The sequence below is a fragment of the Arthrobacter sp. AD-310 genome, from assembly GCF_054656615.1.
Genome location: NZ_BAAHNO010000010.1, coordinates 55,501 through 169,662, shown reverse-complemented (window position 1 = coordinate 169,662; position 114,162 = coordinate 55,501). Strand labels below are relative to the sequence as shown.

Here is a 114,162-nt window from a genome sequence, read left to right as displayed (position 1 = left end):
TGAACGACGCAGCCGAGCTGCCCCGCGTATCCATCGTCATCCCGGCGTACAACGAGGAGAGCGTCATCCGGCAGTGCCTCATCGCTGCCATCTACCAGTCTGTGCCCGCGCACGAAATCATTGTGGTGGACAACCTCTCCAAGGACCGCACCGCCAACATCGTCCGGCAGATGCAGCTCGAGTACCCGGAGAGCCCGGTCATCCTGCTGAGCCAGGACCGGGAGCAGGGCCTCATCCCCACCCGCAATTTCGGCCTGGACAATGCCACGGGTGACATTCTGGGCCGCATCGACGCCGACTCCGTCCTTGAACCGGACTGGGTGGAACAGGTGCAGAAAGCCTTCCTGGACCAGTCCGTCCAGGCGGCTACCGGGCCGGTGGTCTACTACGACATGCCGATGCGCAGATTCGGGCTCAAGGCTGACGACAAGATGCGCCAGCTGATGCTGAAGCTGGCAAAGCACCAGTACCATTTCCTGTTCGGCTCCAACATGGCCCTTCGCGCCACAGCCTGGGCAACCATCCGCGCCGAGACGTGCCGGGACGAAAAGGACGAGATGCACGAGGACATCGATCTGTCCCTGCACCTTGCCGACCACGACCTGAAAATCCAGTACTGCCCGCAGATGGTGTCCGGGATGTCCGCCCGGCGGCTGGAGGATTCGCCCCGGGACTACCGCTACTACGTCACGCGGTTCGACCGGACCTACAAGGCGCACAACGTGAAGAAGATGGCGTTGAAGGCTCCCATGGTGGTCTTTTTCTCGGTCTATTTCCCGGCCAAGATCCTGCGCGCCATTCACACCGTTAATACCGCGCAGCCGGTCCGCCGCGGCGGCCAGTAGGCCTGCAAGCGCCCTGCCGCACGTCTCCGGTGCGTGCAGTTCCCATGGAAAAGCAAAAGTCCCGGCCAGCGTTTCCGCTGGCCGGGACTTTCTTATGGTGGAGGCACGGGGACTCGAACCCCGAACCCCCTGCTTGCAAAGCAGGTGCGCTACCAATTGCGCCATGCCCCCATAAGAAGCAACCCGTCAATCATACCCTAGATCCGGAGAGCCATTTACCAGCTCCCGGTCCGGGGTCCGGACTAGTCAACCGTATCGGTCGACTGGCTCCAGACATTCTTCCGGGCTTCGGATTCCTGTGCCTTCCGGTAGACCAGGACGCTTGCGATCGCAGCTGCAATAATCAGCAACTTCTTCACATGCTCCCCGTTCCGGTCCGGCTCCGGGCTGACCCCTTGCCAAACCTTTCCTTGAACCTGCACAGGTTCCGTGGGCGTACCAGGACTTGAACCTGGGACCTCTTCGTTATCAGCGAAGCGCTCTAACCGCCTGAGCTATACGCCCCGATGCCTCATCGGGCCGAGACATGACTCTACAGCACATCCCGGCCCGATCTCAAATCGGGCGTTTCCGCCGGCCGGAGACCGGCGGAAACGCCGTCCTAATCGTCGGTGAGGGTGACGCCGATGCCGCCCACCAGGGTGGCTGAGATGTTGTAGAGCACGGCGGACAGCATGGACAGCGCGGTCAACAGGACCACGTTCACCACGGCGATGATCGTGGCGAAGGATGCCACCTGGCCAAGGGAAGCCACCTTCTTGAGTTCGAAGCCGCCGCCTTCGGAGCCGGCAAGGGTGCCGAGCAGGCTGTCCACCTGGTCGAAGATTCCGGTGAGGTCCAGGACGGTCCACAGCACGATAGCGGCCACAACCGTGACGATGCCCAGTGCAACGGACAGCAGGAACGCCATCTTCAGGACCGACCACGGGTCAACCTTGCTGACAAGCAGCCGGGCGCGCCGGACCTTGGCCTTCGGTGCGGGCTTGACCAGTCCGGGAGCCTGCCCGGAGCCACCCTGCCCGGGAGCACCCGCCATGGGTCGCTGCCCGGCTGAAGCCGGCCGCTGGCCGGGCTGCACGGGACGTTCACCGGCAGGGCGCTGGCCGGGAACGGCAGGGCGCTGGCCCGGCGCGGAGGCAGGCGCTGCGGGCCGCTGCTGAGGACGAACGGGTGCGTTCACGCGCGGCGCGGCCGAGGGCCGGTTTCCGTCGGGAACAGTGCTGTTCGGGTTGGGAAATGAGTCGGAATTACTCACTCGTTACCTCCGTGTTGTCTTCGTTCGGCTCAGCGTCGCCCGAGGCGTCCTCTGACTCAACGGCCGGTGATTCTTCTGCCACTGGTGGCTCGGCGGATTCCGCAGGGGTCCCGCCATCTTCAGCCAACGTTACGTCATCCTCCGGCGATTCCTCGCCCTCAAGGCCGCGTTCGCTGTTGCGTGCCACCTCAATGATCCGGTCATTCTTGTCCGGCTTGGCAAAGATGACGCCCATGGTGTCGCGGCCCTTGGCCGGGACACCGGCCACCGATGAACGGACCACCTTGCCGCCCTCCATGACCACCAGGACTTCGTCTTCTTCCTGGACGATCAGTGCCCCCACCAGGTCACCGCGCTCCTCAGCGAGCTTGGCGACCTTGATACCCAGGCCGCCGCGGCCCTGGAGGCGGTATTCCTCCACGGCCGTCCGCTTGGCGTAGCCGCCCTCAGTCACGATGAACACGAACGAGCCGTCCGTGACAACATTCGCGGCGAGCAGCTCATCGTCCTCACGGAACTTCATGCCGGTCACGCCGGACGTGGCCCGACCCATCGGCCGGAGGGCATCCTCGGTGGCGGTGAACCGGATGGACTGGCCCTTGCGCGAGACCAGCAGCAGGTCGTCGGTTTCGGACACCAGCTGCGCCGAGACCAGTTCGTCCCCGTCACGCAGGTTGATGGCGATGACGCCGGCGGACCGGTTGGTGTCGTAGTCCTCAAGCCGGGTCTTCTTCACAAGGCCGCGCTTGGTGGCGAGCACAAGGTAGGGGGCCTGCTGGTAGTCCTTCAAGTCCAGCACCTGGGCGATGTGCTCGTCGGGCTGGAACGCCAGCAGGTTGGCCACGTGCTGGCCCTTGGCGTCGCGTCCGGCTTCCATCAGCTCGTAGGCCTTCGCCCGGTACACCCGGCCGAGGTTCGTGAAGAACAGCAGCCAGTGGTGCGTGGTGGTGACGAAGAAGTGCTCCACGACGTCGTCGCCGCGCAGCTGGGCGCCCTTAATGCCCTTGCCGCCGCGCTGCTGCGAGCGGTAGTTGTCGCTGCGGGTCCGCTTGACGTAGCCGCCTCGGGTGATGGTGACCACCATCTCCTCTTCGGGAATGAGGTCCTCCATGGACATGTCACCGTCGTAGCCCATCAGGATCTTGGTGCGCCGGTCATCGCCGTGCTTTTCCACGATCTCGCCGAGTTCGGTGCTGATGATTTCCCGCTGGCGCTGCTCGGAGCCGAGGATCTCGTTGTATTCGGCGATCAGCGCTTCGAGTTCTGCGTGCCGGTCCTGGATCTTCTGCCGTTCCAGGGCTGCAAGGCGGCGCAACTGCATGTCCAGGATGGCCCGGGCCTGCAGTTCGTCGATGTCCAGCAGCTCCATCAGGCCGTCACGTGCCGCTTCGGTGGTGCTGGAGGCGCGGATGAGGGCGATGACCTCATCGAGCATGTCCAGCGCCTTGAGCAGGGCGCGGAGGATGTGTGCTTCTTCCTCGGCCTTGCGCAGGCGGTAGCGGGTGCGGCGGGCAATGACGTCCAGCTGGTGGGTCACCCAGTGCCGGATGAAGGCGTCCAGGCTCAGGGTCCGCGGGACGCCGTCGACGATCGCCAGCATGTTGGCGGAGAAGTTGCTCTGCAACTCGGTGTGCTTGTACAGGTTGTTCAGCACCACCTTGGGCACGGCGTCGCGCTTGAGCACGATGACCAGCCGCTGGCCGGTGCGGCCCGAGGTCTCGTCGCGGAGGTCGGCGATGCCCTGGATCTTGCCGTCCTTGACCAGTTCGGCGATCTTGATGGCCAGGTTGTCCGGGTTTGCCTGGTAGGGCAGTTCGGTGACCACCAGGCAGGTCCGGCCCTGGAGTTCCTCGACGTTCACCACGGCGCGCATGGTGATCGAGCCGCGGCCGGTGCGGTACGCGTCCTCGATGCCCTTGTGCCCAAGGATGGTTGCGCCGGTGGGGAAATCGGGGCCCTTCACGCGCAGCAGGAGCTGTTCGAGCAGGTCCTCACGGCTGGCACCGGGGTTCGCCAGGTACCACTGGACACCGTCAGCCACTTCGCGGAGGTTGTGCGGCGGAATGTTGGTGGCCATGCCAACGGCGATGCCGGACGAGCCGTTGACCAGCAGGTTGGGGAACCGGGCCGGCAGGATGGTGGGTTCCTGGTTCTTGCCGTCGTAGTTGTCCTGGAAGTCGACGGTTTCCTCGTCGATGTCGCGGACCATCTCCATGGCCAGCGGGGCCATCTTGGTTTCGGTGTACCGCGGGGCGGCCGCTCCGTCGTTGCCGGGGGAACCGAAGTTGCCCTGGCCCAGTGCCAGCGGGTAGCGCATGGTCCAGTCCTGGATCAGGCGGACCAGGGCGTCGTAGATGGCGGTGTCACCGTGCGGGTGGTACTGGCCCATGACCTCGCCCACCACGCGGGCGCACTTGTTGAAGGAACGGTCGGGGCGGTAGCCGCCGTCGAACATGGCGTACAGCACGCGCCGGTGGACGGGCTTGAGGCCATCCCGTACGTCGGGGAGGGCGCGGCCGACGATAACGGCCATGGCGTAGTCCAGGTAGGACCGCTGCATTTCCGTCTGCAGGTCCACCTGCTCCACGCGGTCAATCAGCACGTCGCCTTCAAGAACGGTGTCCGGGTTCCCGGCCTCCGGTGCCGGGGTCTCGGGTGTTTCGTCGCTCATTTATCTATTTCCGTTTCAGGTATATGTCGGGTTTCGAATACTTAGGAGCGGGTGCTCTAGATATCCAGGAACCTGACGTCCTTGGCGTTCTGCTGGATGAAGTTACGGCGTGATTCCACGTCCTCGCCCATAAGGACGGAGAAGATCTGGTCGGCGGCGAGGGCGTCGTCCATGGTGACCTGCAGCAGGGTCCGGTTGTCCGGGTCCATGGTGGTGTCCCACAGTTCGGTGTAGTCCATCTCGCCGAGACCCTTGTAGCGCTGGATGCCGTTGTCCTTGGGGATCCTGCGTCCGGCAGCCTGGCCGGCAACAAGCTTGGCGTCGCGTTCGCGGTCGCTGTACACGTAGTCGTGCGCGGCGTTGGACCACTTGATCCGGTACAGCGGCGGCTGGGCCAGATAGACGTAGCCGTTCTCGATGAGGGGCCGCATGTAGCGGAAGAGCAGCGTCATCAGCAGGGTGGTGATGTGCTGGCCGTCCACGTCGGCGTCGGCCATCAGGACGATCTTGTGGTACCGCAGCTTGGACAGGTCGAAGTCCTCGCCGATACCGGTGCCGAAGGCCGTGATCATGGACTGGACTTCCGCGTTGCCCAGCGCCTTGTCCAGGCGGGCCCGTTCCACGTTGAGGATCTTGCCGCGCAGCGGCAGGATGGCTTGGGTTTCGGGGTTGCGGCCGCGCTTGGCGGAACCACCTGCCGAGTCACCCTCCACAATGTAGACCTCGCACTTCTCCGGGTCCTTGGAGGAACAGTCGGAAAGCTTGCCAGGCATACCGAAGGATTCCAGCGGGCTCTTCCGTCGGGCGTTGTCGCGAGCCTTCCGGGCAGCCATGCGCGCCTGGGCAGCCGAAATTGCCTTACGGATGACGTCGCGTGCGGGACCGGGGTTGCGCTCGAGCCAGTCGCCGAGGCCGTCGGTGACGACGCGCTGGACGAAGCCCTTAACCTCGGAGTTGCCGAGTTTCGTCTTGGTCTGGCCCTCGAACTGGGGTTCGGAGAGCTTGACGGAGATGACAGCCGTAAGACCCTCACGGATGTCGTCACCGGTGAGGTTGTCGTCCTTCTCCTTGATGATGCCCTTTTCGCGGGCATAGCGGTTGATCAGGGAAGTCAGCGCGGCGCGGAAACCCTCTTCGTGGGTGCCGCCCTCGTGGGTGTTGATGGTATTGGCATAGGTGTGGACGCTTTCCGAGTAGGCGCTGGTCCACTGCATCGCCATTTCCAGCGCGATCCGGCGGTCGGTGTCCTCGGTTTCGAAGGCGATAACGTCCTCGTGGACCACATCCACTTTCTTGCCCGAGTTCAGGTGCTTGACGTAGTCCAGCAGGCCTTCGTCGTACTGGTAGACCACGGTGCGGTGTTCGGCGCTGACTTCCCCCTCGGTGGCGATGCCGTCCAGGTCGAGGTCGGCGTCGTCCGAATTCTCCGCCGGCGTGCGCTCATCCGTCAGCGTGATGCGCAGTCCCTTGTTGAGGAAGGCCATCTGCTGGAAGCGGGCGCGGAGTGTCTCGAAGTCGAATTCCGTGGTTTCGAAGATCTCCGGGTCCGGGTAGAAGGTTTGGCTGGTGCCGGTGCGGTCCGTCTCTTCGCCCTTGACCAGGCTGCCCTGCGGCTTGCCGCCGTTGGCAAAGGACATGCGCCACACGTGCCCCTGGCGTCGGACCTCAGTGTCAACCCGGCTGGACAGTGCGTTGACCACGGAAATACCCACGCCGTGGAGTCCGCCGGACACGGCGTAACCGCCGCCGCCGAACTTGCCGCCGGCGTGCAGGATGGTCATGACGACTTCCACCGTGGGCTTGTGCTCGGTGGGGTGCATGTCCACGGGGATGCCGCGGCCGTCATCCACGACTTTGACGCCGCCGTCCGCCTGGAGGACAACCTCGATGTGCGTGCAATATCCGGCGAGTGCCTCGTCAACGGAGTTGTCCACCACTTCGTAGACCAGGTGGTGGAGACCGCGCGGGCCGGTGGAGCCGATATACATGCCCGGGCGCTTCCGGACAGCTTCAAGTCCCTCAAGGACGGTGATGTCACTGGCGCCGTATTCGCGCGGTTTGGCGGCTTCTCCCGGAGTATCCGGCGTACGGGCATCTTCGACTGCGGGTTCAACTGCCAGATCTGTATTGTCGTTAGCCACAGGCGTTGCCGACTCCTCTGTTCTCGATGATGGCCGGCCGGTTCCCCACCTGATTCACATCAGGAAAGGCACCTGCCAACAGGCACAAACTTATGGCGCGGGTGCTTGCTGACGGTGGGGATCCGATCCCCGCGTGCTGGAAGCGCACGGAGAACGGACTCAGTCAACGTGTCACCCGCGCCCAGTTATCTACAACGATTCTACCGCGAAACAGGCCATAACCCCGCATTCCGGGGGTGTGGACGGGGAGCGATATGGCTGTACCCGGCCGCTGACCGCACCTAGGGCGCCCGAGCGGGACTGCCCCCGGGGGCCTATACGCTTCCCGGTCCTTCCAGGGCTCTACACGCCGTTTGAAGCATTTTCAAGAGTGCCGCCGGAGGCTAGCCGTAGGTGTCCCGCGGCCCGCGGCCGTTAACGGACCGGCCGCCCTTGCGCCAGCTCGGCGCCGAAGGGCCCAACACGTGGATGCTGGTGACCACGCCATCACCAAGCTCGACCCGGAATTTCTCCAGGAGGCTGGTGCTAAGCAACCGGAGCTGGGTGGCCCACGCGGTGGAATCGCAGCGGACGTGGAGCGTTGTATCGGTGAAGCTTTCCGGTGTGCAGTGGGCCGAGATTTCAGGTCCCACCAGGGCAGGCCATTCCGCCATGACCGAGCCAACCGCGACCGGGGAAGTCCAGCCGCGTTCGGCCACCAGTCGCCCTACCACTTTGCCAAGGCCCAGCGGGTCGCGTCCCGTGGAGTGGAACTGGCTGAACCCCCGGGTGTCCCGGATGCCGCCCTTGGTTTTCTGCGAACCCGGTTTCACGGCTTTCCTGCGGACCTCACCGCGCGCGGCGGCGGCCTCCCGCATCCTGTTCAGTGCCGCCTGCGGTGCATCGATATGGTCGGGCTCGCGGCCGGGCTGCAGCCCGCCGGCTTTGTCATTGTCCCTGCTCATCAATACCTCCCGGGATGACCTTCACCCGTCGGCCGGACAGCTCTTCCGGAATATCGGCGTCGACGGCGGCGGTCACCAGGACCTGTTCCGCGCCGGAGACTATTGCGGCCAGTTTACGCCGGCGCTGCACGTCCAGCTCGGCAAAAACGTCGTCGAGTATCAGGATGGGGGCCGAACCGCCGGTGCGGGCATCGTCCAGCATGACGTAGTAGGAGGCGAGCCGGAGGGACAGGCACATGGACCAGGTTTCCCCGTGCGAGGCGTAGCCCTTGGCCGGAGCCTGCCCCAGCATGAGCTCGAGTTCGTCCCGGTGCGGGCCAACCAGGGAGATGCCCCGTTCCAGTTCCTTCTTGCGGGAGTCGGCGAACGCCCGGACGTAACGCCCGGTGAGTTGTTCCACGGTGAGCGTGCGCAGGTCCTCAACGTCGACGGCGGCTCCCGGAGTCCCGGTGGGCGGGGCACCCGCCAGCGGTGCGCCGTCGTCGTCCATCTGGTTCTGGAGGGTGGAGCGATACGTGGCGTCAGCGGCTTTGGATCCGTCGGTCAGCTCCGCGTAGGCCCGCGCCAGGTGCGGCCGCAGCCGTTCCACAAGTTCCAGCCGGGCATGCAGCAGTTCCGCTCCCGCCCTCGCCATGTGCTGGTCCCAGACATCGAGGGTTGCCTCGTGGCCGGACGTGAACTTACCGCCGCGGGCCGACTTGAGCAGGGCGTTGCGCTGTTTCAGCACCCGGTCGTAGTCACTGCGCGTGGCGGCATGGTGCGGCACGAGGCTGGCCAGCAGCTCGTCCAGGAAACGGCGCCGGTTGGACGGGTCACCCTTGACGAGGGCAAGGTCTTCCGGTGCGAAGAGGACCGTCTGGCAGATGCCCAGCAGGTCCCTCGCCCGGACCGGATTGCTGCGGTTGATGCGGCCGCGGTTGGCCCGGCCAGCATTGATTTCCAGCTCCAGGATTGTGGTCTGGCCGTTGCGGACCAGCCTTGCACGGACCAGCGCCCGCTCGGTCCCGAACCGCAGGAGCGGCCCGTCGGAACTGACCCGGTGCGAACTCAGGGTGGCCAGGTAGCCGATGGCCTCCATGAGGTTTGTTTTGCCGATGCCGTTGTAGCCCACCAGCACGGTCACGCCCGGGCCGAGGGCAAGGTCAACCTGGGCGTAGCTGCGGAAGTCGGTCAGGGAAAGGTGTTCCAGATACACGCGGGTTTCGACAATTCTGGGGGCCGGGCGGTCCCCGGTGGCGGCTACTTGGCGGGGCGGGTTGCGTGGCCACCGAACTGGTGGCGGAGGGCCGAGACCATCTTCATGGCCGGTGAACTGTCCTCACGGGATTCGAACCGTGCGAAGAGCGCGGCGGTGATCGCTGGAGCCGGAATCGCGTTGGCGATGGCTTCCTCCACCGTCCAGCGTCCTTCGCCGGAATCCTCGACATAATCGTCGATGTTCTGGAGTCCGGGGTCTTCCTCCAGCGCTTTGACCAGGAGGTCGAGCAGCCAGGAACGGACCACCGTGCCCTTTTGCCATGCACGGAAGGTGCCGGGCAGATCACTGATGATGTCCTTGGAAGCGAGCAGCTGATAGCCCTCGGCGTAGGCCTGCATCAGGCCGTACTCGATGCCGTTGTGGACCATCTTTGCGTAGTGGCCGGCTCCGACTCCACCCACGTGCACGAAACTGTCCGCGCGTTCGCCTTCAGGACGCAGGGCATCAAAGACCGGCAGCGCACGTTCAATGTCCGCGGCATCACCGCCGGCCATGAGGCCGTAGCCGTTCTGGAGTCCCCACACACCACCGGACACGCCGCAGTCCGCGAAGCGGATGCCCTTGGCGTTGAGCAGTTCGCCGTGCCGCTGGTCTTCGGTGAAACGCGAGTTTCCGCCGTCGATCACCAGGTCCCCCTGCTCCAGCTTGTCCGCGAGTTCGGTAATCACCGCATCCGTGACGGCGCCGGCCGGAACCATCACCCAGATGAGCCGCGGAGCTGGAACAGCTGCGATCAGCTCGTCGACGGAGGCCACGTCGGTCACGTCCGGGTTCCGGTCGTATCCGGTCACCTCGAGGCCGCCGTTGCGCAGCCGTTCGCGCATGTTGAATCCCATTTTGCCAAGGCCGATCAGTCCAATGTGCACGTGAGTCTCTTTTCTGCGCGGGCTTGCGAGTCCGAGTGGCGGTAGTTGGGGCCCTATCGGCGAGGGGCCCGGCCTGAGCTTGCGAAGGCTGGGAGCCGATGGGGACTAGTTGGGGAGGCGGACGGGCATCACCAGGTAGCGGTAGTCATCCTGGTCCTCGCCGTCGGCGTCAGCCTGGGCGGTGATCATGGCCGGTTTGGGTGCAGAGGTGAACGAAAACCGGACAAACTTGGTTTCGATCACGCTCAGTCCCTCCACCAGGTAGTGCGGGTTGAAGGCGACCGTGATGTCATCTCCGGACAGCTGTGCTTCGAGTTCTTCCGAGGCCTGCGCGTCCTCACCGGTGCCGGCGTCGAGGTTCAGCAGGCCATCGGTGAATGCAAGCCGCACCGGGGTGTTGCGCTCGGCAACGAGCGATACACGGCGGACAGCCTCCACAAGTTCCTGGGTCTGCACCGTGGCGTGGATGGGGGTGGATTCGGGGAAGAGCGAGCGGATCTTCGGGTAATCGCCGTCCACCAGCAACGATGTGGTGGTGCGGCCGCCGCTTTCGAAGCCGATCAGGCGGCTGTCGTCATCGGACAGGGCGAGGTTGATGTCACCGCTGTTGCCCAGGGTTTTGGCAACCTCGTTGAGGGTTTTGGCTTTGACCAGCGCGCTGGTGGAGATGCCTGGTGTTACAGGCTTCCACGGCATTTCACGCATGGCCAGACGGTAACGGTCAGTGGCCAGGAGGGTGATCAGGTCGTCCTCGATTTCCATCCGCACACCAGTGAGGATGGGAAGCGTGTCGTCCTTGCTCGCAGCGATGATCACCTGGGAGACCGCCTGGGCGAAAGCATCGCCGGGCACTGTGCCGCTGATGGCGGGCAGGGCAGGCAGCGGCGGGTACTCCGCTTCAGGCATGGTGGCGAGGTGGAAGCTGCTTCGGCGGCAGGTGAGCGTGACCTTGTTGCCGTCGGTTTCGACGTCGACGGGAGCCGAAGGGAGGCTGCGGCAGATGTCCGCGAGCAGCCGTCCGGAGACCAGGATGGTGCCTTCGTCGCGGATGTCGGCGGCAATTTCCAGGCGCGCGGACGTTTCGTAGTCAAAGCTCGAAAGGCTGACGGTTCCCGCTTCGGCTTTCAGCAGCAGGCCCGAGAGGACAGGAACGGGCGGCCGCGGAGACAAGGACCGGGCTGTCCAGGTGACGGCTTCTGCCAGGACGTCCCGATCGACTCTGAACTTCACGGAAGGGTGCCGCCTTTCATTGCTGCTGCGATATGTGCCTCGGAAAATCCCTGTGGCGGGACTCCCAAAAAGTTGTGCCACCCCCGGAAGGTGCATGGTCTGCTGAGAAGCCAACCAGGCGAAGGACCCGGGGATGGGAGCGCTGCTGACAGCTTAGCCGGAACATCCGGGATTAACCCATCCCCCGGCCCCGCCCCTCCATGCCGGGGCCGCCAGGCCCCTCCCGGACCGGTGGACACACAGGTCTTGTTGTTTGAGGAACTTCAATTTTTTGGGATTAGTAGTGTTAATAACTGCTGTGGAAACTGTGGATAACCCTCAAGTGCCGCAGAATCCGGCGGTTAAGCCCTGTTCATGGGCTGTGGGCGGAGCTGGTTTTAAACAGGGTGTGGATGGGGACAAAAAATTTCCAGATTTTTCCAATCCACAGACGGCTTAAGGGTTTTAAGCCCATTAACCGCGCTTGTCCCCTTAACTGTCCACAGGCTTATCCACATGCATCTGTTAATAAGGTATAGGTGCGGGGATCAGGAGTCGCGCTGCTGCTGCTTGATGCGGTTGGTCAGTTCGGTCACCTGGTTGTAGATCACACGGCGCTCAGCCATCAGCTCGCGGATTTTCCGGTCTGCATGGATGACGGTGGTGTGGTCGCGGCCGCCCAGCTCCTGGCCGATCTTCGGCAGCGACATGTCCGTCAGCTCCCGGCACAGGTACATGGCGATCTGCCGCGCCGTCACCAGCGTGCGGGTCCGGGACTTGCTGCAAAGTTCTTCCATGCTGAGCTTGAAGTAGTCGGCCGTCTGCTGCAGGATCTGCGCGGAAGTGATTTCTTCGGCCCCGTCGTCCGTGATGAGGTCCTTGAGGACCATCTCAGCCAGTGCAACATCCACGGGCTGCCGGTTCAGGCTCGCGAATGCGGTAACGCGGATCAGGGCGCCTTCGAGTTCACGGATGTTGCTGGAGATCTTGGAAGCGATGTACTCGAGGGCATCGTCCGGAGCGGACAGGCCTTCGCTCAGTGCCTTCTTGCGGAGGATGGCGATACGGGTTTCCAGTTCGGGCGGCTGGATGTCCGTGAGCAGGCCCCACTCGAAGCGGGACTTCATCCGGTCCTCAAAACCTGCGAGCAGCTTCGGCGGCTGGTCGGAGGTAATGACCACCTGCTTGTTGTTGTTGTGCAGCGAGTTGAATGTGTGGAAGAACTCCTCGAGCGTCCGGTCCTTGCCGGCCAGGAACTGGATGTCATCAATGAGGAGGACGTCAACGTTGCGGTACGTGGTCTTGAAGCTGGCGCCTTCATCGTCGCGGATGGAGTTGATGAAGTCGTTGGTGAATTCTTCCGAGTTGACGTAGCGCACGCGGATGCCGCTGTAGAGGCGGCGGGCATAGTGGCCGATCGCGTGCAGCAGGTGCGTTTTGCCAAGACCGGAGTCTCCGTAGATGAACAGCGGGTTGTACGCCTTGGCGGGGGCTTCGGCCACAGCGACGGCGGCGGCGTGGGCAAAGCGGTTTGAGGAACCAATGACGAATGTGTCGAAAACGTATTTCGGGTTCAGCCGGCCGAATTCATGGGAGGTGCTCGGCAGCATGGGCTGCGGCTTCTGTTCCGCTGACTGGTCCGCCACAAAGGACGGCTCGACGGCGGGTTCGGGCTCTTCGTGGATGGGCACCAGGTCGGTGTCGACGTCGATGGCGCACCTGATGTCCTCGGAAAAGACGTTGTGCAGCGCGTCGTCAAGGGCGTCCTTGACCTGGGTCTGGAGAACCTCGCGGGTAAGTTCGTTGGGAACCGCCACCAGGAGAGTTGAACCGATCAGGCCCTGGGCTTGGGCCAGGATGACAAAGCCACGCTGCCGCGGTGAAACGCGGTGGTCCTGTTCGAGCAGGCTGACAACGCGCCGCCAGGAACTTCCGACAGTATTGGCGTGGTTGGCTTCGTCTACTGTCATCAATGGGTTCCCTCAAAACTTGCTTTGCCTGCAAATACCTGCAGCCCCGAGTCCGGGAACCAGGACGCTGGTCCCGTTCATCCACAGGGTTATGCACAGTCCGTGGATAATCGGCTACTGAGCCACTCTAGGGGATGAAAAGCCTAGAAGATAGCTGGCAGGATGCTTGTGGATAATTACACCGTTGTGGTTCCAAAACCGGCCTTGTGAGCCACTTCATCCACAGGTTCCACAGGCCGGTTAGGAACAGCTGGGGATAGCCGGGCGGTGCCTGATCCGGTTTGACTCGGGCGCCGGAATTGCCCTAACGTTGTGAAGTCCTTTGTGTCCGCTTTTTGGTCCCATCTGAACTTCCCAGGCGCAGCGCGCCTGGCCAGACCGGGGAAAGCTGGCATATACAAAACTTAGCGTCGGCCAGTTCTTCCCCATACTGATCGGGTGGGCGCACCTTTGATCCACTGGAGTAACTAACGTGAGCAAGCGGACTTTTCAGCCGAATAACCGCCGTCGGGCCAAGAAGCACGGCTTCCGCCTTCGTATGCGCACCCGTGCCGGCCGCGCCATCCTGGCCGCCCGCCGTGGCAAGGGCCGCACCGAACTGTCGGCTTAATACCTGACTTGTCGGTAGACATCCCTTTGCGAGTTTAAGGTGCTGGCCGCCCGCAACCGCTTGAGGACTGCAACCGATTTTTCAACAACCGTACGTTCCGGTGTCCGCAATGGACGCCGGAACGTAGTGTTATATGCGGCAGCCATTGCTGCCGATGAACCCAGTCGGATCGGGTTCATCGTTTCCAAGAGTGTAGGGAACGCTGTGGTGAGGAACCTCGTTAAGCGGAGACTGAGGGAAGCAGGAGCTGCGTCGCTGCGCGAACACGGCACCGGCTTTGCCATAGTGGTCCGGGCGCTTCCGGCGTCCGCGTCTGCCAGCTGGGATCAGCTGCTGAATGACTACAACGCCGCACTGGAATCGACGCTGGCCCGGCTTGCCGGCCGCCCCCGCACGGGTGCCGCCAACGGTCCGGTTGTTACAACACAGGAGGGGACACGTGCGTAACGCCACCGCCGTCGTCGTCCGTATCCGTCCTGTTGCCGCCGCCGTCGGAATGTTCCTGTGGAACCTGCCGCGGAACGTCCTCATTGTTTTGCTCAAGGCCTACCGCAAGGTGGTCTCCCCCCTGTACGGGCAGGTCTGCCGCTTTTTCCCTTCATGCTCGGCCTACGCCCTTGAAGCGGTCACAGTCCATGGCGCCGTCAAGGGAAGCTGGCTCGCAGTCCGGCGCCTTGTCCGCTGCCACCCATGGAACGCCGGCGGTGTGGACCACGTCCCCGCCGGAAACCGGGAATGGCCGGAGAGCCGGACCCCCACAATTGTTGTGCTGAACAACCCGGACAAATACCTGGCTGCTCGGTCTGATGGAGAAGGCCGCAGTGCGGCCTGACGAATAGGGAAAAGTATGGACTTCTTCGAAACAATCATGTTTCCGTTCAAATGGCTTGTGTCCATCATCATGGTGGGCTTCCATGAGGGCCTGACTGCCATTGGCCTGCCCGAAGCCTCGGGCTGGACATGGACGCTGTCCATCATCGGACTGGTGCTGGTCATCCGTGCCGCCCTGATTCCCGTGTTCGTCAAGCAAATCAAGGCCCAGCGCGGCATGCAGCTGCTGCAGCCGGACCTGAAGAAGCTCCAGGACAAGTACAAGGGCAAGACGGACCAGCTGTCCCGTCAGGCGATGGCCCAGGAACAGATGGCCATGTACAAGAAGCATGGCACCAACCCGTTCTCCGCCTGCCTGCCCATGCTGATTCAGATGCCGTTCTTCTTCGCGCTGTTCACGGTGCTTTCAGGCATCTCCGGGGCGCGTGACAAGGGCCAGGGCATCGGTGCGATGAGCCACGATCAGGTTGTCCAGTTCGATGATTCCACCATCTTCGGGGCACCCCTGAACGCAACGCTGCTTCACGGCGGCGGCGGCGAGAACCAGATCACTGTCGCAGTGCTTTCCATCCTGATGATCCTGGCGATGACCGCCTCGCAGTTCATCACGCAAAAGCAGATCATGGCCAAGAACATGTCCGAAGAGGCCATGGCCAGCCCGTTCATGCGCCAGCAGAAAATGATGCTCTACATCCTGCCGATCGTGTTCGGCGTGGGCGGCATCAACTTCCCCATCGGTGTCCTGATTTACTGGACCACCACCAACCTGTGGACCATGGGCCAGCAGTTCTTCGTTATCCGCCGTATGCCGACACCGGGGTCCCCCGCAGCAAAGGCCCTCGCCGAACGCCGTGCTGCCAAGGGCCTTCCCGCCCTGCCGATCCTCAGCGGCAAGAAGGACGATGCAGCTGCCGCCGCTGCCGCTGCCGTAGCCGAACCCAAGGGCCAGCGTGTCCAGCCACAGCGTAAGAACAGGAAGAAGAAGTAATGTCAGCCGAGAGCACCGAACACGCCCTTTCTGAAGACATGATCCAAGACCAGGACCAGTCAGCGGCTGATGAGGCTGCTTCCCCCAAGGTTTCCGCTGTCAGCCGGCTTGAGGAAGAAGGCGACATCGCTGCCGACTACCTTGAAGAGTTGCTGGACATCGCCGACATCGACGGTGACATCGACATTGAGGTCCGGAACGGCCGCACCTACATTTCCATCGTTGCAGACGAGGAATCAGAAGGTCTCGACAGCCTTGTGGGCGAGGACGGCGAAGTCCTTGAAGCCCTCCAGGAACTGACGCGGCTCGCGGTGCTGTCCGCCACGGAGAACCGGTCCCGACTGGTTCTCGACATCAACGGCTACCGGCAGGAGCGCACTGGGCACCTGCAGAAGATCGCCGAGGATGCAGCCGCTACGGTCAAGGAAACCGGGCAGTCTGTTGCGCTCGAACCGATGAGCGCCTACGAACGCAAGATCGTGCACGACGCTGTTGCTGACCTGGGGCTCGTCAGCGAGTCCGAAGGTGAAGGCAACGGACGCCACATCGTTGTGTCCGCAGACTAGGGATCGCTGGTCCGCTGACAATGGTTGATATCACTCCAGCCGAACTCCTGGCCGCCGAAAAGATTTTCGGAGACCGCCTCGATCTGGCTAAGCGTTACGTTGAGCATCTTGCCACTTCGGGAACGGAACGGGGCCTCATTGGTCCGCGGGAAATTCCCAGGCTCTGGAGCCGGCACGTCTTGAACTGCGCCGTCATCGAAAGCGAAATCCCGCATGGCAGCCATGTTGCCGATGTTGGAAGCGGTGCCGGCCTGCCCGGGCTTTGCCTGGCCATCGCGCGTCCGGATCTTGAACTCACCCTCATCGAGCCCCTCGAACGGCGTGTCATCTGGCTTCAGGAAGTCGTTGACGATCTTGGCCTCGAGAACGTCACTGTGATGCGGACCCGCGCGGAGCTCGCCGTCGGCCACGTGGACGCCGATGTGGTTACTGCGCGGGCAGTATCTGCGCTCAGCAACCTGGCCGGAATGACAATTCCGCTCCTTAATGGGCGCGGCGAAGTAGTGGCCATCAAGGGCCGCAGTGCCGCCGAAGAGATAGAGAAGGCCGCCAAAGCCATCCGGAAACTCGGCGGCGTGGAGACATCAGTGCGCACAGTGGGCGAGAACCTTCTCGAAGAGCCCACCACCATAGTCCGCATCATCGTCAACAAGTCCCAAAAGAAGTCCTAGTCCTGGCCCGGTGGCGGCTGTCCGCCGGGCCAAGCAGTTAGGCTAGTCAACGGCAGCAAATATTGGCTGAACGAGAGTGAGTGTGCCCCAGTGACCAGTAGTGAAGCCTCCGCACAACGGATCCCGCCGTTCGTGTCATTGGGGTCGGCACGTTCTGTCGCGGGACCGGGCATGGCTCCTGGCAGGGGCGGGAATCACCCCCAATCGGTAGCGAACACAGCTTCTTCGGCGGTCGTTTCACGTGAAACAACCTCATCTGGTCGATCAAACATCATCGATGCCATTGATGATTCAAGCCCTATCGCGCGCGAGCTCGCTCATGAAACGCGGCGCCGTGAACGACTGATGGGCCGGAAACTCCCGCGCCCCGACAAAACCAGGGTCTTCACGGTGTCGAACCAGAAAGGCGGCGTGGGCAAGACCACCACCACCGTCAATATCGCCGCAGCGCTTGCTGCTGCAGGGCTGAATGTGCTGGTCATTGACATCGACCCGCAAGGCAATGCGTCCACAGCCCTCGGCATCGAACACCACGCCGACGTGGACAGCATCTACGACGTCCTCATCAACGACGTTGCCCTGGCCGACGTGGTGGCACAGTGCCCCGACATCGAAAAGCTCATTTGCGCTCCCGCCACTATCCATCTTGCCGGGGCCGAGATTGAGCTCGTGTCACTTGTGGCACGTGAGCAGCGGCTTCGGCGCGCCATTGATGTGTACGCCAAGACCCGTGAAAAGAATGGCGAAGAGCGGCTCGACTACATCTTCATCGACTGCCCGCCCAGCCTCGGGCTGCTGACAGTGAATGCGTTCTGTGCTGCCAATGAGGTCCTGATCCCGATCCAGTGCGAGTACTATGCGCTTGAAGGACTCAGCCAGCTGTTGAAGAACATTGAGATGATCCAGAAACATCTCAACGACGAGCTGGAAGTTTCCACCATCCTGCTCACCATGTACGACGGACGGACCAACCTTGCGGCCCAGGTTGCCGCCGAGGTGCGGACGCACTTTCCGCAGCAGGTCCTCTCGGCCGTGGTTCCCAGGTCTGTCAGGATTTCTGAGGCGCCCAGCTACCAGCAGACCGTCATGACGTACGACCCATCCTCCAGTGGTGCCCTGTCCTACCTGGAAGCCGCTGCTGAAATAGCAGAACGCTAAAATCTTCAAACTGCAACCACCGGAGCTGGCATTGCCTGTTTCTACCACTGGAGGGATTGACCCATGAGCGAGAAGCGACGGGGCCTAGGCCGCGGTCTTGGCGCGCTGATTCCAAGTTCCGCCGCATCCAACGGGCAGGGCAACGGCGCGGCCGTTTCCCGTCCCGTAGATCTCTTCTTTCCTGAGGGACGGAAAAAGTCCGAACCGTCGGATGACAGTGCAACCGGCACGGCTCAGTCTGTGGCGGAAAAGCTGACTGCGCCCCGGACCCCTGCCAAATCGCCCAGGGTCAAGGACAATGCGGCCACTGGACCTGGCTCCAACAAGCCTTCTGGTTCCGCTGCGGGAAAGAAGGCTGACCAGGTATCCCCCGCGGCGGGCTCCAAGAGCCGTCCTGTACAAGACGCGCCGGCCGTAGAGCCGGAAGCCGCCTCATCGACGACTGCTGATGCTGAGGTGTTGGCCCCGGTTCCTGGAGCCGGGGATTCCGCCGCGGCAGAGCCTGTTGACGCTTTTTCCGGCACTAATGTCGATGTAGAGCTGGTCGACGTCCCTGGCGTCAAGTTTGCTGAGATTCCAGTCTCGGACATTCACCCCAACCGCAAGCAGCCGAGATCGGTCTTTGATGAAGACGACATGGCCGAGCTTGTGCACTCTGTTCGGGAAATCGGTGTCCTCCAGCCAATTGTTGTTCGTAAATCAACCGAAGACGGTGGAGAGCCGTTCGAGCTGGTTATGGGCGAACGCCGCTGGCGGGCGGTACAGGCCGCAGGACTTGAAACCATACCGGCAATCGTCCGGGACACCACCGATGATGACCTCCTGCGCGATGCTTTGCTGGAGAACCTGCACCGCAGCCAGCTTAACCCCCTGGAAGAGGCAGCGGCCTACCAGCAGCTCCTCGAGGACTTCGGGACCACCCATGAGCAGCTCGCGGACCGCATCGGACGCTCGCGTCCCCAGGTATCCAACACTCTGCGCCTGCTCAAGCTCCCGCCGTTGGTCCAGCGGCGCGTAGCGGCCGGCGTGCTCTCGGCAGGGCATGCCCGGGCCCTGTTGTCCCTCCCCGACGCTGCGGCCATGGAACGGCTGGCCCAGAAGATCGTGGCTGAGGGTATGTCCGTGCGTGCCACTGAAGAAGCCGTGGCCCTCCACCAGGACCCGGCCAAGCCGGCCAAGAACAACATCCCGCGTCCGGGAGCCCGTCATGAACGGCTGGATTACCTCGCATCGTCCTTGTCTGACCGCTTGGACACCAACGTGAAAATCTCGCTAGGCGTGCGCAAAGGTAAAGTCAGTATCGAGTTTGCCAGCGTGGAAGATCTCAACCGCATCATGGACGTCCTGGCTCCAGGGTCGGCGAATTAGTTGAATTGCTGGAGGGCCCGATTCCTTAGGGATCGGGCCCTTTTTTCACCCTGGAAGGGGTCGTCCACTAATCCTGCATGCAAACCCAATCTGGGGTGCTATCGCGGGCACGCCGTACCCGCATCGTCCCAAGATAGTCTTGTGGACGGACACTCCTTTTATTGCATCCTGCATTTGCTCCCATGCTCCTTCTCGGGAGGCGCCAGTGAAAAGTGCCAGTTCCCATAAGGATTTGTGCTTTCCCCCGAAGCGCGGCGATTCAAGCCTTCACTCATGGAGGTGCGCTGCATAGAGTGCCGTCTGCCCCGTGCTATTCATTTGGCCTGCTCGAGATCGGCATGCTGGTACTGAACTCCGTAGCGAAACCAAGATTGCCGGACACGATGTAGCCGATGGTTCGAAGCTGGTCGTCGTGGTGTTTCACGTGAAACGGCCGCCCAAAGGACGTCAGCAACGCTTTCGCGCAGCAATGGAAGGTAGGAAAGTCACCGCTTGCTGGCCTACGCTGGCACAACCACCTGCTTGGCGTTACCACAGGCGTGGAAGGCGTGCTCACGGTACTTGCGATGGGGTACCACGGGTCTTCACGGTGTTGCTCACTCTACGGCACAATGACCGTACTAGTGCGAAATCCCAGAACCATATGCGGACGACCCTACTGAAGTTCTAACGCGGTCCGGTGTGAGGGGTGCGAAATCCGCTGCGAAGGAAATTGAGCTGCATGATAGCAAGGTAGCGATTCGAGCTGAGATAGATAGCTCTTTGTTCGCGCTTACCGGTCGGCCGATGGAGTCCCGGTCCATGGACTGCAACACGGTAGTTTCAGCGTCGTCGGCACCGCTAAACCTAGATGCGCGGTCGGCCGTTTCACGTGAAACGGATCGCGATAGGACCTAACCAGGAGGATAAAGAGATAGGAAAGACGAAGGCTCGAAGCAGAATAATGCGGACTGGTTCGATCTCAGCGGAACCCCGCGAGTAGTCTGGTAGTCAGATTGGACGACGGTGGACATTGCCGTGCTCACCACCAGCTCTGAGTTGCTGAAACGAGCAGGAGGTCCAGCAATGCCGTCCTTGTATCGGGCGTTTCACGTGAAACCTCGTTGCGGGCAAGAAACGAACTGTGAGGAAGGAACGGGCGGTCGTCATGTGGCGCGCCGTTGTACCTATCGCCATTCCTCCGTGTGGGAGACGACGTGCGCAGACAAACGCCGCAGGGGAATAACGAATAGGTAGCTAGAGTCCCACGTGGCTAAGCACAACGGAACTGCCAGTGGAACAGCCGGCACCTGGCGTATGCCCCTAGGGAGCGGGGTGGGGTCCATCAGCGTCTTCTACCGCGCATTGCACGGAGTACTGCTTTCGAAGGTCGGCCTCCCGCAGTATGCCGCACGCCAAAGACACTGTCGCAACATGCCCAAACTCCGGCGCTACGAATCTGCAGTACAGGGCTACCTTCAGAAGGTCACTGAATTCTTACGAAGATGCCCGCTCGGCCATTCGCTCTGCGATGAGACTGTTACATCGACATGCCAGCGTGCCGAAGATGCCAGACGCTGCTGGTCAGGAGAACGAAGGCACATCGGTCCGCGTTGAACCAGGGAGAAGGAAAGAGTGGTTGGCAGAAATAGTCCACTACCGCGGGGGCACCGCGTCAACGTGCCGAACGTCGGTAGCTGTCGTCCTCTATCCACGTGCCGACCGGCAGATCGGTCCTTGAGTTGCCGTCCCCAGGCGTGGGATACGGGGTGCCGTGGTTCTGCTTACACTTGAGGCCCTCCAGACGTGAGGAGAGGCCCCTCTGATTTCGGCTCATCCGGAAGCCGCCGGTCTCGCGACCAGGGAGTGACCGCGCTAAGGGGTCGGTGGCTGGATGGCCCGTTCAAGTTCAGTGGATAACGCGTGCACTATGGTCGCCAGCGACTGCGGGTAGAACGCTTCCGGTCGGGTGACTTCAAACAGGCCAGCCGAGTGACTTCAAACCGGCAAGTTCAAGTCCCAGCATCTTTGCGGAGTGGAATGCTGGAAGTTCCAGGTCCCCTTGTAGGCGGTTTTCTGGGCCCCGAGTTTCCCATTCAGACTGTGAGGTGCGAAGCGCATCCTGTGGATTAGGCGGTGGATAAACCTGTGGATAAGTCGGTGGATAACCGAACGGCAGCACCGACCTCAGGTTCACTTTTGCGGTCTCCGGAGACATGGTGTCCGCAGCGCCACATCCGGTGGGCCCCGCGGCCGTAAGACAGGGCCGGGTGTTTCACGTGAAACGGCCAGCCAGTCCGCGGCGCCAGCGCCCGCTGCAGCCAGCGATCAAGACGATTTCTGCACGTACTGAGACTTTTCAAGGTTGATCGCGTCACGAACTGCCGGTGTTCGGGGCTATAAGTTAGTGCTCCTATGCGGACCAGGAACGCCGAGGCCAATTCGTGGCGACTGCGGGGCGAGTAGTTGAAGAGGGCGCTGGGCTCGCCGGACCGGCTGGTGTCGATGTGACTCCCGGAAGCGTGCTGTGGATAACAGTGTGGGTAAATCGGGAATCGGCTGTGGATAAAAGTGTGGACATCTCGTGATGATGCCGTTCTCGTCGGGCAAGCCGCAGTGGGCATAAGCTCGTATAAACCCTGAATCCGTAACACCCGGGCGGCTCTCTCAACGAGTTAATGCGGGAACCTCTTGTGTCCGGGTGGCGTCCTTGGCGCCCCTCGTAACCGTTTGTGCGAACCGATGCCCCTGGTCCCTGAATGTGAGTGGGGTCGGCGCCGGTGGCCGATGCACTATTCCCTTGCACCATCGGTAGACATTCTGTGAATCATTACGGACGGGTGTAGGCGTGTCCTGCCCGGTTTCACCACCCGCTCGGCCCGAGAAGCGGCGACCCGCGTGGCAAGCCCCGACCGCCTAACCTGCCAACAGAACGGGGTCAAGCGGCCTCAGCTATCCTCGGGGTAGGGTCCAATACCCCAAGGTGTAGTCGTCGACACCTAACACCCGAGACTCGCATCTCGGTTTAGATGCCGGCTGGCAGGGCGCGTGATCCGATCATTCGGCGCGGGCCCACAGAAGTATTCCCATGAGCCGCGGGTCGATAGGGTGTTATCTCTTGGCGCTACTCCGCTAGCTGCTGTCTCGGCGTTGCGTGTACGGTTTCACGTGAAACATGCCCGCTCATTGACGGGCGAAAGAGAAGGGCTATTTTTTCCGCGGCTTGGATCTGGTGGCGAAGTCGACAGAAAGGAAAAAAGGATTTCTCTTGCTGTCCGCAGCGCGACTTCACGGTTGCTTCATGCCTGCAAGCTGGCTGCGTGTACGGCGCCGGCTCTGTGCAACTCTCATATGAGGCGTCAGTCCGCCCAGTGTTTCACGTGGAACACTGACCGTGCCTGCCCGTGCCTACGCATCCGGAGCATACGGACGCGAAGCGAACAGGCGTCATTCAGGTAGTAGATGGCAAGAGGTGCAACATTAAGCAAGCAGTGATGGACACCGGATATTCCAATCCATCTTCGCAGTGGGGTATGGCTTCTCGGATGAAGAGCCGCACCGAACCGAACTGTCCCCCAGGCTCACTGTGGAGTTCGATGCCACGTATAGATGCGGAAAACGGCCCTAGTATCCGTATTTGAAACTCCTTGTCTGGATCGATGAGGCCTGGAATCTCAACACGGTTGGAGGCAATAGCTGTCTCTGTTTCCGTGACCAAAATCGTCATCCGGATGCGTGCTCGTGCTGGTTCGCCACGTGCTGGTCGTGGGGCTGTTTCGCGTGGGTTTCTACTCCCGCCGCTGGTTGATTGTCTCGGCTGGCCCCGCAGCGGAGTCTTCTAAAGCGCGAGTCTGAACAGCGCTTGGGGAAGGGCTTGGGAGGGCCTGAAGCAAGAACAGCTCACCACAGTATGACTGCCTTCAGGATGTTGCGAGTGTTGGTAACCGTGCCGAGTAGAGGCTTCGTTTCAGTGCTTCACCCTGCCTTCCTCGTGACCCGTATGGTAGTCCACCCTTGAACTTCTGTTTCACGTGAAACTTCGCGTTTGTTTTCACTCCGGCGCATAATCTTCGATTCTGATGCACACACCTCCTGATAGCCATTCAATTTTGTGCACGCCCTGCGGGTCCCTGGGTGCGTGGAGACTGCCCTGCGGTTCCTTCGTTACCCATACATGTCGGTGCAGAGCAATCCTACGGACCCGGGGTCGCAGTCTGGCCGGTCAGGACTACCGGTGCCCAGGGGTGCACCGGCTGTTATTCCCAGGAGGCTTCCAATGAAGAGTTGCTAGGCGTCAAAGAGCAGAAGATTTACTAGAGTGCGAAACGGAACAATGTGGGATTAGGGGGCACGTCCGCATGTATCCCCCGCCCGCGGGCAGAGGCAGATAGCCGGTTTCTCGCTGTCATGACCGGAGCACCTCCAGCAGTGTTTCACGTGAAACGCTGCTCCTATCGGATCAAAAAGAAGAGCGTGCCACCGCCGGAGGGGCGGGGGCACGCTCGTGGCCGTCTGTCTGACGGTCACAGGTGTTAGGACAAGACGTCCGCGAATTCCTTCTCAAAGAACTGCTTCGGCTTGGCCCCGATAACGGTGTTCTTCACTTCCCCACCCTGGAAGAGGTAGACAGCAGGGATGGAGGTGATGCCGTACTCCGCCGCGATGGACGGGTTGTCGTCAACATTCACCTTGACGACATCGACCTTTTCACCATATTCGACGGAGATCTCGTCCAGAATCGGTCCAAGCTTGCGGCAGGGGCCGCACCACTCGGCCCAGAAATCAACAATTACCGGCTTCTCGGAGGACAGTACGTCCGTCCCGAAACTAGCATCAGTTACGTCTTTGGCGTTGCTCATAAGGTTCTCTCTTTCTCCTCTAATCGTGTCTATCGGGAACTAGGAAAGGTCAGCCAGGTAATGTTCCACGTCAAGCGCGGCGACGCAGCCAGAGCCGGATGCCGTGATGGCCTGTCGGTACGTGGGGTCAATGACATCGCCGGCAGCAAAGACACCGGGGATGCTGGTCTTAGAGCTCCTGCCCTCCACGGCGATGGTCCCCTCCGGGGTGAGGTCCAGGACGTCCTTGACCAAGTCGGTGCGGGGATCGTTGCCGATGGCCACGAATACCCCGGTGACCGCCAAATCGGACACCTTTCCATCAACAACGTTCCTGATCTTGAGGCCGGTGACCTTGTCATCGCCAACGACGTCCTCAACGGTGCTGTTCCAGATGAACTTGATCTTCTCGTGGCCCAGAGCGCGGTCTGCCATGATCTTGGAAGCCTTGAGTGAGTCGCGCCGGTGCACGACCGTCACGGACTTCGCGAACTTGGTGAGGAACAGTGCCTCTTCCATTGCCGAGTCACCGCCGCCGATCACGGCGATGTCCTGGTCCTTGAAGAAGAAACCGTCGCAGGTTGCACACCAGCTGACACCGTGCCCTGACAGCCGCTTCTCGTTCGGCAGTCCCAGTTCGCGGTACGCGGAGCCGGTGGACAGGATGACAGCCTTAGCCTGGAAGGTCTCCCCCGTCGCGATCGTGACCTTCTTAACCGATCCTGTGAGGTCCAGTGCCGTAACGTCCTCGAACTGGATCTCCGTGCCGAAGCGGGCAGCCTGCTTCTCGAAGTTCTCCATGAGGTCGGGACCCATGATGCCGTCCGGGAAGCCCGGGTAGTTCTCGACATCGGTGGTGTTCATCAGTTCACCGCCCGCGGTCACGGATCCGGCAATCAGCAACGGCTTAAGGTTGGCCCGGGCCGTATAGACGGCAGCCGTGTAACCCGCCGGACCAGAGCCGACAATGATGACATCACGCACTTCTGACGCGGTGTTTTCTGCGATGGTCACTGGACGGTGAACCTCTTCCTTACTTGACGCGCCTCCCCGTGGAGGCCGGCCACATGGCACAACTGTTACTGCATGCTGAATATTCCGGCTGGACGTGCGCAACCACCCGGGCATGGCATCAGCCATCCCCGCCAGACGTTCTGTCCAGATTACCGTCCCAAGGCATCCTGCCCTCAATCGAAACAACTGCGGCCCTCCCCCATTAAGGGAAGGGCCGCAGGGTGCACTTTGTGGTCGGCTACTGGATCTTAATTTCCGCCAAACGGATACCGAACCCGTAGCGGGTTTTCGGTGCAGCGAGACGCGGCAGACTGTTGATCGACACGATGACGTACTCCGCCTCAACAGGTTCGGCCAAGGGCATGTTCAGGTCCGTGGAGGTGAAGCTGTTGGTTCCCACCGACTTCGCTCCGTCCATGGACGGCCGGTCATTGGTGTAGACGGTGATGTTTCCGCCGGAACCACCGAGCTGGGAGAGGGTGACCGAAGAGACGGTCGCGCTCTCTTTGAGCTTAACTACGAGCTGGACGCCTTGGGGTGCGAGGCCGCCCCAGTTTTCCGTAGCGAATTCCATGTCGGACCAGTAGCTGGCAGCGTTTCCGTCGAACGCCTTTACCAGGTCACGGTCGAAGGTTGCTGCGAAATCGAAGTCTCCCTCACGCGAAACACTCTCGATCGCCGGCGGTACAGCGGCGGGTGCGGAGCTGGCCGCCTGGCTCGGGGCAGCGGTATTCTGTGGCGCGCTGGTGGTCGCCGGTACGGGATCGCTGGCCTGCGGCCGCGTAAATAGGCTGCCAAGGTTCGTCACAGCGAAGATCAGGCCGGCGATCAGCACAACCGCGAGGAGACCGCCCACCAGCCATCGCATTGACCGCGGCTCACGCTCAACCGCATCACGGTCACGGTCGTCGTCCTGGTCCGCAAATGAGACCCCCGCAGCGGCTGGCGCTGCAGCCCGCGCAAACATCGCTGATTTCTTGTTCACCGGCTGAGGTTCTTCCGCCGGCTCGTCGTCCTGGCCGTAGGTGCCGTGCTGGTCTGCCTGGGCGTAATCGTCATCGGACCAAAGGGAAACCTTCGGCTTACCGGGGGTAGAACCTGGGGAAGCCGGGTCAGCGGAGGTGCCTTGGACGGGATGGACAGCGGTGGCGTTCGGATCAGAATCCGAGGTGGACGCTTTTCCGGCGGCACCGGCACCGGCGGCGGCACCGGCAGCCGCCGCCGCACCGGACGCGGCACCCCCTGCGGCAGCTCCTGTTCCGGCAGCCGCAGTGCCGCCAACAGCGGAGGCCCCGTTCCCGCGCGCTGCGGGTGACGCTGCAGGCCGGGCAGGCGGCTTGGGCGGTACAACGGGCGCGTTCCGGTAGGGATCCACCTGGCTGCGGTGCGTGTCCCCGTAATTGATATAACCGGCCTCGACGTGGTCTTCCTCGTCGTAGGGTTCCGGTTCATGGGAACGTGGCTGGCCAAAGATCTCACTGCCCAGTGTGTCGGTGAAGAACGGCTCCACGTAGGGCGGGTTGGAGGCGACCACAAGGTCCAGCAGGTCGGCCGCGGACGTGTGGTTGGTAATGAGGTAGGTAGCGGCGTCGCTGACTCCGAGGTCGAGCACCTGGACCGTGCCGGGCCGTTCACCGGTGGCCACCTCGCGGGCACTCTGGGCCACCTGCTCGGTGTTCTCGGGTCCGGCAACCAGGATGCTGACCGGCCGGTTAAGGACCTGGTCCACACCATCCAGCACCAGATCGTGGTCGTGCGAGGACAGTACCGTGGCTGTGACCTTGTAACGGCCGCCCAGAACTGAGCCCACATCGATCGGGTTGGACACGCGTTCCTCCTAGACTTCCCGGGGTTGCCGGTATTGGTGAAGCAACCCCCGTTCAAGGGCCCACCCCGCGGCCAGCCCCTGGATACAACTCCCCCTGTACCTTCTCGATCCTAGCTGATCGCACCCCGCGCGCCGCGGACGAGCGGCCGCGGAAACAGCGGAAGAATCACTTTTTGCGGGGCCGCCGGCGCTTGAAGTAGGGGTTCTCACCGGCCTTGCCCTGGAAGGTCCTCCGCCCCGGCAGCGGAATCTCCTCACGGAGTAGGCCGCCCCGTGCCGTGCTGGGCTGGTCCTCCGCAGGCAAGTAGCCGCCGTCGGCCGCTCCCTGGCTTCCCCCGCCGCGGGGCGGGGAATCATCGTGACGGCGGACGTGTCCGGCCGCGCGCTCCGGTTCGGGGCCGGCGCGGAAGGAAACGGCGTCGAACTCGCCGGAGATCCGTGGGATCAGCCCGGTATCCACTGAGGTGGTGGCACGCTCGGGGCGGCGCATGCCCGCCTCCGCGGAGGCGCCTTCAACGGAGGGCGTCCCTTCCGGCGAGGACGACGGCGGGGTCCCGCCTGCCGCTGCTGGTGCGGCAGGGCCGCCGCGGCCCAGGCGGCCCAGCAGGGGACGGAGCAGGTCCTGGAGTTCCGCCACCCGGAAAAGTTTGAGCAGGAGGAAGTAGACCGCGAGCATGACCGGGCCCACCACCACGACCGTCACCAGGGCGGTGAGGCGGTCGCGCCAGGCGAATCCGTCAGGGCTGTAGCTGCCCATCAGCCAGAGCGCACCCGCGCCGGCGACGGCTGAACCAAGCGCCGCGTAGCCCATCCGGATGTAGGAGTTGGCGATCCGCGGCCCGTCCAGGTGGCCGAGCAGGCGCCGCAGGAACCAGGCGCTGATAACCACCGAAAGGATGTTGCCCACCATGTAAAGGACCGCAATGGCGTAGATGATCTGGTTGACCGGCAGGAACTGGATGGCAAACGCGCCGGCCACATACACCACGGCCAGCAGCAGCTGGATGTAGAAGGGCGTGCGCGCGTCCTCATTGGCGTAGAAGACGCGGGACATCATGAAGTTGGCGCTCATGAATGGAGTGCTCAGCGCCAGGATGGTGAGCGTCTGGGCCAGCATCACGCCGTCGTTGCGCTCACCGCCGGAGAAGAACATGCCTAGCGGGCCGGCGAGGGCAAACAGGGCCAGGGCGCCAAACACGGTAGCCACTGCCATGGTCCGCAGCCCGTGCGACAGTGCGTCCCGCAGCTCCGCCCGGTTCCCGTCCTGCGATGCCCTGGTCATCCGGTTGAACAGCACCGTGGCAAGGGACAGCGCGATGATGGAGTGCGGCAGCAGGTACAGCTGGCTGGCCACCTCCAGCACCGCGTTGCCTGGGAGCATGTCCGCCGTTGAGTCCCCCGCCTGCTCGAGGCGGAGGCGTTCGGCACCGGGAATGGTGGCGATGCGCATGACGTACAGGAATGCGAGCTGCCCGACGGCGGCAGTCAGCAGTGTCCACACGCTGAGCCTGGCTGCCTGGCCCAGTCCCACGCCGCGCCACCCGAACCGGGGCCGGAGACCCAGCCTGAGCCTGATGACCGGGATCATCAGGATGGCGGTTTGGGCCACGACGCCGATGGTGGAGAACCCGGCGACGAACAGTGTCTGCGAACTGCCCCAGTTGTCCAGGGTATGCGGGCTGAACTCGTTCGTTCCGAAGATCCAGATGAACATTCCGAGGCCGGCGATGGCCACCAGGTTGTTGAGTATCGGCGCCCACATGGCCGGACCGAACGCGCCGTTGGCGTTGAGGACCTGGGTTAGGAGGGCGTATAGGCCGTAGAAGAAGATCTGCGGAAGGCACCAGAACGCGAACGTCACGGCCAGCGCCTTCTGCTCCGGACTGTACCCCTGCGTGGTGATGTCGATGACCAATGGCGCCGCCAGGGTGACGAGCGCGGTGAGGCCCAGCAGGAGCAGGACAGCCAGCGTCAGCAGCCGGCTGATGTAATCCGCTCCCCTGTCCGGTGCCTTGCTCGCCTTGATGATCTGCGGCACCAGCACCGCGTTGAAGACGCCGCCGGCCACCAGGAGGAAGATCAGGTTGGGCAGGTTGTTCGCGTTGATGAACGTGTCATTGACCGTGGAGCCCAGGCCGAGGGCAGTGCCCAGCATCCAGGTCTTGCCGAACCCCAGGAACCGGGACACCAGGGTTCCGGCGGCCATGATGGCGCTGGAACGCGTTTCGCTGGCGCCGGCGGCGGCCGGCACGGCGTCCGCAGTGCCTGGAGCCGGTGCGGGACTGCCGGTTTCCTGCGGCACGCCGTCAGGGGCCGCATCACCGGGGCGGCCGCCATTGTCGGAGGGAAAGTTGGTAGCTGACATCGAGTTCATCGTCTCACCCGGAGCGGGCTATCGCCGCAACGCCGCCACGGCATGTGCACCGGAACGCGCCGCCGGGCGCGGTGCTACAGGTGTCCGGGCAGGACTTCGCGGGCGAGGTCGGCGATGCGCCGTTCATTCGGAAAGGACAGTTTGCGCGCCAGCTCCTGGATGGGCACCCATGCCACGTCCACGGCCTCCTGGTCGGGATCGTTCTCGATGGTGAGCTCACCGCCGGTGGCCCGCAGCAGGTAGTGATGGACCGTCTTGTGCACACGGTGGCCGCTGACGGTGAACCAGTAGTCGATGCTGCCCAGCGGGGCGAGGATGCTTCCCTCGATGCCGGTTTCTTCGGCGATCTCCCGGACGGCTGCTTCCTCGTTGTTTTCCTTGCCCTCTGGATGGCCCTTCGGGAGGCACCATTCCAGGCGCCCGCCGCGGTTAAGGCGGGCGATAATCGCGACCCTTAATTCGGCGTCGGACGTATCCACCACCACGCCGCCGGCCGAAACTTCCTCCACCGTGGGCAGTGAAGCCGGCGCCGAATGCTGGGCAGGGGCAACATGCGCACCGATCGCCGACGGCAATGGTGCGTTTGTCCTCCTGCCTGGAGCGCTCGGTACTGGATGGGCCATGGAGTCCACTCTAACGACTGTTGCCCGCTGGTGATGACTGGAACATGACAAGAACATGGACGGCATATGACGCACTTTCCCGGCGCCGGACCGATTCCACCGGATCTTGACACCTTTTTGGCCTGCCGGGCCGCCGGTTTCTGCCAAGCTTAAGTAACTATGGCGCACGCACATCACAAGACCGATTCCCACACCGTCGATTTCCAGGTGGACCCGGTGGTCCTGGAACTGGGCCAGCGCTTCGTGGACGCCGGCCACGAGCTGTCGCTGGTGGGCGGGCCTGTGCGTGACCTGTTCCTGGGCCGCAACTCCCCCGACCTGGACTTCACCACGGATGCCACGCCTGACCAGACGGTTGCCCTGATCAAGAAGTGGGCGGACAACTTCTGGGAGATCGGCCGCGCGTTCGGAACGATCGGGATGCGCAAGGACGGATTCCAGATTGAGATCACTACGTACCGGGCAGAGGCTTACGACCCGGAATCCCGGAAACCTGTGGTGGCATTCGGTACCTCCCTGACCGATGACCTGCTGCGCCGCGATTTCACCATCAACGCGATGGCCCTGAAGCTTCCGTCCATGGAGCTGGTGGATCCCTTCGGTGGCGTCCGCGACCTGCACGCCTCCGTCCTGGCCACGCCGGGCTCGCCCGAGGCATCCTTTTCAGACGACCCGCTGCGGATGATGCGCGCCGCCCGGTTTGCCGCCCAGCTGGGCGTTTCCGTGCACGGGGACGTCCGCGGGGCAATGACGCGCATGGCCGAACGGATCACCATAATCTCCGCCGAGCGCGTGCGTGACGAACTGGTCAAGCTGGTCTGCGGTGCCCATCCTCGTGTGGGCGTGGACCTGCTGGTGGACACGGGCCTGGCCGAGTTTGTGCTCCCCGAGGTCTCCGCCCTGCGCCTTGAGTCCGATGAACACCACCGGCACAAGGATGTCTACCAGCACTCGCTCCAGGTGCTCGAACAGGCAGCAGAGCTGGAAACGGACGCCGACGGGCCGGTGCCCGGGCCCGACTTTGTCCTGCGCTTCGCGGCTTTGATGCACGACGTCGGCAAGCCGGCTACGCGCCGCTTCGAACCGGGCGGCGCGGTGAGCTTCAGGCACCATGACATGGTGGGTGCCAAACTCACCAGCAAACGGATGAAGGCCCTGCGGTTCGACAACGACACCACCAAGGCAGTTGCGCGCCTGGTGGAGCTGCACATGCGGTTTTACGGCTACGGCGACGCCGGCTGGACCGATTCCGCCGTCCGCCGGTACGTCACCGACGCGGGACCGCTGCTGGAACGGCTCCACCGGCTCACCCGGTCCGATGTCACCACCCGGAACCAGCGCAAGGCCGAGCGGCTGGCCTTCGCCTATGACGACCTTGAAGCGCGCATCGTTGCCCTGAAGGAGCAGGAATCCCTGGACGCCGTCCGGCCGGATCTGGACGGTGCACGAATCATGGAACTGCTCAGCCTCAAGCCCGGGCCGGTGGTGGGCAGGGCCTACAAGTTCCTGCTCAACGAACGGATGGAGCACGGCCCGCTCCCCGTCGAAGAGGCGGAGAGCAAGCTGCTTCGCTGGTGGGCAGAACAACCCGAATCCGCATCTGCCGCAGCAGAGGGCGCAGAGGCGCCCGCCGCCGTCGAACCTTCCCTTTCCGAGGAGTCCAAGTGACCAACCCTGCCCTTGCCGCCCGTCCGCAGCTCTGGATCCTGCGCCACGGCGAGACCGAATGGTCCAAGAGCGGCCAGTACACCGGACTCACCGACCTTCCGCTGACTGTGGAAGGCGAGCAGCAGGCAGTCGAAGCCCGCAAGGTGCTCGACGCCGTCGACTTCGATTTGGTGCTCACCTCTCCCTTGCGGCGTGCGCGCCGGACTGCCGAGCTCGCGGGCTTCCCGGACGCCCAGCACGAGCCGCTGGCGGTCGAATGGAACTACGGAGACTATGAGGGCATCAGCTCGGACCTGATCCGCAAGGACAACCCCGACTACCTCATCTGGACGCACGGTGTGCCCAACGGAGAGACGCTCGATGAAGTAGCCGCCAGGGCTGACAAGATTATCGGAAGGGTCCTGGAATCAGGCATGGACAATGTCCTGATTGTGGCGCACGGGCACTTTTCCCGGATCCTGACGGCCCGCTGGCTCGAATTGCCGGCCACCGAAGGCAGGCATTTCATTCTGGGGACGGCGAAAGTCTGCACCCTGGGCTGGGACAAGAAAACGCCGGCAATTGTCCGGTGGGGCCTCTAGGATTCCCGTTATCCAATTTCTTTTCGATATTTCCTGAAATAGCTGGCCAGCCGGAGAATCCTGGTGTACTTTTATTCCTGACCCCTTCGGCAACCTGCCGGGGTCAGCGCCCCGCTGCAAGGTTTTCGGCAGCGAACAGGAGAAAAGGAGGTTGGGAAAATGATGACTTTGACTGGCGGACGGAAGACCACCATCACCGCGTTCCCGGCCCCGGCGCATAATAATGCGTTCCTGTCCTGGCGCGTCGCGGCGCACTAGCCAGCCGCTCCGCCGTCCACGGCCGCCCGCAGGCAAGCGGGTCTGACTGCCGGCCTTATGCCTGGGCCGATACAGCCCTGCGTTCCCTGGCCGGTGTGCTGCTGACGGAAGACTGCCTCGCGCTGTTTATTGCGCATTCCGCAATATCAATTCCTTCTGCCGCACACTGCTATAAGTGCGCGCATTAGCTGTCCCCTGATTATTGTCGTTATCTGCGCATTCTCTGCGCCCAATTCAGGGGCTCTTCTGTGCATTCCCGCCGGTTGATTTGTTGTGCCCTTTTCCGGTCCGAATCAACGCATGAACCGCACCTGGGAGGTGAAAACCATGATCCGAAAAATACGGAAAGTCCTGTTCCCGACACGCCGGACAGGCAGGAGGCTGTTCAACAGGGACCTGCTGGAACAGCACCGCGAGGACGTCTTCGTCCTGATGCACCAGCAGATGAGTGGCCTGCGCTGAGCGTTGTACTGCGGGGTTGTACTGCGGACAGGCCGCGCAGGGCCTTATCCGTCCAGGCGCCCGGTAAGCTCGACTGCATGGAGGAGAGCCAGCCCCCGGGGCGCCGAGGACGGGCCCGCCTGGTGGTTCCGAGCCGCAGTGACATGCTGCTGCGGAATTTCACGGAACTGGTGGGCGGTCCGCTGGGCCGGCGTTCGGACCCGGGCATCGTCTCCCCCGGGATATTCACCGTTGAACGGGTCCTTGTCCTCCTGACCGTCCTTGCGGCACTGGCCGGGGTCCTGGTCAAGGGTTATTGCCGCGCGAACGGCTGGGAGTCGCCCACCCAGTTCTACGCCACCTGCTACTCGGATTTTCCCGACCTCTTCCGTAACCGCGGGCTGGCCGATGGCGTCATTCCCGTCCTGGGGGGCCGGTTCGAGTACCCGGTCCTGGTAGCGCTTGCGGCGGGACTCGCAGCGTGGCTGGTCCCGGGCAGCGGAGCCTCCCAAGGGCGGGTCCTGGCGTACTTCGACATCAACGCGGTGTTCCTGGCGGTGGCAACCGTGATCGCGGTGGTTGCCACGGCCAGGACATCGTTCCGCCGGCCGTGGGATGCGGCAATGGTGGCGCTGGCTCCGGGCATCATCCTGGCCGGGACAGTCAACTGGGACCTTTTTACGGTGTGCCTGGTGGCGGTGGGAATGTACTACTTCGCCCGGCAGCGGCTGGTGCCTGCCGGCATCCTTTTGGGCCTGGCCACCGCCACCAATCTCTATCCCCTGCTGGTCCTGGCCGCGGTCCTCCTGCTGGCAGTACGGACGGGACGGCTCCGGCCGGCGCTGGTCACCATCGGCGCTGCGGCAGCCGCCTGGCTGGCGGTCAATATGCCCTTCGCGGCGGCCAACTTCGACGGCTGGGCCTACTACTTCCAGTACACGGCTGACCGCCATGCCGGTTATGGTTCCCCCTGGTTCGCCTACAACCTGGTCGCGGCCCGGTTGCGCTGGCCCGGGCTGGACGAGGGTGCCGTGGACCTGCTCTCCGCCGCTGCTTTCGCGCTGCTGTGCGCCGCCGTCGTCATCCTTGCCCTGGCTGCCCCCCGCCGTCCGCGCCTTGCGCAGCTGGCCTTCCTCCTGGTCGCCGCCCTCATCCTGACCAACAAGGCCTACTCCCCGCAGTATGTGGTGTGGCTGGTCCCGCTCCTCGCCCTGGCCCGGCCGCGGTGGCGGGACTTCCTGGTGTGGCAGGGTGTGGAAGGCCTGCACTGGGCGGCGGTGTGGATGTACCTTGGTCAGGTGACCAGCGCAGGCTCTTCCCAGCACAACCTGGACATGCCCTACTACGTGCTGGCGGTCGCCGCGCACATGTTCGCCGTGACATACCTGATGGCCAGGGTGGCATGGGACATCATTGACCCGAATTACGATCCCATCCGGCGCCACCACCTTGACGATCCACACGGCGGTCCGTTCTCCGGAGCCCCGGACTGGTTCCGGCTGGACCTGCGCCGTCGCGCAGATGCACTTCTTCCCTGGAAGGACACCTCCCATGCCTGATGTAGCGGTAGTCGGTGCCGGCCCCAACGGGCTGGCCGCAGCAGCTGTGATGGCCCGGGCCGGGCTTTCCGTGGAAGTGTTTGAGGCCTCCCCTTCTATTGGCGGCGGGACGCGGACCATGGAACTGATGCAACCCGGACATTTCCACGACGTCTGCTCCGCGGTCCACCCGATGGCCCTGGCCTCGCCCTTCTTCCGCGCCTTCGAGCTCGCGCGGCGGGTGAAACTTGTCAGCCCGGACATCTCATACGGCTCGCCGCTGGACGGGGGCCGGGCCGCCGTCGCGTACCGCTCCCTGGACCGCACCGCCTTTGAACTCGGCAGGGACGGGGCCGCGTACCGGAAACTGCTGGCGCCGCTGGTCGGCAATGTCGACGGATTGATGGACTTCACCCAGAACCAGTTATTCCGCATTCCCCGCAATCCCGTTGCCGCCGGGATTTTCGCTCTGCGGACACTGGAACAGGGAACACCAGCATGGAACGTAAGGTTCCGGGAGGAATACGCCCCGGCACTGCTCAGCGGTGCTACCTCACACCCCATAGCCCACCAGCCTTCCCTCGCCGCGTCCGGTGCCGGGTTGATGCTTGCCGCCCTGGGGCATGCGGAGGGCTGGCCTATTCCGATGGGTGGTTCCATCGCCATTTCCAAGGCAATCGCGGACGACATCCGGGCCCACGGCGGCCTCATCCACACGGACGCCCCGGTGGACCGGCTCGAGGAGCTTCCTCCGGCCCGCGCCACGCTGCTCAACGTGTCTCCACGGGGACTGGCCAGGATGGCCGGAGAGTCCCTGCCTGCCCGGTACCGCTCCGCCCTGGAAGCTTTCCGTTACGGGAATGGCTCCTGCAAGGTGGATTTCATCCTGTCCGGTCCCGTTCCCTGGGCCGCTCCCCAATTGGCCGACGCCGGCACGGTCCACCTGGGCGGCAGTCGGGCGGAGCTAGCCCGGTCCGAAAATGAGGTGAATGCGGGGCGGCACCCGGACAAGCCTTATGTCCTGGTGGCACAGCCCTCACGGTTCGACCCAAGCCGTGCGCCCGCAGGCCGCCACACGGTATGGACCTACTGCCACGTTCCCGCCGGTTCCGACAGGGACATGACCGAGGCCATCACCGCCCAGCTGGAACGGTTCGCACCGGGCTTCCGTGACCTTATTGTGGAGTCGCACGTGGTCACGGCCGCCGGGCTCGCCGAATACAACCGGAACTACATCGGCGGGGACTTCAGTGTTGGAAGGCTGGACCTGAGGGGCCTGCTGCAGCGGCCGGTGGTTTCGACGGTGCCGTGGCGGACGCCTCTGCCTGGCGTATACATGTGTTCGTCCTCCACTCCCCCCGGACCCGGTGTCACGGGCATGCCGGGCCTGCACGCAGCAAGATATGCCCTGAAGGACATATTCAACCTGCCGGTTCCGGCGCTCGGACTGTCTTCCTCCGCGGACTGAAGGCACCGCCCAAGGGCCTCCCGCCGCTTGAAGAGTGGCCAAAAGGGGCGGCAAAAGCGGGGCATAATGGCGCGATGGGGAAAAACACAAAACTTTCAATCACCATGGCCGGGCTCCTTCTTGGAACGGCACTGGTGGCATGCGACGACGGCCGGAGCGGCGCTGAGGCCGCGGCAACACAACTGGCGGGTGCCGTATCCGCGCTGGACGTTGCGTCCGTCGCGTTCGACGGCAAGGATGCCGCCGCCGCCAACGACCAGCTGAAGACCGTTTTCGCCGCCCTCGATCCCCAAAAGCCCACCGTCGAAGCGGGCGATCTCACGCTTGACGGGGACACGGCGTCCGCACCCCTGAATTACACCTGGCAGTTCGGCGATGCTGAATGGAAGTACACAGTCCCGGCAACCTTCAAAAAAGACGGCGACAGATGGCTGGCGGTGTGGAACCCGGCGAGCCTGGCCCCCGGCCTCGCGGACTCGGAAATCCTGACTAAAGGGTCCCAGTCGCCACAGCGGGCTGACATCCTTGGAGCCGGGGACGTCCCCCTGGTCACGTACCGGCCTGTGGTCAACGTAGGCATCGACAAGCCCCAACTCGGCGGCGCCGACCCGGCCGACGCCGCAACCAGGCTCGCTGCGCTTGTGGGCGTGGATCCGGCAGGATACGTGGAACAGGTCAAGGCTGCCGGTGCCCAGGCCTTCGTCGCAGCCATCACGCTGCGGGAAGAGGGCCGCACAATCACGGACGAGCAGATCACGGCCATTCCGGGCGCACGGGCCATCCCGGCCACCATGCCGCTGGCGCCCACCCGAACCTTCGCCCGCGCCGTACTCGGATCAGTGGGGCAGGCGACAGCCGAGCAGATTGAAGCATCCGACGGCGCCCTGACCGCAGGAGACGTAACGGGCATCGGCGGCCTGCAGCAGCAGTACGACGAGCAACTCCGGGGGACGGACGCGGTCGTTGTCCGTGCCCAACGGGCTGACCTGACCAGGGAACAGATCCAGTCGTCCGCCACCGATCCCCGGCGGGTGCTGTTCGAGGTGGCACCCACGCCGGGCACACCCCTGAAAACCACTCTGGACCCAGCCCTGCAGACACTTGCCGAAACCACGCTTGAGAAGGTCGGTCCGGCGTCGGCCATTGTTGCCCTGCGCCCGTCCACAGGCGCGGTCCTGGCTGTCGCTTCAGGCCCTGGCAGCAACGGCTACAACACGGCGATGCTGGGACAGTACGCCCCGGGGTCGATTTTCAAGATGGTCGATTCCCTGGCGATGTTCCGCAACGGCCTCACACCGGACTCCAAGGTCGAATGCACACCAACGCTCACGGTGGACGGGCGCACCTTCAAGAACTCGGAGGGCTACCCGGAAGGCTCCCTCGGCTCGGTGACCCTCCGCGACGCTTTCGCGCATTCCTGCAACACGGCGTTCATCGATGCACGGGACGAGGTATCGCAGGGCCAGCTCGAGTCCGCGGCCATGGCCATGGGTCTGGCTGTGGAGGCCCCGTCCCTGGGGGCCGAGGCCTTCCTGGGCTCGGTTCCGGGTGAGGCCACGGGAACAGAGCACGCGGCGTCCATGATCGGCCAGGGCAAGGTGCTGCTGTCGCCGCTGGCGGCAGCCATGATGGCGGGCTCGGTGGCGAAGGGTGCGCCCGTTGCGCCCCAACTGGTCCTCAACCCCGACGGCGGCGCTGCCGCGGCCGGAACCACCAGCGGCTCCACCGCTCCCGCCGCCCAGCCGTCGGCAACTGCCACCGCTGAGGCCCCTGCTGCCGCATCGGACGAACCCATCACCGCGGAAGAAGCTGCCTCCCTCAACGACATGATGCGCGCCGTCGTCACCTCCGGGCACGCCGGATTCCTGGCGTCCGTTCCCGGGGAGCCCGTCGGCGCCAAGACCGGCACCGCCGAGTTCGGCAACGAGAATCCGCCCAAGACCCATGCGTGGATCGTGGCGGTCCACGGCGACCTTGCCGTCGCAGTCTTCGTTGAGGACGGCGGGCTCGGAGCCACCACATCCGGGCCGCTGCTCAAGGAGTTCCTCACCGCCGCCGGCTAGGTTTTTTGTCCACATTGCAGACTTCCGGGCCGCTTAGCCTTGCATATCTGGACAAAAACTCCGGAGTTGGGCGTGGGAAGATGGAGTACGTGGCCCATATTGACGTCTCCGGCATCGACTACTTCCTCTCCGACGGCACGCAGCTGCTGAATGGAGTGACCTTCAAGGTTCCGGATGGCACCAAAACCGCCCTCATCGGACCCAACGGAACCGGCAAAACCACGCTGTTCCGCATCATCGCGGGAGACCTGGAACCGGACGAGGGCGTGATCGGCCGCTCCGGCAATATGGGCATCATGCGCCAGTTCGTGGGCCAGGTCCGGGACGGCTCCACTGTCCGCGACCTGCTGGTCTCCGCTGCCCCGCCCGCGCTGGCTGCCGCCGCCCGCGAGGTGGATGAGGCGGAGCTGGCCATGATGGAGCACGACGACGAGCCCACCCAGATGCGGTACGCCCAGGCGATCGTGGACTGGGGCGACGCCGGCGGATACGACGTCGAAACCGTCTGGGACGAGGTCTGCATGGCGGCGCTGGGACTCCCCTTTGACCGCGCTCACCACCGCCCGGCGTCGAGCCTTTCCGGCGGTGAGCAGAAGCGCCTGGTCCTGGAGGCGCTGTTCGCCGGCCCGGACGATCTGCTGCTGCTGGACGAGCCGGACAACTACCTGGACGTGCCCGGCAAGCGCTGGCTGGAAGAGAAGCTCAACGAGTCGAAAAAGACCGTGTTCTTCATCAGCCACGACCGTGAACTGCTGAACAACGCCGCCGGGCGTATCGTCACGCTGGAGCCTGGCATCAACGGTGCGGCGGCATGGATCCACGGCGGCGGCTTTGGCTCCTACGTCGAAGCGCGCGCCGACCGGAACGCCCGCTTCGAGGAGCTCCGCAAACGCTGGGACGAGGAGCACATCAAGCTCAAGGAACTCGTCAACATGTACAAGAACAAGGCAGCGTTCCGCTCCGACATGGCCAACCGGTACCACGCGGCGCAGACCCGCCTCGCCAAGTTCCTTGAGGCGGGACCGCCCGAGGCGCTCCCCATCGAGCAGAACGTCCAGATGAGGCTCAAGGGCGGACGCACGGCCAAGCGCGCCGTCGTGGCGGAGCGGCTGGAACTGACCGGGCTCATGAAGCCGTTCTCCACCGAGATCTGGTTTGGTGACCGCGTGGGCGTGCTGGGTTCCAACGGCTCCGGCAAGTCGCACTTCCTGCGGCTCCTTGCTACCGGCGGTACCGATCCGGAACGCGAGCACCTTCCGGTGTCGGATGTTGAAATCGCCGAAGTACCGCACGAGGGGACCGTGAAACTCGGGGCGAGGATCCGGCCCGGGTTCTTCGCCCAGACCCATGTCCGGCCAGACCTGCTGGGCAAGACGCTGCTGGAGATCCTGCACCGCGGTGACGAGCACCGTTCCGGTCTCGGCCGCGAAGCTGCGGCCGGTGCGCTCGACGGCTACGGCCTCGCCGGACAGTCCGAGCAGAAGTACGAGTCCCTCTCCGGCGGCCAGCAGGCACGGTTCCAGATCCTGCTGCTCCAGCTCAGCGGGGCAACCCTGCTGTTGCTCGACGAACCCACGGACAACCTGGACCTCCACTCCGCGGAGGCATTGGAGCGGGCCATCGACCACTTCGAGGGGACCGTCCTGGCCGTAACCCACGACCGCTGGTTCGCCCGCACTTTCGACCGCTTCCTCGTGTTCGGATCCGACGGCAAGGTTTACGAGTCAGCCGAGCCGGTGTGGGACGAGGCACGGGTGGAACGGGTCCGCTAATCGCCCCTCCCGAAAATCCTGCCCTTCTCCCGCAAACGCTCTGCAAACACCGCGGGAGCGTTTGGCTTATGTAAGCGCGGTTGAGGAGAGGGTATGACCACGGGCTGATCATATAATCATGACTTGCTATCATTTGATCATGAAGACTGACGAGCGCCACCGCGCCATAGCGGCTTTGCTGCGCGAACGGGACGAGGTCAGTGTCGAAGAACTGATCGCGGCCTGTGACGCGTCAGGGGCAACCATCAGGCGGGACCTTGAGGTGCTGGCCGCTAACGGCGTCCTCCGCCGCGTGCACGGAGGCGCGCGGAGCCTGATCGGACGCGGCGGGAACCCCGGATACGGCCAGCGCGAGCTCGAGGACCAGGACGTTAAAAAACGGATTGCCGCCGCTGTAGCGGACCTCCTGCGGGACCGGGAGCACGTGTGGCTGGACAGCGGGAGTACTGCAACTGAAGTGGCGCGCACGCTGGCGGGCCGGGAGCTCACGCTGATGCCCATGTCCCTGCGGTCCCTGAACGCCGCCGCAGCAGGCGGGGACAATTCCGCCGGGCTCAGGCCCGGGCTGTTGCTGCCCGGAGGAAGCCTGGTTCCAGGCGAACTGTGCTTCCGGGGGCCACTGGCTGAGGCGAATATCAGGTCGCTGCGCTTCGACACCGCAGTAATCACGCCCTGCGCCGTCAGCACCAGGGACGGCCTGCTGGCCCACGACCTCGAGGACGCCGCCATAAAGAGGGCGGGGCTTGAATCAGCCTCCCGGGTGGTCCTCGCGGCTGGCGCGGCCAAGTGGCAAGCGAACGCCAGGGTCCTGGTGGCCGGCCTGGAACGGGTTGATGTGATGGTGACCGACAAGAAGTTCAGCACCGGGGAGCGCGCCCAACTCGATGAATACTCAGTGGAAGTAGTGAACGTATGAGCACAAACACCGGTACGGTGCGGCAGGCCGGACTCACAGCCGCCGCTGCGGCCACCTTCGTTGTCTTCGGAATCAACGGCCTGGTCTTCGCGAGCTGGGCAGCCCGCATTCCCGCGGTGACGGAGACACTGCAGATCACCTCCGGGCAGATGGGCACGCTGCTGTTATGCACGGCCATCGGTTCACTGCTGGCCCTGCCCACCGCTGGGCTGGTCGTCGGCAGGATAGGTACCGCCAATACCGTGCGCTTCGGCGGCCTGCTCGCAGCTGCGGCAGGCGTGGGAATCGCCGTGTCCCTCTCCGGACAATCGATCCCGGGCACCGCGGTCTCCCTGTTCTTCTTCGGGATCGCCATCGGTCTGTGGGACGTGTCCCAGAACATCGAGGGGGCCGACGTCGAGCACCGGCTCCGGCGCACCATCATGCCTCAGTTCCACGCTGCCTTCAGCGGGGGCGCGTTTATCGGTGCCCTAATTGGTGCCGGGCTGTCCAACCTTGGCGTGGAGCTGCCCCTGCACCTGCTGGTCATTGCCGGCATCGTGGTGGTGGTGACCCTGGTCGCGCCCCGGTACTTCCTGCCGCACATTTCCGCCACAACATCGGAAGGTGAAGCGAAACCTGCAAAAGGCCCCTCCGCGTGGCGTGACAGCCGCACCCTGCTCATTGGCGTGGTGGTCCTCGGCGCAACCCTGACAGAAGGCGCCGGTAACGACTGGATCGCCAAGGCCTCCGTGGACGGCCTCGGCACCACGGAGTCCACCGGCGCGCTGATGTTCGCACTCTTTGTCCTGGCCATGACCACCATGCGGTTCCTGGGTGGCCGGGTGATCGACAAGTATGGGCGCGTCGCCGTCCTCCGGGCCAGCATGGCGGCCGCCGCGGCCGGCCTGGGCCTCTTCGTCCTCGCCGGGAACATCTGGCTCGCCGCAGTGGGCGCCGCCCTCTGGGGCCTGGGAGCCGCGCTGGCCTTCCCCATGGGCATGTCCGCCGCAGCGGACGATCCGAAGCACGCTGCGGCCAGGGTTTCTGTTGTATCAACGCTCGGTTATATATCGTTTCTCGCCGGACCGCCGCTGCTCGGGTACCTGGGCGACCTGACAGGCATCCACATCGCGCTGCTGGCCATCCTGGCACCCATCGTGGTGGCTCTGCTGCTGGCCGGTGCGGCCAAGCCGCTGCCGCTCAAGCAGGAGATTGAGTCGAAGTAGCCCGCTCGGGTTGTGCCCGGGGCTGCAGGACCTGCGAGAGGGTTGGGTCCGGGACTGCAGGATGTGCGAGGAGGTCCCGGCTCCCGCGGTAGGGTGGGGGCATGCGCAGCTCCTGGCGGCGAAGCCATCGATGGATCGGCCGGGTCGATAGATACTTGGTCCGGCATGTATCGGACCTGCCCGGCGGCAACCACGATGATTTCTTCCGGCGCCTGTCGGCCTCGGCCAATCACGGAAAACTCTGGATGGCGGCCGCTGTGGTCATGGCCGCCTTTCCCGGCAAAACCCGCCGGGCGGCCTTGCATGGCCTGATCGCCCAAGCCGTCGCCTCGGCGGTAACCAACGGAGTCTTCAAAACCCTGCTCCCCCGGGCGCGGCCCCTGCCCGAACACCTTCCCGTGTTCAGGTTCGTCCATCCGCAGCCCACAAGTTCCTCGATGCCCTCCGGCCACTCCGCCTCAGCCGTGGCTTTCGCGGTTGGCGCCGGCCTGGTCCGGCCGGCACTCGGCGCAGCCCTGGCTCCAGCCGCCCTCGGGGTCGCGTATTCACGTGTCCACACAGGGGCACACTGGCCGTCAGACGTGCTCTTCGGCTCCGCCCTGGGAGCCGGCGCCGCACTCATCACCAGGAAGTGGTGGCCTGTCCGCCCGCCTTTCCCGCAAACAGCAAGAACGTGGACGGACGCCCCGGAACTGCCGGAGGGTGAAGGACTCAGCATCGTGGTGAACACCCTTGGAGGGTCGTTCACCAAGGAAACAGCCGGCGCACTCCAGGAAGTATTTCCAAAGGCGTACATCAACACCGTCCAGCCCGACGACGACCTGGCCGCGGAAATCAGGGCTGCTGCCGACCATCCCGGCACCTCCGCCCTTGGTGTGTGGGGTGGTGACGGGACCGTAGGCGCAGCGGCCGCCGCCGCCGTCGAACGTTCCATCCCCCTCCTGGTCCTGCCCGGCGGAACACTGAACCACTTCGCCAGGGACGCCGGAACCGGAAGCCTCAAGGAAGCGGTGGCCGCTGCCTCAAGGGGCGAGGCGGCACTGGCCGACATCGGGCTTGTCAGGGTGGAACGGGGGCTCGCCGGCAACCCCGAAGTGGCGGAGCTGATCATGCTGAACACGTCAAGTGTGGGGCTCTACCCTGACATGGTGCGGCGCCGGGAACACCTGCAGCCGGCACTGGGCAAACCCCTCGCCGGCGTGGTGGCCATGCTGCGGACCTTCGCCGCCGGCAGCCCGGTTACCCTCACCGTCGACGGTGTCCGCCGGAAGGTGTGGATCGCCTACGTGGGGCGCGGCCGGTACTACCCCCGTGACCACGCACCGTTGTTCCGTCCCCTCATGGACGACGGGCTCCTCGACGTCCGGCTCTTCACTGCGGACGAATCCTTTGCCCGGCTGCGGATGCTGTGGTCCGTGCTGACCGGCACGGTCGCAACCTCCCGGATCACCCATCTGCGCGAGGCCACCAAGGTACGCATCGACGCGGGCGGGGCACCCATGGCCCTGGCCGTCGACGGCGAGGCCCTGGCCGGAGTGCGCAGCGTGGAATACAGGGTGCTCCCTCAGGCACTTGCCTACTACTCACCCCGGCCGTAGCGAACGCAATCACAGCCCGCGGGTCATCCACGGGGAGTACCCTGATCCGGCCCTGAATCATCCCTGAGACAGGCGAAATACGGCAGCCGCGTCGGTAGCGTAAGGGGTACACCTCTCAGCTGAGCCCAACTCCAGCCTTGCGCTGCCGTCCGAAGGAACCGTCAATGATTGAGGCACACGACCTGACCAAGGTCTATGGCGGGAAGACCGCCGTGGCCAGGGTCAGTTTCACTGTCAGGCCGGGCCGCGTCACCGGCTTCCTGGGGCCGAACGGGGCCGGCAAATCAACCACCATGCGCATGATCATGGGCCTGGACCGCCCCACGTCGGGCTCGGTAACCGTCAACGGCGTGCCGTTTGCCCGGCACGCCGCGCCACTGCGGGAAATCGGTTCGCTCCTCGACGCCAAGGCAGTCCACACCGGCCGGACCGCCTACAACCACCTCCTGGCTATGGCGGCGACCCACAGCATTGCCAAAAAGCGGGTGCGGGAAGTCATCGACATGACCGGCCTCGGGGAGGTGGCGAACAAGAAGGTCAAGGGGTTCTCGCTCGGCATGGGCCAGCGACTGGGCATCGCAGCCGCACTGCTGGGCGACCCGCAGACCATAATCCTGGATGAACCGGTCAACGGGCTCGACCCTGAGGGCGTCGTCTGGGTCCGTAACCTGGTGAAATACCTCGCCTCCGAGGGCAGGACCGTGTTCCTGTCCAGCCACCTCATGAGCGAAATGGCACTCACGGCCGACCACCTGATCGTCATCGGACGGGGCCGGATCATCGCCGACGCCCCGATCAACGAGATCATCACCGGCAAGGGCCAGGCGCGGACCCGGGTGCGCACGGACCAGCCGCAGCAGCTGATGCACCTGCTGGCGGATGACGGCGTGTCTGTTGAGGTCCAGGACCATGAACTTCTCGAGGTCACCGGGCTCGGATCACGGGACATCGCCCGGACAGCACTGGACAACCACATCATGGTGTACGAACTGACACCCCTGCAGGCAAGCCTGGAGGAGGCCTACATGGAACTGACCAAGGACGAGGTGGAGTACCACTCGCTCATCACCACCGGGGCTGCGGCCCCGGCCCGGACCGGAGGAAAGCAATGAGCACGGCAGCAGTTCAATCCCGCCCGGACACCACTGTGGGCCCCGGCCCCAGCTTCCCCCGCGTCCTCCACTCCGAATTCATCAAATTCAGGACCCTGCTTTCAACCCTGGTCCTGGTGGGATCGACCGTCCTGGTGATGGTGGGCTTCGCGGCCCTCAACGCCTGGGGAATCGGCCAGTTCTCCGAAGCTTCGAAGACAGATCCCCAGGCGGCCGCCGCCTTCGCTGCCCAGGGCGCAGACCTGACCTCCGGCATTCCGACGTCGGGCATCGCCTTCGCGCAGCTGATCATGGGGTCACTGGCGGTTCTGCTGATGAGCTCGGAATTCACCACCGGAATGGCGAGGTCGACCTTCTCCGCGGTTCCAAAACGGACGCCCGCCTTTGTTGCCAAGCTGCTGGTGGTGACGGTCTGCGCCTTCATGGTTACCGTGGTGTCTTCCTTCCTGGCCTACGTGGCGGCGTCGCCAATCCTGGACAACTACGGTTTTGACATCGACCTGGGCACCGACCATTCCCGCCGGCTCCTGCTGGTCAGCGGACTCTACGTTGCGGCGGTGGCAGCGATTGGCATGTCGCTGGGGACGCTCCTGCGCAATTCGGCGGGTGGAATCATGTCCCTGGTGGGTCTCTTCTTCGTGGTCCCCATCGCCTTCCAGCTCATCCCGGGTGAATTCTTCGAGGAAGCGCGCAAATACCTGCCGGACAACCTGTTCGAGCGGATCACTACCGCCAACCCGGCCGAGGGTGCACTGGAAGTCTGGCAGGCCTCGGTCTGGCTGGGGGCGTGGGTTGTCATTCCGGTAACCGCCGCGATGGTTGTGCTGAAGCAGCGGGACATCTAAGGCGGAGTGACGGGCGCATCGAATATATGAACCAAGCGGCATATCCCAAGGACGCGCCGGCCGGACAGGCTGACGCGTCCTTCGCCGAGCTGGCAGCGAAGCGCCGGGGCGTCGTCCGGCGGTTCCTGCACCGGCACCCGCGCCTTATGGATGCCGTTGTGGGGTTGAGCTACGGCCTGCTGGTGGCGCCCACGGCGGTTGACGCCGTCGTCTCCGGAAAGTGGTTCGTCACCGCGCTGCTCGCGGCCGTGGCGGCCGGGATGTTCGTCCGCCGCTCGTACCCCGTGCCGCTGGTGGCCTTCGTCGCGGTGGTGGAAGTTGCTGTCACGCTGTTGCACCCGTGGGGTTCCAACGCGTCAGCCGGGCTGTGGTTTTCGCTGTATGCCGTCGCGGTGGTCCACACGCGCCGGTTCGCGCTGGCCACCATGGCCGCGGCTACGGCGCCGCTGGCCCTGCTCTACCTGCTGGCCGCCGTCGGGCCGATGGAAAACTCCTTCGTGCAGGACCCCGGCGTCAACCCCGGCGACTTCCACCTGCTGACCAGCATCGCCACCGGCGCCACCATCGTCCTGTCCAATGTCATCGCCACGGGCATCGGCATCGGCGTGAAGCAGCGCCGCGAACACGAACAGGAAGTCGCCGCGTGGGCCGCCAGGACCGCGCAGCTGGCGTCAGTGAACGAACGCAACAGGATCGCGCGGGAGATGCACGACGTCGTTGCCCACTCGCTCACGGTGATGGTCAGCCTTTCGGACGGCGCCGCCGTCGTGGTCCGGAAAAGCCCGGAGCGCGCCGCTGAGGTGCTGGGCGAACTGTCCAGGACCGGACGGACCGCCCTCGCCGACATGCGGCGCGTGCTCGGCGTCCTGCGCGATGACGCCGGAACCGCCGCGCCGCGGCAGCCGCTCGCCGCCGGGGACAGCCTGGCCAAGCTGCTGGAGGGGTTCCGGACAGCCGGCCTGCCGCTGCACTATGCACACAGCGGTCCAGCACTGCCGGATGATCCGGCGTTCCAGCTCACCGTGTACCGGATCGTGCAGGAATCCCTCACCAACGTCCTGCGCTACGGCCGGTCCCTCTCGCGCGTGGACGTGAGCATCGTCCGGTCAGGCTCCACCGTCACCATCGAAGTGCACGACGACGGAGCGGGAGTTCCTGGACACCCGGCGGCTGAGGGCGGTGGTGTCCAGGCCGGCGCCTCCTACGGCACTGGCCAGGGGCTGGCGGGCATGGCCGAACGCGCGCGCATTTATGCGGGCACGGTCGAGGCGGGCCGGACCGCACGCGGCTGGCGGGTCCACGCTGTGCTCACCTGGCCGGAAGACGGCGCCCCTCTACCGTCTCCCCATCCCTACGAACTGCAAGGCAAGGCATGACAGACCCCAAACCCACCACCGTCCTGCTCGTGGATGACCAGCCCCTCCTTCGGATGGGATTCCGCCTGATCCTCGAAGGCGAAGCGGACCTGCGGATCGTCGGCGAGGCATCCGACGGCGCCGAAGCTATCCGGCTGGTGCAGGACCTGGACCCCGACGTGGTCCTGATGGATGTGCGCATGCCGGTCCTGGACGGCATCGAGGCAACCCGGGCCATCACCACCTCCGGCTCCCGGGCACGCATCATCATCCTCACCACCTTCGACGTGGACGAGTATGCCTTTGCCGGGCTGCAGGCAGGAGCCTCCGCGTTCCTGTTGAAAGACGCGGCCCCGTCTGACCTCATCCACGCCGTCCGGGTGGTGGCCAGCGGGGATGCGGTGGTGGCCCCCCGGGTGACGCAGCGGCTGCTTGAAACCTACGTCCGCGGGGCCGCCCGCCCCGTCCCGTCCGCTCCCGCGCCCGATCCCCTGCTGGCCGACCTCACGCCCCGGGAGACCGAGATGCTGGAAGCGATGGCGGAAGGCCTGTCCAACGCCGAGATTGCCCACCGGTACTTCCTGTCCGAAGCCACGGTGAAGACGCACGTCCGCCGGATCCTCACCAAGCTGCACCTCCGGGACCGGGTCCAGGCAGTGGTGTACGCCTACGAAACCGGACTGGTGGTTCCGAGCAACCCGGACTACTGACTCCCGGCGCCGGGGTACACAGCGGCGCTGAACGTCACCCTTTAGACTCGGGAACATGCCTATAACTTCCCCCGCCACCGCCCATATCCAGGACCTCGGCACCTACGTCAGCGCATCGCCGTCGAGCTTCCACGCGGTCCACCAGGCGGGACGGCGGCTGGGGGACGCGGGCTTTGTCCGGCTGGACGAGCTGGAGCCGTGGGATGCCGGCGCGGGAAGGTTCTTCATCATCCGTGACGGCGCGCTGATTGCCTGGGTGGTGCCGGAGGGGGCCGGGCCGACGACGGGTTTCAACATCCTGGGCGCCCACACCGATTCGCCGTCCTTCAAGCTCAAGCCGAAACCGACCACCGGCGCTCACGGGTGGCTGCAGGCCGGGGTGGAAATCTACGGGGGTCCGCTGCTCAATTCCTGGCTGGACCGGGAGCTGCAGCTGGCCGGCCGCCTGGTGATGCTGGACGGGACTGAGCACCTGGCCGCGACCGGACCGCTGCTCCGGTTCCCGCAGCTGGCCATCCACCTGGACCGCGCGGTCAATGACGGGCTCACGCTGGACAAACAGCGGCACATGAACCCGGTCTGGGGGCTGGGGAACCCGGCGGACTTCGACGTGCTGAAGGTGCTGGCCGGCGCGGTCCCGGACGCTTCGGTGGATCCCGCACAGATCGGCGGGTACGACGTCGTCATCGCGGATACGCAGCCACCCGCGGTTTTCGGCGGGTCGGGCGAGTTCTTCGCATCCGGGCGGCTGGACAACCTTTCGTCCACCCATGCCGGCCTGGTTGCGTTGATTGCCCACGCTTCCAGTGCACCTGCCGGGTCGCCCATCGCCGTGCTCGCAGCGTTCGACCATGAGGAGATCGGCTCCAACTCGCGCTCAGGTGCCTGCGGACCCATCCTCGAAGACGTCCTGGTCCGCGTCTCCGACGGCCTTGGCGCCTCGGCGGGCCAGCGGCGGCAGGCGGTGGCGGCGTCGTTCTGTATTTCTGCAGACGCCGGCCACGCGGTCCACCCCAACTATGCCGAGCGGCACGATCCCGCCAACCATCCGGTGCTCAACGGCGGGCCGCTGCTGAAGATCAACGCGAACCAGCGGTACGCCACGGACGCCCACGGGGCTGCGGCGTGGGCCCGGCTGTGCGGCGAGGCAGGCGTGCCCTACCAGGAATTTGTCTCGAACAACGCGATCCCGTGCGGCTCCACGATCGGGCCCCTCACGGCCACCCGCCTGGGTATCAGGACCCTGGACGTTGGTGTGCCCCTGCTGTCCATGCACTCGGCCCGGGAATTGTGCGGCGTGGAGGACCCGTGGCGGCTGGCTGCGGTGACGGAGCTGTTCTACCGGACTGCCCTGTGAGACGAGTCCGCCTAGCTGATGGGCTTCAGGGCGGTCCGCCACACCGCGGCAGCGCGAGCGCCGGACATTGACCATGTGGCGGTGCCACTTGGTCCTGGCGTGGTCTGTGTCTTGTCAGCTTGCTCTGCAATTTGGCCCTCAGCTTCGAAGCGTTCTGTCCAACCGTCAGGCGGAGTAAACGCCTGAGCACCGCAGTCGCAGGCCGCTCCCCCTATCAGCATTGCTCCGTCGCTCGCGGTGGTAATGCTGGCCGCTGTGATGCTCTTGGCAGTGTAGGTGACATCAACGGCGGTCACGGTAGGACTATCTAGTGGAGTTGCGGTGTTTACTCCTCGGTAGGTAGTTACACCCGCGCCCAATTTCACCGATTTGTCGAATGTCCATGTAGTCATGAGGGGTTCAGCTGGCCCGGCCACGTGCAAATAGACAAAACTCCTGGCGCCGGTTGTCGCCGAGCTGTTGATCGACAACGGGTTCATGATGGGGGTCCAACCCTCCGGAACACTGGTCAGGGAAGGGTTGAAGTCGCCGGTGAGAGAAGCAATAAGCACATCGCCTGCCGTTGTACCGGCTGGCGTTTGAAGCGTAACGGTCCTCGCCGCAGTCCCTGCAGTTGTCGAGGTCGAACCTACGACTGTGATGCGGCTGGCAGGAGGAGCTGGCTGTACCACGTCCACCGTAGAAATCGTTGATGTAGAGCCGGCATTGTTTGTCGCCGTGAGTCGTACCGTGTACGTTCCCGCTGCTAGATAGGTGTGGACCGGGTTTTGGTCGGTTGAAGTGCTTTCATCCCCGAAGTTCCAGGTCCATGAAGTCGGCCCACCCAATGACGTGTCCGTAAAGGTGATAGTCAAAGGAACTGTGCCTGTGCTGGGGGTGGCAGTAAAGGACGCGGCTGGTGGTTGGGGAACGGATCCCAACGGTCTATCAGAAAACCAGTAACGTTTCGCCACGTTGTCGCTGGCTAAAACCACGAGCCCGGTGGAGGCATCCACGCTTTGCTTCGTTGTAGTCACGTCATTGATGTTGGACGAAGAGGGACTTTGCATTATGGGCGTCCCCCGACCGGGCCCGAACACTGGGTTATCCAGTGGGGCTGTCTTTTCATAGATGCTGCCTGCAACCCCCGAATAGGCGCATCCGCTGACGGAGTTGGGCGGCGCGGTCTGAAATGCGCGGACCAAATTGTTAGCGGTGTCCAGCACTATCTGGGGTCGGGAAACACAATCCCCCGTTACGGAGATAGTTGACTGACTGAATGCTGCCGTGCCTGGCCGGAATACCAGAAGGAGAAGTTGGGGCAGGCTTGGATCAGTGGAACTATCATTCAGACTCGTCTTCACGGCCGCGAAAACCCTCCCTGAGGAGTCAGCTTGAAGCGTCTTGAGATTCAAGTGATCGTCTGACTGGCCCTTGCCCCTCAGGGCGGGCTGCACCTTCCAGCCCTCTGTCGCCGCCTCCCCGTCCTTATGCGTAGCCCACCAAACCGTGTCCGCTCTGTGGTCGCTCCACATCACGCCGATTTGGCTCTTGCTGAAAGCAACTACAGCTGAGATATCGTCAGGCGCGGGATTGGGATTCGCCACGGGAAGTAGGAAAGGGGTAAGCCAGTTGGCTCCGGAGTCGGCTGCGTAATTGATGTAGACGCTGTTGGTGAACCCGGTGGCGGTGTTTCCACCTACTTGCGTCCACGTGGCCCACAGACCCCCTCTGGAATCGATGTCAATAGTCATGGACTCGCTGGAGTTATCGGTGATAACAGTTGGAAAGCCGGCGTCAAGCGTGTAGCTCCCCTCCGAATAGCTATACCTGTAGAGATAGGCCGGCTGCTCGGTGATGGAGGGTTTTGGGGTCCCGTCCCCCGTAATCGTGACGACATGCGAAGCGATATAGAGATGGGTTCCGTCCCAAAGGGTGTCAGCAAGGGTGCTGCCGCGGATGTCGTTCGTGACTCCTGTGTCTACCCAGGATTGGGCACTGCGGTCCAGACGGAAGATGCTCCAGCCGGTTCCGGTCTTCCACATGTCAGCCCACCAGGATCCATCGTTCCACCACAGCTTGCTTTGCGGTTTGTCTGAGGTAGGTGGGTTAGCGACTCCGGAGTAGGCGATGCTGGGTGTGCCGTACTGATCGGCCGCTTCAGCTTTGCCCACACCAATCAGAAGGCTGGATGCAATGATCAGCGACATGACCAAGGCGGTCTTGCTTCGACTCAAGTAGAGGGTGAAAGGCATTGCCTTGACTCCTGGGCGCAGGTTTGGAAGGGGTCGTGTAGCCGCCTCCCCAGAAGTGACGGCATACCTGTGCAGTGAGGTTAAACCCATTGGTACATACGGGCAACGAAACCCCCTACCTATTGATCTTTTCTTGAGTGCCACCCCCTATACCTAATGGTTTGGACATGCATAAACCCCGCTACCTACGGAATATCCGTAAAAATGCCTGTGAAAAGCGAGTACTTGCTACTCGTGATACCAGGCGCGCCCGTAAGTAGGCTCTTCCCCACGGGCAAGTCGTTGGCTGTGTGTTGCTGGGGGCCAAAGACCAGACCTTGACCGGATAGTGCGACCGGCGCAACCACCACAAGTGGGCGCGCCACCGTCCCAAACTCCGTCGAAGTCAAGAAGTGGTGAAGTCTTTGTCTATCTCGACCCAGTTATCGAGCATGTTTTCCGAGCCGGCGGTAGCTATGGCCCAGGCATCGGTCAGCGTAGTCATTCCAACCCTCAACGAGGAAAAGAACCTTCCGTGGGTAATGCGCCGGATGCCCTCCTACGTGGACGAGGTCATCATCGTCGATGGCCGCTCCCAGGATAATACGGTCGGAGTAGCCAGGGCGCTCCGTGAAGACGTTGTCATTGTGGAGGAAAAACGCAAGGGCAAGGGTGTGGCCCTGCGCGCAGGCTTCGCCGCGGCTTCCGGCGACATCATCGTCATGCTGGACGCGGACGGGAGCATGGACCCCCAGGAAATCGGGTGGTTTGTCTCCCCCCTCCAGCACGACTATGACTTCGTCAAGGGATCCCGCTATGTCACCGGGGGCGGGTCCGAGGACCTCACGTGGCTGCGCCGTACGGGAAACCGTGCCCTGACGGGCCTGGCAAACACGATCCTCCGCAGCAACTATTCGGACCTTTGCTACGGATATATCGCTTTCAGGCGCGAGTGCCTGGAAGTGCTGGAGCTGGAGTCCGACGGTTTCGAAATTGAAACCGAGCTGATCGTCCGGGCGGCGCGCGCCGGCCTCCGGATCGCGGAAGTACCCAGCATCGAACTCGACCGGATTTCGGGTGCCTCCAACCTGCAGACCTTCCGCGACGGCTGGCGGGTGCTCCGCACGATGGCCCGGGAATGCGCGCTGTGGGAGGCCCCCACCGCGGGTGCCCGTCCGGAAGCCCTGCGCCGGGTCAAGTACACCTACGCGAACGTCCGGTTCCCCCGCATCCCGGTGGACCCGCAAAGCCTCCTGTCCGTGCGGGAAGCGGCCTGACATGAAGCACTTTTCAAGTGCCAGCGTCACTGTGGTGATTTGCGCCTACACCACGGACCGCTGGGCAAATCTGCTGGACGTCATCGAATCCGTGCGGGCGCAGACAGTAAGTCCGCAGGAGACCGTGGTGGTGATCGACCACAACGTGGAACTGTACGAGCGGCTCATCGAAGTGGTCGACGACGTCACAGTCGTCGAAAACAGGGGACCAAAGGGTCTCTCCGGAGCGCGCAACACCGGCGTGAGCCTCGCTGACACGGACATCGTCGCCTTCCTCGACGATGACGCCGAAGCCGCGCCGGACTGGCTTCAGCACCTGGTGGCGCTGTACGACGATCCCGACGTCCTTGCCGTTGGCGGACGGGTCGAGCCCGTCTGGGAAACGGGCCGGCCGAGCTATTTCGGGGAAGAGCTCGACTGGATCGTGGGCTGCAGCCATAGGGGAATGCCCAGGGTGGCCTCAGAAGTCAGGAACGTCATAGGTGCGAACATGTCGTTCCGGCTGGAGGTCCTGCGCCAGGTGGGGGGGTTCAATCACTCCCTTGGCCGCCAGGGGAGTGTCCCGCTGGGCTGTGAGGAAACCGAGATTTGCATCCGTTCCCGGATGGGCTCGCCCGGATCCCGCATCGTCTACGAACCCGCGGCACTAGTACGGCACCACGTACCGGCCAACAGGGCAACGCTCCGCTACATGCTGTCCCGATCCTGGTCCGAGGGTCTTTCCAAAGCTCAGGTCAGTCAGATCGTCGGGCATAAAAGAGCGCTGGGACCGGAACGAAGGTACGTGCGAAGTGTTCTGCCTCGCGCTGTCTTTACCGGGTTGTATGACTTCGGCCGTGAAGGCAATCCTGCCGGCCTCGGCAGGGCGGGCGCTGTAGTGGCCGTCCTGGCTTGTACCACGGCCGGGTATTTCCGCGGCCGACGGCTTATTGCTCCAGACTCAAATACTGCTAAGGCTTTACTGCAGCCGGCTCTGCCATGGAGGAAAGTCCAGTGACGGAACGCCTTGCATCGGTATCTATGGCATCAGGTGAGGGGGAGGCCTTGATCCTGGAGCCGGTCATGAAGAACGCCAGCCCTCCTGGATGGTCGCAAGCGATCTGGATAGGCGTCATCGACATCGAGAAACTCGGGAGCTATAAGCGATTTCAGTTGCAGGACAGTTCGGGTTACCTGCGAGCCAGGTTGCTGGTTAGGCAGGGTGCAGCAGTCCGGGGTTTCGTGGATGTTAGAGCACCCCAAGGCTATATTGAACGACTAATCCTGGAAGAAGCAATAAGCAGACTGCCGGCGGCCGCCCAAGCCACGCCAAACATACCCGCCAGGACCGTTACGGTGGTCGTTTGCACTCGGAACCGCACAGCCCAGTTGCGCCTCGCTTTATCTGCCATTGCTGACCTTGATTACCCCGACTTTGATGTTCTTGTGGTGGACAACGCGCCAAACAACACGGAGACGCGGGACATGGTTCTCCAGGAATTTGGACGTGCACCGATCACTCTTGTGGAGGAACCTGTTCCGGGGTTGTCACAGGCGCGGAATGCGGGGCTGAGAAGAGCGCGGGGAGACATAGTGGCGTTCACTGACGACGACGTCATAGTTGACCGTGCGTGGCTTCGGGAGATTGCCGCCGGGTTTGAGCGGGCGCAGGACGCCGCTTGCGTCACGGGCCTGGTACCCGCGGGCGAAATTCGATCTCCTGCTCAGCATTATTTCGACAAACGAGTCAGTTGGTCCAAAGTCGTCAAGCCAGCGATCTACTCGATGGCACATCCCCCGGAAAACCTGCCGAAATTTCCTTTTTGTCCAAGTGCCTTTGGTACGGGGGCAAACTTCGCAGTGAATAGGAGGGTGGCTAGTTGCCTGGGAGGATTCGACGTGGCTTTGGGAGCTGGCACCCGAACCGGCGGCGGGGAAGATATCGACATGTTCACACGGATCATTCTTGCCGGGTACTCCTTGGTTGTTCAGCCTTCGGCGATTGTATGGCACCGTCATCGGGAAGAGCTTTGGGAGTTACGAGAGCAGGCGCGCAGTTACGGGAGTGGCCTTGGCGCATGGCTAACAAAGATATTTCTAGATCCAGAAACAGCACGTGTTGCGATGACCAGAACTCCAGGTGTTTTTTGGGCTGCCTTACGGAATATTCAAGTTTCGAGACAACGGCAGAACCCCGTGGACCCGGCACTGACAGGCATCATGAAACTGGAATTACTGTCTATTGGTATGGGCCCCTTCAACTACCTCCTTGAACGCAGGATTTCAGCAAAGGCAGATCCATGACGAAGGACATTTTTCACGCAAAGACAGGCAACTTGTTCGAACCGCAAGCGAAGAGGTAAGTCGAATGGCATTACTTACCAATGACAAAGTGCAACCATCACAGCATTATCGGGCATGGATCAATCGCGTAGGCTATGTGAACGCATGCATGGCCGCTTGCGGAGTGATGGCGTCCGCTTTGATCATGTTCGATGTTACGGACGCCCCACTGGCGGCTTTCAAGCTCGCAGTCAGTCTCTTGGTACCCGGATGGATGATAACACGCCGGCTTCATAGTCTCGATCCCGCAGCTAGGCTGGCCTGGACCGCGGCCGCTAGTTGCTCGCTCTATGTTGTGCTGGCCGTACTTATGTCGCGGAGTGGTCTTTGGTTTGCGCGGCCTACGGCCGTGGTGGTCTTACTGGCGTCTTCAACCGCGCTTATGCTCGCACCCGGAGCATTTCGCGGCACATCGATGATGGCGGAAAGTTTACCCCGGCCTGGGGAGCGGCGCCGTAGACCGGACCGGAATGGCTCGTCTAAGCGACCACAGCTTTTTGCTTGGGCAATCCTGGTGCTTGCGGCTTCACTTTGGATTATAGGTGTCAACACGGTCCGGCCAGGACCGCTTGACGACTTCGGGCTGTTGCCGCAATTGCCGATCGTCTGGTACCTGGCCCTTGCGATATCTGTTGCTGTAAGTGTTTGGTTAATCGTCGCCCGCAATCCTTTTCCACCTGCACTTATGAGTTCGGCCCTGGGTTTGCTCACGGTCATCCTCTATGCAACCCCTGCGCTGCTCGCGAGTGCGCCCCGTTTTCCGTGGACCTACAAGCACATTGCTGTAACTAACCTCATCACGGGCACAGGTCAGGTCGATCCGTCCATTGACATTTATAACCGCTGGCCCGGGTTCTTTTCTGTCAGCGCTTTCCTTGGCGAAGCCATGGGTTATCGAAACGCGCTCGATTATGCAGCGTGGGCCGAAACAGGGTTCGCACTCGTAGACGCAGTGCTTGTGCTTGCTATAGCGAGGACTCTCTCTAACCGCCCACGCGTCTACTGGACGGCAACGCTGGTATTCACGCTTTGTAACTGGGTGAACCAGAATTACTACGCGCCGCAGTCTTTGGGGTATACCCTGCACCTTTCCATGTGTCTGTTGGTCTTGTCCTTTCTCCGGGGCATCCCGAACCAGCGTGCGCAAAAGGTTGAGAATTGGATTCGCGACTGGCGGAAGGGAAAGCTGTACCGATCACAAAAACCGTACGATCTCGATGAGAAGTGGGATCGGGACAATTACCCCGTACAAGCGCCACTAATCGTGGCCTGCTTGGTGCTCCAGGCCGCCATCGTAGTTAGTCATCAACTGACTCCCTATATGGCGATACTTGGTCTTTTTCCACTATTTGTTGCTGGATATTTTAAGCCGCGATGGCTGGGGCCGGTTTTGTTAGCGGTTCCCTTGGTGTATTTTGTCCCAAATCTCGCATACATCAAAGGCAAGTACGGCCTATTCAGCGGGTTCGACCTCTTCGCCAACACAGGTTACCGCCCGCCGCCATCACATTCAGTGATGGTGGGTACTTGGGAACTGACAGGTCACACCTTGGCTAACTTCGCAGTGATCCTAACGATTTTAGTGGGAGTCCTTGCTGTTGCGGGATTTTTCAGGCGGCTGCTACAAGGTCATATACGTTCGACGATCGTCGTGGCCTGGATGGCGTTCTCTCCGGCTCTTGGCTTGTTGGTTCAATCCTACGGAGGCGAGGCACGTTTCCGGATCTTCCTGTTCTCGCTACCCTGGCTTGCTGTCGGCGTGGCCTGGCTGTTCTGGTCCGGTCCCATCCGAACACGGAGGGCTGTAGCTGGTGCCTGTACCGCTCTAATCGCAATGGCCATGATGTTCACGACGGTGCACTATCAGCCTGAAGCAGACTACCGGGTAGCAAAAGGGGATGTAACTGCGAGCCAGTGGCTGGATGAAAACCTAAGTCCCGGTGACCTGGTATTGAAGACAAAATACTTTTTCCCCTTGCTGATTGGCGCAAATTATCCCCGATATTTGAAATGGGGAACGGTTACGGTTCTCACAAAGTACTTTGAAGAATCAGAAAGCAACGTAACCATGAAGACGTTGCGCGACTATACCGAGAAGCTTCGTAACGAAGAAGATGCATATGTAGTCATTTCAGACGACCAGTTGCGACATGCTATTCGTGAGGGGACTCGTGAGGCATATCTATTGCCGAGACTTGAGAGAGTCTTGAAGAGTGACTTGGGGGTGGAACTTGTCTTTAATAACGAAACAGTCAGGATCTATAGATTTGCGGCTTCGGGATAACAGGTTTACGTACTCGAAGGACCGGCATGTAAAAGGTGCTCTCTTGATAGCGGCTATCGCCGGACTCGGGATTATCGTGTTTGACCAATACTCCAAGGGAACTGTAGGAACACACTGGTCCGACGGTGGCATCCCTTCCGATACCGCCTCTATTCCCCTGGGAGATTTGCCGGGTTGGCGCCAAACAGGTGTCCAGGACTTCACCCAAAATGCTGCAGCAGGGAAAGTAGACGAGGTTTACGGGCCCGACATGCGCGGTTACGATGGCTTTCCCGACTCATCGGGAAGGGGTATTTATACTCCCGATGCTGTCCTTTCTGTCCGGAATGGGAAACTTGATTACTTCCTTCATACTGATGGAGTTCCCCGGGTAGCCAGCACCGTGCCCTTCGGCTACAACGGCCAAAAGTATGGGCGGTACTCCATCCGCTTTAGGTACGATTCTTTGCCCGGCTACAAGATCGCATTCATGCTATGGCCAGTGAGCGACGACTGGAACGATGGTGAGATCGATTGGCCAGAAGGCTCGCTCGACGGACAGCTATATGGCGCCTCTGCTATCAAAGGCTCATTCGAGGATGGAGCAATGAAGTTCGACCCGTCCTACCGTAAGTACTCTTCGTCTGGCCCCGGCAAATGGCATGTGGCGACTACAGAGTGGACCCCGGGCAAAGTGAGATGGTTCTTGGACGGTAAGTTGGTTGATGAAACACGGAAGTCATCCGGTGTTCCAACTGATCCCATGCGGTGGACCTTGCAGGCGGAAACATCGTTACAGGCAAGCACGAGGTTTCCGGCTCGAGACGTAGCAGGCCATATCGAAATCGATTGGGTGGTGCAGTATGCATATGTCGAGTTTTAGTCCAGAGACCGCGCGAAACCTTAATCCTGCACTCGCCGCGGCTTTTAGAAGTATCGATGAGAGTGGAATTCCTTGGTTGTTGCTGAGGGGAGAGGATGACCTGGATCAACCCGCCGGCGATGTTGATCTGCTGGTAGACCCAGCGCTGCTCCCCGCACTTGATGGGGTACTCGCAGACGTAGGGTTTTGCCATGTTAAAGCACGAGGTCACGGGAGTCATCGCTTCTACTTCTCCTACGTTGCTGACTCTGACTTTTGGCTTAAGCTGGACGTCGTTTCTGACATTGCATTCGGGCGCTATCAGCAAAGGCCGACGGAGGTGGCCGCGGATGTCCTCGCCCGCCGAGTCGCCTTGGGAATACTGTGGGTGCCTTGTCCATCAGACAAGGCTTGGCTGCAGCTGCTTCATTTGGTACTCGACAAGGGCGAGATTGTCACGGAAAGACAAGCAATCGCTCTGTGCGCTGCCGAGGTGGTCGCGCCGGAAGATCCCCTAGGTGCATTCGTCGACCGCCAAACCCGTCCCGGCACTGCCGCTGCGATTTTGCAATATATTAGGTCGGAAGATTTTGATCGCATTCCTTACCTTGCTGCAAAAATCACTCGTACCTGGGCTGAACGGCCGCGTCGGGGCTGGTTCAGAGCTATACGTAACAGGGTACTTCGCCTCTTGACCCCCGGAGTGCATGGGCGAGGTTTGATCATTGGAGCAGTGGCGCCTGATGGCGGTGGAAAGACGACCTTATTGGAGGGACTGCGAGCCTCAATCCCGTTGCCGGTCAAGTGCGTCTACATGGGACTATGGGGCGCCAGTCATTGGGATGGACTGCTGCGGCACTTTCCTGGAGGGCGTACTGGCAAGAAGATATACAGGACGATTCGTGGGGGGCTTGTTGTTAGGTACCACAGCTTTAGAGGACGTCTTGTGCTCATGGACAGAGTTGCCTACGACGCTCTACTTCCCACAGCAAAAGCAGGTAACGCCCTAGATAGACTCACCGATCAACTTGCCTTGCGGGTGGGACCGAACCCGGACATCCTCCTGGTTCTCGATGCGCCCGGAGAGGTGATGTTTGCCCGGAAGGGCGAGCATAGCGCAAGCATTTTGGAAGACTGGCGGAATGCGTACCTGGAACTCTCACGGCGGCTTCCATCAGCCAGGGTCCTCGATGCTTCCTTAGCCAAGAATACCGTCCTACAGCGAGCGACAGGACTTATATGGGACGCGCTTACTACTAGATGTGGGATCGCTGGGAACCGCCGGCAAGAAGAGGCAAAGCTTCCCCTGCACCGCTGGGCCCTGCTCGACTGGCGCTTCCTGATCCCACTCATAAATCCGCAAAGGGTAGGCTACGGGGGAAGGCTAAGTGGAGAATTTGTATCCGGACTTCGCCATATGGACCCGCATGCTGTTCGCATAGGGGCTGATGTGCCAGGCAGAATGCCCCAATTCGACGTCGTTGTTCTCTCCGAGCCTGACCGGAAGACCTTTGAAGCCGCCGTGTCAGCTGTGGAACCCGGTGGTTGGGTTTGTGCTCAGGTCCGGCGGTCATTCTTCAGCGTCTCGCGGCCGTGGACAATAGCTGGTTGGAAGCGGGCATTCGCTCGACAGGGGTTCACTGACATAAACGTTGACTGGCAGGTGCCTACACTCGAGCGCGCCGTGCGCATAGTTCCCACGGCCTCGTCGGTGGCTGTGCGCCATACCCTCTCACTCCACAAGGACGTCCGGTACGGCACGGTTAAAGCTCTTGCAGGGAAGATTGCCCTCAACTCGGGAGTGTTCAATCTGGCGATACCTTGCGGTACAGTCACAGGCCGCCGACAGGGGTGAAGGACCAGAAATGAGATTCATTGATCATTTCCTGCATGAACGCAGGTCCGATCTCGGACTGGATCAGCATGGGCTGGCAGATGGATGGGAAACTGTTTTATTAACCCCGAGATTTGCCACCTCTAGGCATGTAGTCGGGCTTGTCTTCGCTCCGAAGAATCCGGAACCCCGTCTCGTTGTGAAGGTGCCGCGCCAACCCGGCGACAATGATGGCGTCCGGCATGAAGCATGCGTCCTGCAACGCCTGAATGCCGAGGGACTGGATACAACCAAGGGCGTGCCAGAGGTTCTCGCCATAGAAGTCGTTGGCGGACATACGGTGTTGGTGGAGACCGCCCTGTCGGGGGTTCCCCTGGATCCCAAGGTGGTGGCTACCGACATAGAGACGGCTGTCGCTGCTGGCACCAATTTCATCGGGTCACTGCCCTGCACGAGTTCCGCCGGAAACAATCCCGACTGGTATCAGCGATCGATAGGCGAACCGCTGCGTGCCCTCAGCAGTTTGGTTCCTAACGACGCTGGCCTCCATGAATTGATTGAGCGAACTCACCAGGTGCTGGCGCCGCTGATGACGACCCCGCTGCCAGCTGTGATGGAGCATGGGGATATGAGCCACCCCAATCTGTTTCTTAAGCCCCGGGGCAAACTACAGGTTGTGGATTGGGAACGTGCAAGTCCGTATGGCGTGCCAGGCCACGACCTCGTGTTCTACCTGCAGTACCTAACGGAATCGCGCGAGCAGGCCTTTGCCAGGCAAGACCAACTTAAATCGTTTGACCACGCGTTCGGAAAGGGGGGATGGGCGCTGGAGCCATTGAGGGAGCACCTTGCGCTTCGCAGTGTCGACTCCGCCATCCTCCCGTTGCTGGTGATCGCGACATGGGCCCGGTCTGCGGCGACCCTGTCATATCGGTTGAGTAGCTCATCGGGCAAAGACCAAAACCGGGTAGACGTGAACGCAGTGATCGCTGCTGACCGGGACTTTTGGCTGTGGCGCCATGCGGTTAGCAACTGGCCCAGCCGATCACCGTAGGCGGACCAGGGTCAGAAGGTCTTTGTGCAGTTCCGGGAAGCCTAAGCGCAGAATCAAGTAGACCATCGGCAGTGCGACGAATATGACCAAGACGGCGGTGGCGGCGCCGCCCAGCAATGGCAGCACCAAGGTAATCAATCCGGAAACTGCCACAGCGGCCCCGCATACCAGTCCGGGTAGCACTGCCTGAAACATCATGCTCGTCCTGATCCGGATTACTTTCGCTGCTACCGTCTGCATACCCACTGCGAAAATCACGGCAACTGCGAGTTGAGCTGACGCAATTCCGGCGATGCCCCATTGGGTGGCAAAAAAAAGCACCGGCACCAAAATCAAAAGCCGGATTATGGAAATAGTTATTGAAAGCCCGGGCCGGCCGAGGGCTTTGTACACGTCATTCGCCCCTGCTCCCAGCGAACGAACGGCGGCATATATGGCCAATAAGGTCAGAGGGAGCACAGCGTCTCCCCATTGGGGACCGAAAAGCAAAGGCACAAGCACGGGTGCCAGGACAGCGAGGCCAACGCCTGCCGGGACCCCGTACAACGCTTGAATCTGCATGCTTTTCAGGTATCCGGCCCGGAGTCGATAAGGGTCGTCACGGACCTGTGTATAAAGGGGAAACAGCACAGTTGAGAGTACGAAGAATACATTCAAAATAAGGGCTTCCGGAAGCCGGAATGCCAAGGTGTAATAACCGAGCGCTTGGGCGCCCAGAACAAGTCCAATAATGAGGTAATCCACATCAAATATCAGCCGGGCAAGTAAGCTGCTGCCCGCTACAGGCGCACCGAAGGACAGGTTAGCCCGGATGGAGTGCCAACTCGATCGCCAAAACCTCCAGGGCGCATCATGGCGGACTAGGTACCAACACGTGGCAGCATAACCCACTGAACCCGCCACGGTTCCTAGTGCAAGAGACAATGCGCCTTGTCCTTGAAAAGCCAGAAGAAGAGTAACCGAACCCATTAAAGCTGCCCGGATTACGGGGGCTGCAGTCAGCTGCCTGAAGCGGAGATCGCGTCTGAGCAGGGCTTCAGGAACTGCCCCGCATGAAGTAGCAAAAATTGATACTGATATGACTTGGATCAATGGGACGGCAGCGGGAAAACCAAATACTTCTGAGGTTAGAGGCGCCCCCAATGCAACAATTAACGCGAGGGAGGTGCCTAGACCAAGCGAGATCAGGAGTGCGGACTGCGCCATAACCTTGGTTCGGGGTAAATAGACCAGAGCTTGGGCTACTCCTGCGTCAGCAACGCTTTCGGTGTATAACATCAGCACTAAGGCAAATGCAACCAGCCCGTATTCCTCCGGTGAGAGGAGTCTTGCCAAGACCACAGTGGTCGCAAGTACGATCAGCCGGCCTGAAACGAAGGCAAGACCTTGCCACATCGCGCCGCTTGCTCCTGCCCGCGCAAGGTCTCCGCCTGGTGTCATGGGGTTTTGCCTTCTTTCAGGTGCCAGTCGTTCACCGCCAAGTGAATTTGATCCAGATAATCTGCAGCAGTTTGCGTCCACGTCCGGACTTCAGAACCGGTATCGGACATGAGCCTCGGCGGGCCGCCGTTCAGATGGTTTACGACCTGGTCTACGAATTGTGTCGGGTCCTTTTCGATAGTTAGCAAAGGATGCGGAGCCTGTTCACGGGCGGCGACAGGTGTCGCCACAACGGGCACATTTGCAGCCAAGGCTTCCCGGACGGAATTCCGTATGCCGACGCCGTGCTCGTCTGGGAAGACCGCCACATCCGAACCATTGAATACGTCCATCACGGAGGGGACATTAGCCAGGACTTCAACCTGATCAGCAGACAGCGCAAGAACTGAGTCCGCAGGTTGGCGACCCGCAACAACGAATTTCGCATCGGGAACGTGCTCCCAGACCATTGGTGCAATTTTTTTGACCAGCACATGAGCACTGTCGATATTGGGACCATAATTGAGGCTCCCCACGAAGCAAACCACCGGAGAGTTCCGTTTCCCCCGGTAACGAGGCGCAGACTCTGCTCCATTGGCAACGCTGGTCACGGGCCGCGCCAGCTTCTTGCTCCACGCGGCAGCGTCTCCTGCACCGACGGTCAACAGCCGCGCACGGGCCGGGAGGCGTCGTTCTGCCCGCAGAGCCAGATACGCCCTGACTTTATATGCTGGCATCAACTTTCCTGCGATGGCAGTATCCATGGCCGCCCGGATAGACCAAGGATCAACAGTCTGCAGGACCAGAGGACCCCAAACATAGTGGGAGAGAAACAGCGCGTGGGGCCCGTGGATCAGCGTAGCGTCCTGTTGCAGGGACAATGCTGCCACTAATTCTCGGGCACGCCTCGTCGATCGTTCTTGCCGCCCTAGTCCGTTCACGCCTAGGCCTGAACGGAGTGCAGCTAGCGTCCTGCTTCGTCGAGGGACAACATGCACAGAGTTGCAGCGTGATCGAACTTCATCCGGCACCGTCACGGGCCCGGAGAATGTCAGCAATGTTACCGTCACGTCAGCAGGTAGGTGACGCAAAACCTCGAAGGGGATGAGAGAGCTTCCATCACCCAGCACAGGATCTCGGTTAGGGACACTTTCTGTTATGTACAGAAGCTTCATTGCAAGAGTTTACTAAATGATGGGAAGAACCGGATGGGCCGCCGGCTTGTTTTTTGAAAGTGAGAAACTGCCAAAAATGGACGGCGGCGGGATATGCCGCCGCCGTCCAGGTGAGCCCATTATAAGGGAGGAAAATCACTGCCAAGCGCGAACGTAGTCGACCTGTACCTCCGAGGCTGGCCCATAAACTGGATTAGTAGACGCTGCCCCAACGTTGAGGACAATATACTGCGGCGCGTTGCCATCGTCCGTGGGATAGGACTTGACTTTAACCCCATCAAAGTACACGTCGGATGAGGTTGCCGTACGGTGCAAGCCGAAAGTGTGGAATTGGTTCGCCCAGTCACCCGGAACTGTGCCCTGGTTATGCGTACCGGAACCTGAGTGGTAATTCACGGTCATTTTAGCCTTGAGGACTTCTGCGATGTCATTTTCCCCAGTCGTAGGCCATGACTGCCCGGTCGACCAGAACGCAGGCCAGTTGTACAGCCCGTTAGCGTCACCGGGGAACTTGATGCGGGCCTCCACGTAACCAGTGGTGAATTGATAGCCACTGCCCGCCCCGCCCTTGGGATTGCTGGAAACGAGGGCGCCGGAAGTGGACGAGGCCAGCGTCAGTGCGAGATTGCCATCCTTGATTGCGACATTGCTCGGGCTGGTGCTGACTTTGTTCATCTCACCACATGTGGGGGAGAACCAGCAGTCGGACCACTTGGTCGTATCGAGGGAACTTCCATTGAATTCGTCATTGAAGGTCATAACCCATCCGCCTGGAACTCCGGTAGGCATCGGGGTAGAAGTCGATGCCAGATTCGCCAGGGGGGCCGAAGCCGGTGCCAGCGTGGACTCCAGTGTTGTTTCCGGAAGTGGTGGCTCGCTGGCCGCCGGAACAGGGGCAGGGGCGGCGTCGGGTTCCACCGTCGCCTCTGTAGTAGGTTCCAGTGGGGCAGTTGCCTGGAGGAGCTGGTCGCGATGCATGTGCGATGCAACGGGCTGCTGCTTTGCGGAGTTGGTTACCCGTTCAACATTCAGAGCTTCGGTGTTTGCTGAGAGCCCCAAAGTGGCGGCGCCTAATAGGGCAACAAAGGCAGTCGTGGCCAGGCGCACCGTGAGTGGGCGTTTGAGAACCCCGGTGTAACGGTGAGGTTCGGAATGAATACGGGTCGAATTAACCGGTTCTTCCATGGACTGATGCGCTTTTGTGCGCGGCTGATCCGTAGATGCAGACATGAGTAGTGCCTCTCGTCGCCTGCGGGGTTAGCTGTCGGGTTCGGATGAGAGCATCCGGCCACTCATGAGGTTTGCCGTGACTTCACCCCGAGGGCAGGCAGAACCATGCCCGGGACACGTGGGTCCCCCGCCTCTGCCAGGAGTCTCGGGATCCCGTAAGTGGCAGAGTTAGGCGTCTTGCGGGATTGGGCCGGCTGGGGCAGCCCCAGAGGTAGACCGTACCGGAGACGCAGCGCTAAGTCACAATCCAGTAACAGGCATCACGGGCATTGCCGAGTCATGAAGGATCTGGCGCGATGGTGTGCTATCGCCCACTGGCAGGGTGCGCGGCGGCCAAAGAAGGCGCTATCTCACCTTTCGATACGGAATGAATCTTGAAACTCGTATCCGCGGGAAGGAATAAAGTCCACTCTCATGTGGGTGCTATCCAAGACCACGTGGGCGGTACCCTTAGCCGGGCTGTAGTTGGCGCCTGACCATGCGGCGAAGTAGGGCTTCTCAGCGTCTTCCGTGTTGATGTCCCTCAAGCTCTGACCTCCGACACCATTGGTGACGAAGACGGTTCCGTTGCCTTGGTTCACACTGCTGTCCGAATCAGTCACGCACTTCGGATTGACTTCCTGCACGAAGAGATAAGGACATCCGTCGCCGTATCCAATCTGGAAAGTGCGCTGATAGACGTGCTCGTGTCCTGTGAGTACAAGGTCAACACTTTTCCTAACGAGCAGGTTTAGGAATGCTTGGCCGGCATCACACCCATAGTGTCCTATGCTGAAGCACATATTGTGCATACCGACTATCGTCCAGGGAATTTTCGCTTCTCTGGCTGTATCAATAGCGGCTTCGGTCCATAGGTAAGATGCGCTGCCCTTGGAATAGTCCGTTCTACCGTCGGGAAATTCCAAACCCGGCGAGACCATGATCAGCCGAACTATCGGATTCTCGTCCGGGACGTCTACGTACCATTGCTTACCGTAGTCTCCTTGCAATCCTTGAAGCCGATTCGGAAGACATTCCACGTAATTGCTTATGTAGCCGTCGGGACCATTGCTCTCATGGTTGCCAGCCACAAGCAGAGTGGGAATTTCTGGCCCCAGCAGTTGTTGTACTAAATCGCAGAATTTCTGCTCGGCACCTTGCTCATAGGACAGGTCACCCAAGATGATGTTGAAGTCGGGTGCAAGCTCTCGTACTTTGTTCAAAACCCCCTTGGCGCCGCTGCCAAGTCCCACATCACCGGCTGCAGTGAAGTGGACGGTAGGCCCATCATCTGCAAGTTGGGGTGTAACCTCATCGCAACCGGTCATTCCCATGGCGCATAACAGAGTCAAAATGCTGATACAAGCACGTCTTTTCCCACGCGGCTTTGGTTGTGCCTTGTTCAAGATTCAGCAAGCCTTAACCGGATGGTCGCAATGCCGTTTGCCAGGCCCCCGCTGCTTTGGCCCCGGAAAATGTCCAGGTGGCTGCGCCGCTGGCGCCCGCGGATGTCTGGACTTTGTCGGCCTGTTCGGCGATTTGTCCACCCGCCGCCTCCCAGCGCTCTGCCCATCCTGTCGGGGGAGATGCCGCAGGAGTTGAGCTGTCGAACCCAACGCCACCGATAAGGAGGGCACCGTTGCTGGCCGTTGTTACTCCTGGCAACGTGATACTTGTCGCCGTGTAGCTGGTGTCCACGCGGGTAGCCACCATGCTGTCAATCGGACTTGATGTGCTCGCTCCGCGATAAGCAGTCATCCCGCCACCCCATTTCACAGCAGTGCTGGTAGACCAGGTATAAGAGGCGCCCTCAGCCGTTCCTGCCACCCGGTAGTAGACAAAGATCCGCGCTCCGTTTCCGATGGTAAGACCGTTTACAAGTGGCGTCCATCCGGCGGGAGCACTGCTAACCGACGGGGTTAAATCGGCAGTAAAGGCGGCGACCAACAAATCACCGGCGGTCGTACCCGCCGGTTTTGCGAGGGTGATCGGAGCAGCCGTACCGGAATAGCTGCTCGCCGTCCCCACCACGCTAATGCTTCCCGAAGGGGAAGGGGTTGGGGTAGGTGTCGGTGAGGGACTGGGGGCGGGCGCCGACCCCAGGGACCGGTCCGAGAACCAGTAGCGTTTGGTGACGTTGTTGCTCGCCAGGATCACGACACCGGTGCTGGAGTTAAGGCTCTGCTTGGTTGTTGTTACGTCATTGATGTTTGGGGATGCTCCGTCTTGGATGACGGGAGTTCCGCGGCCGCTGCCAAACACGGGGTTGTCCATGGACGCGGTCTTTTCGTAGATACTTCCCGCTACGCCCGAGTATGCGCATCCCGAAACGGATGTGGAAGGCGCAGTGTGAAACGCTCTGACCACGTTATTCGTGGTGTCCAGCACGACCTGGGGGCGGGAAACGCAATCAGCAACGGTTGCAATCGTTGACTTTGTGAAAGCACCGGTTCCGGGGCGGAAGACAAGCAACTGAAGTTGTGGCAGCGTCTTGTCCGTGTACGTGTCATTTAGGCTCGTCTTCAAAGCAGCATAGACTCGTCCGGCGGAATCAGCGAGAAGGGCTTTGAGATTCAAATGGTCATCCGCTTGGCCCTTTCCTTGAACAGCGGGCTGGACCTTCCATGAAGACGCCGCGGTCGGGGACGTTCCGTCGGTGCGCGTTGCCCAATAAACGGTGCCCGCGGGATTATCACTCCACATCACCCCGATCTTGTTGCTCCCGAAGGAAACGACGGCAGAAATGTCATCTGGCGCAGGATTCGGGTCCGCCACGGGCAGAACAAATGGCGTGTTCCAACTTGTTCCGCCGGGAGTGGACACGTTCACATAAACGGCGTTCGTGTAGCCCGAGGTCGCGTTTCCGGAAACCTGCGTCCAAGTGGCCCAGATTGCGCCCGTAGTGTCCTTGTCAATCGTCATCGATTCGCTGCTGTTATTGGTGATAGTAGTAGGAAAACCAGGGTCCAGGGTGTATTTGCCTGAGGAATAACTGTAGCGATAAAGCTTGGCCGGCTGCCCTGGAATGGACGGCTTGGGCGTCCCGTCCCCGGACACGGTCACTACATGCGAAGCGATGTATAGCTTGTTGCCGTCCCACAGGGTGTCAGCCAAAGTGTTACTCCGGCTGTCATTGAGGACGCCGGTGTCCACCCAGGTCCTGGTTGCCCTGTCGAGGCGGAAAATATGCCAGCCACTTCCTGTCGCCCACATGTCGGCCCACCAGGAACCATCGTTCCACCAGAGTTTGCTTTGCGGTTTATCTGAGGTGGGAGGGTTGACCACCCCTGAATAGCCGATGCTCTGATAGCCGTAATTCTCTGCGGCTCGGGCACTGCCAAGAGCGGTAAAGAGGCTGGTAAGGAGAATGACAGCCAAAATGATGGATTGAGCAACACGAGCTGTGGCGGGTCGGGACATGTCCAGCGTCCTTTATCAGCAGATACTGAAGGCACCCAGCAGTGCCGGACGTCCGTTTCTTGAACGTCAAGATGCAGGCAAATTTAGTCCTGGTTCTCATACCCCCGCAATAGGGACTTTTCGAAACCCTTCCAATAGGGAGTTAGGGGTAGCGGCGTACCGCGTGAACCGCGCCCGGCTGGGTCCGAACTGTCACTATCCTTTACACCGCGGGAAGAACGTACGGTTCGGCGGCCGGGTTTACCTTGCCCGCGGCCAGCGCCGTCAGTTGCGCGCGGGACTCCACACCCAGCTTCCTGTAAATGGCGGTCAGGCGCACCTCCACCGTCCGCACCGATACGTAGAGCGTTGCCGCGATCTCCTTGTTCCGCATGCCCCGGGCCACCATTTTGGCCAGGGCACGCTCATGGTCGGCAAGCAGCAGCAGTGCAGGGTTGCCGCGTTGACCGGCCGGCTCCGCCCGTTCTTCCAGCAGAAGTCCCGTGACGTGGTGTGTCCAGCCATCCGCGCCGGCCTCCTCGAACATCACCCTGGCGCGCATCAGGGCGGAGCGGGCGTCACGTATCCGGCCCAGCGCGGCCAGCCGTTCGGCGTAGCAGAGCAGCGTCCGCCCGCGTTCCAGCACGGATTCCCGACCGTTCCTGCCTTCCAGCGCCCGGCTGAACAGCTGCAGTGACTGCTCGCCGTCCGCCAGCATGGCGCGGCTCCTCGCCACGACAGCCAGCAGCCAGGGTGAACCCAGCCCCACCGAGCGGCTTTCGAGGCGCAGCAGTGCCTGGCCCGCTTCACGGTGCCTGCCGAGCCGGACGAGGACTTCCACCAGGTCCCCCTCGCACCGGAGCAGGGCGGGACTGCCCAGGCACGCGCCGACTTCCGCAGCGCGGCACAGCTGCGCCAGGGCCGCCGCCAAATCCCCGCGCAACAGGGCGGACTGGCCCCGGCAGGCAGCAAGCTGTGCGGTGATGGCGGGGTGGGTCTCCCCTGCGAAGCGCTGTGCCTCCGCGGCGCAGGCCTGGGCCAGTGCTTCATCTCCAAGGGCATGGGCACGCCAGACCCACAAGACGTGGCGCATTCCCCTGAGGTACTTGTTCTGCGGCTCGTTCTGGTCAATTTCGTCGATCCGGGCCACCGCAGAGCGCACATTCCCGGCCCGGATGTCGTTGTCCGCCGCCAGGAGCGCAGCGGCTTCCCGCCAGACCTTGTCGCCGGCGCCGCTGGAGCTGAGCACGGTGCTAAAAGCCTCCTGCGCCTGGCCGTAATGTTCGGCGTAGCTCAGGGCGCGTCCGCGTACGAGGAGGCTGAGCATCCGGGTGTCACCTGCCGGCGCGGGTTGGTGGGCGGGTCCGCCGGTCCTGCCCCCGATGACGGACACCAGCTTCCTTGCCCGGTCGCTGACTGCCAGGCACTCAGCGGAGGCGGCATCCTGGAACCGGGCGGCCTCTTGCAGCAGCTCTTGAGCATCCCTGAGCTCCCATCGCTCCGCGAAGTACAGGGCTGCAGCGCACAGCAGTGATGCCGTGTATGCCGGGTCATGCATTCCAAGCTCCCTGGCCAGGCGGAGCACCATGGCCGGCCTGACCGTGCCGCCCTGCATGAACTCGATCTGGAAGGACACGGCTGTGAGCCGCAGGATCAGAAGGGGATTCCGTGTCACGTGCAGTCCCCAGTCGAGGTAGCGTCCGGCGTAGGCGAACTCACCGCGGTTGAACAGGAGTTCGGCCACCCGCACAAGCCCTGCGGCGGTTTGCGCTGCACACGGGCTGATGGTGAGGGCGCGCTCGACGCATTCCACGGCGAAAGCCACCTCTCCGGCGCTAACCAGGTCCGCGGCGCTGCGGAGCAGCCGGAAGGGCGTCCGCGGCCCGGGTGCCGCGAAGCTGAGGTGCCAGCGGTGGCCGTGGACATCGGTGTCCTCGGATGCCTGGGCCAGCGACCGGTGGGCGGCAGTGCGGGCAGCAGGTGCCATCGCCGCGAAGACATGTCCGCGAAGCAGCTGGTCACGGATGCTGACGATTGGTCCGGACCGGACGGCAACGCCTCCGGCGACCAGTTCGTCCACGGCGGGCCACACATCCGCGGCAACCTCCGCCAGCGCGTTGATGTCACTCCTGAAGGAAAGCGAGAGCAGGTCCAGGACATGCCGCGCATGCGGCGACAAGGCGCCGATCGCCGCCGCATGCTCTGCTTCCAGGCTGCGCAGGCGGGGCAGCGGAACAGGCAGCGTGCGCGTTCCCTGCGCGTGTAGTTCCGCAAGGCACCGGTAAAGGTCGACGGCGGCGAGCGGGTTCCCGTTGGCGGCCGCGGCTACTGCGTGCGCGGCCGCCGTCGTGGTTGGCCCTGCCGGCAACACCGTCAGCAGACGCACCGTGTCCCCGTAGTCCAGGCTCCCGAGGTGCAGGGCCGGAAGTCCGCTGAAGGGGCTGTCCGGTGCCGGCGTGCGAAGGCTGATGATCAGCGTGATCTCCGTGCCGGCGAGTCGCCGGGCCACGTAGCCGATGACAGCCTGGCTGCAGGCATCCAGCTTGTCTGCGTCGTCGATCACAATAACCGTCCGGCAGGCGGTGCGCCGGTGCAGCCCGCCCAGGAGCATTCCGGCCAGCGCCGGCACGTCGCCACCACCTGGAGTGCCGGCCGGCAGTTCAGCGGCGGTTCTGTTGAGAACGGGATCGTCCATGGCAGCGAGCATGGCCGTCAGCCCGGAGAGCGGCCAGCCGGTTTCAGAGGCGCTGGCTGCCAGGAACACGGTGTGGGAGCCGGAGAGCGCAGGAATTTCCGCAAGCAGGGCAGACTTGCCTGTCCCGTGCCCGCCCGTTACGGCCAGGGCGGATTCCCTGGCTGACCGGACCGTCGTGAGGATCCGGTCCAGTTCCCTGCTGCGGCCAATTAGCGGCATGGCGTCCCCGTCCCGAAGAAGGAGACCGCTTCCCTGCGCTTCGCTCGTGCCGATCCTGACAGCTGGCCCGCCGCCGGTGCGACCCGCGGTTGAGCAAGCTGTTGGCCCGCACCTCCAGCACGGTGCCCGGCCGTAAAAGGAAATATAGCGCCGGCGAAGAAGGGGGAGTATCCACAAAGGCGCTGGATTTGCTCAAGATTACTCTCGGGATTTCGGTTACATTTCGTTGTTTTCCCCTATGAAGCCTTTGTTTCCTTCTACTGCTTCTTCCTGTGGGAAGATCTGATTTGCCGGTTCCCGTTCTGTGCCCCTGCACATGACCGTCCCCCCGGCTTCATGTCTAGGGTTGGGGGAAACCTGTGACCCACCGCACTGAATGCGGCTGCGCGGCCTTGCCTGCCCCGCCCCATCCAATCCGCAATACCCGAAGGACGGCGCCCCATGCCCGCTGACCAGCAGTTAGCCAAGTCGCTCAAGCCGCGGCATCTTTCCATGATCGCCATCGCCGGTGTTATCGGCGCCGGACTCTTTGTCGGCTCCGGGGCAGCCATCCAGCAGGCAGGGCCCGGCATCCTCCTCGCCTACATGGCCGCGGGCATCGTGGTCATCCTGGTCATGCGCATGCTCGGCGAAATGGCCGCCGCCAACCCCGAAACAGGATCCTTCTCCACCTACGCGGACAAGGCGCTGGGACGCTGGGCAGGATTCAGCATCGGGTGGCTTTACGCGTGGTTCTGGATCATTGTGCTCGGTATCGAGGCAACCGCCGGGGCGGCCATCATGCACCGCTGGGTACCCGGCATCGACCAGTGGGTCTGGGCCCTGATCCTGATGGTCCTGCTGACACTGACCAACCTTGGCTCGGTCAAGTCGTACGGCGAGTTCGAATTCTGGTTCGCGTCCATCAAAGTCGCCGCAATCGTCCTGTTCCTGCTCTTCGGCGCGGCCGCGATCCTCGGGCTGGTACCCGGCGTCCCCGCACCCGGGCTGACCAACCTGCTGGACAACGGCGGATTCATGCCCAACGGTCCGGGCGCAGTCCTTGCCGGCATCCTCGTTGTGGTCTTCTCCTTCTTTGGCGCCGAAATCGCCACTATCGCCGCCGGCGAATCGGAGAACCCCGTCGACGCCGTGAAGAAGGCCGTGAAGTCCACGGTCTGGCGCATCCTGGTCTTCTACATCGGCTCGATCGCCATCGTGGTCACCCTCCTGCCCTGGAATGACGCCAGCGTGGCCAAGAGCCCCTACGTGGCCGTGATCGAACTGTTCGGCATCCCCGGCGCCGGAACCATCATGGACATCGTGGTGCTCACCTCGGTCCTGTCCTGCCTGAACTCCGGCCTCTACACGGCCAGCCGGATGCTCTTCTCGCTGTCCCAGCGGGGGGACGCGCCGCGCTCCTGGACCAGGATCTCCCGCCGGGGAGTGCCTGCCGCGGCCGTGCTCGCATCTACCGTGGTGGGATTCATCACCGTGGGCCTGAACTACATCGCGCCGGACACCGTCTTCCTGTTCCTGGTCAATACGTCCGGTGCCATCGCCCTGTTCGTCTGGCTGGTGATCGCGGCCTCGCAGTTGATCCTCCGCAAGCGCATGGGTGACGCGGGCAAGGAACTGACCCTCAAGATGTGGTTCTTCCCCTACTTGACCTGGCTGGCCATCGCCAGCATCATCGCCCTGCTCGTTGGCATGGTCATCGTGGAGTCGACGCGGGAATCTATGCTGCTGTCCGCGGCGCTGGCCGCCATCGTCGTGGCCGTTGGTGTCTGGCGCTACCGCAAGGGCGGCACGCCGGCTGCTCCGGGCTCGGAAGCCGACACAACCCGCGCGGTCCCCGCGCAGGCCGGGCCGGCGTCGTAAATCCCGCGCCCCGCGCCACTGAATTGTCCGCCCGGCAGGCCCTTCGGCCCCGGGCGGGCGGTTTTCCACATACAGGAATGAGGAGCCTGCCGTGAGCGCTGGCGGACACTACGCTCGAAGTCAAGCGCGAATCGCCTTATCCGGTCCAGATGCACTAAGATAGTGAAGTCTGTGCTGCGTCCTGCCGCCCTTCCGGCGGCCGGGCATTGCACGGCATCGCAAATGAACCTCCTGTTACGGAAATGCCGTAACCGCTTAGCCCAAAGGAGGTGGGTTCACATATGCGTCCTTACGAATTGATGGTAATCATCGACCCCGAGGTCGAAGAGCGTACCGTTGAGCCGTCGCTTCAGAAGTTCCTGAACGTCATCACCAACGATGGTGGAACCATCGAAAAGGTTGACATCTGGGGCCGTCGCCGTCTGGCTTACGACATCAAGAAGAAGTCCGAAGGTATCTACGCCGTGGTGAACTTCACCGCCAAGCCGGAAACCGCCAAGGAACTTGACCGCCAGCTGTCTCTTAACGAGACCATCATGCGCACCAAGATCACCCGCCCCGAAGAGCAGAAGGTTGTTGCTGAGTAATTTCAGCACCAATTTTCATTCTTTACCCCGCAGGAAACGCACTCTTCACCCGAAGGCTCGAACAAGGAGGCAGTAGATGGCAGGCGAGACCACCATTACGGTCATCGGTAATCTCACCAATGACCCGGAATTGCGGTTCACACCGTCAGGTTCGGCAGTAGCGAACTTCACCATCGCGTCCACCCCGCGCACCTTCGACCGCCAGTCCAACGAGTGGAAGGACGGGGAAACCCTGTTCCTCCGCGCCGCAGTCTGGCGTGAAGCAGCCGAGAACGTTGCCGAATCCCTCACAAAGGGCATGCGCGTCATCGTCACCGGCCGCCTGAAGAGCCGTTCCTACGAAACCAAAGAAGGCGAAAAGCGCACCGTTATCGAGCTTGAGGTCGACGAGATCGGCCCGAGCCTGCGCTACGCCAATGCCAAGGTCAACCGCACCCAGCGCTCCGGCGGCGGGCAGGGCGGCTTCGGCGGCGGCAACAGCGGCGGTGGCTTCGGAGGCGGCAACTCTGGCGGAAACCAGGGCGGCAACTCCGGTGGAGGCTGGGGCGGCGGCAACCAGCAGGCTGCACAGGACGATCCCTGGGCTACGCCCGGTGTGTCCAGTTCAGGCGGCTGGGGCAATGGCCCCGATTCCGAACCTCCCTTCTAAAACAACCATTAAAGGCCCGACGCCGGGACCGCCCGGTTGCCGCAAGGCGCCGGCGGGAACACCGCCGTAGGACCACCACCATCCCGTGGATCCATTCCACGGGCTCCCTAGAATAGGAGCTCCACGATGGCTAAGGCTGAACTCCGTAAGCCCAAACCAAAGTCCAACCCCTTGAAGGCCGCTGACATCACCGTCATCGACTACAAGGACGTAGCACTGCTGCGCAAGTTCATCTCCGACCGCGGCAAGATCCGCGCCCGTCGCGTCACCGGCGTCACGGTCCAGGAACAGCGCAAGATCGCACAGGCAATCAAGAACGCCCGCGAAGTTGCTCTGCTGCCTTACTCCGGCGCTGGCCGCGGCTAAGGAAGGGATTAACTACCATGGCAAAGCTCATTCTGACCCACGAAGTCACCGGTCTCGGTGCTGCTGGCGACGTTGTCGAGGTCAAGGACGGTTACGCACGTAACTACCTGCTGCCCCGCAACTTCGCCCTGACCTGGACGAAGGGCGGCGAAAAGCAGGTTGAGTCCATCAAGGCTGCCCGCGCCGCCCGCGAGCACGCTTCCCTGGAAGACGCTCAGAAGCAGGCTGCTGCACTGCAGTCCAAGCCGGTCCAGCTGGTCGTCAAGGCCGGCGAATCCGGACGCCTGTTCGGTACGGTCAAGCAGGCCGACGTTGCCGACGCTGTCGAGGCTGCCGGCCTCGGCAAGATCGACAAGCGCAAGGTTGAACTGCCGGCGCACATCAAGTCGGTTGGTTCCTACCAGGCCAACGTCCGTCTGCACGACGACGTTGCTGCTGTGATCGAACTCGACGTCGTAGCCGGGAAGTAATTTCTGACTGCATCGAAGACCCCCGTTGCCGGATTCCGGCGGCGGGGGTCTTTTGCTTGGGTCCCGTTGACCGAATAACCGGGTCAGATCCCCCAGTGAGCCAGGATTGCTTCGCAGAAGTCGTCGTTCGTGCCGGTGGAACCGAAGATCAGCTCGTCGCTGATCACGTCGCCCGACGCCTGGTCGACCGTGAGGAGCCTGCGGACCTGGCCGTCGCCTTTGGCGAGGATCTTGCCGTCACTTCCGATCAGCCGGTTCTCTCCCGTGAGCAGCACGGTGATGCTGAGCGTCCCGTCCCCGTTGTCGGTAATCTTGAGGTCCTTGGCGAGCGTATTCGGCTGGATATCGGTCACCGTCATCCCGTTGTAGGTGAACGTCTGGACGATCCTGAGCCTCTCGTGAACCCACACCAGGCCATCATCGCCGCGGGTCTTGGCTGAGCCCGAACCCGTCTGGTCATACGTGAATGCGACCCGCAGACCCGAACCGCAGAAGTCATCATTCACGCCGCTGCGTGAGGAATCGAGGCTGTAACGTTCGACCACTTCCGCGTTGGCGGGGGCACCTCCAGTGACGGCGAGCCCGCCGAGGAGGAGCGCGGTGACGAATGGACTGAGTTTACTGAGCATGGCGGTGACTTTCGATCGGGCAGACCCTGCGCAAACATAAGGAAGGTGTCGCATCGGGACGCTTGGCGTACCGCCAGATACCGGCTGCGACGACGACCCAGCCTGCGGTGATTTTACTCCCCGGTCCTACTTCGCGATACGGTCCTGTGCGGCGCGGAGTGCGCCTCGCGCAACTGGTTCCTCAGGGCCGATGCAGTTCCTTCATCACGTAGTCATGGCCGGTGCGGATCAATTGTTCCAGCACGTCCAAATCCACGTCGGCGAGTCTGTTGATATACAGGCATCCCACCCCGGTTTTGTGCTTGCCCAGCCGGGGCAGCAGTTGCTGGGCGGCCGGGCTGTAGATTAACCCGTACAGGGCAAGGTTGGATTTCCGCGGAGAGAAGCCGACGGCGGCCGTATCGCCTTCGCGGCTGGCGCCCCTGTAGTGGTACGTCCCGAAGCCCACAATGCTCGGCCCCCACATGACCGGTTCAAGCCCGGTCACCCGCCGCATTAGGTCCAGGAGAGCGAACCCGTCCGCCCGCCGGACGGGATGTTCCACTGTGGCCAGGAACTCCTCCACAGGGACGTCAGTCGGATGCGTCTTGTTCTCATCCATGGCGGTAGTTTTGCAGAACCGGTGGAAGTCCGGCCAGAGCCTGGAGCGGCGAGGGCATTTGGCGCGCGGGAATAACCTGCCTGGCTCCCCGGTTTGTCACTTTAGATGCAAATGCATGTATGGTGAATGAACGAGCAACAGGAGAATGCCATGGAAACCCGCCGTATCACTGTCCTTTCCGCCGGCCTGGGCGTACCGTCGTCGAGCCGGCTGCTGGCCGACCAGCTGGCAGCGTCTGCCGAGCGGCAGCTGGCGGCGGCCGGATATGCGGTGACCGTGGACGTCGTCGAACTCCGGGACCTGGCCGTGGACATCGCCAACAACTTCGTCACCGGCTACGCCGCGCCCCGCCTGGCCGAGGTTATTGCCGGCGTGGAAGCCTCCGATGGGATCATCGCCGTGAGCCCGGTGTTCAGCGCCTCCTACAGTGGACTGTTCAAGTCCTTCATCGATGTCCTCGATCCCAAGTCCCTGGATGGAAAGGCCGTCCTCCTGGGTGCAACAGGCGGCACCGACCGCCACCAGATGGTCCTTGACCACGCCATGCGCCCCCTGTTCAGCTACCTCCGCACGCGCACGGCTGCAACCGCTGTCTTCGCGGGCCCGCAGGACTGGGGCACGGTGGACGATGGCGGGTTTTCCCTGGCGGACCGGATCGAACGGGCCGCCGGTGAATTCACGCTGCTGCTGAGCGGGCCGCAACCTGGCCGCAAGCCCGCCCCCATGGAGTCCCTGCCCTTCGAACAGCTGTTGGCCGGTATTTCCGGAAACCGCTAAGGGGCTCGAACTTTCCGGCCGTCCTGGTCGTTGACCGGACATGAAATGCCCTGTGGATTCCGTGGACCTGCTGATGACCGAGCGCAGCGGGGTGGAAATCGACTTTTGCCCGCAATGCCGCGGGGTCTGGCTGGACCGTGGCGAGCTCGACAAGATCCTTGACCGGGCGGCGGAGCTGATGCCCGGCGCAGACTCCCGGCGCCCGGCCCCGCCAGCGCCTGGACCCGTACCGCCGCCGCTGTATCCGAACTTCCAGCCGCGCAAGGACCAGCCGCGCTATGACGACCGGTACGGCAGGCAAGGATACGACCCGGACTACGACCGCCGGCGGCACAAGAAAAAAGAGGGCTGGCTCGGGGAACTGTTCGACTTCTAGCGGCTCCGGCCGTCGGGCCGAACGGGCAGCGGGGCCCTAGTCGTCCAGGAGTTCGATGAACTCCCGGGCCTGCTTCATGGAGATGTCCGAGTGCCGGGTCAGTGCCGCTGCGGCCGCCTCGGTGTCCCCGTTCCTCGCCAGGGTACGGATTCGTCCGTAGATCTCGTCATTGAGCATATTGCTGCTGACTTCCCGCGTGACGTCGCCCTTGCTGGCGATGGCCCGGTAGCGGTAGGGGAAACGTTGCGGCTCATCATCGTCGTCGTCTTCGTCCGGGGCTGGAACCTCGGTGCTGCGGTAGGGCTGCGGATGGGCCGCCAGCGCACCCACGGCGTCGCGCGAGGCCCGCAGGCCGTCCCCGGAAATTTCGTAGTACAGCTTGATGGCGGCCATCGCCTGCCCCTGCGCGATCAGCGCGTAAAGCCGCCGGTGCTCATCCTCCGACAGTTTTGCTGCCGCTGCACGCGCCAGCTCGACGGACGTGGCCGCAGGCTGGGCAGGCCCAGTTGCCCTTGCTGTTTTCCGCCGTCCCAGGGCGCGGGCAGCGAGCGTAACGCCCGCAACCACGGCGAGGAGGATCAGGACAGGGACCACAAGCGATTCCATCGTTCTAAAGCCGTTCTATTTGTTTCCGGGCAGGAGCCAGGGCGGGTTGCCTGCGTCGTGCTGCTGGGCGGTGTGCCCGGGCCGGGTCCGGGCTTCAATCCGGGCGCGGGCAGCAGACGCGGCTTCGGCCTGCGCAGCGTAATGCCGGGCCGACCGCTCGGCGAGGTCGCGCTGGTACTTTTCCGCGTCGGAGATGCCGGCGTCACGTGGGCTCAGGGCGGTGGCCAGTCCCCAAAGGAGCGCCACCAGGACAATTGCAGGCAACAGCACCAGCAGTAGTTCGCCCATACCTAGAGCTTATGCCAGATCGATGTTATCCACAGCAATATTCACCTGGCTGCATGGAGCACACCGCGGTACCGCAGTGGGATTCCATTCGGGTATATGAGAAGGGTCACTGCCCCTCGTATGGCATATGTCATGCGCGGTGTTCCGGTACGCTGACCTGCCGACGCCGACTCGCGGCTGTGGATGAAATTCCACAGAAGAAATATTTACTCCACAGGCCAGTTGCCACGTTTTCGCAGGTCAGGACCGGGTACGGGGTAAAAGTTTTTTTGTTTCCACAGGATTCCACACAGGCTGTGCACAAGCTATGCCCACTAGTGCACAGGTTATCCACAGCTGGTGGCGGCTTCCGGCTTTGCCGCAGGAGCGTGGGCGGTTAGCGTAGCGGAGTACCTCTTTCGCGCCCCGAACAAAGGCCCTTGGACCCAGCGGAAACCGCAGTCCCGAGGGCTGTGGAGCGGCCCGGAAGAGGGCACTGTGGAAAACCTGTGGATAGTGGGGATAACTCCCGTTATCGCCCTCATCCATTGGCTCCCGGGAGGATTGTCAGTCCCTGCCGGTAGACCTGTTCAGGTGGCGGACCCGGCTTCGGCGGGGAGGCCCGACAGTACAGCAACCACCGGCGCCCAGGCCCCGGTACACATGGAGGACGGCACTTTTGTCAATCGCGCATCTTGATCCGGAGACAACCCGCGAATCGGACACCAGCCGCAAACCTCCCCAGGACATCGCCGCGGAACAATCCGTCCTGGGCGGCATGATGCTATCCAAGGACGCCATCGCCGACGTTGTGGAGATCCTCCGCGGCCAGGACTTCTACCGGCCAGCCCACGAAACCATCTACGAAGCCATCATCGACCTCTACGGCCGCGGCGAACCCGCTGATGCCGTAACCGTCTCCGATGAACTCACCAAGCGCGCAGAGATCAACAGGATCGGCGGCCCCGCCTACCTGCACGAGCTCATCCAGACTGTCCCCACCGCCGCCAACGCGGGGTACTACGCGGAAATCGTTGCCGAGCGCGCCGTCCTTCGGCGGCTGGTCAATGCCGGCACCAAGATCGTCCAGCTTGGCTACGGCTCCGACGGCGAGGTGGAGGACCTGGTCAACCAGGCCCAGGCCGAGGTGTATGCCGTGGCCGAACGCCGGACGGCCGAGGACTACGTCGTCCTCAAGGACGTCATGGAATCCACCGTGGATGAGATCGAAGCCTCCGGCCACCGCGGTGAAGGCATGGTGGGTGTGCCCACGGGGTTCTACGAACTGGATGAGCTGACGCACGGCCTGCATCCCGGCCAGATGATCGTCATCGCCGCGCGGCCCGCCGTCGGTAAGTCCACGTTCGCCCTGGACTTCGCCCGCTCCGCCGCGATCAAGAACAACCTGGCCACCGTTATGTTCTCACTGGAAATGGGCCGCAACGAGATCGCCATGCGCCTGTTGTCCGCTGAGGCCACCATCAGCCTCCAGGACCTCCGCAAGGGAACCATCAAGGACGAGCAGTGGTCCAAGATCGCCACCACCATGGGGCGCATGAACGATGCTCCGCTGTTCATTGACGACAGCCCCAACATGTCCCTCATGGAGATCCGCGCAAAGTGCCGCCGCCTCAAGCAGCAGCATGACCTCAAGCTTGTGGTCCTTGACTACCTGCAGCTGATGAGCTCAGGCAAGAAGGTGGAGTCCCGCCAGCAGGAAGTCTCCGAGTTCTCGCGTGCCCTGAAGCTGCTGGCCAAGGAGCTCCAGGTTCCCGTCATCGCCCTTTCACAGCTGAACCGTGGGTCGGAACAGCGTTCGGACAAGCGGCCCATGGTGTCCGACCTCCGTGAGTCCGGCTCCATCGAGCAGGACGCGGACATGGTGATCCTGCTCCACCGCGAGGACGTGTATGACAAGGAATCCCCCCGTGCCGGGGAGGCCGACATCCTGGTGGCAAAGCACCGTAACGGCCCCACGAAGGACATCGTTGTCGCGTTCCAGGGCCACTACTCCCGCTTCGCCAATATGGCGGGCGACGCAGGCGGCGGCGGCTTCTAGGTAGGCCTGCCAGCCGGGGCGGACTCAGCCTGCGGCCGCTTCGGCACCCCTGCGGGCTTAAGCCTGTCCGAGCAGGTGGTTGGGGAGCCGGTTGCCCGGCGCCGTGCCCCTGATCTCCAGCAGCTCGCGTGCATGGGCATGCAGCCGCTTGTCCTCAGCGCTGACCGGCACCCAGGCGGGGATGGGCACGGACGTGCCTTCGTCGTCGCGCGCCACCATGACGGTGAGGCAGTAGGTGGTCAGGTTCAGCTCCCGGCCCTTCGGATCCCCCGAGCGGACATGTACGGCAATGTGCATGCCTTTGGTCCCGGTGTAGACAAGCCGCGCCTCCACCTCCACCACATGGCCGATCAGCAGGGGCCGGTAGAAGCGGACGCCGCCGGAAAACACGGCAACGGTGTCCCTGCCGCAGTACCTGGTGGCGCAGACGTAGGCTGCTTCGTCGATCCACTTCATGACAATGCCGCCGTGGACTTTGCCGCCCCAGTTCACGTCGGTGGGGGCGGCCATGAAGCGGAGCGTGACCCGTTCGGCCGTGCCGGCATCGGTGTATTCCTGCCGGTTCATGGCTTCGACGATCTGCTCACGGACTTTGATCCGGGCCAGCGCGTGGTCCCGCTGCTCGATTTCGGCGGGAGTGACGGGCTCGAACTGCCGTACAGGGATGGGTTTGCCGTCCTCACCCACGGCAACAAAGATCACTAGGCATTGGCTGCGCATGGTGGCGGCCCCGCCCTTGGGGTCTCCGGATGACACCACGGTCTGGATGTGCATTGAGGAACGGCCGGTGTACACGATGGTGGCTTCCACTTCAACCATGTCCCCGCTGTTGACGGGATCGGCGAAGTGGATGTTTCCCACGTAGGCGGTTACGCAGTACGACTTTGCCCAGCCCACAGCTGCCGCGTAGGCGGCCTTGTCCACCCACTCAAGGACGGTGCCCGCGTCCACGGAGCCGCTATGCCCCACGTCCATCGGGGCGGCCAGGAAGCGGAGGGTCACGGAGTTGGGCGTGCCGGGCTCAGTCATGGTGCCGATCATACTGACGCTGCCGGTTACCGGCGGGTTCGGCTGCCCGGCCGCCGCTTTGGCGAAATCGCTGGAACGGTGTGGGAACGCTGTAGCGGAACAGCGTTCCCACCCCCCCCCCCCCCCCCCCCCCGCCGTCGGACGTTGTTTTCCTAGGCGAGGACTGCCAGCTTGGAATTGTTGCGGCCAAAGAGGGCGCGGTCCACGGAGAGGCGGCCGGCACCGGTGAGGGCCAGGGCAAAGGCAGCGGCGGCCAGCAGCAGGACCAGTTCGTAGCCGCCGTTGGCAGCGAAGACGCCGGCGGAGGCGTGAACCAGGAACAGTGCGCCGAGCATGTCGAGGGCCAGGAGCGCGGCAACAACGCGGGTCAGGATGCCCAGGATCAGGGCGATCCCGCCCGCAAGCTCAAGGACGGCGACTGCGGGAGCAGCAACCTCGGCTGCGGGGACGCCCATTTTCGCAAAGGAGGCCTGCGTGCCGGCGATGGTCCACTCGTTGAACTTCTGCCAGCCGTGGGCGGCGAAGAGGAAGCCGAGCACAATGCGCAGGGCGGTCAGGGCGGTAGTGGTGAGTCGGGACTGGTTCATGGGTTTCACCGTTTCGGATGTCGGTCGGAGCTGGACGATTGCAAGCAGGGGCCGGATCGCAGCGGAAAGCTTGAATACTCAAGTCTTGATCAAGATTGGTTGAAGTGTCAACTATATAGTGCTGAATGTGGGCTATGTCATGGGGACGCAACGGCAGGACGTCCAGGAGTCGCGGGTGGCTAAGCTGGCACGGTGCCCCAACCAACCACGCCCGTACCCGTAGCCGCCCGTAAGGGCCACTCCAGGGAAATCCTGCGGCTCGCCGTCCCGGCCTTCGGTGCGCTTGTGGCCGAGCCGCTGTTCCTGCTGGCCGATTCCGCCATCATCGGGCACCTCGGGGTGGCGCAGCTGGCCGGCGTTGGACTCGCATCCGCCGTCCTGCACACCGCCGTCGGCCTGATGGTCTTCCTCGCCTACTCAACGACCCCGGCCGTGGCCCGGGCGATCGGCGACGGGCAGCTCGGAAAGGCCCTTGCGGCCGGGCGCGACGGCGTCTGGCTGGCCCTGTTGCTCGGCATCGTCCTGGCGGTGGCCGGCTTCGTCGGGGCCGACCCGCTGATCGGCCTGATGGGCGCCGAGGGCGAGGTGCGGGCCTTTGCCGTCGAATACCTTCGCTGGTCCATGCCGGGGCTGGTGGCCATGCTGCTGATCTTCGCGGGAACGGGTGTCCTGCGCGGCCTGCAGGACACCCGGACCCCGCTGGTGGTGGCCACTGCCGGGTTTGGCCTGAACATCGTCCTGAATCTATGGCTGGTGTACGGCCTTGGCTGGTCGGTCGCCGGCTCGGCGGTGGGAACCAGCGTGGCGCAGTGGGCAATGGCGGCCGTCTATCTGCTGATGGTCCGCCACAACGCCGTCAGTAACAACGTCAGCCTCCTGCCGAGCTGGCGGGGCATCCGCAGCATGACGAGGGTGGGGTCCTGGCTGATGCTGCGGACACTCAGCCTGCGGGCCGCCATCCTCGCGACGGTGCTGGTGGTGACCGCGCAGGGGGCGGTCAACCTCGCAGCGCACCAGCTGGCAATGGCCATCTTTTCGTTCCTGGCTTTCGCCCTGGATGCCCTGGCGATCGCAGCCCAGGCACTGATCGGCAAGGAGTTGGGTGCCTCGAACGCGGCCAAGGCACGCGAGCTGACGGGCACCATGATCCGCTGGGGTGCCGGTTTCGGCGTGGTCACCGGCGCCCTGCTCGCGGCCGCGGCGCCGTGGGCGGGTGCCCTGTTCACATCCGACCAGCAGGTGCAGTCCGTCCTTGCGGTGGCTCTGTGGATCCTTGCCGCCGGCCAGCCCGTGGCAGGATACGTCTTTGTGCTGGACGGGGTCCTCATCGGCGCCGGAGACGCCAGGTACCTGGCCGTGGCCGGGCTGGTGAACCTGGCGGTATACCTCCCATTGCTGGCTGCGGTCGCCTGGTCCGGTGCCGCCGGGGCTGCCGGACTGGGCTGGCTGTGGGCCGCTTTTGCGGTCGGCTACATGGCCGCGCGCGCCGTGACCCTGGGGCTACGTGCGCGGTCGGACCGGTGGATCGTGCTGGGCTCCGGGTAGCGGTCCGTGCGCCCGGCAGCCGGCCCTACTAAACTGGACCGGTGACGCAACCGATGACACCCGCAGGCGAAACAACGGGCACCGCCCCCCGGCACGATCTCTGGAAGCCCGTCCTGCTCCGCTCGGCGGCTGCGCTCGCGTTCGGAGCTGTGACCATCTTCTGGGCTTCCCCCTCCGTCGAGGTCATGGGCTGGGCCGGCGGGCTCTACCTCCTGGCCACCGGCGTCGTCATCCTCCTGGGTGCGGCCGCCACGGGGTTTGCCCGCCAGTCATCGTCCGGCAAGCTGATCTCCGCGGCGGGGTCCGTCCTCACGGGCGCGGGTTTCGCGCTGGTGCTGCTGCACAGTGACCTTCTCTTCGGCGTTGTTGCCGCCGTTGGCCTGGGCGTCGCCGGAGCGCTGGAGCTTGCGTGCGGCATCCGGAACCGTGGCCGGCACGTCCTGGCGCGGGACTGGATCGCATCCGGCGTCATCGGCCTGGGAACCGCCGCCGCCCTGCCGTTCTTCATCGGCCTGGGTGCCCATGCGCTGCTGGGCGTGGCCGGCGGCGGGGCGATTATTTCCGGCGTCCTGTGGATCCTCTCGGGCCTGACACTTCGGCACGATGCCCGCAGCGGGGCCGGGAAGCCGTAAACTAGGAAGGCGCGGTTCTACTCGGCGTAGAAATATCGGACCGGCGCACCACCACACAACGTACACCAGGCCGGCCGCATGCCGCCTGCAGGGAGGATTCACCGTGGCAGACCAGCAACCAGGAAAACCGCGCAAGCTGCGGACCTCGGTGAAGGGGCCCCTGATGTTCTCCGCCTTCTGGGCCGTGGTCACCTTCGTGGCCGTCCTCATCTTCGCTTCCGGCGGCAGCGCCAAGGTGCCCCGCTTCGACCTCGCCTTCACCGGCGCCGGCATTGCGTTCATCGTCACCCTGGTCATCGCGGCGATGCTCTCCATGAGCTACAAGGAAAACGCTGAGCACCTGGGCAAAGGCTCCGGCATCAACCTGAGTTCCGCGAAGAAGCCGTCGCACGGCTTCGGTCCGGCGGGCAGCCAGAACGCGTCCGACGACGGCACGGACGGCCCGGCGCCCCACTAACCCGCGGCGCAACCGCCCGCCAAATCAGCGGGCGCAACAAGCCTGCGTTTCCGCCGGGACGGGGCCCGGCCGTCAGCTTGCTGCCGCCTGCCGGGCCCGGTACGCGGCGACATGCGCCCGGTTGGCGCAATTCCCCGTATCGCAGTACCGCTTTGACCGGTTCCGGGTCAGGTCCAGGACGGCGGCGTTGCAGTCCTCCGCCTCGCAGGTGCGGAGCCGGTCCATCTCCTTGCCGCGGATCACGTCCGCCAGCGCCATGGCAGCCTCCGTGCTCATCCTGTCACCCAGTGGCGCTTCCGGTGCCGTCGCGTGCAGATGCCAGTCCCAGGCGTCGTGCTTGACCAGCTGGGGAAGGGCATTCGCCTCCCGCAGCAGCCGGTTCACTGTGGCCACGGCGGCATCCTCGCCGGCAGTCCAGAGTTCGGCCAGCTGGCGGCGGAGGCTGCGGACGCTCTCCAGCTCGGCCGCGTCCCGGGTCCTGGAACCGCTGAATCCTTCGGCCTCCAGGAACGCGTCCAGGTCCGTCTGTGTCGCCAGCCCTTCCCGCCCGTTCGCGGCCGAATTGATGAGGTCCACGACGGAGCGCAACGCCACCTCCGTGTCAGGGGCAAAAACCATCTTGACTCCTTACAGCGCACAAGGGTACTGTCATGACCATTACCCCACTTTACTCCTGACAGGAGGCGACGGTGCCTGCCGCCAACCACCAAGCCCGGATCCATAAGGCTGCTGCCCGGCCTGGATTCCTGGCATCCGGGCTGGGCGTTGCCCTGTTTTCCTCGGCAGTCTTCGGGCTCTCCGGGTCCTTCGCCAAGGCACTTTTGGAAACCGGCTGGTCAACGGGCGCCGCGGTCACCCTCCGGCTCACCGGCGCAGCACTGATCCTCGCCATCCCGGCCCTCGCCGCGCTCCGGGGACGCTGGCACCAGCTCCGGGACAACTGGCTGACCATCGTGCTGTTCGGCCTGATCGGCGTGGCGGCCTGCCAGCTGTTCTACTTCAACGCCGTGGCCCGACTGTCCGTAGGTGTCGCACTGCTGCTCGAGTACCTCGCGCCCGTGCTGATCGTGCTCTGGCTCTGGGCAGCCAGCCGGAAGCGCCCGCGTGCCCTGACCCTTGGCGGAACACTGCTTTCGCTGGCGGGGCTGGTGCTGGTCCTGGACCTTACGGGAGCCGTCAAGATCGATCCGGCCGGAGTCATGTGGGGCATCGCCGCCGCCGTCTGCCTGGCCATGTACTTCTTCATCACGGCCAAGGAAAACGACACCCTGCCACCCATTGTGCTCGCCTCGGGAGGCCTGATGGTGGGCGCAGCAGTCATGTGGCTTGCCGGGGCCACCGGCCTGCTGCCCATGGCATTCAGCGGCGCCGACACGAAACTCGGCCCCTGGGTCACCCCGTGGTGGGTCTCACTGGCCGGCCTGGTGGTCCTGGCCACGGTCCTGGCGTACGTCTCGGGCATCATGGCTGCCCGGGCCCTGGGCTCCAAGGTGGCATCCTTCGTGTCCCTGACCGAGGTCCTGTTCGCCGTGGTCTGGGCGTGGCTGCTGCTTGGCGAACTGCCCGGGGCCATCCAGCTGCTGGGCGGTGCCCTCATTGTGGGGGGCGTCATTCTGGTTCGGCTCGATGAACTCCGCGGCCCCGCAGCCGCCACGCCGGCGGGGATGGCTCCCGGTGCGGTTCCCAGGGCGGCGTCACCGCTGGAGCACGCGAACGACGTCGAACCCGTCCCGTAAGTGCCTCCGGCCCGCAGGCGCACCAACAGCCGGGCGGGTTAAGACGGGCTGGGCCGGACACCTTGCGGTGTCCGGCCCAGCCGTGTGGAGTCCGTGGACTAGACGCCCTGGGAGGCGTTGGACTGCTCTTCGGCATTGCGCTTGGCCTTCTGGCCGGCGTCCTTGAGTGCCTCGGCAACCTTGTTCAGCATCGTGGTGTGCTCGCCGTTCCACTGATCCTTGAACTTGTCCGCGTCCGGACCCTTCCAGTCAGTGTTGTTCAGCAGGTTGGTGAGAGTAGTGCGCTGCTGTTCGATCTCGTTCGCGCCGTGCTGAAGCTTGCTGCCGAGCTGGCGAAGCTGCTCAACGTCTGCACCCCAAATAGCCATCAGTTTCTCCTTGTGTTGATCGTGGATCCGAACCCGGTCGGCTCCCCAGCGGCCCCCCGGCTCATCCGGAAGATCCAATACCTAAAACCTACCCCGGCCGCGAAAACAGCGTCGATGGGCACCACTGCCCATGCCGGACTCCCCATCGACGGGCGGTCCAGAAGCTGCCGGAAGGGTCGATCCCAGGCGCTCCAGAGCCTAGCATGGCCTTATGTGCCGGAATATCCGAACCCTCCACAACTTTGAGCCGCACGCCACCTCGGAGGAAGTGCACGCCGCGGCCCTGCAGTATGTCCGCAAGATCAGCGGCAGCACCAAGCCATCCAAGGCGAACCAGGAAGCATTTGATGAGGCGGTCCACGAGATAGCCCACATCACCCAGCACCTCCTCGATGCCCTGGTCACCCAGGCACCGCCCAGGGACAGGGACGTGGAAGCGGCCAAGGCCAAGGCACGCGCCGCCGTCCGCTACGGTGCCGCCTGACCGGCCCGGGACTACTTTCCGAAGCTCCGCAGCCGCAGCGAGTTGGCCACTACCAGCACCGAGCTCGCGGCCATCGCGGCCCCGGCGATCATAGGGTTCAGCAGGCCCAGGGCGGCGACAGGAATGCCCAGGGCGTTGTAGAAGAACGCCCAGAACAGGTTGGTCTTGATGGTGGCCAGCGTCCTGCGGGAAAGCTCGATTGCCTGCGCCACCTGCGCCAGGTCATTGCCCATCACGGTGAGATCCGCGGCTTCGATCGCGACGTCGGTGCCGGACCCCATGGCGATGCCGAGGTCTGCCTGGGCCAGGGCGGCTGCGTCGTTCACGCCGTCGCCTGCCATCGCCACGGTGGCGCCGCCTGCCTGGAGTTTGCGGACAGCCTCCACTTTTCCTTCCGGCAGGACGCCGGAATAGACATCCCTGCCGTCAATGCCGACGGCGGCGGCCACCTGGGCGGCCACGGCGGCATTGTCCCCGGTCAGGAGGATGGGGCGCAGGCCCAGGTGCTTCAGCCGTGCGACCGCCGCAGCCGACCCGTCCTTGATGCTGTCCCGCAGGCTGATGATCCCGGCCGGGGTGCCGTCCACGGCAACCCAAATGGCGGTGGCTCCTGCCGCCTCCGCCGCGGCAAAAGCTTCCTGCTGTGCGGCGTCGGGGGTGACGCCGTTCTGTTCCAGCCAGCCCGTCCGGCCCGCAACCAGCAACCGTCCCCCGACAGTACCCAGGACTCCTCCGCCGGGCGCCGACCGGAAGCCCCGGACGGCCGGCAACCCGCCGGCGTCGTCCGCTGCCTTTGCTGCCGCCGCGATGGCATGTGCCACTGGATGCTCCGATGCCGCCTCCACCGCGCCGGCCAGCCGGAGGACGTCGCCCGCGGTGAAGCCGTTGAATGCCGCCGTTCCGTCCACGGCCAGCACGCCCGTGGTCACGGTGCCGGTCTTGTCCAGCAGGATGGTGTCCACGGTCCGGGTGTCTTCGAGGACCTGCGGCCCCTTGATGAGGATGCCCAACTGGGCGCCCCGGCCGGTGCCGGTCAGCAGGCCCACCGGGGTGGCCAGCCCGAGCGCGCAGGGGCAGGCAATGACCAGGACGGCGACGGCGGCGGTGAAGGCCGCGCGAAGGTCTCCGCTGGTGACATCGGGACCCGTGAACAGGAGCCACAGCAGGAAGGTGGCCACGGCGATGGCGAGGACCACCGGCACGAACACCGCGCTGATGCGGTCCGCCAGCCGGGCGATGGGCGCCTTGCCGGTCTGGGCCTGGGAGACCAGGCGCGCCATCTGGGCGAGGGTGGTCTCTGAGCCGACGCGGGTTGCCTTGACCAGGAGCCTGCCCGAGGTGTTGATGGTGGCACTGGTGACCGCGCTGCCCGGCCCGACCTCCACGGGGACGGATTCGCCGGTGACCAGGGACGTATCGACCGCCGAGTCGCCGTCGATGACCACGCCGTCGGTGGCGATCTTCTCACCTGGCCTGACTACCAGGACATCACCAACCTGGAGCCGGTCCGCGGGGATCCGGTGTTCCGTGTTCGCCCGGAGCACGGTGGCATCCTTCGCCCCGAGGTTGAGGAGGGCCTGCAGGGCGTCGCCGGCCTTTTGCTTGGCGTTGGCCTCCAGGTAGCGGCCCAGCAGCAGGAAGGTGGTCACCACCGCGGCCACTTCGAAGTACAGCCCGCCCGTTTCCATGCCTTCCATGCCCGGGTGTTCGGTCATCCGGGGATCGGCGGCGAGCTGCCAGGCCGAGAACAGGTAGGCCGCTGCGACGCCGATGGACACCAACGTGTCCATCGTGGAGGCGAGGTGGCGGGCGTTAATGGCCGCCGCGCGGTGGAACGGCCAGGCCGCCCAGGTCACCACGGGCAGTGCCAGAGCCGCTGCCGCCCAGCCCCACTGCGGGAACTGGAAGGCAGGGACCATGGAGATCAGGAAGACGGGCACGGTCAGGACTGCGGCGGCCAGGAGCCGGGGGAGGAGCCTGGCGGCAGTGCCGCCGTGGGCCAGATGGTCACCCGGAACTGCGCCATCCGGAGCATGTCCGACGGCGTCGTCCGCGCCGGCGGGGCCTGCCTCCCGCGCTGGGGGCTGCGGTGCGCGCACGGTTGCCTTGTAGCCCGCCGCGTTCACGGTGTCCACCAACTGTTCGTCCGTGATGCCGTCCGGCACCGTCACGTAGGCAGACTCCAGGGGCAGGTTTACCGAAGCCGCTACGCCCTCAAGCCTGCCCAGCTTCTTTTCCACGCGGTTGACGCAGGAGGCGCAGGTCATGCCCTCGATATCCAGTTCCACCACGCGTTGGCCGGACGGGTGGAGAAGCTCCTGATGACTCATGTATTTCCTCCTGCGCCGGCGGTCTTACGCTTCGTTGGCGACGACCAGGTACCCGGCTTCGGCCACGGCCTCGCCGATTTCCGCCGGCGACAGCTTCCCGGCGGAGGTGATGGTGACGGTGGAAACACCTCCGGCGTTCAGGTCAACGTCCACGGTTTCCACGCCCGCGAGGGCTTCAAGTTCTTCGGTGACTGCCGAGATGCAGTGGCCGCAGGTCATCCCCGAGACGTTGACGGTGGTGACGGTGGGGGAGGTGGTGCTCATGGCTTGCTCCTTTGCTTGGGCCGGCGGTGGCCGGCGGTCATGTTCTGGTCGGGTGTCAGCGCAGCAGGCGGCCGATGGCGTCGGCCGCCTCCTTGACCTTGGCGTCGATTGCCTCGGCGCGCGCTTCGGGGTCGGGTTCGGCGGCGGCACCCACCACGCAGTGGCCGATGTGTTCCTCCACCAGGCCAAGGCTGACGGCGTGCAGGGCTTTGGTGACGGCGGAGACCTGGGTGAGGATGTCGATGCAGTACTTGTCCTCATCCACCATCCGTGCGATGCCGCGCACCTGTCCTTCGATCCGCTTGAGCCTTCGCAGGTACGCGTCCTTGTTGCCGGTGTACCCATGCTGGACCGCGGCGGCGGATGCTTCTTCCGCTGCGGCCACTGCGACTGCTTCTTCCGTAGGGTTCATGACTCCACGGTATACCCTGGAGGGGTATGCCAACAAGTACCCCCTAGGGGTATCAGTGATGACAAAAAGGGCAGAAAAAAGCTCCGGAGTGCGTTATTGGGGGATACGCACTCCGGAGCAGCTCTTGGGCAAGTCCTTGTTTCCGCATCGGCCGGACCGGGCTTGCTAGATCAGCTTACGGGCAGGCAGGTCGCTCCGCCAGCATCAGGAATAACTACTTTCACTTTATTTTCCGCACCCTGGTGAGCGGCGCTGAGGAGCCGAAAGACGGTGGTTCAAGGCCTGTCCTCGTGGGCCGGCATGCGGTAGGGCACCACCAGCACGGGCCGGCTTTGGTGGTGGGTGAGCCAGGCGCCGACTGAACCGTTCAGGGCCTCGGACAGCCGGTGGGAGAAGCCCCGCTCCGAGGTGCCCACAACGATCATCGGGGCTCCGGTTTCTGCTGCGAGACGTCCCAGGGCCCGGGCGGGATCGCCGGCAAGGGTGCGCAGCGTCCACTCCACCTTTCCCGTGCCGGCGGGCACCTCATCCACCGCTGCCTGAATACCTGCCTTCAGTTCCAGGGTCAGGCTGCGGATGTCCTCATCATCAGCGTCCGGATGGAGTGAAAGGCGGTGCGCCGAGCGTGCCGGGTCCCACTCCACCAGGTAGCTCGCCTCGTCAACGTAGGCACACAGCAGGGGCACGCCGAGCCGGGCGGCCAGGGTGGTCGCGGTCTGCAGGACTTCCGGATGCTGCTTGGGCATGATCCCCACCAGCAGGGGTGCGGTGCCGCTGAATCGTTCCGAGGTCATGGCTCATTGTGCCCCTGCTTGCGCGTTGTGAACAGGTCCGCGGCGGAACATGGTCAGGGTACTGCGGGTGAAGCGGTGACCACCACGTTCTTTCCCCAGGGGTCCTCGGTGTAGCAGCTGATGAGGACCAGGCGGTTGGGCACGATGTCCCAGATGGGGCTGTCCTTCAGGCTGGACTTCAGGTAGGTGGTAACGCTCTCCACCTGGTAGGCAATGGTGCCGGAGGCGGTGACCACCTCGAACCGGTCACCCACCTGCGCGGCCGAGCTCAGGTGGTTGAACGGTGCCTCGGCGCCGTCCCAGCTGTGGCCGATCACGTACGTCGTATTGGCCGACCCGTCCCCGGGCGTGCCGAACGGCGTGAGCCAATACCCGTCTTTCGTTTCCGGAGGCACGATGGTCTGGCTGGCCTGGGCATCTCCGTCCAGGTCGAGTGGGTGGACAACCACGTCGAAGCCGGCCGACGGGTAGCGGATCTGCTGCGGCGCCGCGGCTGCCGGAAGCACAACGGCAGGTACCGCCGGGGCAGGGGCGGGGGGCGGCGTCGTCGTTCCTGCCTCCGGCGTCCCTGTCACTGCCATGGGCGCAGGCTCGGCGGGTGTGGCCGCGACGGACGCGGGGGCTGCCGCTGCACCGGGTCCGACGGCGGCCCGCTGGGCCTGCTGGAGCACCGGCCCGCCGAAGGTGATGGCCAGGAAAGCGAGGACGCCGCAGAGGAGGATGGCCAGGTCGCCGCGGTTCCAGCGCCGCCACCGGCGCCCGGGCCGTTCCGCGTGCCGGCTGCGTTCCTTGGTTCCCTCCCGGGACATGTGTCCTCCTCGGCGCCCGCAGATGGATGGTAGGAAGGAAGGCGCCCTGCCGGGCACTGGCAGGACGCCTTCCTTGTCTGGTAGCCGCGTGGTGCGGCCTGGGCCGTGGTGTCAGCCGGCCGTGGCTGCGGCGCCGGACCTGCGGCGTACCGCTACGGCAGCTCCCGCTGCAACGAGGGCACCCACGCCGCCGAGCCAGGCCGGTGAACTCCCCGCGCCGCCCACCGCGGTCTGCGCGTTGTAGCCCTGGTTGGTGCCCAGGCTCGTGGTGGCGGCCGGGGCGCCGGTGCGTGCCGCCTGCTGTGCAGCAGCGGCAGGCTGCGGTGCCGCCACGGCCCCGGTCACGGGTGCCACGGTTGCCGGCTGCTCCACCACAGGCGCCGCGGGCGGATCGACGACGGCGGCGGGCACCTCGCTGACCGGGTCCGGCGTCACAGCGGGCGGGTCAACCACCGGTGTGACAACCGGCGGCTGCTCGGCGGGTGGATTCTCGGCCGGTGGATTCTCGACCGGCGGGACCACCACGACGGGCGGCTGCTCCACGACAGGCAGCGTCTCCCCTGGCGGCAACGGAGCGCACTGTTCGACATAAAGGAGCTTCCCGGCGTCGGTCCAGTTCTTTCCGGCCGATTTGGACGTCGGCGGAATGATGTCCAGCGGGTGCTGTTCGTGGCCGTCCAGGCCGTTGATGTTGAATTCCAGCGGCGCCCAGCCGCTTCCATCGTTGTGGCAGACGGTGACTCTTTCGGGCGCTGCCAGGGCAGGTGCCGTGAGGCCGATGAATCCAAGCCCCACCACCCCCAGTGTGGCTAAGGTACGTTTCATTGTTTTCTCCCCAGTGTTTTGAAACGGACCATGCGCAGGGAGGGCCAGCGTTGATGCCGTATGCCCCAGCAGCACGGTCAGCTTGCTTGAGGTTTCAGGCTAGGAGTTGGGGCGCAGGCCAGTCGCGAGTAGAAAGTACTCGTCTTTGTACGCGCCTGACGTGCGGCGATACCTGTTCCTACGCGGAAATGGGGGACGACTACTTGTTCTCCCAAGGAGGCATCCTGCCTGCGGGAGAACCCTTGAAGGTCGCCCTGCCCCGAGCCTAACGTTGAAGCAAAAAGGGGAAGGGCGGAACTGTCATGGAAATCTACATGTGGTGGCTGGACCTGGATCTGGAAACCAAGGAATGGCTGCGGGAGAACCTCCGGGCCGAGGAGCTGCCGCTGGCGGTGGTCCAGGGCATCGCCGAGGCGGGCGGGCCTCACCCGGACAATCCCGGCGCCGTCCTCACGGAGGCCGACTGGGACTTCATCGAAACCCAGTCCGAGTTCGTGGACTAGGTTGCCCAAACCGGGTCCCCGGAGCCGGCAGGGGCTCTAAAACCGTTGCGGGCTTCCCGCGGCGGTGGTTGCATGGTGGGCATGGCATCCGCGGAGAGTTTTGTCCTGGCGATTGGTACGAAAAAAGGCCTGTGGCTGGCCACCAGCCCCGACAGGCGTGAATGGTCCTTCACGGGTCCGCACTTCCTGATGAGCGAGATCCCCAGCATCGGCATCGACACCCGGGACGGGCGCACGCGCATCATGGTGGGTGTCCGCAGCGAGCACTGGGGACCCACCGTTGCCCACTCCGATGACCTTGGTGCCACCTGGTCCGAGCCGGAGCAGGGTGCCATCAAGTTCCCGGAGGACACCGGCGCTGCGGTGGAACGGGTCTGGCAGATTTATCCCGACGCCGACTCCCGGCCCGGCGTCGTCTGGGCGGGAGCGGAGCCAATCTCCGTGTGGAAATCCACCGACGGCGGCGAACACTTCGAACTGAACCGCGGCCTCTGGGACCACCCGCACCGCAGCGAGTGGGGTGCCGGGTATGGCGGCGCCGCGGCACACTCCATCGTGGTCCATCCGGCCGGGGAGACGGTGCACGTCGCCATGAGTACGGGCGGGGTGTACCGCTCGCTCGACGGCGGCACGTCCTGGGAGCCGCGCAACAAGGGGATCTCCGCGTACTTCATGCCTGATCCCAACCCTGAATTCGGGCAGTGCGTGCACAAGATCGCCGCGGATGCCGCCGTCGACGGCCGTTTGTACGCGCAGAACCACCACGGCGTGTACCGGACGGACGACAACGCCGATAGCTGGAACTCCATCGCGGACGGCCTGCCCGCCGACTTCGGTTTTGTGATGCTCACCCACCCACGGCGCGGGGGGACCGCCTGGGTGGTGCCGCTGAAGGCGGACGGTGAACGGATCCCGCCGGACGGCGAGCTGGCGGTCCACCGGACGGACGACGCCGGTTCCACCTGGAAGCGGCTGGCATCCGGCCTGCCAACCGGCGAGTACAACAGCGTGCTGCGTGACGCGGCGTCCGTGGACACCGCGGAGCCGGCAGGGGTCTATTTCGGCACCCGTGGCGGGGCCGTGTACGCGAGTGCGGACGAGGGTGAAACGTTCACGGAGGTGGCTTCCCACCTGCCGGACGTGCTCTGTGTCAGGGCGGCAGTGGTGGCCGGTGCCTGAGATCACCGTTGTGCTGCCGGGGGTGCTGCAGCCCCTGGCCGGCGGGCAGTCCGTACTGACTGCGCCCGCCGACGGGCCAGTGACCGTGGGAGAGCTGCTGGATGCGGTGACGTCCGGCTACGCGGTGCTCGGCCGGCGGCTCCGTGACGAGACGGGTGCGCTGCGCCGCTTCGTGAATATCTACGTGGACGGCGACGAGGTGCGGCGGCTGCAGGGGCTGGACACCGAGGTGGCGCCGGGCCAGGAGGTGCTGGTGATCCAGTCGGTGGCCGGCGGGTGAAGCCCGGACCTGCGTCCGCGGGCAGTCCTTACTGACTACACCCGCCGCCGCGGTCTGTTGTGCCGCCGTCGTGCTTTGAATGCTTTGGTCAGGCGATCCGCCACACGCTGCATTCGTCCGTATTGATTGCCTTGCGCAGGCCCGTGATCCGGTCCAAAATCCAGACGACGCCGATGCCCGGCGCTGTTTCCTGGACGCTGCCGCGGCGGATCACCACGTCGTCGTAGGAGGGGCCGACGGAGAGCCGGGCTTCAATTTCGTCACCGCGGTGGAGCTGGTCCAGGGCGCGGACTCTGGTTACATGCGTGGTCGCTTTCTTCAACATGGCGGGGCCTCCTGGCTGGAGCTGGTGCCGGCTCTTGCCTGCACTACCAAGTGTGGAGCGGCAATGTTGCGCGCCCGTTTCCCGGCCGTTAGCTGCCCGTAAGTTCTTCGAGCCGCTGTTGTTTCCCCGGGCGCCCCTCGTTGCCGCCCGCCCGTGGTTGCCGCCCGCGGTCAGGCTCCGCCGCGGCTGCGGTAGCCGGCCAGGAACGTTGCGATCCGCTCCACGGCTTCCTCGATGTCCAGGACGGACGGGAGGATCACGAAGCGGAAGTGGTCCGGCGTGGGCCAGTTGAAGGCCGTGCCGTGGGAAACCAGGATCTTCTGTTCCTGCAGGAGGTCAAGGACAAACTTTTCGTCGCTGGCGATCGGGTACAGTTCCGGGTCCAGGCGCGGGAACAGGTACATGGCGCCCGACGCCGGCACGCAGGTCACGCCGGGAATGGCGGTGAGGAGCTTGTGGGCGAGGTCGCGCTGCTCGCGGAGCCGGCCGCCCGGCTTCACCAAGGCCTCGATGCTTTGGTAGCCGCCCAGGCAGGTCTGGATGGCGTGCTGGGCGGGGACGTTGGCGCAGAGCCGCAGCGAGGCGAGCAGTTCCAGGGCTTCCCTGTAGCCGGCGGTGGCGGCGAGCGGTCCGGTGATGGCCACCCAACCCGCACGGTAGCCGGGCATCCGGTAGGCCTTGGACAGGCCGCTGAAGGTCAGGCAGCAGACGTCTTCGGCCACGGCGGCGGTGTGGATGTGCTTGGCGTCCTCGTAGAGGACTTTTTCATAGATCTCGTCGGAGAAGAGGACCAGGTTGTGCTTCCGGGCGAGGGCGGCGAACTGTTCCAGGATGTGCCGTGGGTAGACGGCGCCGGTGGGGTTGTTCGGGTTGATGATCACGATGCCCCTGGTGCGGCTGGTGATCTTCGCCTCGACGTCGGCCATGTCCGGCCACCAGTTCTCGGCCTCGTCGCAGAGGTAGTGGATCGGGCTGCCGCCGGTAAGGGTGACGGCGGCGGTCCAGAGCGGATAGTCGGGCGCGGGGACCAGGATTTCGTCGCCGTTTTCCATGAACGCCTGGAGGCACATGGAGATCAGTTCGCTGACGCCGTTGCCGATCACGATGTCTTCGACGCCGATGTTCATCAGGCCGCGGGTCTGGTAGTACTGCGAGATGGCCGTCCGGGCGGTGAAGATTCCCTTGGAGTCGCTGTAGCCCTGCGCGCCGCGGAGGTGGTGGATCATGTCCACCACCACGGACTCCGGCGCTTCCAGCCCGAATGGCGCCGTGTCCCCGAGGTTCATCTTCAGGATCCGGTGCCCCTCGGCCTCCATGTTCTTGGCGGCCTGCAGGATGGGCCCGCGGAGTTCGTACCGGACGTTCTGGAGTTTGCTGGAGTGTTGCATGGCGCGCATGGTTGATCTTTTCACAAAGCACGACGGCGGGCGGCCGGGTTACGCCGCCCGCCTCTCTTGGATGCCGCAGGAGCAACGCACACTCACGGCGCCAGCCGGTCGCCCTTGCGGTGCACCCGGAACCAGCGGTAGCCGTACCGGCCCAGCTCAACCTGGAAACCGCCGTCGGGGTCCAGGGCGGCGTTGTCGCCGTCAAACAGGTCCAGCAGCATGGCCCCGCGGAACGCCTGCGCCGGGCCGTCTTCCGGCCCCACCTTCCCGCTGACCTTCACCGTGTCCTCGCCGAAGTTGTGCAGCAGAACAAGCGTCCCGCCGTCGGAGCTGCACGTGTGGGCGAGCACCGCAGGCTCGGGCTGGTCGATCACCTCGAACCGGCCCCAGCCCAGCTCGGGCGCCTCGCGGTACCGTGCGATCAGCGTGGCCATGAAGGTGAACAGCGATTCGGGGTCCCGTTTGCCGGCGGCCGCGTTGACGTGCTCCGGCCCGTACTCGCCGCGCACCAGCGGGGCCACCAGGTCCGCGGCCCTGGCTGTGGAGAAGCCGCCGTTCTTTTCGTTGTTCCACTGCATGGGCGTGCGGACGGCGGCACGGCTCTTCTGCCGCAGGTCCTCGCCCATGCCGATTTCCTCGCCGTAGAACAGCACGGGCGTGCCGGGCAGCGAGAACATCAGGGAATACACCATGCGCAGCCGCTCAGGGTCCCCGCCCAGCATCGGCGGCAGCCGGCGGCGCAGCCCGCGGCCGTAGATCTGCATGCTCTTTTCCGGCCCGAACGCGGCGAACACCTCCTGCCGCTCGCCGTCGCTGAGCTTGTCCAGCGTGAGCTCATCGTGGTTCCGCACGAACATCGCCCACTGGTTGTCCGGGTGGATGGCCGGCCGGCTCTTCAGCGTCTCCGCCAGGGGCCGGGCGTCCTGCCGGGCCAGCGACAGGTAGATGTGCTGCATGGACATGAAATCGAACTGCATGTTCAGCTCGTTGCCCTCAGGCCCGCCGAAGTACTCCAACTGCTCCTTGTAGGGCAGGTTCACCTCGCCAAGCAGCACCGCGCTGCCGTTGCGGCGGCTCACGAAACTGCGCAGCGCCGCCAGGTAGGCGTGCGGGTCAATGTTCGCCGCCTCGTCCTTCGGCTGCCCGCGCGTCTCCAGGAAGAACGGCACGGCATCCAGCCGGAAACCGTCCAGCCCCAGCTCCAGCCAAAGCCCCATCGCCTTCGCGATCTGGTCCCGGACCTTTGGGTTGGTGACATTCAGGTCCGGCTGGTGCTTGGCGAACATGTGCAGGTACCACTCGCCCGTCGCCTCGTCCTGGGTCCACAGCGAGTTCTCCTCACCAGGAAACACGACCTCCGAGGACGTGTCCGGGGGAGTGTCCTGCCGCCACACGTAGAAGTCCCGGAAGGGGTTGTCCTTCGACTTCCGTGCCTCCACGAACCAGGGGTGCTGTTCCGAGGTGTGGTTCACCACGAAGTCCGCAATCACCCGCATGCCCCGGTCACGCGCCGCGCGGATGAATTCGACCAGGTCCCCAAGCGTGCCCAGCCGTGAATCGACGCCGAAGAAGTCCGTGACGTCGTAGCCGTCATCCCGGTCCGGGGACGGGTAGAACGGCATCAGCCAGATGCAGGTCACCCCCAGCGCGGCGAGGTAGTCCACGCGCTGGGTGAGGCCGGCGAAGTCACCGGTGCCGTCGCCGTCGTCGTCAAAGAACGTCTCCACGTCCAGGCAGTAGATGACTGCGTTCTTCCACCACAGGTCGGAGGTCTCGGCGAGCCTCATGCGCGGGCGTCCGACGCCGGACTGGCGGCAGTGCGGACCAGCTGCGGTTCCGCGGGGGTTCCGGCAGCCGCGGTTTCCGGGGTCCGCAGTTGCGGCAGGACGTCCGCGGCGAACGCGTCGATGAAGGGAGCCTGCTCCTGCCCGACGAAGTGCAGGTACAGCTCGTCGAACCCCAGCTCCGCGTATCCGCCCAGCCAGTCCACGTGCCGGTCAAGGCTGGCGGAGACGTTGACCGAGCTGCGGACCTGCTCCTCGCGCACGTGCTCGCCGACGCCGTCGAAATGGCCCGCTGTGGGCAGGTCCCACGGGACGGGCGGTGCGAACGTGTTGGTCCGCCACTGGTCCAAAGCGATGGCCGCGGCCTCCTCCTCACTCCCGGCCCAGGACAGGTGCACCTGCAGGACGGCCTTCCCCTGGCCTCCGTTGTCCCGGTAAGCGGCGAGCATTTCCTGGAGTTTCGGCGCCGGCTGGTTGACGGTGACCAGGCCGTCCGCCCACGCGGCCGCCCGGCGGGCGGTGTCCACGCTGATGGCCGGTGCGATCAGTGGTGGCGGAGTTTCCGGGACGTCCCAGATCCGCGCCTGTTCCACGGTCACCAGCCCCCGGTGGGTGACTTCCCCGCCGCGGTGGAGGCGGCGGATCACGTCCACGCACTCTTCCAGCCGGCGCTGCCGGATGTCCTTGGGCGGCCAGGCGTCCCCGGTGACGTGCTCGTTCATGTTTTCGCCGCTGCCCGGGGCGAACCAGAACCTGCCCGGGAACATGGAGGCGAGGGTTGCGGAGGCGTGGGCGATGACGGCGGGGTGGTACCGCTGGCCGGGTGCTGTCACCACGCCGAACCGCAGGCCGGTGGTTGCCAGCGCCGCGCCGAGCCAGGACCAGGCAAAGCCGGAGTGCCCCTGCCGCTCGGACCACGGCTCGATGTGGTCCGAGCACATGGCCGCGTCAAAGCCCGCGCGTTCCGCGTGCTGGACGTCCTTGAGCAGCTGGCCGGGGCTGATCTGTTCATGCGATGCGTGAAAACCGACGGTAACCATCGTTAACCTCTATCGTCCTGCGCGGCGCGTGTCGAGGGCCAGCCGGAAACAGGTGCAGGCAAAGGCTACTTGTCGGATAAGTTGGAGGCTTGTAGTACTGCATTCGGGCCGGAGAAGCCCGAAGCGGGACGGGAAGGGACGGACCTCAATGGGCGGCGTGCTGGTCGGGCTTGCGGTGATCGGCGCCGTGATTGCTGTGGGGTACGTTGCCGCTCGCTGCGGGCTGGGCGGCGAGCCTACCGTGTCCGCGCTGACGAAAATCGCCTTCTTCATCACCAACCCGGTCCTGCTGTTCACTGTGGTCCTGGAGTCGGACATCTCAGCGGTCTTCTCCGCGTACGTTCCGCTGGCGCTTCTTACCGCGATTGTCACCGCCCTGCTGTATGTCGGGATCAGCCGCTTGTTCTTCCGCCGCCCGCTGGCTGAAACCGCCGTAGGGGCCATGGCCAGCTCCTACGTCAACGCCAATAACATTGGCATCCCCATCACCCTGTACGCACTGGGCGACGCGACCCCGGTGGCCCCCGTACTGCTGGTCCAGCTGCTCCTGCTGGCACCCCTGGTCCTCACCCTGCTGGACCTCTCCGCCGCCGGACGGTTCTCACCAAAGCTGCTGCTCACCCAGCCGTTCCGGAACCCGATGATCATTGCCACCCTCCTGGGCGCGGTGCTGGCGGCATTCCACGTCAGGTTGCCCGAGCCGGTCATGGCCCCGCTGACCCTGCTGGGCGGCGCGGCGGTGCCGGTGGTGCTGCTGGCCTTCGGGATGTCCCTGCGCGGCAGCCGGATGCTGGGCAGCGGCGGGCATCGGGCCGAGATCCTGACCGCAACGGCGCTCAAGTCGGCAGGGATGCCGCTGGTGGCATATCTTCTGGGACGGTACCTGTTCAACCTTGACCAGCACATGCTCCTGGGCGTGGTCCTGATGGCCGCCCTGCCGCCGGCCCAGAACGTGTTCCTGTTCGCCAGCAGGTACGGGCGCGGCCTGGCGGTGGCGCGGGAAACCATCCTTCTATCCACAGCTGCCGCGGCGCCCGCGCTGATCCTCGTGGTGTGGTTGCTGGCAGACTGACCAGCCAGGACTTCCGCCGGCCCTGCCGGGCCGGGGGTTCCGCCGCGGCCTCCCGCCGGGCAAGAATGGGCTCATGGAACTTCCCGTGATGCCGCCCGTGCCGCCCATGCTCGCCAAGTCAGTCAGCGGCATCGACGGCATCCCAAAGGGAGGAGAGCTCAGCTACGAACCCAAGTGGGACGGGTTCCGGTCCATCATCTTCAGGGACGGTGACGACCTGGAAATCGGCAGCCGCAACGAAAAGCCCATGACGCGCTACTTCCCGGAACTCGTCGCGGCCCTGAAGGAGAACCTCCCGCCCCGGTGCGTGGTGGACGGCGAAATTGTGCTGGTCGGCGCCTCCGGGGACCGGCTGGACTTCGACGCCCTCCAGCAGCGCATCCACCCCGCCGCCAGCCGCGTTAAGCTCCTGGCCCGGCAGACGCCGGCGTCGTTCGTCGCGTTCGACCTGCTGGCCCTCGGCGATGACGACTACACCGGCAGGCCCTTCGGGGAACGCCGGGCCGCGCTGGAAAAGGCGCTCGCCGCAGCCAAGGCCCCGGTCCACCTCACAGCGGCCACCACGGACAAGGACACTGCCGGGCAGTGGTTCAACCAGTTCGAAGGCGCCGGGCTGGGCGGCATCGTGGCCAAACGCCTCGACGGCCGGTATGAGCCGGACAAGCGGGTGATGTTCAAGGTCAAGCACGAGCGCACGGCGGACTGCGTGGTGGCCGGCTACCGGCTGCACAAGAGCGGGCCGGACGCCATCGGTTCGCTGCTGCTCGGCCTCTACAAGGACGACGGCGGCCTGGCCAGCGTGGGCGTGATCGGCGCCTTCCCGATGAAGAAGCGCCAGGAGCTGTACGAACAGCTGCAGCCGCTGGTCACCGACTTCGACAACCACCCGTGGGCGTGGGCCAAGCAGGAGGAGGGCGAACGGACGCCGCGGAACGCCGAAGGCAGCCGCTGGAGCGCCGGCAAGGACCTGTCCTTCGTGCCGCTCCGGCCGGAGCTGGTAGTAGAGGTCCGGTACGACCACATGGAAGGCGACAGGTTCCGGCACACGGCCCAGTTCAACCGGTGGCGGCCGGACCGTGACCCGGAATCCTGCACCTACGCGCAGCTGGAGGAGCCGGTCAACTTCGACCTCACCGCCGTGCTCGAAACCGGCCGGCCCTAGGTTAGGCCCGAGCCCGCCTGCCCTGGCGGACCCGCCCGGCGGCCGCCCGTCGTCGTGCGGTCCTGCCCACTTACCGCGGCCAGGACCATGGGCCGAACATGGAAAGCCCGCCATTCCGGGGAAGAATGGCGGGCTTTCGTGGAGTAACCGGGCAGGAGCGCACGGCTCCCCGGCGGAAACTACTTCAGGCCGAGCTGCTTGGTGGGGACCTGGAAGGATTCCTTGGCGGTCAGCGCGGAGATCGCTGCAATCGTGGAGATGACCGCGGTGAAGATGCTGATCTGCACCCAGCCGCCCGGCTTGATGCCGCCCATGGCCGCGACAATCGCCGGGGCGAAGCCTGCCATCAGGAAGCCGAGCTGGGTGCCGATGGCGAGGCCGGAGAAGCGGACCTTGGTGCTGAACATCTCGGCGTAGAAGGAGGGCCAGACGGCGTTGGCGGCTGCATAGCCGCAGGAGAACATGCCGATTGCGGCCAGGAACATCAGCGGAACGCTGCCGGATTCCAGGCTGAGCAGGAACAGGGGCGTCAGTGCGGCGCTGGAGAGGGCGCCGTAGATGAAGACGGGCTTGCGGCCGATCCTGTCGGCCAGCATGCCGAACAGCGGCTGGGTGCCCAGGGCCACCAGGTTGGCGCCGACCACGAGCCACAGGGTGATGGTGCCGTCCACGCCGGCGACGGTCTTTGCGTAGCTGATGGCGAGGGTCCCGAAGACGGTGGAGACTGCGGCGATGAAGGCGCAGCAGATGACGCGGAGCACATCGCGCCAGTGGCCCTTGAGCAGGTCGGCGACGGGGAGCTTGGAGATCTGGGCGGACTTCTGGGCTTCCTCGAAGGCCGGCGGTTCGTGCAGTGTGCGTCGGATGAAGAATGCCACAACCACCACCACGGCGCTGAGCCAGAACGGGATGCGCCAGCCGATGCCGAACTTGATGTCGTCCGGCAGTGCGAGGACGGGGATGAACACCAGGGCGGCGAGGATCTGGCCGCCCTGCGTGCCGGTGAGGGTCCAGGAGGTGAAGAAGGAACGGCGGTTGTCCGGAGCGTGTTCCAGGGTCATCGATGATGCACCTGCCTGCTCACCGGCGGCGGAGAGCCCCTGGCAGAGCCGGGCGAGCACCAGCAGCGCCGGCGCCCACCAGCCCACGGTGTTGAAGTCGGGCAGGCAGCCGATGAGGAAGGTGGAGGCACCCATCAGGATCAGGGTGAACATCAGGACCTTCCGGCGGCCGATCCTGTCGCCGAAGTGGCCGAGGATCACGGCTCCCACGGGACGTGCCACGTAGGCGAAGCCGAAGGTGGCGAAGGACATGATGGCGGCGTTGGCGTCGGCGTCGGGGAAGAAGACCGTGGGGAAGATCAGCGCCGCTGCGGACCCGAAGATGAAGAAGTCGTAGTACTCGACGGCGCTGCCCAGGAAGCTGGCGAGGGCAGCCTTTTTGGGCGTCCCGGCATGGGTGGCGGTACCCGCTCCGGCGGACGGAAGTGTCTGGCTCATGGGGGAGTTCCTTTGTGTGACGACATTGTCGCGGATGAATCTGGGTCGCAGCCGCCGCGGCCTTGGTGCGGGCGGGGCGCGTTGCGGCTGGAGTCGAAGGACCCGACAAGTAGCCACATGGTGAGAGCTACTTTTGCAATACAGCAATGATGGCTGTGGCGCCTGTCACCTGTCAAGAAAATAATCACCATCTAGAAATAGCTCTCACATTGTGGCAACATCGGGTTATGGATGTGAAGCAAACCACAGTGGCCGATGACGTTCCCGCTGATGCGCCGGAGGCCAAGGGCTCCGGCGGGAAGGAGCGCGCCGCCGGCACCGACATGGTGGGCAAGGCCCTGGGCCTGCTGGTCCTGCTGGGGGATGAACCCCGCGGTGCCAGCGCTGCCGAAATCTCGCGCCGGGCAGAGCTGCCGTTCAGTACCACCTACCGCCTGCTCGGCTCCCTGGCCCGGGACGGATTCGTGGACTACGAGCCGGACGGCCGCCGCTACCACCTGGGCCTGCGCATCTTCCAGCTGGGCCAGCGCGTGTCGAATCACCACGGCTTCGCCGGCGCGGCCATGCCGGTCCTTCGCCGCGTCACGGAGCAGACCGGCGAGGCCACCATCCTCAGCGTCCGCGACGGCCACCACCACCTGACGGTGAACAAGGTGGACGGCCCGCAGATGTTCCGGGTGACCAGCGACCCCGGCCACCTGGGCTCCCTGTCCGCCACCGCCGTCGGCAAGGCCCTGGTGGCCTTCGCCGAGGATGCCGAGCGGGAAAAGCTCCTGGCCGAGCTGCCGCTGGAACAGCTCACGGAAAAGTCCATCACGGACCGGGATGCATTCCGCCGGGAGATCGACCAGGTCCGGCGCCAGGGCTACGCCGTGATGGATGAGGAAAACGAGATCGGCATGCGCGCCGTGGCCGTGCCCCTGCTAAACGGCCAAGGGCACGCGTTCGCATCCCTGGCAACCGCCGTGCCGGTTTTCCGGCTCAGCCTTGAAGAGCTCAAGGCTCACGTGCCACTGCTGCAGGACGCTGCTGCCGAGCTTGCCGCGCGCCTTCCGCAGCGCTGAGACCCTCGTCGTTCGTCATACGAACACTAGTGCGCTAAACGAACAATTGCTGTACGCTAATTTCCAACACCGGAAACTGCCGCTATGCCGGCCCCGGTGCCGTTACCAAAGGAGCTGCACGGATGAGTAATCGAACTGAGTCCTACCTGGTGGGACTGGTCGGCGACGGCGTAATGCCGTCACTCACCCCGCCCATGCACGAACGCGAAGGTGATGTGCAGGGCCTGCGCTACCTGTACCGGCCCATCGACCTTCTGGAACTGGGCCTGCCGGGCGAGTCCGTCGGCGAGATCCTGCACAGCGCCCGCACCCTGGGCTTCAACGGCCTGAACATCACCCATCCCTGCAAGCAGCTCGTCCTGCAGCACCTGGATGAGATCACCCCGGACGCCCGCCGGCTCGGCGCCGTCAACACCGTGGTGATCCGGGACGGCCGCTTCATCGGCCACAACACAGACTTCTCCGGTTTCGCCGCCGCCCTGGCCTCCGGCCTTCCCGGCGCACGGCTGGACCGGGTGGTCCAGCTTGGGGCGGGTGGCGCCGGGTCCGCCGTCGCTTACGCCCTGCTCACCGCCGGTGTCCGCGCCCTCGACCTCGTGGACATGGATGCCGACCGCGCCGCAGCCCGGGCCGCGGAACTGTCCGGCCTCTTCCCGGACGCCACCGTGACGGCACGGACGACGGCGGAATTGCCGCAGCTGATGCCGCTGGCCGACGGACTGGTCCACTGCACCCCGGTAGGCATGGCCGCCCACCCCGGGGTCCCCCTCGACCTGGACCTGCTGGAAGCACGCCACTGGGTGGCGGACATCGTCTACCGCCCCATCGACACCGAACTGGTCCGCGGTGCCCGCGCCAAGGGCTGCGAGGTACTGGACGGCGGCCGGATGGCCGTGGGCCAGGCCGCGGATGCCTTCCGGATCTTCACCGGCCTCGACGCCGACCCGGACCGGATGCGCTCCCACTTCCTGGAGCTCGTGGCCGCCGAGGAGGTGGCCGCCTGATGCGCACCGGAATCGCCACCGTCTGCCTCTCCGGCACCCTGAAGGAAAAGATGCAGGCCTGCGCCATCGCCGGGTTCGACGGCATCGAAATCTTCGAACAGGACCTGGTCACCTCGCCCCTCAGCCCGGAGCAGGTCCGCACGATGGCCGCCGACCTCGGGCTGGGCCTGGACCTCTATCAGCCGTTCCGGGATTTCGACGGCGTCACACCGGACCTGCTCAAGGGCAACCTCCGGCGCGCCGAGGCCAAGTTCAAGCTCATGTCCCGGCTGGGTATGGACACCATCCTGGTCTGCTCCAACGTTGCCACGGCCACCATTGACGATGACGCAGTGCGTGCCGAACAGCTCGCCCAGCTCGCGGAACTGGCCGGAGACCACGGGATCAAGGTCGCCTACGAGGCACTGGCCTGGGGCAAGTACGTCAATGACTACGAGCATGCCTACCGCCTCGTGGAGATGGTGGACCACCCCAACCTGGGCACGTGCCTGGACTCCTTCCACATCCTGTCCCGCGACTGGGACACCTCACACATTGAATCCTTCAATCCCGAGAAGATCTTCTTTGTCCAGGTGGCCGACGCCCCCAAGCTCAGCATGGACGTCCTGTCCTGGAGCCGCCACTACCGGGTGTTCCCGGGCGAGGGCCAGTTCGAGCTGGCCAAGTTCATGGGCCACGTGGTCCGCGCCGGGTACACCGGGCCGGTCTCGCTGGAGGTGTTCAACGACGTCTTCCGCCAGTCCGATGTCGAACGCACCGCGGTGGACGCCATGCGGTCACTGATCTGGCTTGAGGAACAGAGCGCCAAGTGGCTGGCCGGGAACGAACCCGTTGGTGCGGCGGGCAGCGGCGCCGGCCTCCGCCGTCGTTATCCCATGGAACTGGCCACCCTGCCCAAGGTGAACGAACCCGCGGGCTTTAACTTCGCCGAGGTCAAGGCGGACGACACCGCGCAGTTGGAGAAGCTGCTGGGTCAGCTGGGCTTCGTCTTCGAGGGCCGGCACCGCACCAAGGACGTCCAGCTGTGGACCATGGGCCAGGCCCGCGTGATCATCAACGAACAGGCGGCCTCGCACGCGGAACCGGCCATTGCCGCCCTGGGCTTCGACGTCGATTCCCCCGTGATTGCCTCGGCCCGCGCCCAGCAGCTCAAGGCGCCCGTGGTGGCCCGCAAAGTCCAGGCCGACGAAGAGGTCTTCCAGGGCATCTCCGCTCCGGACTCCACCGAGATCTTCCTCTGCCAGGGCAGCCCGGACGGCACCGCCGCGTGGACCGCGGAATTTGGGCAGGCCAGCGAATTCGGGGAGGGCCTGGAGCACCCCGGCGCCGGAACCAGCGCCGTGATCGACCACGTCAACCTCGCCCAGCCCTGGCAGCACTTCGACGAAGCTGTCCTCTTCTACACGAGCGCGCTGGCCCTCGAACCGCAGCCCTTCGCGGAAGTTCCCAGCCCCAGCGGCCTGGTGCGTTCGCAGGTCATGGAAACCACCGACGGCGCCGTGCGGCTCGTGCTGAACCTGGCACCCATACAACAGGCCCCTATACAACAGGCCCCCGGGCAGCAGGCTGCCGGGCACAAGACCTACCAGGAGCACGTTGCGTTCGCCGTGGATGACCTGGTGGCCACCGCCCGTTCGGCCCGGGACCGGGGCCTGGACTTCCTGCAGATCCCGGCGAACTACTACGAGGACCTTGACGCCCGGTTCGACCTCGAGCCCGGCTTCCTGGCCACCCTGAAGGAACTCAACCTCCTGTACGACCGCGACGCCGACGGCGAATTCCTGCACTTCTACACCGCCACCGTGGGCAGCGTGTTCTTCGAAATGGTGGAACGCCGCGGCAGGTACGACGGCTACGGTGCCCCCAACGCCCCCGTCCGGCACTCGGTCCAGTACGACCAGCGCCAATACGACTCACTGCACCGCCACTGACTTCACCCCTACCTACCTAACCAACCACCCGAAAGGAGCCAGCCGTGCCGCACGAAGCCAACGCCACCACGGACGAACTCGTCCCGGCTGCCGAGCCCAAGGCAGGACACGCGCCCCTGGACGCCGCCGCCGAAACGCAGGCCCAGCTCAGCGCAGAGATCAACAGCCTGGCCGACGCCTACGCCCGTGCACTGAAGGACGGCGCCCCGGCGGAAACCCAGCCCCGGCTGGACTACCCGCCGTACCGCAGCAGCATCCTGCGCCACCCCACCAAGAGCCTGCACCACACGGACCCGGAAACCATCGAGCTGTACTCGCCCGCGTTCGGCCACCAGGATGTCCATGCGCTGGAATCGGACCTGACCATCCAGCACAACGGCGAACCCCAGGGTGAACGGATCATCGTGGCCGGCAGGGTGCTGGATGGTGACGGCCGCCCCGTGGCCGGCCAGCTGGTGGAAATCTGGCAGGCCAACGCCTCCGGCCGGTACATCCACAAGCGGGACCAGCACCCGGCTCCCATCGACCCCAACTTCACGGGCATCGGCCGCTGCATCACCGGCCCCGACGGCTCCTACCGGTTCACCACCATCAAGCCCGGCGCGTACCCATGGAAGAACCACCTGAACGCCTGGCGGCCGGCGCACATCCACTTTTCGCTGTTCGGCTCCGAGTTCACCCAGCGCATCATCACCCAGATGTACTTCCCCGGTGACCAGCTGTTCCCGCTGGACCCGATCTACCAGACCATCGTGGACCAGGACGCCCGCGACCGGCTGGTGGCTACCTACGACCACAGCCTCACCGAGCCCGAATGGGCGCTCGGCTACAACTGGGACATCGTCCTGACCGGACCCAAGCGGACCTGGACGGAAAACGAAGCATACGGCGACGCCGGGGATGACGAGGAGTAGGAACAATGAGCACCAAGCTGGTACCCACCCCCGCCCAGACAGTAGGGCCCTTCTACGGCTACGCGCTGCCGTTCGAGAAGGACAATGAACTTTTGGCCCCCGGCTCGGCCGGGTCCATCCGGCTCCAAGGCACCGTCTACGACGGCGCCGGCCAGACGATCCCGGATGCGATCCTGGAAATCTGGCAGCCCGACGCCCACGGCAACATCGTCCAGCGCACCGGCTCCCTGGTCCGCGACGGCTACACCTTCACCGGCTGGGGCCGCAGCGCCGTTGGCAACTCCGGCGTCTATACCTTCACCACCGTCAACCCCGGTCCAACCAAGCCTGTACCCGGAAAAGCAGCGGCGGCGCCCTTTATTTCGGTCGCCATTTTCGCCCGCGGCCTCACCAACCGGCTGTTCACCCGCATCTACCTGCCGGAGGACACCGAGGCGCTGGCCAACGATCCCCTGCTGTCGTCCCTGGACCCGGAACGCCGCAAGACCCTGATCGCCCGGCGGGACCCCGACGGCGGCCTGACGTTCGACATCCGCCTTCAGGGTGAGGGCGAAACAGTCTTCCTGGACTTCCAGTGACGCACACCCCCGCCTTGGGAGAGGCCGGCCTGCTCAGCCCCGTCTCGGCGTCGCCATTGGTGGCGGCGCTGACGGGGGACGACGCCGTGCTCGCGGCCATCCTCGCCGTCGAGTCCGGCTGGGCCGCCGTGCTGGAAAAGGCGGGCCTGGCGCCTGCCGGTGCTGCCGCCGTCGTGGCTTCCGCCGCTCAGGCCGGCCGGTACAACGCCGCCGACATCGCCCGCCGCGCCCAGGGCGGCGGGAACCCGGTGATCCCGCTGCTGGCGGACCTCCGCAAGCAGGTGGCCGCGCTGGACACCGCCGGTATCGGCGCGGGAAAGGCCGTGCACACCTCGCTCACCAGCCAGGACGTCCTGGACACCGCGCTGATGCTGCTGGCCCGCAACACCGTCGAGGCCGTGCTCGCCGATATCAAAGGCACGACGGCGGCGCTCGCCGGCCTGGCCGTACAGCGTGCGGACACACTGTGCGTGGGCAGGAGCCTGACGCAGCATTCGCTGCCGTTCACCTTCGGGCTGCGGGCCGCTCAGTGGTTCCAGGGCCTGGCGGCCGCGGGACGGCAGCTGGAGCAGTTGGAGTTCCCGGTCCAGTACGGCGGAGCTGCCGGCACCCTGGCCGCCGGAACCGTGCTCACCGCGGACTCGCCGGCTACCCCCTTCGGCCTGGCCGACGCCCTGGCGTCCCAGCTGGGCCTCGCCCCGGCGCCCGCGCCGTGGCACACCAGCCGGCTGGCCATCACCTCGCTGGGGCACGCCCTGGCGGCGGTGCTGGATGCGTTCGGCAAAATCGCGGCCGATGTCCTGTTCCTCAGCCGGCCCGAGGTCGCTGAGCTGGCTGAACCGCGCGCTGCCGGCCGGGGCGTCTCCTCCGCCATGCCGCAGAAGCAGAACCCGGTGCTGTCGGTGCTGGTCCGCAGCGCGGCACTGCAGGCCCCGGGCCTGGCCGCCCAGCTGCACCTGGCCGCCGCCAATTTCAATGACGAACGCCCGGACGGCGCCTGGCACACCGAGTGGCCGGCCCTCCGCCAGCTCCTCGCCCTGGCGCTCGGCGCTGCCGGGCATGTCCGTGAGCTGGCCGAAGGGCTGCAGGTCTTCCCGGACGCGATGCGCCGGAACCTCGACCTGGCCGGACCGCTGCTGCTGGCTGAGGGTGTCAGCGCCGCCGTCGCGCCCCTGCTCCCGGAACTCGACGGCCGCACCGGAAAACAGCAGCTCCAGGACGTGGTGGACCAGACCCTCCAGGCCCACCCGTCCGAGCAGGCGGCCGCCTACTGGAAACTGCTGCGCCAGGCCGTCCCTGCCGGACTGGTCACCGACCTCCGGCTGGAGGAGCTCCTGGATCCGGCCAGCTACGTGGGCCAGGCCGCTGAAATCTCCCGCCGCATCCTTGGCGCCTACCCGGACTTCGCCGTCCACCCACCCGCAGACACCGACGCGAACGGAGCCAGCCGTGGCTAAACCCGTCCTGAAAGCCGCACTGCTTTCACCCCAGCGCCCCTTCGGCCAGCACCCCCTCCTGGTAGTGGGGTCCTCGCTGGGTACTTCCTCGATTCTTTGGAACCGCGCCGCGTCCCTCCTCGGAGAGGACTACGACGTCGTGGCCTGGGACTTGCCCGGCCACGGCGTCTCACCCGCGGCCACTGAAGCCTTCGATGTTGCCGCCCTGGCCGACGCCGTCGTGGACCTTATTGATTCGATCGCACCGGGTGAAAGCTTCCACTATGCCGGCGTTTCCCTGGGCGGTGCTGTAGGCCTCCAGCTGGGCATCAAGCACGGTGAACGGCTGAAGAGCCTGTCCGTGCAGAACAGCGGAGCCAAGATCGGCACCGCAGAGGCGTGGCTGGAACGTGCCGAAACGGTCCGCAGCCAGGGCACCCCGGTGATGATCCAGGGCTCCGCGCAGCGCTGGTTCGCGCCGGGCTACATGGACCGCGAACCCGAGTTCAGCAGCCGCCTGTTGCACTCGCTGCGCGACGCGGACCGGTTCAGCTATGCCTTCTGCTGCGAGGCGCTGGCCGGCTTCGACGTCCGGGCGGAACTCGGCAGCATCCGGGTTCCCACCCAGGTGGTCGCCGGGGCACTGGACGGCGTCGCACCGCCGTCGATGGCTGAAGAGGTGGCTGCGGGCATCACCGCCGGTGGCGGTACCGCCACGGCCGTGACGCTGGAGGGCGCGGCCCACCTGGCGCCCGCCGAGGCCCCGGCACACGTCGCCGAACTGATGGCCGGCCTGCTGGCGTGGGCCGAATCGAAGGGAGCAACAGCATGAGCACCCCAGCAAACCCGGAGCGCAACGGGGTGGTCCAGCCGGACGCCACCAGCCGCGAAATTTACGACGGCGGCATGGCCGTCCGCCGCGAGGTCCTTGGCGATGCGCACGTGGACCGGGCCAACGCCAACAAGGACGAGTTCACCGAGGACTTCCAGGACATGATCACGCGGATCGCGTGGGGCGGGATCTGGACCCGGCCGGGCCTGACCCGGCAGATGCGCTCTGCCGTCACGCTCACCGCGATGGTGGCCCACGGGCACTGGGAAGAGCTCGCCATGCACATCCGGGCAGCCCTCACCAACGGCCTGAGCAGGGACGAGATCAAGGAAATCCTGCTCCAGACCGCCATCTACTGCGGCGTCCCGTCGGCCAACACGGCCTTCAAGACCGCCCAGGAGGTTCTCCGCGAAGTGGACAACGCTGCCACTGACAGCACCCACCCGGACAACTGACCCCCACGCCACCCCAATCCCCACCCCATCCCCACCCAACTAGCTCGCAGTTAATGTCGTTTTGGGCCCTCAAAACGACATTAACTGCCAGTCAGTTGGGTCCCAGAGAACCAGAGGAACCATGAACCAGGCTTTTGTGTACGAAGCCGTGCGCACCCCGTTCGGTAAGTTCGGCTCCGGCCTCGCAGCAGTCCGTCCGGATGACCTTGCCGCGCACGTGATCGGCGAGTCCGTGAAGCGGGCCCCGGGCCTTGATGTCGAGCGGATTGACGAGGTGGTGTTCGGCAACGCGAACGGCGCCGGCGAGGAGAACCGCAATATCGCCCGGATGGGCACCTTGCTGGCAGGGCTTCCCGTGTCCATTCCCGGAACCACGGTGAACCGGCTCTGTGGTTCGTCGTTGGATGCGGCGATCATCGCCTCCCGCCAGATCAACGCAGGCGACGCCGACCTTGTCCTGGTGGGCGGGGCCGAGTCGATGTCCCGGGCGCCGTGGGTGCTGCCGAAGACGGAGAAGCCGTACCCGGCCGGGGACATGACCCTGGCGTCCACGACGCTGGGCTGGCGCCTGGTGAACAAGGCCATGCCCAAGGACTGGACCATCTCCCTGGGCGAGGCCACCGAGCGGCTGCGGGAGAAGTACGGAGTCACCCGCGAGGCGCAGGACGAATTCGCCGCCAACTCCCACAACCTCTCCGCGGCGGCCTGGGACGAGGGGTTCTACGACAACCTCGTGGCCCCGGTGCCCGGCACGGACCTGGTCCGTGACGAGGGCATTCGCCCCGGCTCTACGGCGGAGAAGCTCGCCGGTTTGAAGACGGTGTTCCGGGCCGAGAACGGCACGGTCACGGCGGGCAACGCGTCACCGCTGTCCGACGGCGCCTCCGCGGCCTGGGTGGGCAGTGAGGCTGCCGCCGGGCTGCTGGGCCTGGACCCGCTGGCCCGGATCGCCGGGCGCGGCGCGCACGCGAACGATCCGCAGTACTTTGGCTACGCCCCGGTCGAGGCGGCGAACAAGGCCCTCGCGAAGGCGGGGATCGGCTGGGACCAGGTGGGCGCCGTCGAACTTAACGAAGCGTTCGCCGCGCAGTCCTTGGCCTGCGTCAACGCCTGGGGCATCGATCACTCGATCGTGAACCGGCACGGCGGCGCGATCGCGATGGGCCACCCGCTCGGTGCCTCCGGAACCCGGATCCTGGGTACCCTCGCCCGGTCCCTGCAGGCCTCCGGCGAACGCTGGGGCGTCGCCGCGATCTGCATTGGCGTCGGCCAGGGCCTGGCCGTTGTCCTCGAAAACGTCACTGCCAGGAAGGCATAGGTCATGTTGAACTTTGTTGATTCGGTCCAGGAGGCCGTAGCCGCGATCAAGGACGGCTCCACCGTGATGATCGGCGGATTCGGCAACGCCGGCCAGCCGTTCGAACTGATCGACGCCCTGCTCGACTGTGGCGCCACCGACCTGACCGTGGTGAACAACAACGCCGGCCAGGGCGACCAGGGCCTGGCGCTGCTGATCAAGGAAGGCCGGGTGAAGAAGATGATCTGCTCGTTCCCGCGGCAGTCCGACTCCTGGCACTTCGACGCCAAGTACAAGGCCGGCGAAATCGAACTCGAGCTGGTGCCGCAGGGCAACCTGGCCGAACGCATCCGCGCCGCCGGGGCCGGGATCGGCGGGTTCTTCACCCCCACCGGATACGGCACCATGCTCGCCGAGGGCAAGGAAACCCGGATCATCGACGGCCGCGGCCAGGTGTTCGAAACCCCCATCCACGCCGACGTCGCCCTGATCAAAGCACTGAAGGCCGACGGCAAGGGCAACCTCGTCTACCGCAAGACCGCCCGGAACTTCGGTCCGATCATGGCTGCCGCCGCGAAGCACACCATTGTCCAGGTCTCCGAGATTGTCCCGACCGGCGGGCTGGACCCGGAGAACATTGTGACCCCCGGAATCTACGTCAACAGCATCGTCCAGGTGTCCAGCAGCGGTGCCGACGTTTCCACGAACGGAAAGGTGGCCTGACATGACCATCCAGTCCAACGAAAAGTCCCTGCAAACCTCCGAGACGCCGCTGGGCCGGGACGATCTCGCCCGCCTGGTCGCGAAGGACATTGCGCCGGGTTCGTTTGTGAACCTCGGCATCGGCCAGCCCACCCTGGTGTCGAACTACCTCACCGAGGATCAGAACATCACGCTCCACACGGAGAACGGGATGCTCGGCATGGGTCCCGAAGCCAAGGGCGACGAGATCGACGAAGACCTGATCAACGCCGGCAAAATCCCCGTCACCGAACTCCCGGGCGCGTCGTACTTCCACCACGCCGACTCCTTCGCGATCATGCGCGGCGGGCACCTGGACATCTGCGTCCTGGGCGCCTTCCAGGTCTCCGCCACCGGTGACCTGGCGAACTGGCACACCGGGGCACCCGGGGCGATTCCCGCCGTCGGCGGTGCCATGGACCTGGCCACCGGCGCCAAGGACGTCTTCGTCATGATGACGCTCCTGACCCGCGAAGGCGCGTCCAAGATCGTGGAAGCCTGCACCTACCCGGTCACCGGCGTCGGCTGCGTCACCCGCGTCTACACGGACAAAGCCGTGTTCCTCACCGGCCCTGACGGGGTGACCGTCCGCGAGACCTTCGGCATCACCCTCGAAGAACTCCAGGAACTGGTGCCGGTCCCGCTCAAAGCCGCGCCCGCCGTCGAAGGTTGAATCCGTCGAACCATAAGCCTGCCGCCAGCCTAGGATTGGTTACCATGACCAACGCCGCCCCAACAGCCGCCCAGCCCGCACCGCAGGCCGGCGACCAGTACGTCCAGTCGCTGGCGCGGGGCCTGGCGGTGATCCGGGCGTTCGGAGCGGAGCATCCCGTGATGACCCTCAGCGAGGTGGCGGCGCGGACGGACCTGACCCGCGCGACGGCCCGCAGGTTCCTGCACACCCTCGTGGAGCTGGGGTACGTGCGCACGGACGGCAAGACGTTCGCGCTCACCGCCAAGGTGCTCCAGCTGGGGTATGCCTACCTGTCGGGGCTGTCGTTGCCGCAACTGGCGCAGCCGCACCTGGAGGAACTCTCGCTGAAGCTGGGGGAGTCCACCTCCGCGGCTGTGCTGGACGGGACGGACATCGCCTACATCGCACGCGTAACCACGCGGCGGATCATGACCATCGGCATCACGGTGGGGACCCGCTTCCCGGCCTACGCCACCTCCATGGGCCGGGTGCTGCTCGCGTACCTGCCGCCCGCCGCGCTGCAGGAGTACCTGGCCGTGGCGGACATCAAGGCACTCACACCGCGGGCCATCGGCACCGTTCCCGACCTGCTGGCGGAATTGGAGAAGGTCCGGGCGCAGGGCTGGT

The 114,162-nt window shown here is 64.2% G+C and carries 101 protein-coding genes, 2 tRNA genes and 1 riboswitch (2 of these 104 cut by a window edge); of the genes, 61 read left to right on the top strand and 42 right to left on the bottom strand.

What is annotated here, in order from left to right; all coding sequences use genetic code 11:
• A protein-coding gene (locus ACYQ1Z_RS07370; protein WP_459791837.1) for a glycosyltransferase family 2 protein crosses the window boundary here: on the top strand, window positions 1-845 show its 3' portion. The gene continues 31 nt to the left of window position 1, outside the view; 845 of the gene's 876 nt are visible here — the last part of the coding sequence; its start codon lies beyond the left edge, outside the window; its stop codon occupies window positions 843-845.
• Between the two features lie 95 nt (window positions 846-940).
• Here the strand turns inward: ACYQ1Z_RS07370 and ACYQ1Z_RS07365 are convergent.
• From ACYQ1Z_RS07365 to dnaA, 11 genes are all read right to left on the bottom strand, one after another.
• Window positions 941-1,016: transfer RNA gene (locus tag ACYQ1Z_RS07365), tRNA-Ala, on the bottom strand.
• Between the two features lie 71 nt (window positions 1,017-1,087).
• The gene (locus tag ACYQ1Z_RS07360) at window positions 1,088-1,204 is read right to left on the bottom strand and encodes a DLW-39 family protein (RefSeq protein WP_459791836.1); all 117 of its coding nucleotides are present in this window, start codon (window positions 1,202-1,204) and stop codon (window positions 1,088-1,090) included.
• 71 nt (window positions 1,205-1,275) lie between these two features.
• A tRNA-Ile gene (locus tag ACYQ1Z_RS07355) sits at window positions 1,276-1,349 on the bottom strand.
• A gap of 97 nt (window positions 1,350-1,446) precedes the next feature.
• Complete coding sequence (locus ACYQ1Z_RS07350) at window positions 1,447-2,100, bottom strand: DUF3566 domain-containing protein (protein WP_459791835.1); 654 nt, start codon at window positions 2,098-2,100, stop codon at window positions 1,447-1,449.
• Window positions 2,093-4,771, bottom strand: coding sequence for a DNA gyrase subunit A (gene gyrA, locus ACYQ1Z_RS07345; RefSeq protein ID WP_459791834.1), 2,679 nt, complete (start codon window positions 4,769-4,771; stop codon window positions 2,093-2,095). The genes ACYQ1Z_RS07350 and gyrA overlap by 8 nt, the downstream gene beginning before the upstream one ends.
• A 56-nt stretch (window positions 4,772-4,827) precedes the next feature.
• A complete protein-coding gene (gyrB, locus tag ACYQ1Z_RS07340; protein WP_459791833.1) occupies window positions 4,828-6,912 on the bottom strand; it encodes a DNA topoisomerase (ATP-hydrolyzing) subunit B in 2,085 nt (694 codons plus the stop codon).
• Between the two features lie 383 nt (window positions 6,913-7,295).
• Entirely contained in the window at window positions 7,296-7,856 is a 561-nt protein-coding gene (locus tag ACYQ1Z_RS07335) for a DciA family protein (protein ID WP_459791832.1), read from the bottom strand.
• The gene (gene recF / locus ACYQ1Z_RS07330; protein WP_459791831.1) at window positions 7,840-9,051 is read right to left on the bottom strand and encodes a DNA replication/repair protein RecF; all 1,212 of its coding nucleotides are present in this window, start codon (window positions 9,049-9,051) and stop codon (window positions 7,840-7,842) included. The genes ACYQ1Z_RS07335 and recF overlap by 17 nt, the downstream gene beginning before the upstream one ends.
• Before the next feature lie 44 nt (window positions 9,052-9,095).
• Window positions 9,096-9,980 carry a phosphogluconate dehydrogenase (NAD(+)-dependent, decarboxylating) gene (gnd, locus tag ACYQ1Z_RS07325; RefSeq protein WP_459791830.1) on the bottom strand — a complete coding sequence of 295 codons (885 nt, stop codon included), beginning with the start codon at window positions 9,978-9,980 and terminating at the stop codon, window positions 9,096-9,098.
• Window positions 9,981-10,085: 105 nt separating this feature from the next.
• Window positions 10,086-11,210: a DNA polymerase III subunit beta gene (gene dnaN / locus ACYQ1Z_RS07320; protein ID WP_459791829.1), complete on the bottom strand. Its 1,125-nt coding sequence runs from the start codon at window positions 11,208-11,210 to the stop codon at window positions 10,086-10,088.
• A 527-nt stretch (window positions 11,211-11,737) separates the two neighbouring features.
• Complete coding sequence (dnaA, locus tag ACYQ1Z_RS07315) at window positions 11,738-13,159, bottom strand: chromosomal replication initiator protein DnaA (protein ID WP_459791828.1); 1,422 nt, start codon at window positions 13,157-13,159, stop codon at window positions 11,738-11,740.
• A gap of 472 nt (window positions 13,160-13,631) precedes the next feature.
• Between dnaA and rpmH the strand changes: the two genes are divergently transcribed.
• From rpmH to ACYQ1Z_RS07275, 8 genes are all read left to right on the top strand, one after another.
• Complete coding sequence (gene rpmH, locus ACYQ1Z_RS07310) at window positions 13,632-13,769, top strand: 50S ribosomal protein L34 (RefSeq protein WP_003800212.1); 138 nt, start codon at window positions 13,632-13,634, stop codon at window positions 13,767-13,769.
• A 39-nt stretch (window positions 13,770-13,808) separates the two neighbouring features.
• Entirely contained in the window at window positions 13,809-14,216 is a 408-nt protein-coding gene (gene rnpA / locus ACYQ1Z_RS07305; RefSeq protein ID WP_459791827.1) for a ribonuclease P protein component, read from the top strand.
• Window positions 14,209-14,601 (top strand): membrane protein insertion efficiency factor YidD, encoded by a 393-nt coding sequence (gene yidD, locus ACYQ1Z_RS07300; RefSeq protein ID WP_459791826.1) that lies wholly within the window; start codon window positions 14,209-14,211, stop codon window positions 14,599-14,601. Before rnpA ends, yidD begins: the two co-directional genes overlap by 8 nt.
• A gap of 15 nt (window positions 14,602-14,616) precedes the next feature.
• A complete protein-coding gene (gene yidC, locus ACYQ1Z_RS07295; protein WP_459791825.1) occupies window positions 14,617-15,588 on the top strand; it encodes a membrane protein insertase YidC in 972 nt (323 codons plus the stop codon).
• The gene (locus ACYQ1Z_RS07290; protein ID WP_459791824.1) at window positions 15,588-16,154 is read left to right on the top strand and encodes a Jag family protein; all 567 of its coding nucleotides are present in this window, start codon (window positions 15,588-15,590) and stop codon (window positions 16,152-16,154) included. Before yidC ends, ACYQ1Z_RS07290 begins: the two co-directional genes overlap by 1 nt.
• 20 nt (window positions 16,155-16,174) lie before the next feature.
• Window positions 16,175-16,825: a 16S rRNA (guanine(527)-N(7))-methyltransferase RsmG gene (gene rsmG / locus ACYQ1Z_RS07285; RefSeq protein ID WP_459791823.1), complete on the top strand. Its 651-nt coding sequence runs from the start codon at window positions 16,175-16,177 to the stop codon at window positions 16,823-16,825.
• 90 nt (window positions 16,826-16,915) lie between these two features.
• The gene (locus ACYQ1Z_RS07280; protein ID WP_459791822.1) at window positions 16,916-17,983 is read left to right on the top strand and encodes a ParA family protein; all 1,068 of its coding nucleotides are present in this window, start codon (window positions 16,916-16,918) and stop codon (window positions 17,981-17,983) included.
• 63 nt (window positions 17,984-18,046) lie between these two features.
• Complete coding sequence (locus ACYQ1Z_RS07275) at window positions 18,047-19,351, top strand: ParB/RepB/Spo0J family partition protein (protein WP_459791821.1); 1,305 nt, start codon at window positions 18,047-18,049, stop codon at window positions 19,349-19,351.
• 4,511 nt (window positions 19,352-23,862) lie between these two features.
• Here the strand turns inward: ACYQ1Z_RS07275 and trxA are convergent.
• The 5 genes from trxA to ACYQ1Z_RS07250 form a co-directional block, all read right to left on the bottom strand.
• Window positions 23,863-24,189, bottom strand: a complete 327-nt coding sequence (gene trxA, locus ACYQ1Z_RS07270) for a thioredoxin (RefSeq protein ID WP_454485453.1) — start codon at window positions 24,187-24,189, stop codon at window positions 23,863-23,865.
• 39 nt (window positions 24,190-24,228) lie between these two features.
• A complete protein-coding gene (gene trxB / locus ACYQ1Z_RS07265) occupies window positions 24,229-25,182 on the bottom strand; it encodes a thioredoxin-disulfide reductase (protein WP_459791820.1) in 954 nt (317 codons plus the stop codon).
• A gap of 238 nt (window positions 25,183-25,420) precedes the next feature.
• Window positions 25,421-27,010, bottom strand: a complete 1,590-nt coding sequence (locus ACYQ1Z_RS07260) for an ABC transporter substrate-binding protein (protein ID WP_459791819.1) — start codon at window positions 27,008-27,010, stop codon at window positions 25,421-25,423.
• Between the two features lie 166 nt (window positions 27,011-27,176).
• Window positions 27,177-29,375, bottom strand: coding sequence for a murein biosynthesis integral membrane protein MurJ (gene murJ, locus ACYQ1Z_RS07255; protein WP_459791818.1), 2,199 nt, complete (start codon window positions 29,373-29,375; stop codon window positions 27,177-27,179).
• Between the two features lie 83 nt (window positions 29,376-29,458).
• Entirely contained in the window at window positions 29,459-30,007 is a 549-nt protein-coding gene (locus ACYQ1Z_RS07250) for an NUDIX hydrolase (protein ID WP_459791817.1), read from the bottom strand.
• A 159-nt stretch (window positions 30,008-30,166) separates the two neighbouring features.
• Here ACYQ1Z_RS07250 and ACYQ1Z_RS07245 point away from each other — a divergent pair, with 159 nt between their 5' ends.
• The 15 genes from ACYQ1Z_RS07245 to ACYQ1Z_RS07175 all read left to right on the top strand — a co-directional run bounded on the left by ACYQ1Z_RS07245 (window position 30,167) and on the right by ACYQ1Z_RS07175 (window position 48,897).
• A complete protein-coding gene (locus ACYQ1Z_RS07245; RefSeq protein ID WP_459791816.1) occupies window positions 30,167-31,675 on the top strand; it encodes a CCA tRNA nucleotidyltransferase in 1,509 nt (502 codons plus the stop codon).
• Window positions 31,672-32,256, top strand: coding sequence for a histidine phosphatase family protein (locus ACYQ1Z_RS07240; protein WP_459791815.1), 585 nt, complete (start codon window positions 31,672-31,674; stop codon window positions 32,254-32,256). Before ACYQ1Z_RS07245 ends, ACYQ1Z_RS07240 begins: the two co-directional genes overlap by 4 nt.
• A 558-nt stretch (window positions 32,257-32,814) precedes the next feature.
• Window positions 32,815-32,976: a hypothetical protein gene (locus ACYQ1Z_RS07235; RefSeq protein WP_459791814.1), complete on the top strand. Its 162-nt coding sequence runs from the start codon at window positions 32,815-32,817 to the stop codon at window positions 32,974-32,976.
• Window positions 32,977-33,053: 77 nt separating this feature from the next.
• The gene (locus tag ACYQ1Z_RS07230; protein ID WP_459791813.1) at window positions 33,054-34,514 is read left to right on the top strand and encodes a glycosyltransferase family 87 protein; all 1,461 of its coding nucleotides are present in this window, start codon (window positions 33,054-33,056) and stop codon (window positions 34,512-34,514) included.
• Window positions 34,507-35,961 (top strand): phytoene desaturase family protein, encoded by a 1,455-nt coding sequence (locus tag ACYQ1Z_RS07225; RefSeq protein ID WP_459791812.1) that lies wholly within the window; start codon window positions 34,507-34,509, stop codon window positions 35,959-35,961. The genes ACYQ1Z_RS07230 and ACYQ1Z_RS07225 overlap by 8 nt, the downstream gene beginning before the upstream one ends.
• Window positions 35,962-36,035: 74 nt before the next feature.
• Window positions 36,036-38,024 (top strand): penicillin-binding transpeptidase domain-containing protein, encoded by a 1,989-nt coding sequence (locus ACYQ1Z_RS07220; protein WP_459791811.1) that lies wholly within the window; start codon window positions 36,036-36,038, stop codon window positions 38,022-38,024.
• A gap of 89 nt (window positions 38,025-38,113) precedes the next feature.
• Window positions 38,114-39,796, top strand: coding sequence for an ABC-F family ATP-binding cassette domain-containing protein (locus ACYQ1Z_RS07215; RefSeq protein WP_459791810.1), 1,683 nt, complete (start codon window positions 38,114-38,116; stop codon window positions 39,794-39,796).
• A 139-nt stretch (window positions 39,797-39,935) separates the two neighbouring features.
• Window positions 39,936-40,712 (top strand): DeoR/GlpR family DNA-binding transcription regulator, encoded by a 777-nt coding sequence (locus tag ACYQ1Z_RS07210; protein ID WP_459791809.1) that lies wholly within the window; start codon window positions 39,936-39,938, stop codon window positions 40,710-40,712.
• Complete coding sequence (locus tag ACYQ1Z_RS07205; RefSeq protein ID WP_459791808.1) at window positions 40,709-41,920, top strand: MFS transporter; 1,212 nt, start codon at window positions 40,709-40,711, stop codon at window positions 41,918-41,920. Before ACYQ1Z_RS07210 ends, ACYQ1Z_RS07205 begins: the two co-directional genes overlap by 4 nt.
• Window positions 41,921-42,021: 101 nt before the next feature.
• Entirely contained in the window at window positions 42,022-43,518 is a 1,497-nt protein-coding gene (locus ACYQ1Z_RS07200) for a bifunctional phosphatase PAP2/diacylglycerol kinase family protein (protein ID WP_459791807.1), read from the top strand.
• A gap of 164 nt (window positions 43,519-43,682) precedes the next feature.
• A complete protein-coding gene (locus ACYQ1Z_RS07195) occupies window positions 43,683-44,630 on the top strand; it encodes an ABC transporter ATP-binding protein (protein ID WP_459791806.1) in 948 nt (315 codons plus the stop codon).
• On the top strand, window positions 44,627-45,475 hold the full coding sequence (locus ACYQ1Z_RS07190; protein ID WP_459791805.1) for an ABC transporter permease: 849 nt from the start codon (window positions 44,627-44,629) through the stop codon (window positions 45,473-45,475). The genes ACYQ1Z_RS07195 and ACYQ1Z_RS07190 overlap by 4 nt, the downstream gene beginning before the upstream one ends.
• A 26-nt stretch (window positions 45,476-45,501) precedes the next feature.
• On the top strand, window positions 45,502-46,851 hold the full coding sequence (locus ACYQ1Z_RS07185; RefSeq protein WP_459791804.1) for a sensor histidine kinase: 1,350 nt from the start codon (window positions 45,502-45,504) through the stop codon (window positions 46,849-46,851).
• Window positions 46,848-47,540 (top strand): response regulator, encoded by a 693-nt coding sequence (locus ACYQ1Z_RS07180; RefSeq protein WP_459791803.1) that lies wholly within the window; start codon window positions 46,848-46,850, stop codon window positions 47,538-47,540. The genes ACYQ1Z_RS07185 and ACYQ1Z_RS07180 overlap by 4 nt, the downstream gene beginning before the upstream one ends.
• A gap of 55 nt (window positions 47,541-47,595) precedes the next feature.
• The gene (locus ACYQ1Z_RS07175) at window positions 47,596-48,897 is read left to right on the top strand and encodes a M18 family aminopeptidase (protein ID WP_459791802.1); all 1,302 of its coding nucleotides are present in this window, start codon (window positions 47,596-47,598) and stop codon (window positions 48,895-48,897) included.
• An 11-nt stretch (window positions 48,898-48,908) separates the two neighbouring features.
• On the opposite strand, the gene ACYQ1Z_RS07170 is transcribed toward ACYQ1Z_RS07175, so the two are convergent.
• Window positions 48,909-51,131 (bottom strand): PKD domain-containing protein, encoded by a 2,223-nt coding sequence (locus ACYQ1Z_RS07170; protein ID WP_459791801.1) that lies wholly within the window; start codon window positions 51,129-51,131, stop codon window positions 48,909-48,911.
• A gap of 431 nt (window positions 51,132-51,562) precedes the next feature.
• Here ACYQ1Z_RS07170 and ACYQ1Z_RS07165 point away from each other — a divergent pair, with 431 nt between their 5' ends.
• The 7 genes from ACYQ1Z_RS07165 (at window position 51,563) to ACYQ1Z_RS07135 (ending at window position 60,722) form a co-directional block, all read left to right on the top strand.
• Complete coding sequence (locus tag ACYQ1Z_RS07165) at window positions 51,563-52,387, top strand: glycosyltransferase family 2 protein (protein ID WP_459791800.1); 825 nt, start codon at window positions 51,563-51,565, stop codon at window positions 52,385-52,387.
• 1 nt (window position 52,388) lies between these two features.
• On the top strand, window positions 52,389-53,384 hold the full coding sequence (locus ACYQ1Z_RS07160) for a glycosyltransferase family 2 protein (protein ID WP_459791799.1): 996 nt from the start codon (window positions 52,389-52,391) through the stop codon (window positions 53,382-53,384).
• Window positions 53,381-54,670: a glycosyltransferase family 2 protein gene (locus ACYQ1Z_RS07155; protein WP_459791798.1), complete on the top strand. Its 1,290-nt coding sequence runs from the start codon at window positions 53,381-53,383 to the stop codon at window positions 54,668-54,670. The genes ACYQ1Z_RS07160 and ACYQ1Z_RS07155 overlap by 4 nt, the downstream gene beginning before the upstream one ends.
• Window positions 54,636-56,993, top strand: coding sequence for a hypothetical protein (locus tag ACYQ1Z_RS07150; protein ID WP_459791797.1), 2,358 nt, complete (start codon window positions 54,636-54,638; stop codon window positions 56,991-56,993). The genes ACYQ1Z_RS07155 and ACYQ1Z_RS07150 overlap by 35 nt, the downstream gene beginning before the upstream one ends.
• Before the next feature lie 43 nt (window positions 56,994-57,036).
• Window positions 57,037-57,855: a glycoside hydrolase family 16 protein gene (locus tag ACYQ1Z_RS07145; protein WP_459791796.1), complete on the top strand. Its 819-nt coding sequence runs from the start codon at window positions 57,037-57,039 to the stop codon at window positions 57,853-57,855.
• 931 nt (window positions 57,856-58,786) lie between these two features.
• Window positions 58,787-59,689: a hypothetical protein gene (locus ACYQ1Z_RS07140; RefSeq protein WP_459791795.1), complete on the top strand. Its 903-nt coding sequence runs from the start codon at window positions 58,787-58,789 to the stop codon at window positions 59,687-59,689.
• 10 nt (window positions 59,690-59,699) lie between these two features.
• Complete coding sequence (locus ACYQ1Z_RS07135; RefSeq protein WP_459791794.1) at window positions 59,700-60,722, top strand: aminoglycoside phosphotransferase family protein; 1,023 nt, start codon at window positions 59,700-59,702, stop codon at window positions 60,720-60,722.
• Here the strand turns inward: ACYQ1Z_RS07135 and ACYQ1Z_RS07130 are convergent.
• From ACYQ1Z_RS07130 to ACYQ1Z_RS07105, 6 genes are all read right to left on the bottom strand, one after another.
• Complete coding sequence (locus ACYQ1Z_RS07130) at window positions 60,714-62,162, bottom strand: lipopolysaccharide biosynthesis protein (protein ID WP_459791793.1); 1,449 nt, start codon at window positions 62,160-62,162, stop codon at window positions 60,714-60,716. The two genes, ACYQ1Z_RS07135 and ACYQ1Z_RS07130, sit on opposite strands and share 9 nt — an antisense overlap.
• Window positions 62,159-62,905 (bottom strand): glycosyltransferase family 4 protein, encoded by a 747-nt coding sequence (locus ACYQ1Z_RS07125; RefSeq protein ID WP_459791792.1) that lies wholly within the window; start codon window positions 62,903-62,905, stop codon window positions 62,159-62,161. Before ACYQ1Z_RS07125 ends, ACYQ1Z_RS07130 begins: the two co-directional genes overlap by 4 nt.
• Before the next feature lie 546 nt (window positions 62,906-63,451).
• Entirely contained in the window at window positions 63,452-64,546 is a 1,095-nt protein-coding gene (locus ACYQ1Z_RS07120) for a glycoside hydrolase family 16 protein (RefSeq protein WP_459791791.1), read from the bottom strand.
• A gap of 4 nt (window positions 64,547-64,550) precedes the next feature.
• Window positions 64,551-64,731, bottom strand: a riboswitch (cyclic di-AMP (ydaO/yuaA leader).
• 165 nt (window positions 64,732-64,896) lie between these two features.
• Entirely contained in the window at window positions 64,897-65,859 is a 963-nt protein-coding gene (locus tag ACYQ1Z_RS07115; protein WP_459791790.1) for a metallophosphoesterase, read from the bottom strand.
• An 85-nt stretch (window positions 65,860-65,944) separates the two neighbouring features.
• Window positions 65,945-67,945 (bottom strand): hypothetical protein, encoded by a 2,001-nt coding sequence (locus tag ACYQ1Z_RS07110; RefSeq protein WP_459791789.1) that lies wholly within the window; start codon window positions 67,943-67,945, stop codon window positions 65,945-65,947.
• A 202-nt stretch (window positions 67,946-68,147) separates the two neighbouring features.
• The gene (locus ACYQ1Z_RS07105) at window positions 68,148-70,838 is read right to left on the bottom strand and encodes a helix-turn-helix transcriptional regulator (RefSeq protein WP_459791788.1); all 2,691 of its coding nucleotides are present in this window, start codon (window positions 70,836-70,838) and stop codon (window positions 68,148-68,150) included.
• Window positions 70,839-71,279: 441 nt separating this feature from the next.
• On the opposite strand from ACYQ1Z_RS07105, the gene ACYQ1Z_RS07100 reads away from it, so the two are divergent.
• From ACYQ1Z_RS07100 to rplI, 5 genes are all read left to right on the top strand, one after another.
• On the top strand, window positions 71,280-72,698 hold the full coding sequence (locus ACYQ1Z_RS07100) for an amino acid permease (RefSeq protein ID WP_459791787.1): 1,419 nt from the start codon (window positions 71,280-71,282) through the stop codon (window positions 72,696-72,698).
• A gap of 281 nt (window positions 72,699-72,979) precedes the next feature.
• Entirely contained in the window at window positions 72,980-73,285 is a 306-nt protein-coding gene (rpsF, locus tag ACYQ1Z_RS07095) for a 30S ribosomal protein S6 (protein WP_015939036.1), read from the top strand.
• Window positions 73,286-73,361: 76 nt separating this feature from the next.
• Entirely contained in the window at window positions 73,362-73,934 is a 573-nt protein-coding gene (locus ACYQ1Z_RS07090; protein ID WP_459791786.1) for a single-stranded DNA-binding protein, read from the top strand.
• Window positions 73,935-74,060: 126 nt separating this feature from the next.
• The gene (gene rpsR, locus ACYQ1Z_RS07085) at window positions 74,061-74,300 is read left to right on the top strand and encodes a 30S ribosomal protein S18 (RefSeq protein WP_003800144.1); all 240 of its coding nucleotides are present in this window, start codon (window positions 74,061-74,063) and stop codon (window positions 74,298-74,300) included.
• A gap of 17 nt (window positions 74,301-74,317) precedes the next feature.
• Window positions 74,318-74,770 carry a 50S ribosomal protein L9 gene (gene rplI / locus ACYQ1Z_RS07080; protein ID WP_459791785.1) on the top strand — a complete coding sequence of 151 codons (453 nt, stop codon included), beginning with the start codon at window positions 74,318-74,320 and terminating at the stop codon, window positions 74,768-74,770.
• Window positions 74,771-74,853: 83 nt separating this feature from the next.
• On the opposite strand, the gene ACYQ1Z_RS07075 is transcribed toward rplI, so the two are convergent.
• On the bottom strand, window positions 74,854-75,399 hold the full coding sequence (locus tag ACYQ1Z_RS07075) for a hypothetical protein (RefSeq protein WP_459791784.1): 546 nt from the start codon (window positions 75,397-75,399) through the stop codon (window positions 74,854-74,856).
• 181 nt (window positions 75,400-75,580) lie between these two features.
• Window positions 75,581-76,000, bottom strand: coding sequence for a DUF1801 domain-containing protein (locus tag ACYQ1Z_RS07070; protein WP_459791783.1), 420 nt, complete (start codon window positions 75,998-76,000; stop codon window positions 75,581-75,583).
• A 150-nt stretch (window positions 76,001-76,150) separates the two neighbouring features.
• Here ACYQ1Z_RS07070 and ACYQ1Z_RS07065 point away from each other — a divergent pair, with 150 nt between their 5' ends.
• On the top strand, window positions 76,151-76,777 hold the full coding sequence (locus ACYQ1Z_RS07065) for an FMN reductase (RefSeq protein ID WP_459791782.1): 627 nt from the start codon (window positions 76,151-76,153) through the stop codon (window positions 76,775-76,777).
• A 52-nt stretch (window positions 76,778-76,829) separates the two neighbouring features.
• Complete coding sequence (locus ACYQ1Z_RS07060; RefSeq protein ID WP_459791781.1) at window positions 76,830-77,153, top strand: TFIIB-type zinc ribbon-containing protein; 324 nt, start codon at window positions 76,830-76,832, stop codon at window positions 77,151-77,153.
• 36 nt (window positions 77,154-77,189) lie between these two features.
• Here the strand turns inward: ACYQ1Z_RS07060 and ACYQ1Z_RS07055 are convergent, their stop codons facing one another.
• Both ACYQ1Z_RS07055 and ACYQ1Z_RS07050 read right to left on the bottom strand, forming a co-directional pair.
• Window positions 77,190-77,759 (bottom strand): hypothetical protein, encoded by a 570-nt coding sequence (locus ACYQ1Z_RS07055; protein ID WP_459791780.1) that lies wholly within the window; start codon window positions 77,757-77,759, stop codon window positions 77,190-77,192.
• Window positions 77,760-77,774: 15 nt separating this feature from the next.
• Complete coding sequence (locus ACYQ1Z_RS07050; protein ID WP_459791779.1) at window positions 77,775-78,047, bottom strand: hypothetical protein; 273 nt, start codon at window positions 78,045-78,047, stop codon at window positions 77,775-77,777.
• 658 nt (window positions 78,048-78,705) lie between these two features.
• On the opposite strand from ACYQ1Z_RS07050, the gene dnaB reads away from it, so the two are divergent.
• On the top strand, window positions 78,706-80,085 hold the full coding sequence (dnaB, locus tag ACYQ1Z_RS07045; RefSeq protein ID WP_459791778.1) for a replicative DNA helicase: 1,380 nt from the start codon (window positions 78,706-78,708) through the stop codon (window positions 80,083-80,085).
• A 57-nt stretch (window positions 80,086-80,142) separates the two neighbouring features.
• Here dnaB and ACYQ1Z_RS07040 read toward each other — a convergent pair whose 3' ends face one another.
• Both ACYQ1Z_RS07040 and ACYQ1Z_RS07035 read right to left on the bottom strand, forming a co-directional pair.
• On the bottom strand, window positions 80,143-81,114 hold the full coding sequence (locus ACYQ1Z_RS07040; protein WP_459791777.1) for an acyl-CoA thioesterase: 972 nt from the start codon (window positions 81,112-81,114) through the stop codon (window positions 80,143-80,145).
• 152 nt (window positions 81,115-81,266) lie between these two features.
• On the bottom strand, window positions 81,267-81,701 hold the full coding sequence (locus ACYQ1Z_RS07035; RefSeq protein WP_459791776.1) for a DoxX family protein: 435 nt from the start codon (window positions 81,699-81,701) through the stop codon (window positions 81,267-81,269).
• A 192-nt stretch (window positions 81,702-81,893) separates the two neighbouring features.
• Here ACYQ1Z_RS07035 and ACYQ1Z_RS07030 point away from each other — a divergent pair, with 192 nt between their 5' ends.
• The 3 genes from ACYQ1Z_RS07030 to ACYQ1Z_RS07020 all read left to right on the top strand — a co-directional run bounded on the left by ACYQ1Z_RS07030 (window position 81,894) and on the right by ACYQ1Z_RS07020 (window position 84,335).
• Window positions 81,894-83,246, top strand: coding sequence for an MATE family efflux transporter (locus tag ACYQ1Z_RS07030; RefSeq protein WP_459791775.1), 1,353 nt, complete (start codon window positions 81,894-81,896; stop codon window positions 83,244-83,246).
• Between the two features lie 41 nt (window positions 83,247-83,287).
• Window positions 83,288-83,878 (top strand): hypothetical protein, encoded by a 591-nt coding sequence (locus tag ACYQ1Z_RS07025; RefSeq protein ID WP_459791774.1) that lies wholly within the window; start codon window positions 83,288-83,290, stop codon window positions 83,876-83,878.
• A 103-nt stretch (window positions 83,879-83,981) separates the two neighbouring features.
• On the top strand, window positions 83,982-84,335 hold the full coding sequence (locus tag ACYQ1Z_RS07020; protein WP_459791773.1) for a hypothetical protein: 354 nt from the start codon (window positions 83,982-83,984) through the stop codon (window positions 84,333-84,335).
• Between the two features lie 72 nt (window positions 84,336-84,407).
• On the opposite strand, the gene ACYQ1Z_RS07015 is transcribed toward ACYQ1Z_RS07020, so the two are convergent.
• Window positions 84,408-84,953, bottom strand: a complete 546-nt coding sequence (locus ACYQ1Z_RS07015; RefSeq protein ID WP_459791772.1) for a CGNR zinc finger domain-containing protein — start codon at window positions 84,951-84,953, stop codon at window positions 84,408-84,410.
• A 71-nt stretch (window positions 84,954-85,024) separates the two neighbouring features.
• On the opposite strand from ACYQ1Z_RS07015, the gene ACYQ1Z_RS07010 reads away from it, so the two are divergent.
• A complete protein-coding gene (locus tag ACYQ1Z_RS07010; RefSeq protein WP_459791771.1) occupies window positions 85,025-86,071 on the top strand; it encodes an EamA family transporter in 1,047 nt (348 codons plus the stop codon).
• A 98-nt stretch (window positions 86,072-86,169) separates the two neighbouring features.
• Here ACYQ1Z_RS07010 and ACYQ1Z_RS07005 read toward each other — a convergent pair whose 3' ends face one another.
• Window positions 86,170-86,439 (bottom strand): WXG100 family type VII secretion target, encoded by a 270-nt coding sequence (locus tag ACYQ1Z_RS07005; RefSeq protein WP_459791770.1) that lies wholly within the window; start codon window positions 86,437-86,439, stop codon window positions 86,170-86,172.
• 211 nt (window positions 86,440-86,650) lie between these two features.
• Here ACYQ1Z_RS07005 and ACYQ1Z_RS07000 point away from each other — a divergent pair, with 211 nt between their 5' ends.
• Entirely contained in the window at window positions 86,651-86,923 is a 273-nt protein-coding gene (locus ACYQ1Z_RS07000) for a DUF2277 domain-containing protein (protein WP_459791769.1), read from the top strand.
• Between the two features lie 11 nt (window positions 86,924-86,934).
• Here ACYQ1Z_RS07000 and ACYQ1Z_RS06995 read toward each other — a convergent pair whose 3' ends face one another.
• The 6 genes from ACYQ1Z_RS06995 to ACYQ1Z_RS06970 form a co-directional block, all read right to left on the bottom strand.
• Complete coding sequence (locus ACYQ1Z_RS06995; RefSeq protein WP_459791768.1) at window positions 86,935-89,253, bottom strand: heavy metal translocating P-type ATPase; 2,319 nt, start codon at window positions 89,251-89,253, stop codon at window positions 86,935-86,937.
• Window positions 89,254-89,277: 24 nt separating this feature from the next.
• On the bottom strand, window positions 89,278-89,517 hold the full coding sequence (locus ACYQ1Z_RS06990) for a heavy-metal-associated domain-containing protein (RefSeq protein ID WP_459791767.1): 240 nt from the start codon (window positions 89,515-89,517) through the stop codon (window positions 89,278-89,280).
• A 55-nt stretch (window positions 89,518-89,572) separates the two neighbouring features.
• Complete coding sequence (locus tag ACYQ1Z_RS06985) at window positions 89,573-89,929, bottom strand: metal-sensitive transcriptional regulator (protein ID WP_459791766.1); 357 nt, start codon at window positions 89,927-89,929, stop codon at window positions 89,573-89,575.
• A 275-nt stretch (window positions 89,930-90,204) separates the two neighbouring features.
• The gene (locus ACYQ1Z_RS06980) at window positions 90,205-90,723 is read right to left on the bottom strand and encodes a universal stress protein (protein ID WP_459791765.1); all 519 of its coding nucleotides are present in this window, start codon (window positions 90,721-90,723) and stop codon (window positions 90,205-90,207) included.
• Window positions 90,724-90,776: 53 nt separating this feature from the next.
• A complete protein-coding gene (locus tag ACYQ1Z_RS06975) occupies window positions 90,777-91,532 on the bottom strand; it encodes a class F sortase (protein WP_459791764.1) in 756 nt (251 codons plus the stop codon).
• Between the two features lie 111 nt (window positions 91,533-91,643).
• Complete coding sequence (locus ACYQ1Z_RS06970) at window positions 91,644-92,357, bottom strand: hypothetical protein (RefSeq protein ID WP_459791763.1); 714 nt, start codon at window positions 92,355-92,357, stop codon at window positions 91,644-91,646.
• A gap of 302 nt (window positions 92,358-92,659) precedes the next feature.
• On the opposite strand from ACYQ1Z_RS06970, the gene ACYQ1Z_RS06965 reads away from it, so the two are divergent.
• The 3 genes from ACYQ1Z_RS06965 (at window position 92,660) to ACYQ1Z_RS06955 (ending at window position 94,319) form a co-directional block, all read left to right on the top strand.
• The gene (locus ACYQ1Z_RS06965) at window positions 92,660-92,860 is read left to right on the top strand and encodes a hypothetical protein (RefSeq protein WP_459791762.1); all 201 of its coding nucleotides are present in this window, start codon (window positions 92,660-92,662) and stop codon (window positions 92,858-92,860) included.
• Between the two features lie 72 nt (window positions 92,861-92,932).
• The gene (locus ACYQ1Z_RS06960; protein WP_459791761.1) at window positions 92,933-94,039 is read left to right on the top strand and encodes a WD40/YVTN/BNR-like repeat-containing protein; all 1,107 of its coding nucleotides are present in this window, start codon (window positions 92,933-92,935) and stop codon (window positions 94,037-94,039) included.
• On the top strand, window positions 94,032-94,319 hold the full coding sequence (locus tag ACYQ1Z_RS06955) for a MoaD/ThiS family protein (RefSeq protein ID WP_459791760.1): 288 nt from the start codon (window positions 94,032-94,034) through the stop codon (window positions 94,317-94,319). The genes ACYQ1Z_RS06960 and ACYQ1Z_RS06955 overlap by 8 nt, the downstream gene beginning before the upstream one ends.
• Window positions 94,320-94,407: 88 nt before the next feature.
• Here the strand turns inward: ACYQ1Z_RS06955 and ACYQ1Z_RS06950 are convergent, their stop codons facing one another.
• The 4 genes from ACYQ1Z_RS06950 to ACYQ1Z_RS06935 form a co-directional block, all read right to left on the bottom strand.
• The gene (locus ACYQ1Z_RS06950) at window positions 94,408-94,644 is read right to left on the bottom strand and encodes a hypothetical protein (RefSeq protein ID WP_459791759.1); all 237 of its coding nucleotides are present in this window, start codon (window positions 94,642-94,644) and stop codon (window positions 94,408-94,410) included.
• A gap of 170 nt (window positions 94,645-94,814) precedes the next feature.
• Window positions 94,815-96,041: a pyridoxal phosphate-dependent aminotransferase gene (locus tag ACYQ1Z_RS06945; RefSeq protein WP_459791758.1), complete on the bottom strand. Its 1,227-nt coding sequence runs from the start codon at window positions 96,039-96,041 to the stop codon at window positions 94,815-94,817.
• 83 nt (window positions 96,042-96,124) lie between these two features.
• Window positions 96,125-97,819, bottom strand: coding sequence for an alpha-amylase family protein (locus tag ACYQ1Z_RS06940; RefSeq protein ID WP_459791757.1), 1,695 nt, complete (start codon window positions 97,817-97,819; stop codon window positions 96,125-96,127).
• Complete coding sequence (locus ACYQ1Z_RS06935; protein ID WP_459791756.1) at window positions 97,816-98,856, bottom strand: TIGR03885 family FMN-dependent LLM class oxidoreductase; 1,041 nt, start codon at window positions 98,854-98,856, stop codon at window positions 97,816-97,818. Before ACYQ1Z_RS06935 ends, ACYQ1Z_RS06940 begins: the two co-directional genes overlap by 4 nt.
• A gap of 148 nt (window positions 98,857-99,004) precedes the next feature.
• On the opposite strand from ACYQ1Z_RS06935, the gene ACYQ1Z_RS06930 reads away from it, so the two are divergent.
• Window positions 99,005-99,928, top strand: coding sequence for an AEC family transporter (locus ACYQ1Z_RS06930; RefSeq protein ID WP_459791755.1), 924 nt, complete (start codon window positions 99,005-99,007; stop codon window positions 99,926-99,928).
• 73 nt (window positions 99,929-100,001) lie between these two features.
• The gene (locus ACYQ1Z_RS06925) at window positions 100,002-101,090 is read left to right on the top strand and encodes an ATP-dependent DNA ligase (protein ID WP_459791754.1); all 1,089 of its coding nucleotides are present in this window, start codon (window positions 100,002-100,004) and stop codon (window positions 101,088-101,090) included.
• A 179-nt stretch (window positions 101,091-101,269) separates the two neighbouring features.
• Here ACYQ1Z_RS06925 and ACYQ1Z_RS06920 read toward each other — a convergent pair whose 3' ends face one another.
• Window positions 101,270-102,589, bottom strand: a complete 1,320-nt coding sequence (locus ACYQ1Z_RS06920) for an MFS transporter (protein ID WP_459791753.1) — start codon at window positions 102,587-102,589, stop codon at window positions 101,270-101,272.
• A gap of 227 nt (window positions 102,590-102,816) precedes the next feature.
• Between ACYQ1Z_RS06920 and ACYQ1Z_RS06915 the strand changes: the two genes are divergently transcribed.
• The 12 genes from ACYQ1Z_RS06915 to ACYQ1Z_RS06860 all read left to right on the top strand — a co-directional run.
• A complete protein-coding gene (locus ACYQ1Z_RS06915) occupies window positions 102,817-103,653 on the top strand; it encodes an IclR family transcriptional regulator (protein WP_459791752.1) in 837 nt (278 codons plus the stop codon).
• 122 nt (window positions 103,654-103,775) lie between these two features.
• Window positions 103,776-104,657: a shikimate dehydrogenase gene (locus tag ACYQ1Z_RS06910; protein WP_459791751.1), complete on the top strand. Its 882-nt coding sequence runs from the start codon at window positions 103,776-103,778 to the stop codon at window positions 104,655-104,657.
• The gene (locus tag ACYQ1Z_RS06905) at window positions 104,657-106,588 is read left to right on the top strand and encodes a bifunctional sugar phosphate isomerase/epimerase/4-hydroxyphenylpyruvate dioxygenase family protein (protein WP_459791750.1); all 1,932 of its coding nucleotides are present in this window, start codon (window positions 104,657-104,659) and stop codon (window positions 106,586-106,588) included. The genes ACYQ1Z_RS06910 and ACYQ1Z_RS06905 overlap by 1 nt, the downstream gene beginning before the upstream one ends.
• A 44-nt stretch (window positions 106,589-106,632) precedes the next feature.
• Window positions 106,633-107,502, top strand: coding sequence for a protocatechuate 3,4-dioxygenase subunit beta (gene pcaH / locus ACYQ1Z_RS06900; protein ID WP_459791749.1), 870 nt, complete (start codon window positions 106,633-106,635; stop codon window positions 107,500-107,502).
• Between the two features lie 5 nt (window positions 107,503-107,507).
• Complete coding sequence (gene pcaG / locus ACYQ1Z_RS06895; protein ID WP_459791748.1) at window positions 107,508-108,080, top strand: protocatechuate 3,4-dioxygenase subunit alpha; 573 nt, start codon at window positions 107,508-107,510, stop codon at window positions 108,078-108,080.
• Window positions 108,077-109,537 (top strand): lyase family protein, encoded by a 1,461-nt coding sequence (locus ACYQ1Z_RS06890; protein ID WP_459791747.1) that lies wholly within the window; start codon window positions 108,077-108,079, stop codon window positions 109,535-109,537. The genes pcaG and ACYQ1Z_RS06890 overlap by 4 nt, the downstream gene beginning before the upstream one ends.
• Entirely contained in the window at window positions 109,530-110,348 is an 819-nt protein-coding gene (locus tag ACYQ1Z_RS06885; RefSeq protein ID WP_459791746.1) for an alpha/beta fold hydrolase, read from the top strand. Before ACYQ1Z_RS06890 ends, ACYQ1Z_RS06885 begins: the two co-directional genes overlap by 8 nt.
• Window positions 110,345-110,803 carry a 4-carboxymuconolactone decarboxylase gene (pcaC, locus tag ACYQ1Z_RS06880; RefSeq protein WP_459791745.1) on the top strand — a complete coding sequence of 153 codons (459 nt, stop codon included), beginning with the start codon at window positions 110,345-110,347 and terminating at the stop codon, window positions 110,801-110,803. Before ACYQ1Z_RS06885 ends, pcaC begins: the two co-directional genes overlap by 4 nt.
• A 121-nt stretch (window positions 110,804-110,924) precedes the next feature.
• Window positions 110,925-112,121, top strand: coding sequence for a thiolase family protein (locus ACYQ1Z_RS06875; RefSeq protein WP_459791744.1), 1,197 nt, complete (start codon window positions 110,925-110,927; stop codon window positions 112,119-112,121).
• Between the two features lie 3 nt (window positions 112,122-112,124).
• The gene (locus ACYQ1Z_RS06870) at window positions 112,125-112,823 is read left to right on the top strand and encodes a 3-oxoacid CoA-transferase subunit A (RefSeq protein ID WP_459791743.1); all 699 of its coding nucleotides are present in this window, start codon (window positions 112,125-112,127) and stop codon (window positions 112,821-112,823) included.
• A 1-nt stretch (window position 112,824) separates the two neighbouring features.
• Window positions 112,825-113,514 carry a 3-oxoacid CoA-transferase subunit B gene (locus ACYQ1Z_RS06865; protein ID WP_459791742.1) on the top strand — a complete coding sequence of 230 codons (690 nt, stop codon included), beginning with the start codon at window positions 112,825-112,827 and terminating at the stop codon, window positions 113,512-113,514.
• A 44-nt stretch (window positions 113,515-113,558) separates the two neighbouring features.
• Window positions 113,559-114,162, top strand: partial view of an IclR family transcriptional regulator domain-containing protein gene (locus ACYQ1Z_RS06860; RefSeq protein ID WP_459791741.1) — the 5' portion only. Its footprint extends 209 nt past the window's final position; 604 of the gene's 813 nt are visible here — the first part of the coding sequence; its start codon is at window positions 113,559-113,561; its stop codon lies off the right edge, out of view.

What these genes read in the sequence shown, in the direction of transcription:
- ACYQ1Z_RS07110 (WP_459791789.1), bottom strand. Translation starts at nt 67,945, where the DNA reads ATGTCCCGACCCGCCACAGCTCGTGTTGCTCAATCCATCATTTTGGCT.
- ACYQ1Z_RS07015 (WP_459791772.1), bottom strand. Translation starts at nt 84,953, where the DNA reads ATGGTTTTTGCCCCTGACACGGAGGTGGCGTTGCGCTCCGTCGTGGAC.
- ACYQ1Z_RS07250 (WP_459791817.1), bottom strand. Translation starts at nt 30,007, where the DNA reads ATGGCCCATCCAGTACCGAGCGCTCCAGGCAGGAGGACAAACGCACCA.
- ACYQ1Z_RS06950 (WP_459791759.1), bottom strand. Translation starts at nt 94,644, where the DNA reads ATGTTGAAGAAAGCGACCACGCATGTAACCAGAGTCCGCGCCCTGGAC.
- ACYQ1Z_RS07135 (WP_459791794.1), top strand. Translation starts at nt 59,700, where the DNA reads ATGAGATTCATTGATCATTTCCTGCATGAACGCAGGTCCGATCTCGGA.
- ACYQ1Z_RS07335 (WP_459791832.1), bottom strand. Translation starts at nt 7,856, where the DNA reads ATGAGCAGGGACAATGACAAAGCCGGCGGGCTGCAGCCCGGCCGCGAG.
- ACYQ1Z_RS07210 (WP_459791809.1), top strand. Translation starts at nt 39,936, where the DNA reads ATGAAGACTGACGAGCGCCACCGCGCCATAGCGGCTTTGCTGCGCGAA.
- ACYQ1Z_RS06970 (WP_459791763.1), bottom strand. Translation starts at nt 92,357, where the DNA reads ATGAAACGTACCTTAGCCACACTGGGGGTGGTGGGGCTTGGATTCATC.
- ACYQ1Z_RS07140 (WP_459791795.1), top strand. Translation starts at nt 58,787, where the DNA reads ATGGACAGAGTTGCCTACGACGCTCTACTTCCCACAGCAAAAGCAGGT.
- yidC (WP_459791825.1), top strand. Translation starts at nt 14,617, where the DNA reads ATGGACTTCTTCGAAACAATCATGTTTCCGTTCAAATGGCTTGTGTCC.
- trxA (WP_454485453.1), bottom strand. Translation starts at nt 24,189, where the DNA reads ATGAGCAACGCCAAAGACGTAACTGATGCTAGTTTCGGGACGGACGTA.
- ACYQ1Z_RS07130 (WP_459791793.1), bottom strand. Translation starts at nt 62,162, where the DNA reads ATGACACCAGGCGGAGACCTTGCGCGGGCAGGAGCAAGCGGCGCGATG.
- ACYQ1Z_RS06930 (WP_459791755.1), top strand. Translation starts at nt 99,005, where the DNA reads ATGGGCGGCGTGCTGGTCGGGCTTGCGGTGATCGGCGCCGTGATTGCT.
- ACYQ1Z_RS06905 (WP_459791750.1), top strand. Translation starts at nt 104,657, where the DNA reads ATGCGCACCGGAATCGCCACCGTCTGCCTCTCCGGCACCCTGAAGGAA.
- ACYQ1Z_RS07035 (WP_459791776.1), bottom strand. Translation starts at nt 81,701, where the DNA reads ATGAACCAGTCCCGACTCACCACTACCGCCCTGACCGCCCTGCGCATT.
- ACYQ1Z_RS07245 (WP_459791816.1), top strand. Translation starts at nt 30,167, where the DNA reads ATGGCGCACGCACATCACAAGACCGATTCCCACACCGTCGATTTCCAG.
- gyrA (WP_459791834.1), bottom strand. Translation starts at nt 4,771, where the DNA reads ATGAGCGACGAAACACCCGAGACCCCGGCACCGGAGGCCGGGAACCCG.
- rpsF (WP_015939036.1), top strand. Translation starts at nt 72,980, where the DNA reads ATGCGTCCTTACGAATTGATGGTAATCATCGACCCCGAGGTCGAAGAG.
- ACYQ1Z_RS07115 (WP_459791790.1), bottom strand. Translation starts at nt 65,859, where the DNA reads ATGGGAATGACCGGTTGCGATGAGGTTACACCCCAACTTGCAGATGAT.
- ACYQ1Z_RS07040 (WP_459791777.1), bottom strand. Translation starts at nt 81,114, where the DNA reads ATGACTGAGCCCGGCACGCCCAACTCCGTGACCCTCCGCTTCCTGGCC.
- ACYQ1Z_RS07190 (WP_459791805.1), top strand. Translation starts at nt 44,627, where the DNA reads ATGAGCACGGCAGCAGTTCAATCCCGCCCGGACACCACTGTGGGCCCC.
- ACYQ1Z_RS06995 (WP_459791768.1), bottom strand. Translation starts at nt 89,253, where the DNA reads ATGAGTCATCAGGAGCTTCTCCACCCGTCCGGCCAACGCGTGGTGGAA.
- ACYQ1Z_RS07185 (WP_459791804.1), top strand. Translation starts at nt 45,502, where the DNA reads ATGAACCAAGCGGCATATCCCAAGGACGCGCCGGCCGGACAGGCTGAC.
- dnaA (WP_459791828.1), bottom strand. Translation starts at nt 13,159, where the DNA reads ATGACAGTAGACGAAGCCAACCACGCCAATACTGTCGGAAGTTCCTGG.
- murJ (WP_459791818.1), bottom strand. Translation starts at nt 29,375, where the DNA reads ATGTCAGCTACCAACTTTCCCTCCGACAATGGCGGCCGCCCCGGTGAT.
- pcaG (WP_459791748.1), top strand. Translation starts at nt 107,508, where the DNA reads ATGAGCACCAAGCTGGTACCCACCCCCGCCCAGACAGTAGGGCCCTTC.
- ACYQ1Z_RS07070 (WP_459791783.1), bottom strand. Translation starts at nt 76,000, where the DNA reads ATGGATGAGAACAAGACGCATCCGACTGACGTCCCTGTGGAGGAGTTC.
- ACYQ1Z_RS07200 (WP_459791807.1), top strand. Translation starts at nt 42,022, where the DNA reads ATGCGCAGCTCCTGGCGGCGAAGCCATCGATGGATCGGCCGGGTCGAT.
- ACYQ1Z_RS07075 (WP_459791784.1), bottom strand. Translation starts at nt 75,399, where the DNA reads ATGCTCAGTAAACTCAGTCCATTCGTCACCGCGCTCCTCCTCGGCGGG.
- ACYQ1Z_RS06865 (WP_459791742.1), top strand. Translation starts at nt 112,825, where the DNA reads ATGACCATCCAGTCCAACGAAAAGTCCCTGCAAACCTCCGAGACGCCG.
- pcaC (WP_459791745.1), top strand. Translation starts at nt 110,345, where the DNA reads ATGAGCACCCCAGCAAACCCGGAGCGCAACGGGGTGGTCCAGCCGGAC.
- ACYQ1Z_RS06870 (WP_459791743.1), top strand. Translation starts at nt 112,125, where the DNA reads ATGTTGAACTTTGTTGATTCGGTCCAGGAGGCCGTAGCCGCGATCAAG.
- ACYQ1Z_RS07000 (WP_459791769.1), top strand. Translation starts at nt 86,651, where the DNA reads ATGTGCCGGAATATCCGAACCCTCCACAACTTTGAGCCGCACGCCACC.
- ACYQ1Z_RS07275 (WP_459791821.1), top strand. Translation starts at nt 18,047, where the DNA reads ATGAGCGAGAAGCGACGGGGCCTAGGCCGCGGTCTTGGCGCGCTGATT.
- ACYQ1Z_RS07120 (WP_459791791.1), bottom strand. Translation starts at nt 64,546, where the DNA reads ATGTCTGCATCTACGGATCAGCCGCGCACAAAAGCGCATCAGTCCATG.
- ACYQ1Z_RS07100 (WP_459791787.1), top strand. Translation starts at nt 71,280, where the DNA reads ATGCCCGCTGACCAGCAGTTAGCCAAGTCGCTCAAGCCGCGGCATCTT.
- ACYQ1Z_RS06960 (WP_459791761.1), top strand. Translation starts at nt 92,933, where the DNA reads ATGGTGGGCATGGCATCCGCGGAGAGTTTTGTCCTGGCGATTGGTACG.
- ACYQ1Z_RS07065 (WP_459791782.1), top strand. Translation starts at nt 76,151, where the DNA reads ATGGAAACCCGCCGTATCACTGTCCTTTCCGCCGGCCTGGGCGTACCG.
- ACYQ1Z_RS06910 (WP_459791751.1), top strand. Translation starts at nt 103,776, where the DNA reads ATGAGTAATCGAACTGAGTCCTACCTGGTGGGACTGGTCGGCGACGGC.
- ACYQ1Z_RS07170 (WP_459791801.1), bottom strand. Translation starts at nt 51,131, where the DNA reads ATGCCTTTCACCCTCTACTTGAGTCGAAGCAAGACCGCCTTGGTCATG.
- ACYQ1Z_RS07225 (WP_459791812.1), top strand. Translation starts at nt 34,507, where the DNA reads ATGCCTGATGTAGCGGTAGTCGGTGCCGGCCCCAACGGGCTGGCCGCA.
- ACYQ1Z_RS07220 (WP_459791811.1), top strand. Translation starts at nt 36,036, where the DNA reads ATGGGGAAAAACACAAAACTTTCAATCACCATGGCCGGGCTCCTTCTT.
- ACYQ1Z_RS07195 (WP_459791806.1), top strand. Translation starts at nt 43,683, where the DNA reads ATGATTGAGGCACACGACCTGACCAAGGTCTATGGCGGGAAGACCGCC.
- ACYQ1Z_RS07290 (WP_459791824.1), top strand. Translation starts at nt 15,588, where the DNA reads ATGTCAGCCGAGAGCACCGAACACGCCCTTTCTGAAGACATGATCCAA.
- ACYQ1Z_RS06985 (WP_459791766.1), bottom strand. Translation starts at nt 89,929, where the DNA reads ATGAACCCTACGGAAGAAGCAGTCGCAGTGGCCGCAGCGGAAGAAGCA.
- rplI (WP_459791785.1), top strand. Translation starts at nt 74,318, where the DNA reads ATGGCAAAGCTCATTCTGACCCACGAAGTCACCGGTCTCGGTGCTGCT.
- rsmG (WP_459791823.1), top strand. Translation starts at nt 16,175, where the DNA reads ATGGTTGATATCACTCCAGCCGAACTCCTGGCCGCCGAAAAGATTTTC.
- ACYQ1Z_RS07235 (WP_459791814.1), top strand. Translation starts at nt 32,815, where the DNA reads ATGAACCGCACCTGGGAGGTGAAAACCATGATCCGAAAAATACGGAAA.
- ACYQ1Z_RS06975 (WP_459791764.1), bottom strand. Translation starts at nt 91,532, where the DNA reads ATGTCCCGGGAGGGAACCAAGGAACGCAGCCGGCACGCGGAACGGCCC.
- ACYQ1Z_RS07230 (WP_459791813.1), top strand. Translation starts at nt 33,054, where the DNA reads ATGGAGGAGAGCCAGCCCCCGGGGCGCCGAGGACGGGCCCGCCTGGTG.
- ACYQ1Z_RS07175 (WP_459791802.1), top strand. Translation starts at nt 47,596, where the DNA reads ATGCCTATAACTTCCCCCGCCACCGCCCATATCCAGGACCTCGGCACC.
- ACYQ1Z_RS07055 (WP_459791780.1), bottom strand. Translation starts at nt 77,759, where the DNA reads ATGGAATCGCTTGTGGTCCCTGTCCTGATCCTCCTCGCCGTGGTTGCG.
- ACYQ1Z_RS07180 (WP_459791803.1), top strand. Translation starts at nt 46,848, where the DNA reads ATGACAGACCCCAAACCCACCACCGTCCTGCTCGTGGATGACCAGCCC.
- ACYQ1Z_RS06990 (WP_459791767.1), bottom strand. Translation starts at nt 89,517, where the DNA reads ATGAGCACCACCTCCCCCACCGTCACCACCGTCAACGTCTCGGGGATG.
- ACYQ1Z_RS07165 (WP_459791800.1), top strand. Translation starts at nt 51,563, where the DNA reads ATGTTTTCCGAGCCGGCGGTAGCTATGGCCCAGGCATCGGTCAGCGTA.
- ACYQ1Z_RS07125 (WP_459791792.1), bottom strand. Translation starts at nt 62,905, where the DNA reads ATGGATACTGCCATCGCAGGAAAGTTGATGCCAGCATATAAAGTCAGG.
- rpsR (WP_003800144.1), top strand. Translation starts at nt 74,061, where the DNA reads ATGGCTAAGGCTGAACTCCGTAAGCCCAAACCAAAGTCCAACCCCTTG.
- ACYQ1Z_RS07160 (WP_459791799.1), top strand. Translation starts at nt 52,389, where the DNA reads ATGAAGCACTTTTCAAGTGCCAGCGTCACTGTGGTGATTTGCGCCTAC.
- ACYQ1Z_RS06980 (WP_459791765.1), bottom strand. Translation starts at nt 90,723, where the DNA reads ATGACCTCGGAACGATTCAGCGGCACCGCACCCCTGCTGGTGGGGATC.
- ACYQ1Z_RS07050 (WP_459791779.1), bottom strand. Translation starts at nt 78,047, where the DNA reads ATGGGCGAACTACTGCTGGTGCTGTTGCCTGCAATTGTCCTGGTGGCG.
- ACYQ1Z_RS06935 (WP_459791756.1), bottom strand. Translation starts at nt 98,856, where the DNA reads ATGGTTACCGTCGGTTTTCACGCATCGCATGAACAGATCAGCCCCGGC.
- ACYQ1Z_RS07205 (WP_459791808.1), top strand. Translation starts at nt 40,709, where the DNA reads ATGAGCACAAACACCGGTACGGTGCGGCAGGCCGGACTCACAGCCGCC.
- ACYQ1Z_RS06925 (WP_459791754.1), top strand. Translation starts at nt 100,002, where the DNA reads ATGGAACTTCCCGTGATGCCGCCCGTGCCGCCCATGCTCGCCAAGTCA.
- ACYQ1Z_RS07005 (WP_459791770.1), bottom strand. Translation starts at nt 86,439, where the DNA reads ATGGCTATTTGGGGTGCAGACGTTGAGCAGCTTCGCCAGCTCGGCAGC.
- ACYQ1Z_RS06940 (WP_459791757.1), bottom strand. Translation starts at nt 97,819, where the DNA reads ATGAGGCTCGCCGAGACCTCCGACCTGTGGTGGAAGAACGCAGTCATC.
- ACYQ1Z_RS06945 (WP_459791758.1), bottom strand. Translation starts at nt 96,041, where the DNA reads ATGCGCGCCATGCAACACTCCAGCAAACTCCAGAACGTCCGGTACGAA.
- ACYQ1Z_RS06875 (WP_459791744.1), top strand. Translation starts at nt 110,925, where the DNA reads ATGAACCAGGCTTTTGTGTACGAAGCCGTGCGCACCCCGTTCGGTAAG.
- ACYQ1Z_RS06920 (WP_459791753.1), bottom strand. Translation starts at nt 102,589, where the DNA reads ATGAGCCAGACACTTCCGTCCGCCGGAGCGGGTACCGCCACCCATGCC.
- ACYQ1Z_RS07105 (WP_459791788.1), bottom strand. Translation starts at nt 70,838, where the DNA reads ATGCCGCTAATTGGCCGCAGCAGGGAACTGGACCGGATCCTCACGACG.
- ACYQ1Z_RS06965 (WP_459791762.1), top strand. Translation starts at nt 92,660, where the DNA reads ATGGAAATCTACATGTGGTGGCTGGACCTGGATCTGGAAACCAAGGAA.
- ACYQ1Z_RS07090 (WP_459791786.1), top strand. Translation starts at nt 73,362, where the DNA reads ATGGCAGGCGAGACCACCATTACGGTCATCGGTAATCTCACCAATGAC.
- ACYQ1Z_RS06915 (WP_459791752.1), top strand. Translation starts at nt 102,817, where the DNA reads ATGGATGTGAAGCAAACCACAGTGGCCGATGACGTTCCCGCTGATGCG.